The organism is Gordonia soli NBRC 108243 (assembly GCF_000334455.1).
GTDB classification, from domain to species: Bacteria; Actinomycetota; Actinomycetes; order Mycobacteriales; family Mycobacteriaceae; genus Gordonia; species Gordonia soli.
In genome coordinates this window covers 57,672-168,616 of sequence record NZ_BANX01000028.1, presented here as the reverse complement: position 1 = coordinate 168,616, position 110,945 = coordinate 57,672, and the positions used below count along the sequence as shown (strand labels likewise).

Sequence of the window (110,945 nt, the reverse complement as noted above, 5' to 3'; positions counted from 1 at the left end):
CGCCGCCGGCGCACCCATCGGGGCGTCGGCGCTGGCCGCAGCCGTGCACGACACCGTCGCCGGTCTCCGGGCGGCACACCCGTGAGCGTCGGACGGGAGCGCGAGCCGGGGGTGGTCGACGCCGCCGGGCGGCCCATGATCGGTGTGATGTGGGAGATCTCCCCCCATCTGGGACAATGGCCCCGATGAGTTCGCCAGCCCTGACCGCCACCATCGACCTCGATGCCATCGCGCACAACGTCGGTGTGTTGCGTGCTGCGTCGGGCACCGACATCCTGGCCGTGGTCAAGGCGGATGCGTACGGGCACGGTGCCGTACCCGTGGCCAGGACGGTGATCGCCGCCGGTGCGACCGAACTCGGCGTCGCCCACATCAGCGAAGCGCTCGCGCTGCGCGCGGCAGGCGTCGATGCGCATGTCACGTCGTGGCTGCACACCACCGGCTCCGACTTCGCGGCGGCCATCGCGGCCGGCATCGACATTGCCGTGTCGTCGCAGCGTCAACTGGATGCCGTGATCGCCGCCGCCCGGGTGATGGGTTCCCCCGCGACGGTGACCGCGAAGATCGACTCCGGCCTCAATCGCAGCGGGATCGGCGAGGAGACCTGGGACGACGTCGCGGTCTCGCTGGCCAAGGCCGACGCCGAGGGCAGTATCCGGGTGCGCGCCGTGATGAGCCATCTGGCGCGCGGTGACGAACCCGATCATCCGCTCAACTCCGCGCAGGCCGAGCGCACCGATGCCGCGGCGGCGCTGCTGACCCGACTCGGGGTCGCGACCCCACTCATCCACCTCGCCAATTCGCCTGCGGTGCTGACCCGACCGGATCTCGCACGTGATCTGGTCCGCCCCGGCATCGCGCTCTACGGCCGGACGCCGGTCCCGGCCATCGGGGACTTCGGGTTGATCCCCGCGATGACCCTCACCGCCGAGGTGGCCCTGGTGAAGCGAATCGCCGCGGGTCAGGGCGTCTCCTACAACCACACCTGGACCGCTCCCGTCGACACCACCATCGCCGTGCTGCCCGCCGGCTATGCCGACGGAGTCCCGCGCGCGCTGTCCGGACGTCTGCAGGTGCTGATCAACGATCGCCTCTTCGACGGCGTCGGCCGTGTCTGCATGGACCAGCTGGTCGTCGACCTCGGCCCTGACGGTGGCGGTGTCGCCGAGGGCGATCGGGCCGAGCTGTTCGGCACCGGTGCCGCGGGCGGCCCGACCGCACGAGACTGGGCGGAAGCGGTCGACACCATCGACTACGAGATCGTCTCCGGTGTCGGCGGCCGAGTGGTGCGACAGTACGTCGGTGGTGTGGGTGGATAACCCCGACCGCATCGGCTGGCTGGCCGGGGTGGCGGGAGTCGCTGCCCTGGGGGCCGTCGCCGCCGGTGGTGTGGCCCGTAACGTGACCCGCCGCCGCACCGTCGACCGCGTCGACCCCCACGACGGCGTCGACTTCGCTGCCATCTACGACGAAGCCCCGGTCGATCTCACCGTGGGCCCGACTGCGTCGTCGACGGTGACCGCCGACGACGGTGTCTCGCTGGCGGCCCGCACGGTGACCCTCGGTGACGGTGACGAATCCACCACGCCGGAATTCACCGTCGTGTTCGTGCACGGGTTCAGTCTGAGGATGGCGAGCTGGCACTTCCAGCGGTTCGCCCTCGCGCGACTGTGGGCGGGACGCAACATCCGCATGGTCTTCTTCGACCATCGCGGACACGGCGCCAGCGATCCCGCGCCCGACGACACCGCCACCATCACCCAGCTCGCCGACGACACCGCGGCGGTGCTCCGCGCGCTCGCACCGTCGGGTCCGGTGGTGCTGGTGTCGCATTCGATGGGCGGAATGGCCGTCATGGCGCTGGCGCGCCGACACCCCGCGCTGTTCTCGCCGGCCGGTCAGGTCGCCGGCGTCGCGTTGATCGCGACCGCGTCACGGGGCATCACCGAGACCGGTCTCGGTGAGGGACTGCGTAACCCGGTGGTCGACGTGTTCCGGCTGTCGGTGCGACGCGCACCGGCGCTGGTGCAGGCCGGACGCGGGATCACGCGGCGCGCACTGGAACCCGTACTGGTGGCGGCGAGTTTCGGCAGTGACTTCTTCAGCCCTACGACGGCGCGTGCGGTCGAGTCGATGATCCAGGGGACGTCGCTGGACACCCTGGTGAACTTCCTGCACGCCCTGGAGATGCATGACGAGTCGCTGGCGCTGCCGATCCTGGCGCAGGTGCCGACCGTCGTGGTCGGTGCGACCGCGGATCGGTTGACGCCGTTCGAGAACTCGGTCCGGATGTTCTCCGAACTCGGTCCGGACTCTCGGCTGGTGAAGGTCGACGGCGCGGGCCACATGGTGCAGATGGAGCAGCCGGACATCGTCACCGATGCCATCGCAGATCTGGTGTCGCGGGCGCGTGCGGCGCGGCCGCAGCCCCGTCGACGGTGGTGGCAGCGAGGCTCGCGATGACCGAGACGCGACTGCTCCCGCTGGTCACCGACACCGAGGACCTCGGCCGTGAGATCGCGGCCGGGCTGGCGGCCGGCGACCTGGTCGTCCTCGACGGTCCGCTCGGCGCGGGCAAGACCGCGATGGCGCGCGGTATCGCGGCCGGACTCGGTGTGCGCGGGCGGGTCTCGTCGCCGACCTTCATCATCGCCCGCGAGCACGCGTCGGGCACGGCCGACCGTCCCGGCATGGTGCATGTCGACGCCTACCGGCTGGGCGGCCTCGACGAACTCGACGCGCTGGACCTGGACACCGATCTCACCGATTCCGTAGTCGTCGTGGAATGGGGGGGCGGGGTGGTCGAGCGGTTGGCCGACCGGCACCTGCGGATTCGCCTGTACCGCGCCGACGACACCGAGCAGCGGCGTGCCGAGTGGGAATGGGTGGACGGCTGATGCGGATTCTGGCCCTGGACACGTCGACCCCGTCGGTGATCGCCGGAGTCGCCGAACTGGACGGCGTGGCGACCGGCCCCGATGTACTTGCCACCCGGATGATCACCGATGCCCGCCGGCATGCCGAGGTGCTGACCACGTCGATCGCCGAGGTGTTGGAGGAGTCCGGCACGGCCCGAGCCGATCTCGGCGCACTGGTGGTCGGTACGGGACCCGGCCCGTTCACCGGTCTGCGTGTCGGGATGGCCACGGCGGCTGCGTTCGGTGACGCCGTCGGAATCCCCGTGTACGGGGTGTGCTCACTGGATGCGATCGCGGTCGACGAATTCGCCCACGGCGGCGCGCCGACGGTGCTCGTGATCACCGACGCGCGGCGGCGCGAGGTCTACTGGGCCCGCTACCGCGACGGACGCCGGCTCGACGGTCCGGGCGTGCTCGCCCCGGCCGAGCTCGTCTCGTCGCTCACCGACACGGACATCGACATCGTCTGCGGCTCACCTGATCACGCCGCGCTGTTCGGGCGTCCGGTCGGGGCCGCCACCGTCCCCACGGTGGCCGGACTGATCGTGGCATCGCAGCGGCCGCTCGATGGTTCGGCGTCCGGCCTCGGTTCTGGTGCCGCGCCGGGGCCGCTCACCCCGCTGTACCTCCGGCGGCCGGACGCCGTCGAGCAGGCCGATCGCACGTCGGCCGGGGGTCCGAGATGACCGGCACCGGCTCGGTGGTCGACGCCTTGACCCTGGCCGACATCCCGCGCTGCGCCGCGCTCGAGCGTGAGATGTTCGCCGAGGATTCCCCGTGGCCCGCAGCAGCCTTCCGCGCAGAACTGAACGCGCCGTACAACCGCTACTTCGCCGCGCGCGACCGGCCACGGGGCGACCTGGTCGGTTACGCGGGTGTCTCCACGCTCGGCAACGAGCGGGACGGTCACGAGTGCGAGATCCACACCATCGCGGTGGCGCCCGCGTACCGGGGTCGCGGGTTGGGTCGCGCACTGCTGGCCGCGATGCTCGGTGTCGCGGATTCGATTACCGCACCGGTCTACCTCGAGGTGCGCACCGACAACGACACCGCGATCTCGCTCTACGAGAGTCACGGATTCGTCCGGTCGGGTGTGCGCCGCGGCTACTACCAGCCGTCGGGTGCCGACGCGTACACGATGATCCGACCCCCGCGTGACGGTGACGATGCGATGGGTCAGAAAGCGGGGATGAGCACGCGATGATCGTGTTGGGTGTCGAGAGTTCGTGTGACGAGACAGGTGTCGGTGTCGTGGAGTTCGATCCGCAGCCGGACGGTTCGCCGGGTTCGCTGACACTGCTCGCCGACGAGGTCGCGTCGAGCGTCGACGAGCACGCCCGCTTCGGTGGGGTCGTCCCCGAGGTCGCTTCGCGCGCGCATCTGGAGGCGATCGTGCCGACGATGCAGCGCGCTCGGGAAACGGCGGGTATCGACCGTCCGGATGCCGTCGCGGTCACCATCGGCCCGGGACTCGCCGGTGCGCTACTGGTGGGTGTCGCGGCCGCCAAGGCCTACGCGCTTGCCTGGGATGTCCCGCTCTATGCCGTCAACCATCTCGGCGGACACGTCGCGGTCGACACGCTCGAGCACGGTCCGATGCCGGAGTGTGTGGCCCTGTTGGTGTCGGGTGGTCATACCCACCTGCTCCACGTCACCGACCTCGGCCACCCGATCGTCGAACTCGGCACGACGGTCGACGACGCCGCGGGTGAGGCGTTCGACAAGGTCGCGCGGCTGCTGGGCCTCGGGTTCCCGGGCGGTCCCGCTCTCGATCGGGCTGCGGCCGACGGCGATCCGACCGCGATCGCCTTCCCGCGGGGCATGACCGGACCACGGGATGCGCGCTACGACTTCTCGTTCAGCGGACTCAAGACCGCGGTGGCACGTCATGTCGAGAAGGCTCGGCGGGAGGGATCGACCGTGTCCGTTCCCGACATCGCGGCCTCGTTCCAGGAGGCTGTCGCCGACGTCCTCACGCTGAAGGCCATCCGGGCCTGTACCGATCTGGGCGTCGAGACCCTCGTACTGGGCGGGGGAGCGACGGCGAACTCGAGGATCCGATCGCTGGCAGGAGAACGCGCCGCCGCGGCCGGCGTGACCCTGCGCATCCCGCGCCCCCGACTGTGCACCGACAACGGCGCGATGATCGCGAGCCTGGGTGCCCACGTGATCGCCGCGGGCGCGTCGCCGTCACCGTTGACGGTGGCGTCGGATCCGGGGATGTCGGTTCAGATCAGTCAGATCTGAGACCTCGCGGCGGCCACCGCTTGCGCGTCCCGGACCAGATCCTGACAGCCGATGGCGTTGTCGGAGAGTACGGCGCGTTGAGTCGGCCGGGCCTGGTCGTAGCGCTCCGAGCCGGCCTGGGTGAGCGCGGCGAACACCGATCGTCGGTCGGATGTGCACATCGTGCGCGACACCAGACCGTCGCGTTCGAGTCCGGCGACCACGCGTGACAGTGCGCTCTGCGTGAGGTGCACGTGCTCGGCCAGCGCGCTCATCCGACTCTTGTGATCGTCTGCGCGACAGAGTAATTCGAGAACCTCGAACTCGCTCGAGGTCAGTTGATGTCGGCTCTGCAGCTCTCGGTCGAGCGCGCACGACACCCGGTGGTAGCGGACCGAGAGGTCGTGCCAGGCCGCGGCCAGCGCGTCCTCGGCGGTGCTCTCGCGCGTGACGATGGGCAGATCTGAGTCGCAGTCGGGGCTGCCCATCTCGGCTGCCGACGACCCTGTGCCGACCGCATCGTCGACTGTCTGAGTCATGGCCGGAGTCTACCAGATGACGACGCATCATATGCACATGAAAAAGATGTAGACACATTGAATGCGTGTGCATATATTGATCCGCATGTCGATTTCCATGGAGCACGGTCCGGAGAGCTCACCGACGAACGCGGCGACGGGGGCGCCGCAATCTCCACCCGGCAGCTCTCCGCCCGACAGCGGGGGACCGGGGCACATCACCTCCGCGAAGAACTGGTCCAAGGCCACATGGATCCTGCTGGTCGTCCTGGCCGGCGCGTTGTTCCTCGACGGACTGGACGTCTCGATGGTCGGGGTGGCGTTGCCGTCCATCGGTGCCGACCTGGGGTTGGGCCAGTCCCAACTGCAGTGGATGGTGAGCGGGTACGTGCTCGGCTACGGCGGTCTGCTCCTGCTGGGCGGTCGGGCGAGTGACCTGTTCGGTCGACGCCGCGTCTTCCTGGCAGCACTCGCGGTGTTCGGGGTCGCGTCGGTGGTCAGCGCGGTCGTCGACATAGAGTCGGTGATCATCGCCTTGCGCTTCGTCAAGGGCGTCGCCGCAGCGTTCACGGTGCCGGCGGGACTGTCGATCATCACCACCACATTCGCCGAGGGGCCTGCGCGCAACCGTGCGCTGAGCATCTACACCGTCTGCGGTGCCAGCGGCTTCTCGCTCGGTCTGGTCTTCGGTGGGCTACTCACCGAACTGTCGTGGCGCGCAACCCTGATCTTCCCCGGCCCCCTGGCCCTCGCGCTGCTCGCGGCCGGTGCGATCGTCATCCCGCGCACGGTCACCGCCGGATTCCGGTGGGCGCATTTCGACCTGGTCGGCGCCGTCACCAGTACCGGGGCGCTCCTGGTCCTCGTCTTCGGAGTCGTCCGGGCCCCCGACATCGGATGGACTGACCCGGTCACCGTCGGCGCGTTGGTCGCCGCAGCCGTGCTGGCGGTCGCGTTCGTGATCACCGAGCGACGCCACCGGCACCCGCTGGTCCGACTCGGACTGCTGCGATCGGTGAGCCTGGTGCACGCGAACGTCTCGGCGGCCCTGATGTTCGGTGGCTATGTGGCGTTCCAGTTCGTCGTCACCCTCTATCTGCAGGATTCGCTCGGTTGGTCGCCGCTGTCGATGGCGCTGGCCTTCCTGCCCGCCGGACTGATCGTCGCCGGCAGCGCACTGCGCATGGACCGCGTCCTGGATCGTGTGCCGACGCAGGCCCTGCTGGTCATCGGTTTCGCGGCATTCCTGTTCGGCTACCTGCTGTTCTCGCGGGTGCAGCCGGGGATGGGATACGCCAGCTTCCTGCTGCCGACCATCCTGCTGCTCGGTCTCGGATTCGCCGTGACCTTCCCCGCGGTGACCTCACAGGGCACCGCCGGGGTCTCCGACTCCGAGCAGGGGCTGGCGTCGGGCCTGGTCAACACCAGCGTCCAGGTCGGCGGCGCGGTCATGATGGCCGTGGTGACGGCGGTGCTCTCGAGTTCGTCGGAGCCGAATCGGCCGGGTGAACTGCTCGGCGGCATGACCACTGCGATCTATGTGGTCAGCGGTCTGTCGGTGGTCGGTCTCGTCGGCGCGATCGCCGTCATCGCCGCCTCGCGCCGCCGCCATGCCGACTCGGTCGAGCTGGCCGGGTGACTCTCGCACACGCCACCCTTGAGTGCTGGCACTCGCATGTATAGAGTGCTAGTCGGCACTGTGTGAGATCTCGGCACCCGCGACGACGAGGTCTCGTCCAGAGCCATAAGCGTGAAGAACTCCCGTTCTAACTCACTCAGTACGAAAGTTGAGGACTCACATCGTGGCGAGCGTGAACATCAAGCCGCTTGAGGACAAGATCCTGGTGCAGGCCGTGGAAGCAGAGACGACCACCGCGTCGGGTCTGGTCATCCCGGACACCGCCAAGGAGAAGCCGCAGGAAGGCACCGTCATCGCCGTCGGCGAGGGTCGGGTCACCGAGCAGGGCAACCGGATCCCGGTCGACGTCAAGGAAGGTGACACCGTCATCTACAGCAAGTACGGCGGCACCGAGATCAAGTACTCCGGCGAGGAGTACCTGATCCTGTCGGCGCGCGACGTGCTGGCCGTCATCAGCAAGTAGGACCCGCCGAACGTGCGTGTCCTCCGCCCCGGTGCCCTGATCCAGGGCACCGGGGCGGATGTCTTCACGCCAGGCGTCCATCGAGTCTGAAAAGAGAGTCATGCCCAAGAAGATCGAATTCGACGATCACGCCCGCCGCGCGCTCGAGCGCGGGATCGACAAGCTGGCCGACGCCGTCAAGGTGACCCTCGGGCCGCGCGGCCGACATGTGGTGCTGGCCAAGTCCTTCGGCGGACCGTCGGTCACCAACGACGGCGTCACCATCGCCCGCGACATCGACCTCGAGGATCCCTTTGAGAACCTCGGGGCCCAATTGGTGAAGTCCGTGGCGACCAAGACCAACGACGTCGCCGGCGACGGCACCACCACCGCTACCGTGCTGGCCCAGGCGATCGTCCGCGCAGGTCTGCGCAACGTCGCCGCCGGCGCGAACCCGCTCGTGCTCGGCATCGGCATCAGCAAGGCGGCCGACGCCATCGGCGAGGAGTTGCTCCGTGTCGCCACCCCGGTGGAGGGCGAGAAGTCCATCGCCGACGTCGCGACCGTCTCGTCCCGTGACGAGGAGATCGGTGCACTGGTCGGCCAGGCGATGACCCGGGTCGGCGCCGACGGTGTGGTGACGGTCGAGGAGGGCTCCGGACTGGAGACCTCGCTGGACGTCACCGAGGGAGTCCAGTTCGACAAGGGCTTCCTGTCGCCGTACTTCGTCACTGATGCCGACAGCCAGGAGGCCGTCCTCACCGACGCCTACGTGCTGCTCTTCCGCGACAAGATCAGCTCGCTGCCCGACTTCCTGCCGTTGCTGGAGAAGGTCGCCGGCGAGGGCAAGTCGCTGCTGATCATCGCCGAGGACGTCGAGGGCGAGCCGCTGTCGACCCTCGTGGTGAACAGCATCCGCAAGACGATCAAGGCCGTCGCGGTCAAGGCGCCGTTCTTCGGCGACCGGCGCAAGGCGTTCCTCGACGACCTCGCGGTGGTCACCGGCGGCACGGTCATCAACAGCGACATCGGCCTCAGCCTGGAGACCACCGAGCTCTCGCAGCTCGGCACGGTCCGTCGTGTCGTCGTCACCAAGGACACCACCACCCTGGTGGAGGGTGCGGGGACCAGCGACGACATCGCCAAGCGGTCGGAGCAGTTGCGTCGCGAGATCGAGCAGAGCGATTCCGACTGGGATCGTGAGAAGCTCGCCGAGCGGCTCGCCAAGCTGGCCGGAGGCGTCGCGGTGGTCCGTGTCGGTGCGGCCACCGAGACCGCGCTCAAGGAGCGCAAGCACCGCGTCGAGGACGCTGTCGCCGCGGCCAAGGCAGCGGTCGAGGAGGGGATCATCCCCGGTGGTGGCTCGGCGATCGTGCAGGCCGCGAGTGTCCTGGACGCACTCGCGGAGCAGGTCGACGGCGACGAGGCACTCGGTGTGCGGGTCGTCCGTGACGCGCTGCGCGCGCCGCTGTTCTGGATCGCCGCCAATGCGGGCCTCGACGGTGCGGTCGTGGCGGCCAAGGTCGCCGACGCCGAGCGCGGACACGGCCTCAACGCGGCGACGCTCACCTACGGTGACCTGCTGGCGGACGGCATCATCGACCCGGTGAAGGTCACCCGCTCCGCCGTCGTGAACGCTGCGTCGGTCGCGCGGATGGTCCTGACCACCGAGTCGGCCGTCATCGACCAGCCCGAAGAGGCTGCCGATGCCCACGCGGGACACGGCCACGCGCACTGACGCGTAGCCGCCCGAGACGGGTGGCGCCAGGCGCCGCACAGCAGACGACGACCGGGGGTTCTCCACATCGGAGGGCCCCCGGTCGTCGTTTCTCACAGGTATGGACGGTGGCCGCGCGGTCACCACGTCACGCGTCGGCGCTCAGCTGGCCATCCGCCGGCCGACGCCGCGCTTCATCAGCATGCTGCGTTCGGATTCCGAGAGTCCGCCCCAGATGCCGTAGGGCTCGGCGACCGCCAGTGCGTGCTCGCGGCACTGGGCGATGACCGGGCACTGGTGGCACAACTCCTTGGCACGGCGCTCACGCTGCGCACGGGCCCGGCCGCGCTCGCCGTCGGGGTGGAAGAACATCGAGGACTCGACGCCTCGGCAGACGCCCTTCATCTGCCAATCCCAGATGTCCGCGTTCGGTCCCGGAAGTGAGTACGGCTGAGGCATGACGGCTGCTCCTTGTCGTTCGGTCCCGCCGGGGCGGGTCGACGCTCCCGCGCGGCGGGAACTGATGACTGATCTTCGTGGATGGAGATGGTCACCGGTCGGGCTCTTCCGGTTGTCGGTCGAGCCGCGCAAACACACAGTAAGCAGCCGCGAGAATGAGCGTCAATAGGCCCTATTCGGCCCGTAACGCGGTGAAGAATTCCTTTGATGTTAACGCTGTGTTGTGTCGCGGGAGGCTGCTACCACACCTCTGACCAGGGCATCGAAGGGGATGTCGGTTAGTTAATCCCGCATACTCTGACGTGCGGTGATGGGGTCTTCGAAACCCGAGCGGGAAGGTCGAACGACTGATTCTCGCGGCGTATCAGGATTTTGCGATCCGACTGCGCGGTAACATTGCCGAAATCCAAAGCTAATGCCGACGTGACTTACGCGCCGAATTAACGTTTGTGGCCGTTCGTTAAATTCACGCAAACTGCATGGGTCGGTGGTGACGCACGCCACGTCGTCGCTGGTGACAGGCTCGACGGTGATGATCGCGCGGCGCGGTCGGGAATGAGGGTCGCATGGTTCCGGCAGGCGCACACACGACCGAACTGCGCGTGCCCATCGGTAGGGGGTCACGTGCGCAGCTGTGGTCCCGGGCGGTCGAACGTGGCGGAGCCGGATTCGTCGCGGCTGCTCTGGCCGACCTCGTGGAACTCGACCGTGCTGCGCGGGTCGCCGACGACCCGGAGTTCCGTTCCTTGTCCTGCAGTACTGCCGCGTCGCTGTACCGACAGGCGGGCCGACACGATCGCGCCCTGGTGCTCGACGGTCGGGCGCTGGGGATGGTCGGTCTCGCCGCCGGCCCGATCCGCCCATGGGGGCGTGCCGCGACGGTCGACGCCCTGGTCGGTCTCGCCGCCGACAATCTCGGCCTCGGACGCTTCGCGACGGCGGCGCGTCTGCTGGGTCGCGCCCGGCCGCTGCTCGTGTCGGACCTGCTGGGGCCCGGGAGTCACCCTGCCGGTGACGAACGCGGTGACTGGGTCACCGACGGCCGGGGTCACCTGCGATGGGAGTGGGTCTCCGCAGAGTTGGCGCTCTACCGGTCGGATCCGATCATGGCCGCCGAGCACGTCGAGCGCGCTCTCGTCGCCGCCGGGTCGGACGCGGTCACCGAGCGGCATCGGGTCAAGACAGAGCTGATCGCCGGGGCGGTCGCGGCGAGCGCCGGTCGGGTGGAGGAGGCGGCCGGCCGAGCAGCCGGGGTCGCCGATCGTGCCGATCGCACCGGTCTGCTGCCACTGCGGTGGGCCGCGCTCGCGTTGCTCACCGGCGTGACCGACTCCGCAGCCTCGGCGCTCGAGTTGGCAGCGGCACGTTCGGACCTGCGGGCGCGCGGCATGCCGTTCGCGGCCGCTCTCGGGTGAGTGACCGGCGTACGCCGAGGTCGCAACCGGTCCGGTCACGATCGCGCGGTGCGGCGGCACGAGCACCAGCACGATCGCTAAGGTGTTCAGGGGTTGTGCGCCAGGGATTCACCCTCGACGTGCTCCACCATGACCGGTATCAGTCGACGCAACGTGTAACACGGGGATCTCAACGCACGATGAAACTGACAGGTGGTGAGTTGGACGACGCCGTCCGTGTTGCACGGTCCGGCGATCGCGCGGCGCTCACGTCAGTTCTCGAAAGTGTCCAGGAGCCCATCCTGCGCTACTGCCGAGGGCGAATAGGAGTCGGAGAACGCCATCTGTTCTCCGCCGACGATATCGCGCAGGAGGCGTTGATGGCGGTGATGACGGCATTACCTCGGTATCAAGACCAGGGTAAGCCGTTCATGGCCTTCGTCTACGGCATCGCGGCCCACAAGGTCGCCGATGCGATGCGGGTTGCCGGACGGGTGAAATCCGATCCGGTCGACTCCGTACCGGAGGTGACGAGCTTCGTCGGCGGGCCCGAACAGATGGCCCTCGATGCCGACGGAAGTCGCCGCATGCGAGACCTACTCACCATCCTCCCGGAGAAGCAGCGCGAGGTACTCGTGCTGCGGCTGGTGGTCGGCCTGTCGGCCGAGGAGACCGCTGACGCGGTCGGCAGCACTCCGGGTGCGGTTCGCGTGGCCCAGCACCGGGCGCTCGCGAAGCTGAAGGATGAGCTGCGAAAGGCAGGAGAGGTCGATGAGCGACGAGCATGACTGGCGTGGGCGACGTTCCACGCCCGGGCGCGATGCGTCGCGGGACCTCGGCCGTCACCGGGACGGCGCCAACTGGCGCACCGAGGACGAGTCCGAGCCGTTCGACATGGCGGCGGTCCACACCGACGACCAGTTCATCGACTCCCTGTCGCGAGACGTCCCCGTCCACACGCGTGACGACGCCGAGTACCAACTCGCCGCCCTTCTCTCGGGCTGGCGACACGAGTCCCTGGCCGAGCCGGCCCCCGAATTGCCGACCGTCGACGAGGTCGAGCGGGCGATCGCCGCATCGGAGCGCGTGAGCACCGGCCGCAAGGTCGCACGTCACCTCCGACTCGCGTCGGGGGCCGCCGCCGTCGTCGTCATCGCCGGCGCCGGACTCACCGTCCTGGCCGAGGGCTCGCAGCCCGGTGACCCCCTGTGGGGCGTCAAGAAGGTGGTGTTCGCCGAGGCGGCGTCCGAGACGCAGGCCGCAGTCGACGTCCAGTCCAATCTGGAACGGGCCGAGGCGCTGATGGCGGCCGGCAAGTCCGACGAGGCGGCCGAGCTCATCGACCGCGCCCAGAAGAACATGGGTCCGGTACGCGACGCCGACACCCGCAGCCGGATGAGTGAGTGGATCGACCGTCTGCGGGCGGGCGCCACCACGTCGCCATCGGGTTCGTCGTCGGAGTCGTCCGACTCGTCGTCCACGAGCCAGAGTGTGCTGACGCCGCCGCAGCAGACCGGACCGACCACGCCGCCGCGCGACCTACGACAGCGCTCGCAGACGCGCGACCGCGGACCGTCGACGACCGTGACCATCCCGTCGCAGCCCCAGACCGGCGACGACCAGGGACCCGGCCCCGGCACGTCGATCCCGCCGGAGTTCCCGACCGCCACGGTCCCGACCCCGACCACCAACACGACGCTGCCGAGTCGTCCGGCCGACATCGATTCGTTCCCGGTGCCGACCACGCAGCTGCCGTCGGTGCCCGGCGCCAACTGACGGGCGACCACACCCATCGAGTGATGACATAGGGAAAGGCCCCGACCATCAGGTCGGGGCCTTCTCTTCTGTCCGGGGACGGATGCCGATCGCGGTCGCGCGGGTGGTCCCGGCGCCTCAGGCGCTCGTCGTCGGGTCTCAGCGCTCGTCGTCGGCGTGGGTACGCGCGTCGGCGTAGCCGCGGCAGTAGTCCCACGTCACGTAGGCGTCCGGTCGGGGATCGACGGCCGGCTCGTGAGGCCGGACGGTGCCGTCGATGAGCAACTGCAGCAGATTGGCTCGCAGCATGTCCCAGTCGTGGTAGTGGTCCTCGTGGCAGTCGTCGCAGACCACGACGAGTCCACGTACGCCACGGTGGGAGAGGAGGGCCTCATAGACGGCCAGGTCGGCGAGGTCTTCCTCGACCGCCATGCGCTCGCTCTCGTCCAACGGGACGCCGGGCTCGACCGAATCCAACGCCGACGCGGGGTCGCTCGGGTCGTCGGCGAACGGGTCGGGCGGGAGGCCGGGTGGAAGGTGGTCACGCACATATCCACCGTAGCTGATGAGAACCTGAGGGTGTGGTCACGACCACGCCGCGTGCGCCATGCCGCGGGGCCGGACTCGTGCTGGTCCGCGGGCCGATACGATGGAGCGATGTCGCACGTTCGAACCGGTGGAGATGATCCCGGCAAGGTCGCCATGCTCGGTCTGACCTTCGACGACGTCCTGCTGCTTCCCGCGGCCTCGGACGTCATCCCGAGTGAAGTGGACACCTCGTCGCGGGTGACCAAGAACATCACCTTGCGTGTGCCGCTGGTGAGTTCGGCGATGGACACGGTCACCGAGTCGCGGATGGCCATCGCGATGGCGCGCGCCGGCGGCATGGGCGTGCTGCATCGCAACCTGTCGATCGAGGAACAGGCGTCGGCCGTCGAGACGGTGAAGCGGTCCGAGGCGGGCATGGTCACCGACCCGGTCACGTGCTCGCCGACCAACACCATCGCCGAGGTCGACGCGATGTGTGCGCGGTATCGCATCTCCGGCCTGCCCGTGGTCGACGACACCGGTGAGCTGGTCGGCATCATCACCAACCGCGACATGCGCTTCGAGGTCGACCTCAGCCGCCCGGTGTCCGAGGTCATGACCAAGGCACCGCTGATCACCGCCCAGGAGGGCGTCTCCGCCGAGGCCGCGCTCGGCCTGCTGCGTCGCAACAAGATCGAGAAGTTGCCGATCGTCGACGGCAACGGTCGGCTCACCGGTCTGATCACCGTCAAGGACTTCGTCAAGACCGAGCAGCACCCGCTGGCCACCAAGGACTCCGACGGCCGTCTGCTGGTCGGTGCCGCGGTCGGCACCGGCGATCCGCAATGGGACCGCGCGATGGCGCTGTCGGACGCAGGCGCCGACGTGATCATCGTCGACACCGCACACGCCCACAATCGGCTCGTGCTCGACATGGTCGCCAAGCTCAAGGCCGAGGTCGGGGAGCGCGTCCAGGTGGTAGGCGGCAACGTCGCCACCCGCGAGGCCGCGCAGGCGCTGATCGACGCGGGCGTCGATGCCGTCAAGGTCGGCATCGGCCCCGGCTCCATCTGCACCACCCGCGTCGTGGCCGGGGTCGGCGCGCCCCAGATCACCGCGATCCTCGAAGCGGTCGCCGTGTGTCAGAAGGCCGACGTCCCCGTCATCGCCGACGGTGGGCTGCAGTACTCCGGTGACATCGCCAAGGCGCTCGCCGCCGGCGCGTCGACCGCGATGCTCGGCTCGCTGCTGGCCGGTACCGCCGAGGCGCCGGGGGAGCTGATCCTCGTGAACGGCAAGCAGTTCAAGAGCTACCGCGGCATGGGCTCGCTCGGTGCCATGCAGGGACGCGGACAGGGCAAGTCGTACTCCAAGGACCGCTACTTCCAGGACGACGTCCTCAAGGAGGAGAAGCTGGTCCCCGAGGGCATCGAGGGACGCGTCCCGTTCCGCGGTCCGCTCGCCCAGGTCATCCACCAGCTCGGTGGTGGCCTGCGCGCGGCCATGGGCTACACCGGCGCCTCCACCATCGCCGAGCTGCAGCAGGCGCGTTTCGTGCAGATCACCGCGGCCGGACTCAAGGAGTCTCACCCGCACGACATCACCCTCACCACCGAGGCGCCCAACTACTATTCCCGCTGACCCCTCCGACACGTGTGTCGGTGCACCCTGCACCGACGTCGCGGAGATCCTCGCGTAGCAGAAAGGCGCAATGGTGCGTGACATCGTCGACATCGGCATGGGCCGAACCGCCCGTCGCACATTCGAACTGGACGACATCAGCATCATCCCGTCCCGTCGTACACGGTCGTCCAAGGACGTCTCCACCGCGTGGCAGATCGATGCCTACCGCTTCGATGCGCCGATCCTGAGCCATCCCACCGATGCGCTGGTCTCGCCTTCCGTCGCAATCGAACTCGGCAAGCTGGGAGCCCTCGGGGTCATCAACGGTGAGGGTCTGTGGGCCCGCCACCGCGACGTCGAGTCGAAGATCGCCGAGCTGATCGAGGTCGCCACCGGTGATCCCGACCCCACGGCAGCCATCCGCCTTCTGCAGCAACTGCATTCGGCGCCGCTGGACACCGCGCTGCTCGCCGAGGCGGTCGGGACCGTGCGGGATGCCGGTGTGACGACCGCGGTGCGGGTGAGCCCGCAGCACGCGCCCGAGCTGACGCCGGCGCTGCTGGAGGCGGGTATCGAGCTGCTCGTCGTGCACGGCACCATCATCTCCGCCGAGCACGTGTCGCGCGCCGACACCGACGACACCACATCGGCACGAGAGCCGTTGAACCTCAAGACCTTCATCGCCGATCTGGACATCCCGGTGATCGCCGGCGGCGTGCACGACCACCGCACCGCGCTGCATCTGATGCGCACCGGGGCGGCCGGCGTCATCGTCGGGTACGGCTCCGCACACGGCGCCACCACCACCAACGAGGTGTTGGGCATCGGTGTCCCGATGGCCACCGCCATCGCCGATGCGGCGGCCGCGCGCCGGGACTATCTCGACGAGACCGGCGGACGCTACGTGCACGTGATCGCGGACGGCGACATCCACAGTTCGGGGGCGCTGGCCACCGCCATCGCCTGTGGCGCCGATGCAGCCGTCCTGGGCACCCCGCTGGCCGCCGCGGCGTCGGCGCCCGGTCGTGGGTGGTACTGGCCGTCGGCGGCCGCGCACCCCGACACCCCGCGGGGCGCCCTCCTCCAGGTGGCGACAGATGAGGACCGCCCGACGCTGGAACGCATCCTGAACGGCCCCTCCGACGATCCGTACGGCGAGCTCAACCTCGTCGGTGCGCTGCGGCGGTCGATGGCGAAGGCCGGCTACTCCGACCTCAAGGAGTTCCAGAAGGTCGAGTTGGTCGCCCGCGGCTGAACCGCCCCGCCGATCGTGCGCTCGGATCCGTCGATCGTGCGCGGTCACCCGTTGTCGGTGCCGCGTGATTGCACGGTCGACGTTCCGGAGCGCACGGTCGACGTTCCCGAGTGCACGGTCGACGAGTTAGGGCACCCGTTCCGGCACCGAGCTTGACAACGGTCATTAGTATGATCGGTCATGGCAGCCCACCATGATTTCGACGTGCTCATCATCGGTTCCGGATTCGGCGGCAGCGTCAGCGCCCTTCGCCTCGTGGAGAAGGGGTACCGCGTCGGTGTGATCGAGGCCGGTCGGCGATTCGCCGACGATCAGTTCGCGAAAACCAGTTGGCGACTGCACAAGTGGCTGTGGGCTCCCCGGCTCGGCCTGTTCGGTGTGCAGCGTCTCCATCTGCTCAAGGACGTGATGATCATGGCCGGCGCGGGTGTCGGCGGCGGATCGCTCAACTACGCCAACACCCTGTACCAGCCCCCACGTCCGTTCTTCACCGATCCGCAGTGGAACCACATCACCGACTGGGAGGACGAACTCTCCCCGTACTACGACCAGGCGCGTCGGATGCTGGGGGTGGTCACCTACCCGCACACCACACCGGCCGACCGCATCATGCGCGAGGTCGCCAGTGAGATGGGTGTCGCCGACACCGTCGTGTCCACCCCGGTCGGCGTCTTCTTCGGTGCCGAGGCAGGTGGTCAGGGCGCACCGGGCGAGACCGTGCCGGACCCGTACTTCGGCGGTGCCGGTCCAGCGCGCACAGCCTGCACCGAATGCGGCTCGTGCATGACCGGATGTCGCGTGGGTGCGAAGAACACGCTGCTCAAGAACTATCTCGGACTGGCCGAGGCCAATGGCGCCGAGATCCTCGACCGCACCACGGTCGACGGGCTGACCCAGCGTGCCGACGGTACATGGGAGGTCCGCACCCGACGGTCGGCGTCATGGGGGCCGGTCCGCAGACGTACACGCGTGCTGACGGCCGAGCAGGTGATCGTCGCGGCGGGCACGTTCAACACGCAGAAGTTGCTGCACACGGCGAAGAGCGACGGTTCGCTCCCGAAGCTGTCGGACGCGCTGGGTGAGCTCACCCGCACCAACTCCGAATCGATCCTCGGCGCCTCGCGGCGGACGATCGACCCCGAGGTCGACTACTCCGCGGGCGTGGCCATCACCTCGTCCTTCCATCCCGACTCCGACACCCACATCGAGCCGGTGCGGTACGGCAAGGGCTCCAACGCGATCGCGGTCCTGCAGACCTACCTCACCAGCGGGGCTGCCCGACATCGTCGACTCGGTTCGGTCCTCGCACAGATCGCACGTGACCCGCTGTCGCTGTTCGCCCTGCTCAACCTTCGGAACTGGTCCGAGCGCACGGTGATCCTGCTGGTCATGCAGAACCGCAACAACTCGCTGACCACCTTCGTGAAGAAGTTCGGGCCGTTCCGGTTCGTCACCAGCAAGCAGGGCCACGGCGAGCCGAACCCGACCTGGATCCCGGCGGGTAACGAGGCGACCCAGCGGACGGCGGCGAAACTGGGTGGCAAGGCGCTTGCCGGCGGCACCTGGGGCGACGTCTTCAACATCCCGATGACGGCGCACTACCTGGGCGGATGCGCCATCTCGGATGCCGCGGAGACCGGCGTGATCGATCCGTACCATCGGGTATGGAACTATCCGACCCTGCACATCACCGACGGAGCGGCCATCTCGGCGAACCTGGGTGTGAACCCGTCGCTGTCGATCGCGGCGCAGGCCGAGCGTGCGGTGGCCTTGTGGCCCAACCGCGGCGAGGCCGACCTGCGGCCCGCGCAGGGGGAGCCGTACGAGCGGGTGCGCCCGCAGGAGCCCCGGCGGCCGGCGGTGCCGAAGGACGCACCGGCCGCACTTCTGCTGCCGCTGCTGCCGTTCAGTCCAGACCGCGTGCGATCAGCGTCTCACTGAACCCGTCGGCGGTCCGCAGAGCCGCCACCACGATCGGGGCGACGAGGATGCGGGCCCCTGGGCGCAACCCGCGGGCCCGCCGCGCCTCGTCGACCTGACGCGTCACCTCGACCATCAGCGGGATCGCGCGGATCGTCAACGCCAGCGCGATGGCGACGAGGTCGGTGCGCACCCCGAGGCGGGCCAGCGGTGAGATCGCGCGATTGATGGTGTCGAGCATGTCGGTGGTCCGCGTCGTGAGAGAGACCACCGCGGCCAGCAACACCGACAGCGCGAGGATTCCGCACACCACGACCGCACGCACCCAGTCGGTGAAGACGACCTGGAAGGCGAACACGAACAACAGGATCCACACCAGGGGTCGCAACTGGCGGAGAGCGGTCACCGGTCCGATCCCGGCCAGCGCGTAGACCGCGACGACGCCGGCCGCGGCCAGTCCGAGCGTCGGTAGACCGCGCACGGCAAGGGAGACCACCAGCACGCCGACAGCGAGACCCAGCAGCTTGACGCCGGGTGGGAGTCGGTGCAGCGGTGAGCGGCCCGGCTGGTAGGCAGCGAGTACCGTCATGACTCGGGGCGCGTCACGACATCATCTCCCGGTAACGGGCCAGGGCTGGACCGGGACCATCGTCGACCACCACCCGGCCCTCCTCCATGACCAGCACCCGGTCGAAGTCGTCGACGAGATCGAGGTCGTGGGTGAGCACCACGAGTTGCTCGTCGAGTCCGGCGAACACCTGACGCAGCATCCGGCTGTTGCGGAGGTCGAGCAGGGTGGTCGGTTCGTCGGCGACGATGACCTTCGGTTCGGTGACCAGGATGGAAGCGAGTGCGAGCAGTTGCTTCTGGCCGCCGGAGAGTCGCTGCGCCGGATGGTCGGCGTGATCGCCGAGGCCGAATCGCTCGAGTACCGCGAGGGCGCGTTCGCGGCGGGCGACCTTGTCGGATTCGATCCTGGTGAGCGACAGTTCGATGTCCTCACGCACCGTCGGCATGATGATCTGACGATCGGGGTCGGAGAAGATGAACCCGACGTTCCGCCGCACGGCCCGCTTGTTGCGGGCGACGTCGAGGCCGTCGACGGTCACGGTGCCCGAGTCGGGTACGACGAGTCCGTTGATCATCCGCGCGAGCGTCGACTTCCCGCTGCCGTTGGCCCCGACGATCCCGATCCGTCGCTCGCCGAGGGTGAGAGATACGTCGCGGAGGACGGTGCGACCGTCGAACGCGTGGCCGATCCCGCTGAACTCGATCACGATCGAGTCCGGCGATCGTCAGGCTGCGGCACTGGCATCGGTGCGGCGCCGCAGTGGTGCAATGAGTCCGGGCCAGGCGCGATGGACCTGTGCGGCGACCAACGCGGCGATCGCGGCCTTGATGAAGTCGCCGATGAGAAAGGTCCCGTTCGAGGTGATCGCCGCCCACAGCGCGACGTCGGTGCGGATCAGCAGGCCGACCACGCCGAAGGCGTAGACGACCACGACTCCGCCGAGCAGGTTGATCACGATGCCGGGGATGACGCGATAGCGGGGCATCATCAGCGCGGTGAGCAGGCCGATCACGAGCACTCCGGGCAAGAAGCCGACGAAGTACCCCGCGGTCGGGGAGGCCAGTGCGGTCAGACCGGAGCGGCCGCCGGACAGGATCGGGAGTCCGACGATGGCCAGGACCATGAACAGTCCGACCGCCACCGTGCCCTTCTTGGGGCCCAGTACCGCACCGGCCAGCATCACACCGAGGCTCTGGAAGGTGATCGGTACGCCGGTGGTCCCGATGTTGATGGTGCCGGGCAGGCCGAGCGCAGCGATCAATGCGGCGAAGACGGCGGCCTGGGCCAGGTCGGACACCGACAGGGCGTACCACCGCGGCGGACGGTGCGCGTCGTGCGCAGCTTCGGACATGAGGTGAATTATGAGGGTTGCCTCAGATCCGTCGGGTCGCGGGGGCCGACGACCCACGTTTTCCTAGCGCGAACACGCGGAATCCGCGTGTTCGCGCTACGGATTCGGCAGCAGGTGCTGCAGTCCGGTGACGCGCAGCAGATCGAGTTTGGTGGCGTCCTCCGTGTCGGGGACGACGGTGTAGACCACGATGCGCAGATCGCCGCCCGGGACCGTCAGCACATCGCAGTCGACGGTGATCGGGCCGACCGGCGTCGACACCGCCTTGCGGCTGGATCGGTGCTCGGCCACCTGGGCAGTGGTCCACCGCCGGTCGAAGTCGGCAGACTCGCGCCGTAACCGCGCGATCAGCTGGGACAGACCGGGGTCGGCGGGATAGCGTCCGGTAGCGGCGCGGAGTTCGGCGACGAGGTCGGTCGCGAACTCTTCCTCGTGGTCTGTGGTGTAGTCGATGCCTTCGTGGCCGCACATGAAGTGCCGCCACACCACATTTCGCTCCTCCGGCGGCACCCGTTCGGGGTCACCGGTTAGCGCAGCCCACAGGTCGTTCCACAGCAGGATGTCGAAGGTGGCGGTGAAGACGGCCAGCGGCACGTCACCGAGGCGGTCGACGATGCGCTGGACACCCGGCGTGATGTGCCGCGGGACCAGGTCGCGGCGCGGCGGTGCCGCTCCGGCCACCCGGAACAGGTGATCGCGCTCGAGGTCGGTGAGTCGGAGGGCACGCGCCAGCGCGCCGAGGAGTTGCGGCGACGGGTTGGTTGCCCGTCCCTGCTCGAGCCGGACGATGTAGTCGACGCTGACGTCGGCGAGCATCGCCAGCTCCTCGCGTCGGAGGCCTGGCGTCCGACGTCCCGTCCCGGCAGGCAGCCCGACATCCGCGGGGCGCACCCGGTCCCGCCAGGCGCGCAAGACATCGGCGAACTCGCTCACGCGGTCCATCTTGCTCCGGTTGACGGCGTCGAGACAGGTACTGCCGGTCCCACCGTCGGACGAGGCCTGGGAGACCCGTGCATCGAGGCGCAGGGTAGGGACATGACCACAACATTGATCACCGGGGCCAACCGAGGTCTCGGGCTGGAAACCGTCCGTCGGCTGATCGAGGCCGGACACACCGTCTACGCGGGGATGCGCGACACCGAATCGGGTGCGGAGGCCCGAGCCCTGGGCGCGCACGTCGTCCGCCTCGACGTCGGCGCCCAGGCGAGCATCGACGCCGCACTCGATGAGATCCCCGAGTTGGACGTGCTGGTGAACAATGCCGGCATCCTCGGGACGTCTTTCGGCGTCGACGACTTGGACGCGTCGGCGATCGGATCGGTGCTGGACACCAACGTCGTCGGCATCGTCCGGGTGACCCAGGCCGCGCTGCCGAAGCTGCGACGCTCGGATCTGCCCGTCATCGTCAACGTGGCGTCAGGTGTCGGCTGGCCGCGGTGGCTGACCACCGAGGGGCGCGACGAGTATCCGGTGCCGTCGATCCCGTACGCCGCTTCGAAGGCCGCGGTCATTGCGCTCACCGTCCAGTACGCCAAGAACTTGCCGAGCTTTCGCGTCAACGCCAGCGATCCTGGCTACACCGCGACGGAGTTCAACGGCCACAGCGGACACCAGACCGTCACCGAGGGAACCGACGCCACCGTCGCGCTGGCCACTATCAGGCCGGACGGGCCCACCGGCGAGTTCCACGACCGCACCGGCCGGATCGACTACTGACGGTCCGATCTCGTAGCCGGACACGCGGAATCCGCGTGATCCGCGCTATGGATTAGGCGACGACGGTGCGCCGATCGCGGACATAGGTCGTCCGCGATACCGCCTACCGTCGCCGACATCCGATCGATCCTTCGACGAGAGGCCGACCATGTCCGACTCCGGCAGGAGCGCCACCGAGAACGGGACCACCGAGAACGCAGTCACCGAGAACAAAGTCACCGACAGCGCCGCAACCGACGACCTCCGCGGGGCCGTCGCCGGCTTCTTCGACATCTATGGCCGTGCGTTGCTCGCCCGGGACGAGGCAGCCGTGGCCCAGCTCTATGCGGTCCCGTCACTGATCCTGTTTCCCGGTCAGTCCATCGCGGTGTCCGATGCGCGGCAGACCGAGGAGTTCTTCGCGTCCAACTGGGAGCAGTACGAGGGGGTGCAGGAGGCGATCCCGGACATCCGGCTCCTCGGCGTCGCACCGGAGACCGTCTGGGCCGATGTGACCTGGACATTCGGTGGCAGCGTGCGCGAGCACTTCTGCTATCAACTCGTCGCGCGCGACCGCGGGTTCCAGATCGCGGTCCTCACCCTGATGGGGTGAGTCCGGCGCCACCCTGATGGGGTGAGTCCGGCGCCACCCTGATGGGGTGAGTCCGGCGCCACCCTGATGGGGTGAGTCCGGCAGAGCGCACGCCACTAGACTCCTGTGGGTGACGGATTCTTCGGCAGAGGACTACATCGAGGGCCCCCGCCCGGTGCTCGTGATCGACTTCGGTGCGCAGTACGCGCAGCTGATCGCTCGTCGGGTACGCGAGGCGCGGATCTACTCCGAGGTCATCGCGCATGACGCGCCCATCGAGGAGTTCACCGCGAAGAATCCGCTGGCGGTGATCCTGTCGGGTGGGCCGTCGTCGGTGTACGCCGACGATGCGCCCGCATTCGATCCGGCGCTGCTCGAGCTGGACGTCCCGGTCTTCGGAATCTGCTACGGATTCCAGGCGATGGCGCAGGCACTCGGCGGCGAGGTGGCCAACACCGGTGGGCGGGAGTTCGGTCGCACCACGCTGTCGTGGACCGGTGACGGCATCCTGCACCAGGGCCTGACCGAGACGCAGCCGGTGTGGATGAGCCACAACGATGCCGTGCAGGCCGCGCCCGAGGGCTTCCAGGTGACCGGGTCCACCCCGGGGGCGCCGGTCGCTGCCTTCGAGAACCTCGAGAAGCGGATGGCGGGTGTGCAGTACCACCCCGAGGTGCTGCACACGCCCCACGGACAGCAGGTCCTCACCCGATTCCTCTACGAGATCGCCGGACTCGAGGCCACCTGGACCCCGGCGAACATCGCCGACGCACTCATCGACGCCGTCGCCGACCAGATCGGCGACGGTCGGGCGATCTGCGGACTGTCCGGAGGCGTCGACTCTGCCGTCGCCGCCGCGCTGGTGCAGCGTGCCATCGGTGATCGTCTGACCTGTGTGTTCGTCGACCACGGGCTGCTGCGGGCAGGGGAGCGTGAGCAGGTCCAGCACGACTTCGTCGGATCGACGGGTGCCAAGCTGGTCACCGTCGACGCCGCCGGCACGTTCCTCGAGGAGCTGTCGGGGGTCAGCGACCCGGAGACCAAGCGCAAGATCATCGGTCGCGAGTTCATCCGGTCGTTCGAGGGGGCGGTCAGCGATCTGGCCGGCGAGAGCGCCGACGGCGAGTCGATCGACTTCCTCGTCCAGGGCACTCTCTACCCCGACGTCGTCGAGTCCGGCGGCGGCAGCGGGACCGCGAACATCAAGAGCCACCACAACGTCGGTGGGTTGCCCGAAGATCTCGAGTTCAGCCTGGTCGAGCCGCTTCGGTTGCTCTTCAAGGACGAGGTCCGTGCGGTCGGCCGCGAACTCGGCCTGCCGGAGGAGATCGTCGGCCGGCAACCGTTCCCCGGCCCGGGACTCGCGATCCGCATCGTCGGCGAGGTGACCGCCGACCGTCTGGCATTGCTGCGCAAGGCCGATCTCATAGCCCGCGAGGAACTCACGGCCGCCGGTCTGGACAACCAGATCTGGCAGTGCCCGGTGGTGTTGCTCGCCGACGTCCGCAGTGTCGGCGTCCAGGGCGACGGGCGCACCTACGGACACCCGATCGTGCTCCGGCCGGTGTCCAGCGAAGACGCGATGACCGCGGACTGGACGCGGGTGCCCTACGAGACGCTCGAGATCATCTCCACGCGCATCACCAACGAGGTCCCCGACGTCAACCGGGTGGTCCTGGACGTCACGAGCAAGCCACCGGGCACCATCGAATGGGAGTGAGCATCGTGGTCGCATCCGCCGCGACCACGATGCCCATCCCGATCTCCGCCGTACCCGCCCCGCGTCGCCGCGCCCTCAATCGCGGCGGCGCAGAGCAGTCACCCGCGGAGGTGTCAGTCACCGCGTGATCGGGCTCCGGTGGCGATGAGCACCAGGCCGACGATCACGCCGACGATGACCGCCACCCAGCCGATGCCCGCCCCGTCGGGCAGGTCCGGTCCGCCCGCGAGGCCCCACCCGGCCACCGCGAGTGCGGCCAGTCCGACGAGACCGAGCCCCGGCGCCCGGTGGCCGTGATCGCGGGAGTCGTTCTCGGTCGCGTCCCGGTCCCGGGTGCTCATCGGACGATCTCCACGTTGCCGATGCTGCTCTTCGCATCCACGGTGAGGACCGGACCGTCGGTGCCGTCACGACCTCCGTCGAGTCCCTCGGGGCAGGTGTAGTCGCCGACGCTGACGGCGCACTGGGCGCGCACGTTCATGTTCTCCGGCACCAGCACCTTCACCTCGCCGATCCCGTTCTGCAACTGCACGGTCCGATCCTTCGTGAGGTCGATGTCGCGGAGATCCAACTCGATCCGACCGACGGTCAGGCTGTACTCCGCGCGGATGTCGTTCTCGGTGAAGGGTTTCACGATCCGTTCGCCGGTGCCACCCTCGGGCAGTCCGTCGAATCCGGTCACGCTGGTCGTGACCACCACCGCGGCACCGAGCAGGATGGCGATGGGCACCAGACCGGTGCTGTGTGCCCCCGTCCGACGTCTGCGGAAGGCGGCGATCACGAGCCCGGCACCGACGACCGCCAGGGCGATCGACAGGATGCGCGGTACCGAGAACCATTCCGCACCGGCCTGATTCGCTGCCACACCGGCCGCCGCGGCAAGCACCGCGAGTCCGATGACGATCAGGCTGAGGGGCGACCGACGTCCCGACGGGCGCTCCGGAACGGTCTCGCCTGCGGGCTCGGGCAGGTCCCAGGCGAAGCGGGCTGCGCCGAGCGGGTCCCAGGCCGGCGGAGTGAGTCGTTCGGTTGGCAGGGTGTGCGGTTCGGCGGGCTGAGTTGGTGCGGGCTGGGTCGGGGCGGTCTGGATCGGAGTGCCCGCGGTGCGCGGGTTCGCCTCCGACGCCGGGGTTTCGGCGTCCGCGGAATCCGATGCCCGGCCTCCGGCGGGGTCCGCCAGGGTCGAAGCGATCTCGGAGCCGGCCGTGGTGGGATCCGACGGGACGGTCGGAGGCGTCGCGGTGTCGGTGGCCGGGGTCGTCGGCGTCCCGGTAAATCCGGTGTGACCGCGCGGCATCCAGCGCTGGAACGGTTCGGTGGCCTCACCGGGCATGGCGCCCCACCCGGTGGGCGACCACGCCCCGGTGCCCGGGGTGGGGATGGTCGGCGCGTGGACGGTGTCGACGCTGGTGCCGGCCGGAGGTTCGGGGGTGCGCTGGTAGAGCAACCACCATCCGAGGAGCATCAGTGCCGCGCCCAGCAGGCCGCCACCGCCCCAGGTCCGATTGGGGCCGAAGGAGGTCAGCACGACGATCGCGAGCACGATCAGCAGGATGAACTGCGGGTTCCCGTGCCATCCGCCGCGCGGTGCACCGTGCCACGGGCCGTGATGACCATGCGTTCCGGAGGGCGAGCCGCCGGGCGTCATCGCGGCGAGCGCCTTGCGCTCACTCGGCAGGGCGATCCAGGCGGCGATGTAGAGGAGCAGGCCACTGCCCCCGAACAGGGCGGCGACGACGAAGGCGATCTTCACGACGGTCGGATCCGTGCGGTAGCGAGCAGCGATGCCCGCGCACACACCGGCGATCGTCCGATTCGAGGTGGGACGCACGGGGCGGGTGGCCCACAGTCCCTCGAGCTGCTTGGTGTCCATGGCACTCATCCTGGCGGTCGGATGGCGTCGAGCACATCGGGTACCACCCTGAGAACACCCCTGAAGGTCGGGGCCGGGATCTGCGAGCCTTCCCTGATGTCGGACCTGGTCCGCACGTGCCAGTATCGAGTGGTGAGCAGAAGTGTGTCCCGGGCCGCGGCCGGTCTCGGCCCGACCGAGACCCACCGGATGGTGCGTCGTGACGGCGGTCGGGTGATCGGTGGGGTGGCCGGCGGACTCGCCGACCACCTCGGGGTCGACGCCTTCCGCGTCCGCGTCGTCTTCGTCGTGTTGGCCGCCCTCGCCGGCGCCGGCGTCGCGGCCTACGGTCTGCTCTGGTTCTTCTGCCCGCAGGGCTCCGACACCGCATCGCCTCGTCCGGGCGAGCGGCGACAGGCGTACGGGCTGGCCATCATCGCCCTGGTGGCGATGTCGGTGGTGGGTTTCGCGGCTGCGGGGACACCGGCGGCCCAGCTCATACCGCTGGTGGTGGTCGCGATCGGCGCCGGCCTGGTGTGGCGTGAGTTCGACACCTCGCGGATCGCACCGCGGACCCCACTGCTCACCTGGACCCGACTCGGTGGCGGTGCGTTGCTGGTCATCGGCGGTCTCGTCGTGATCGTGCTGGCCAACAACCAGGGTTTCGGCGGATTCGGGACCACCATCGTGGCGGTGATCGCGACCCTGTTCGGCGTCGTGCTCCTGACGGTGCCGTTGTGGATGCGGATGTGGCGGGCACTCAACGAGGAACGGTCGGCTCGCATCCGGAACGCCGAACGTGAGGAGATCGCCTCGCATCTGCACGATTCGGTGCTGCAGACCCTCGCCCTGATCCAGAAGCAGGCCGGCCGGCCCGAGGAGGTGGCCCGCCTCGCGCGCAGCCAGGAGCGCGAGTTGCGTAGCTGGCTCTTCGGCGATCCGGCACAGCGACAGGGATCGTTGAGTGCGGCGATGCAGAGTGTCGGTGCGGAGGTCGAGGACGCCTACGGCATCGAGGTGGAGGTGATCACCGTCGGCGACCTGCGGCCCGACGAGGAGCCGCACGGCGCCGACGCCCGTCGGTGGCCGGCGCTGATCGGGGCGACCAGGGAGGCACTGGTCAACGCCGCCAAGCACTCCGGAGAACGCACCGTCGACGTCTACTGTGAGGTCGGAGACGACGCGGTCGAGGTCTTCGTGCGTGATCGTGGCAAGGGCTTCGACCCGGGGGTCGTCGACGACGACCGACAGGGCATCGCCCGTTCGATCCGCGCCCGGATGGAACGGGCAGATGGGCAGGTGGAGATCGACTCGACTCCCGGACGCGGCACCAACGTACGACTGACCATGGCGCGGCGCGGTGACCAGGCGGTGCCCGACGCCGATCGTGGCGAGGCGCAGCGCCGCCCCGCCGAACACGCGAACGAGGAGTGAGACCGACCGGATGACACGCAACGATCGGAACCCCCAGCGCCCGTGGGGCATCCACCTCGGGATCGACGAATCACGCAGTACGGCCGATAGGCTGAACCGATGAACACGGAGATCGCTGCGCCGGTGAACCATCGTGTGTTCCTGGTCGACGACCACGGTGTCTTCCGCTCCGGGGTCCGCGCGGAGTTGGCTCGCGAGGACGGTCTCGAGATCGTCGGCGAGGCGGGAACCGTCGCCGAGTCGATCGCCGGGATCACCTCCGTCCGACCGGACGTCGTCCTCCTCGACGTCCACATGCCCGCGGGCGGTGGGGTGGCGGTGTTGCGCGGGGTCACCGACGCGCTCGGCGACGACAGCCCGGTCTTCCTCGCGCTCAGCGTGTCCGATGCTGCGGAGGACGTGATCGCCACCATCCGCGCGGGCGCACGGGGTTACGTGACCAAGACGATCGGTGGACCCGAGCTCGCCGATGCCGTCCGTCGGGTCGCCGACGGTGACGCCGTGTTCAGTCCACGACTGGCCGGGTTCGTGCTCGACTCCTTCACCGGCAAGTCGACTGCCCCGGAGCCGCCGCTGGACCCCGAACTCGACTCGCTGACGCGCCGTGAGCTGGAGGTGCTGCGGTTGCTGGCACGCGGCTACACCTATCGTGAGATCGCCGAAGAGCTGTTCATCTCGATCAAGACGGTCGAGACCCACGCGTCCAACGTGCTCCGCAAGACCCAGCAGTCGAATCGCAATGCGTTGACGCGATGGGCGGCGACCCGGCACATCGGTTGAGCATGGGCCGGGTGTCGCCCGGTGCCGCCGCCCGTCAGCGGGTGAGGGCGATGACCAGGATGACCACGCCGGCGAGCACCACGAAGAACGCCAGGATCGAGAGCGCCAGCGCGGTGGTCGATGTCGGCCCGGATGGTCGCTTGCCGTGGTTCTCCGGAAGTGACGTCGGTCCGTTCGGCGGGAATCGGCCGGGACCGTTCGGCGACGGGGTGGAGATCATCGTGTCGGCGGTGTTCCCGACCAGCGTCGGCGCGTAGGCCTGTCCCGACCTCTGATCGGTCTCGTTCTTCGTACCGTGACCGTTCGGTCCCGGTCCCGCACTGTGCGGACCGGTCGGCCGGACGGTCTGGGGTGCCCGGCCGTCGGCCGATGCGTGGGTGCCGGTCGACTGGGGCCGCGGGGAGCGGGTACTGCGCTGCTGTGCCCAGAGTGGCGGGCCACCATCGGATCTGGTGACCGCGCTGGTGAGGATCTGATGTGTGGTACCCCGTGATCCCGCTGCGTAGGCGGCCAGCTTGTCGCGTGCCTCGGCCATCGTCGGACGGCGTGCGGGATTGGGTTCGAGGAGACTGAGCAGCACCGGCTGAAGGTCTCCCGCACGTGTCATCGGGGTGATCTGAGCGCGAGCGACCTTGTGCAACAGCACCAACGAGTTGTCGTCCACGCCGAACGGTGGCTGACCCTCGACCATCGTGTAGACGGTCGCGCCGAGCGAGTAGACATCGGATGCCTCGGTGGGTTCGGCGCCGCGTGCGACCTCGGGTGCGAAATACGCCGGGGTGCCGGTGATCACGCCGGTCTGCGTGAGCGTCACATCGTCCTTGGCCTTGGAGATGCCGAAGTCGGTGATCTTGACCTGCCCGGAGTGCCGGCCGGTGCTCGCGATCAGGATGTTGCCGGGCTTGATGTCGCGGTGGATGATCCCCGCGTCGTGGGCATCGGTCATCGCGTCGGCCACCTGTGCGCCGATCTGGGCCGCTTGCTTGGTGTCGAGAGTGCCTGCGGCGTGCAGGATCTGGGCGACGCTGCGCGACGGCAGGTATTCCATCACCAGCCACGGCTCGCCGCGGTCGAGGGCCACGTCGTGTACCGAGATCGCGTTGCGATGTGAGAGCTTGGCCGCGATCCGTCCCTCACGCATGGCGCGCTTGCGGATGTTGTCTGCCGAGTCCTCGGTGAGTCCTTCGGTGGAGACGACCTGCTTGACGGCGACCTCGCGGTCGAGGAGCTGATCGCGCGCGAGCCACACCATGCCCATCCCGCCGCCACCGATACGCGACCGCAGGCGGTAGCGTCCGGCCACCAGGTACTGGGGACCCGGCGTCCGGTGACTCTCGGCGTTCAGGGACATAGCCAGCATGATAGCGGGGAGTCCGTGCGCCGACGCGGTACACGGTTGACACTTTGATCGCACGTATGTTCGACTGGGCGCATGCGGTGGTCCGACCAATCCGTCGGCGTCGACGACGGCGCACTTCGCGGGCTCGGCAGGTCCGGCGTGGTCCGTACGGTGACCACTCCCGAGTTCGAGGGGATCACCTTCCACGAGGTCCTCGCCAAGAGTGTGCTGAACAAGGTGCCCGAGGCATCGCACCTGCCGTTTCGGTTCACGGTCAACACCTTTCGGGGTTGCAGTCATGCCTGCCGGTATTGTTTCGCTCGGCCTACGCATGAGTACCTCGAACTCGATGCCGGCCGCGACTTCGACAGCCAGGTGGTGGTCAAACTCAACGCCGCCGCGGTGCTGCGCAAGGAACTGCGGAGGCGGTCGTGGCGACGCGAGACGGTCGCCTTGGGCACCAACACCGATCCGTACCAGCGGGCGGAGGGGCGATACCGGCTGATGCCGGGTGTCATCTCGGCGTTGACCGAGTCGGCGACCCCCTTCTCCATCCTCACCAAGGGCACCTTGCTGCGCCGTGACCTCCCGCTGCTGAGACAGGCCGCCCGCGCCGTGCCGGTCAGCATTGGCATCTCGCTGGCCATCATCGACGACGAGTTGCAGAAGCAGATCGAACCCGGGACGCCCTCGCCTCGCGCGCGACTGGCCCTCATCAGGGATGTCGCCGATGCCGGGTTCGCCCCGCACGTGATGCTCGCCCCGGTCATCCCGTATCTGACCGACTCGACAGCCGATCTGGACGCGTTGCTGGCAGCGTTGTCCGAGGCGGGGGCGGCGAGTGTGACGGCGTTCCCGATGCATCTACGGAGTTCGACCAAACCGTGGTTCCTCGAGTGGCTGGCCCAGGAGCATCCGGCGCTGCTCAAACGCTATCGAGGGCTGTACGGCCGTGGCGCGTACGTGGCGCCCGAGTACTCGGCGTGGCTGCGTGAACGCATGGGCCCGCTGGTCGAACGCCACCGACTCGGCGGATCCGGGATGTCGTTGCGCGACTCGGTCGAGGCCGGTGATGCGGCATCGGCCCGGGTGGTGGCCGAACCCGAACTGCAGCAGGCGCTCACCTTGTTCTGACGCCGCCGCGTCCCGGGGAGTCGACGTCAGTCGGGGGCGGACGGTCCGATGGCGGTGAGCACGTCGTCGGCGAGGGCGAGACTCGAGGTCAGGCCGGGTGATTCGATGCCGAAGAGGTTGACGAGTCCAGAGACGCCGTGATCGGCGGGGCCTTGGATAAGGAAGTCGGCAGCGGGTTCGCCGGGGCCGGAGAGTTTGGGCCGGAGGCCGGCGTAGGCGGGGGTGAGACGATCCGGGGTGATCGTGGGCCAGTAGCGCCGGATGGAGTCCGAGAATCGTTCGGCGCGAGCGGGATCGACTGCGAGATCGACGTCGTGCGGGTCGGTGCCGTCGGGGAGCCACTCGACGTCGGGGCCGAATCGGGCCGCGCCGGCGAGGTCGAGTGTGAGGTGGACGCCCAGACCGCCGTCCTCCGGGACGGGGTAGATCAGATGCGTGAACGGTGTCGTCCCGGTGGCGAGTGCGAAGTAGTTGCCCTTGGCGAGTCGGCGTGGCGGGATCGCGCGGTCCGGGAAGCCGCGGATCGACCGGGCGACCGACCACGCGTCGAGTCCGGCGCAGTTCACCAGGTGTGCGCATGACACGTCGCCGATCCCGGTGACCTCCACCTCCAACCGTCGGTCCGAGCCGCTGCCTGCCGGTCGGATGCTTGCCACCTCGCTGCGCAGTGAGGTGATCGCGCCACGGTCTTCGGCGTCACGGCGGAGACGGCGCATCAGGCCGTGACCATCGACGATCCCGGTCGACGGGGAGAGCAACGCGCCGACGGCGGTCGGTAGATCGGGTTCGAGGTCGTGCAGTTCCGCCTGGCCGATGCGACGCAGATCGGTGACGCCGTTGGCGTGGCCCTGCGCGAGGATGCGGTCGAGCGCAGAGAGCTGATCGGCAGAGGTGGCGACGATGAGCTTGCCACAGCGTCGGTGGTCGACCCCGTTGTCGATGCAGTACTCGTACAGGCGATCGCGCCCGTCCCGGCAGGCGCGTGCCTTCCGACTCTCGGTGGGGTAGTAGATGCCGGCGTGGATCACCTCGGAGTTGCGCGAGCTGGTCTGCGTCCCTATCGCGTCTTCGCGCTCCAGGGTCAGGACCGACTCGCCACGCAAGGCCAGCGCCCGCGCCACCGCGAGTCCGACCACCCCGGCGCCGACGACCACGGCATCGACGTGCTCCATCGGACGTCTCCTCTCGGGGCGCGTGCGCGTCGGATACGACAGCAGTTTCGAATACGACAGTAGGCGGCGGGTCGGTTCACGGGTCGGTAGACCGCGCGAGCATGAGGTCGGGATGGTGGCGGTTGCTGACGCGTGGTCACCCCCCGGGGGTCTCCTCGCCGGTTGTGTCGGCGGGTCGATATCTCGTTGTTGATCGTGCGCTGGGAATCGTTGATCGTGCGTTACTGCGGCCGCGGGTCGGCGAGGCTTCTGGCGGCGAGTGCGCAGTCGACGTTTTGCCGCGCACGGTCGACGTTTTGGAGCGCACGGTCGACGGGATATGAGTGTGGCCGGTCAGTCGTGATTCGGTGGCTGGGCGCGTGTGAGTGCGTGGTCGGGGTGGTGGCGGTTGTTTACGCGTGGTCACCCCCCCGGGGGTCTCCTCGCCGGTTTGTGTCGGCGGGTCGATATCTCGTTGTTGATCGTGCGCTCTGATTCGTCGATCGTGCGTTTCTGCGGCCGCGGGTCGGCGAGGCTTCTGGCGGCGAGTGCGCAGTCGACGTTTGCCGCGCACGGTCGACGTTTTGGAGCGCACGGTCGACGGGGTATGAGTGTGGCAGGTCAGTCGTGATTCGGTGGTTGGGCGCGTGTGAGTGCCCGGTCGGGGTGGTGGATGTTGTTGATGCGTGGTGTCGGTGGGCCGTTGATGGGTTGGGTGGTTGCTGGTGGTGTCCAGGTGACTCGTCTGGTGGTGCGGTCGAGTCGGGTGGTCCATTGGTCTCGGCGTGGGCCGGCGGCGCGGTTGTGTTTGGGGCAGGCCACGCCGAGTTCGTTGATGTCGGTGCGTCCGCCTTCGGCCCAGTCGGTGAGGTGGTGGGCTTCGGAGTGCATGGCGGGTTGGTCGCAGTCGGGTGCGGTGCAGCCACGGTCTCTGGCGAACAGGGCCATGCGTTGGGCTCGGGATGCGGTTCTGCGGGCTCGTCCGAAGTAGAGGATTTCTTCGGTGTGATCGGCGAACACCGCCAGGTGCGGGTCCGCTTTGGCGGCGAGTTCGACGACGTCATGCCACGGCAGGTCGGCGCCGGTGGCGGTGACGCCGAGACCGGCTGATTCGCGGAGTTGGGTTTCGGTGATGGAGATGATCAACTGCGGCGGTAGCCCACGGTGACTCCCACCCAGCGCTCCACCATCGAGGACTGATTTCAGTAGGGCGTTCAGGGCGTCGTGGTTGCGCTGGGCTTGGGAGCGTGAGTCTCGTTGGGCTGCATCCTTGATCACCTCGGTGTCGGGGTCGGTGTCGTCGATGCTGCCTGATGGGGAGTGTGGGTCGTCGGGGTTGTTCATCCCGGGTGCTGCCCACTTCGCCAACACCACATCCAACATCGCTTGGGTGATCGGGTCGAGGGTGGCGGTCAGTTTCGACATCAGCTGCGCATCCTGGCGCGACAGGGTCATCGACCGTTGACGGGCACGATCACGGTCGTCGGTGAGCTCACCATCCGGATCCAAGTGCGCGAGGAGTCGAGTACCGACCTGACGGAGCGCGCTGGGCGACAGTGTCCGTGCGTGTTCGGCCAGAGCGACTTCGGCGGCCACCTGGTCGTCGATTTCCACACTGGCTGGGATGCGGTTGGTGATGTCGAGGATCACGCTCACGTGTTCGGGTGCGATCGCACCCTCGGCCAACGCATCCGCGGTCGCGGACAACTCCGGCGTCAGCTTCTGGCCCGTGACGGTGTAGGTCTCCGACAGTGCCGCAGCGTGATCGAGGCGTCGTTTCACATCCGGCACACCCAGATGGTTGGCCACAAACATTCGCATCGTCGCCGCACCGGTCAGCCGCCACGCATCACGATCCGCCACGTCCATCAACCGGCGAAGGCCGAGCGAGGCGATCCGCCGCCCTGCGACCTCGTTGGCTTTCGCCAGCGCAACGACCTCCGCATCGGTGCACCGGTCGGCGGAGAGTTGAGCGATCCGGTCCAGCACCGCGTCGAGCTCGCCGTAGGCGGCCACCAACTCATCGACCGAATCCGAGTGTGCCGCAGCAGGTGGGGCATCCAACACGAGCGAGCTGGGTGTGGGTGGTGGCTTGTCGAAAGCCATGATCATCATCTCCTCATAGCCTCCGTTATCTACAGAACACTATCCGAGCCCACCGACAATTCCTTCCGTCATCGACCGATGGCTGCAGCCCACCGCACAACTGACACCTGAGCGAACCACACTGTGCACCAACCACACCGCGCCCCGCTCACGTGTCAGAAATCCGAGCCCCACCGCGCCGAGATGCGGATCGTAAGGACGTGCAGCGCTCCCGCGCACGGTCGACGGGCCGAGCGCACGGTCGACGAAGACCGTCAAACGTCGATGCTTCAACGATGAAGGCCGCCGGCCCGCGACCTCGTCGGCCCATGACCTCGTTGGCTTTCGCCAGCGCGACCAACTCGGCATCGGTACACCGGTCGGCAGACAGTTCAGCGATCCGCTCCGCGCCGCATCGAGTTCGCCGTGGGCGATCACCAACTCGTCGACCGAATCCGCTTGCCTGACAACATCACCAGGTGCAGACGGCCCGTTGATCGTGCCCTCGACATCGCCGACCGTGCGCTCCACGCCGTCGACCGTGCGTCTGCGGGTGGGGCCCGCTCCGTGTCGCCCGACACGCGCGGCGTACGACGCGCCGGGCTCCGGACCGTGTGCGTTGACGTCTGTCGGTACCCGGTCCTACGATCAGAGAATCGAAAACATGTTCGAACATCGAGGGCGAGCGGAGCCCACCGATGTCGGGTGTGGATCGATGGCGCAGCACCTTCCCGGCGCGCTGATTGCGGAGAAAGCGCTGGTCAGGAGGAAGTCTGTGAGTGCATCCGAGAGCACCGTCCGAGAGTCCGAGCTCGCTCGTCTGCGACGTCAGGTCGCAGTGTTGTCGGGCCGTCCCGACCAGCGGTCGGTGTCCTCGGCCGATCCGACCGAGGACGTCCTACCGGTACCCGAGGCGCTGGCCGATGTGCTGCCACATGGTGGCATCACGCGTGGCGGGGTGGTGTCGGTATCCGGGGCGAGATCGGTGCTGTTGTCGATCATCGCCTCGGTGAGCGGTTCGGGCGGTCAGGTCGGGGTGGTGGGGTTGCCGCACCTCAACCTGCTCGCCGCGATCGAGATGGGTGCCGAGGTGGGGCGGATCGCCACCGTCCCGAACCCGGGGGTCGACCCGGTGGAGGTCGCCACGGTGCTGCTCGACGGCATGGACCTGGTGGTGCTGGGTCTGCGCGGGGTGTCCGTGCCTCCGGCACGGAGTCGGGTGGTGATGGGACGTGTCCGCAAACAGTCCGCGGCGCTGATGGTGACCGGCGGACGCTGGCCCGCGCCGCACACCCGCCTCGACGCCGAGGTGCTGGCCTACCGACACCATCCCGTCGCCGCCGGATCGACCGACCTGACGGCTGCGCCGAGCGGCTTCGGTCGGATCGGCGGTCTCCACCTGCGGGTCACCGCCACAGGGCGGGGGCGACAGGTCGATTCGACCGAGATCGACCTGGTGTCAACGGGTCCCGCAGCCATGCGACGGGTCGAGCTGGTGCGGGCGACGGGATGCCGGCCGGCAGACGCCGCCGATACCCGGACCGTTCTCGCGGTGGCGAACTGATGGCCGGCACCCGAATGGCTCCCGCGCCGATGTCCCGACCGGCGCAGGCGATGTCGACGGCAACGCCTGCGCCCACCCCTTCGGCGACGACATCGGCACCCGGCGCTCGGGATCGCGTTCTCGCCCTGTGGTGCCCGGACTGGCCGGCCATGGCCGCTGCCGCCGTCGCGGATCTCTCGCCGCAGCAACCCATCGCGGTGCTCGCGGCCAATCGGGTGATCGCCTGCTCGGCGTCGGCGAGGGCCGCGGGCATCCGACGTGGGATGCGCAAACGTCAGGCGCAGGCGGCGTGCCCGGAGATGGTGGTGGTGACCGAGGATTCGCATCGTGACGGCCGGTGTTTCGAGCCGGTCGTCGGGGCGGTCGCAGAACTGATCCCGGTGACCGAGGTGTTGCGTCCCGGGCTCGTCGTGGTCCCTGTCTCCGGGGCCGCGCGCTTCTTCGGCGGCGAGGACCCGGTGGCCGAGAAGCTGATCGACGCCGTGTCGACCTGCGGGGTCGAGTCGCAGGTCGGAGTAGCCGACGAATTGTTCACCGCGGTGCTGGCGGCCCGACGGGGACAGATCGTCCCGCCCGGTGGTGATGCCGCCTATCTGGCCGGGCTCCCGGTCGCCGAGCTCGCGATCGAGCCGAGCGTGAGCGACCCGTCACGGATCGAACTCGTCGATCTGCTGCGGCGATTGGGGATCACCACCATCGGGGCGTTCGCCGCTGTCCCGGTGGCCGACGTGGCGACCCGGTTCTCCGCCGATGCCGTCGTCGCGCACCGCCTGGCGAATGCACAGCCCGGCCGCAACCCGGCGGGACGCCGCATCCCCGATGATCTCGAGATCGAGCACATGTGCGATCCGCCGGTCGACCGGATCGACGCGGCGGCCTTCCTCGGTCGACGCCTCGCCGACGAGCTGCATCGCCGGTTGTCCGATGCTGCGGTGGCCTGCACCCGTCTCGCGGTCCACGCCATCACCGAACGCGGACAGCGGAATTCGCGAACCTGGCGATGTGCTCAGCCGTTGACCCCCGAGGCGACCGCGGATCGGATCCGATGGCAGCTCGAGGGATGGCTGACCGGCGGACGGGGTGCCGGTCCGGGGCCGGATTCGCCGGTGGTGACACTTCGGCTGGAGCCGGTCGAGGTGGTGGAGGCGGGGACACTTCAGTATTCGCTGTCGGGCAACGGTTTACCGGAAGACCCAGAATGTGGTGAACGTGCCCGGCGGTCGTTGGTCCGTGTGCAAGGTCTACTGGGAGGAGATGCAGTGCAGGTGCCGGTGCGCAGCGGTGGGCGAGGGCTCGCCGAGCAGATCACGATGGTGGCACTGGGGGATGAACTGGTCCCCGAGCGGAATCCAGACGCGCCCTGGCCGGGGCGGCTGCCGGATCCCACTCCGGCCGTGGTGCTCGACACGCCGGTGTCGGTGATGGACCTGACCGGTGAGCCGGTGACCGTCACCGGTCGCGGCGCGTTCTCGACCGAGCCGACCACGGTGCGCTCGGAGCGACGTAGCTGGGAGGTCCGCTGGTGGGCCGGTCCGTGGCCGTCCGGTACCGACAGGCAGGGCATCACCGCGAGAGCTCAAGTGTTACTCGATGATTCGCGCGCGCTGCTGCTCTGTCACCGGTCCGGACGGTGGGTGGTGGAGGGTGTCTATGACTGAGTCAGCTGTTGCGGCCACGCGCCAGAGTCGGCCAACTGACACCGCGCTCCGGGCAGTCGACCACGATCTCGTCCACCAGATTCACGGCGGTGCAGACGTGGTTGGGGATCACGCGTACCGTCTCGCCGAGGTCGGGGGCACCGACGGCGACATCGGTGTCGGACACGTCGACGACGGCGTGGTGTTCGGACAACGACGTGATGCGCGCGTCGGGAAAGTCCAGCAAGCGTCCGAACCCGCTGGCCCACCCCGGCCGATCGGCGCCCAGGATCTTGCTGCCGGCATCCACGACGATCCGATCGCCGGTGCGATGGATGACGGTGGACGCCGCGAACAGTGCCACCTCGCCGAATGTCGCGGTACCGAGCTCCACCTGCTGGGCGTCGTTGAACGGATAGACACCCGGGCGTACCTCGGTGAGCACCGAGGTGTCGGCGAACTCCAGCGTGGGAGTGGAACCACCGCTGCGGACAACCGGATCGATCTCGTTGCACCGCAACGAGTCGGCGGCCCGCTCCAGCGCCGAGGACTCCTCTGTCGCAGCGACGTGCCGGGCTCCCGACAGTCCGTAGCCGTGGCCGGGGAAGGTGAACACCCCGACCACGTTCAGGCCGTGTTCCACCGCGGCGGCGGCGACCTTGCCCGCCTCGTCGGGGGCCACACCCGTCCGGTGCTGTCCGCAGTCCACCTCGACCACCACCTCGACCTCGGTGTCGATCATCTCCGCGGCCATCCGCGCCGCACCCTCGACCGAGTCGATCGTCAACCGGAGCGCCGCAGATCCCGCCAGCGCGCGCAGCCGCTCGGCACGATGTCGGGTCACCCACAACGGATATGCGATGAAGAGATCGGTACACCCCACGGATGCAAAGGCCTCCGCCTCGCCGATGGTCGCGACGGTCAACCCGATCGCACCGGATTCCAGTTGCCGATGGGCGATCTCGGCACATTTGTGTGTCTTCGCGTGTGGTCGCAGTGCGACGCCGGATGCACGGGCCCGCGTCGCCACCTTCCGGAGGTTCGCATCCAGCCGACCGGAATCGACCACCAGGTACGGCGTGTCGATCACCGTGGTGTGCCGCTTCCGTTGTCGTCACGATTGCCGTCGGTGGTGGTCCCCAGCGACGCGGCCGACTCGCCGATCATCAGGTATTCCTGATGCAGGATTCGGGTCGTCAGCCGCGGCGCCACATGGTGTCCCAGCTCGGCCAGGTTGCCCAGGGCCGAGTTGACCCGGCGAGGGCGATGCTGGATTCCGTGCAACACCCGACTGGCGGCCTTGTCGACACCCCATACGCCGGCCGCGTTGTCGTAGGCCTCGGTCGGGGCGATCATGCGTGTCTTGGTCAGCGGCAGCCGCACGTTGGTGAAGGTCACGTGATCGGAGAGGGTCTCGGCGCCGGTCGCGTCACCGAATGCCTCCAACGCCGCCTTGGAAGCTGCGTAGGCGCCGAAGCGGGCTCCCTTGGACTGCACCGCGATCGAGGTCACGTTGACGATGTGGCCCGACTGTCGCTCGACCATGTGCGGCAGTATCGCCAGCGTCAGGTTCACCGCGCCGAAGTAGTTGACCGCCATCGTGCGCTGGTAGTCGTGCGCGCGGTCGACCGAGTTGAGCGTGGCCCGCCGAATCGATCGCCCCGCGTTGTTGACCAGCACGTCGACGTGTCCGTGGTCGGCCAGCACCGACTTCACCATCGCGAGCACGGACTCCTCATCGGTGATGTCGCACTGGTACGCCGTCGCCCGGCCGGGCGGGATGTGGTCACGAGAGGGTGTAGCGTTCAACTCGGCCACGGCCGCATCCAGGTCATCGGCCTTGCGCGCCACGATGATCACGTTGGCACCACGGGCGACGCACATGCGTGCAGTTGCCTTACCGATTCCCGCGGAACCGCCGGTGATCAGGATGTTCCGACCGACCAGCGGGCCTCGCGGATCGCGCCGGCGATGTCGTGACGAATCCAGGTTCTCTGACCAGTAGGTCCACAGGCGTGGTCCGTAGTCGCGGAGGTCGGGCAGTTCGACGCCGCGCGATCGCAGGAGTGGGACGGTCGTGTCCGCGCGGAACCTGGTCGGCAACGAGAGGGTGTCGAGGATCGTCGGCGGGATTCCCTGCTGGGCCGCGGTGAGATCCCGGATCACCTTGAACGGACCGGTGCCCGCTGCCGAGAGGACCGGCTCGACGAGACGGTTCGGGATCACCGAACGGCCTCGCGGACCGGCGAATCCGGGAGCGATGGCGTTGTACATGTCGGTGATGCGGTTCGAGCGCGGATCGGTGAGGTGGAAGACCCGACGATCGGTGTCCGGCTCGGCATCGAGAAGTGCGACCATCGCGTCGGCGACGTAATCGACCGGCACGATGTTGGTCCAGCCGAGATCCGGGAAAGGGAGCGGGATCGCCGACGGCAGTCGACCGAGTGCGGCGAGATGACCGAAGAAGTAGTACGGGCCGTCGACCTTGTCCATCTCGCCGGTGTGCGAATCGCCGACGACCACACCCGGCCGATAGACCCGCCACCGCAGGCCGTCGGCCTCGCGGACGACCTTCTCGGCCTCGTACTTGGTCCGGTGATAGGGCGTGGGGAACCCCTGGCCGGCGTCGAAGTCGTTCTCGGTGAAGTCGCCGCGGTGATCTCCGGCCACTGCGATGGACGAGACATGATGCAGCAGTGCATCGTTGGCGAGGGCGAACTCGACCACCCGCCGGGTGCCGTCGACGTTGGCGGCCTGCTGTGCCTCCGCTGACGCGTCCATGTCGTAGATGGCGGCGAGGTGCAGGACATGGTCGATGTCCGCGGATTCGGCGTCGGCGGGGATGCCGAGACCGGGTGATGTCAGGTCGCCGACCACGGGAATGACCCGATCGTCGAGCCCGTGGGCGTGGAGTCGTGCGGCGAGGCGGGCGAGCGACTGCTCGCGCACGAGGACCCGGATCGTCGCGTCGGGGTCCGCCTCGAGGAGGCGGTCGAGAACCCGGCGACCGATGAACCCGCTCGCACCGGTGAGGAAGTAGTTCGTCATGTGCAGTCCGATCGTGGGGCGCCGGAGCTGCCGGCAGCCGATCAGCGGGCTTCTTACTGGGCGGTAAGAAGCGTTGTCGGGTACAGCCTGACACTTCCATTGGCGAATGGCAACATCATGTCGTCCATGCGTATGACCTGGGATCGGCGACGTCGGCGGATGTGCCGGGTACGACACGCGCCGGTCGTCGGTGACCACAATCTGCTGTTCTCCCGGGCGTGGTGTGCGATATCCACGTGGCTTCTTGCTGGGCGGCAGTTTTTGGCCGGCCGGCCGGCCGGCCAACCGGCACCCGCGCGCAACAGCCCGGCAGATCCGACCGCTCACCGGCGCGTCGCGGCATCGATGAGCGCGACGAGTTCGCGCCGTTCGAGCGCGACGTCGGAGCCGAGGCGCAGTCGGTGCAGGCTCGCATCGAGTGCCGCTCGAATGGTCGCGGCAACGATCGGTGCGTCCAGGACGCGGAAATCGCCGGCATCGATACCGTTCTCGAGGATCTCCATGACGTCGGTGATCTCGGTTCGGTGCTCCACCCGGGGCGCCCGGTCGGCGCCGGGTTCGGCGAAGATCGCCGACAATGCCGTCATCTCTTCTGCGTGCTCGGCATAGAAGTCGACACTCCCGGACACGAAGGCGATCAGTGCGTCCCGCGGGGTCGGCGCACCGGAGACGGAGCCGCCGAGTTCGCTTGCCGCGCGGTCGTAGACGTGGGCGACGACCGCATCGAGCAGGGCGGCCCGGTCCCGGAAGTGGTAGCTCACCACGCCGCGACTCACCCCGGCCTGTCGGGCGATGCGCGAGATAGTCGCGCGCGGCGCGCCGACGTCGGCGATCACGGCGATCGCGACGGTGACGAGTTCGTCGCGGCGCCGACGATGGATCGGGGTGTCGGTGTCGAGCGCCCGGGGCGACGGCATCGGGTCACCGGTTCCACAGGTCGCACGAATGCTCGGCGAAGAGGTCGGCGTACTCCGTCGTCTCGGTACCGAATCGCAGGCCGGTGCGGTCGGTGGTCGACATCTGGCGGACGTCCGGCCCGCCGGTGATGCGGGCGGTTCCGTCGTGTGCGAAGGAGGTCCAGAAGTCGATCATCTGATCGCCGATCTGGCGTTGTCGCGGCGTCCGCAACAGGTCGTTGCCGCCCAGATCGAAGTAGTACGGGGTGTCGGTCGCGTGCGCCGCCCCCTGCGGGATGGTGGTGACCTGGTTGATGTTCGGCGCACTCTCGTCGGCGAACTCGTACAGCCAGGTCGGGGCACGCGCTGCGGAGAGTCTGGCTCCGGAAACTGTTGGGCACGCCCACGCGGCATCCGTGATCACGGTGGACCAGGCGATCGCCGGGCTCGGGAAGTGCACCAGCGGATAGCGATCGAGTACGGCCGGTGCGCGATCTCCGAAGGCGTCCGCGACCAGGGTGGGGTAGGTGCGATCGGTGATCGCGGTCGGATCGATCGCCAGGTACCCGCCGATGAACGAGCGGTGCTCGTCGCGGTTGCCGCCCGCGATCATCGGGACCGGCGCCTGGCCACCCTTACGGAATACGGCGGCGGGATCGTCGGGGAGCAGATCGGTGCCGTAGGCGAGGACGTTCGAGAACTGTGCATCCACCGACATCAACCGCTCCTCGGGTAGGCGACGGAGGCACGAGATGGCCTCTGCACCAGAACATCCGAGGCCCTCGGCGACCGAGGCGCCCAGCCGCTCGCTCTGTTCGCGTGCGGTGTACGGGGTCTGCGCATCGACACCGGGGTAGAGCCCACCCTTCGGCCAGTCGAGCAGGCACGATCCCGAGGCGATGACGGCCTTGTCCACCAGGCCGTCGGAGGCGGGTGTGGTCAGTGCCGCACACGCCGACATCCCGCCGGCTGACTCGCCGACGACGGTCACGTTCTCCGGGTCGGCGCCGAACGCGGTGGCGTTGTCGCGAACCCAGCGCAGGCTCTGCAGTTGGTCGGCAAGGCCGAAGTCGCCACCGCCGGGGAGACCCGGCAGGCCGAGGTAGCCGAACACGCCCAGGCGATAGTTGACCGTCACGACCACCACATCGCCACGCTCAGCGAGCCGTCGGGCGTCGTAGGAGGCGCCGGAACCCGACGTGTAGCCGCCGCCGTGCCACCACACCATCACCGGCAGGGGGCCGGGACGCCGTGGATGGAGGGGCGTGGTCACGTTCACGCTCAGGCAGTCCTCCGATGGCTGCGGCTGACCTCCCGGCAGGGGAGTGGTCTGCGGACACGGACTACCTGCCCGGGAGGCATCGACGATTCCCGGAGCGCGTCCGGCTGCCACCGGGAGCGTCCACCTGCGGTCGCCGACGGGCGGTTCGGCGTATCGGACACCGCGATACTCGCGCGTGGTCGCTGTGTCGACGCCGCGAAGTTGTCCGCTGGAGGTCGATGTCTCGAGCGGCGCGGGCTGTGGTGCGGAGTCGGATGCCGCGCAGCCCGTCACCACGCTGAGCGCGAGAGCGAGGGCGACGGACAGGATCGGGATCGTTCGGCGCACGATCATGCACCCACCGTAGACGTAATTTCCCATTAGTGGGAAGAATACTGGTCATGCTGGTCGACGATCTACTCATCCGCGACGGGGATCAGCGCCCGCGGCCGGCGAGGATCGCTTCGGCGGTGAGTGCCACCACCCGATCGTGATCGCCGGTCAGGTCGCCGAGTGCGGCGCGGGCCGCGTCGGCGGGGATCTCGGCCAGTGCCTGCGTCAGCCTGAGCCGCACGGCCGGATCATCGGTGTGGTGCAGGCGCTCGACCAGGGCGCCGACGATGCGTTGACCGGCCCGCTCGTCGCCGGCGCCAACGCGCTCCGAGAGGTGGGACCCGGTCGGGTCGATCACGAAGCCGCCCAGCAACTCGGCGGCTTCGACGTCGTTGTGACCATCGGCGACCATCGTCACCAGGGCTCCGATCACCGCCGGAACTGCTCGTGCGCCCAGCGCGAGCACCACGCGGCGGCGGATGTCCTCGTCCACGTCGTCGAGGGATCGGCGGAGCACCTCGGTGGTCGCCGGCCCCGGTATCTCGGCCAGTGCCGACACCGCGCGTCTCCGGACGGCGACGTCGTCCGACGCCATCCCGGCCGCGAGGCTCGGCACCACATCTGCGCCGACCCGGTTGAGCGCCCACCGCAACGCGCCTGCGACGTTGGTGTCGGTCTCTCCGAGTACGGCCTCGGCGAGGAGGTCAGGGGTGCGAGGTGTTCCATCGACCGAGGGGAGCACCGCTCGCTGCCGCAGGGCCGCGTACTCGGAGCCGAGACCGCGCAGGAGGCGGATCAGGCCGAGCACGTCCTCCCATCCTTCCGGACCCACCCGACGCACCCGCTCCAGGCGAGCGAGGAGTTCGGCGTCACGGTCCATCCGACGTCGGGTCTCGTCGACGAGTCGAGCGACCAGGACGTCCGGGGTGAACTCCGGATCCGCCAGTGCCCGACCGATCTCATCGAGTGACAACCCCAACGACCGCAGGCTCTCGATGTCGAGGATGCGGCGCACATCGGCCTGGCTGTAGACGCGATAGCCGCCCGACGTCCGGCCGTCCGGCGTCACGAGACCGAGCGACTCGTAATGCCGGAGCATGCGTGCGCTGACACCGGATCGTCGGGCGACCTCGCCGATCAACATCGGGCGGCTACTCCTGGGTGAGGGTGATGCGCAGGGCGTCGTCGATGGCCCCGGCGAGGTCGATGTCGGGGTCGTGGAGCAATTCCACGGTCGCCATCGCGTGCGCTCGGACCTGCGGGTCGGCGGCACGTCGCGGCACGGTGAGTACCGGCGTCACGGCCTCGTCTCCCAGCGTGACCAGTGCCCGACTCAGGCTGCGGCGCAGGTCTTTGTCGCCACGCCCGAGCTCACCCACCAGTTCTGCGGCCAGCGCCGGCTCGTCTCCGTCCGGGACGAGGACGGCGGCCGCACGCCACGCGCTGCGTGCGATCTCGTCGTCGCGGTCGTGCAGCAGGGCCGCTGTGATCGACGGCCAGACACTGCGATCGCCGATCTTGGAGAGGGTGTGCAGCGCTTGACTGCATGCCTGGGTTCGAGAACTGTCGAGTTCGGCGACCACCAACGGGACCGCGACCTCGACGGGATGTCGGGTGAGCGCCCACGTCAGCATGTCCCGGACGAAGAAGTCGGGTTCGACGGCGCACCGCGCGACCAGCGGCTCGACGAATCGCACATCCGGGTCCGTGCCCATCGCGAGTGCGGCCTGCAGTCGGATGGACGAGTCGGGACCGGACAGAGCGTCGAGCATCCGACCACGTCGTGCAGTCGCCTGGTCCCTGTCGGTTGCCGTCATGACGATCACCTCCTGCGACCCACAGAACACCTTGCCACTGTGTCAAGGTCAAGGCCGGGCCCGAGAACCATCGGGGGTCGCGGCCGAAAACCGGTTTCGGACGCGGCTGTGCCGGGGGAGGATGCTCGGGTGAGCAGCACCGAGACCTGGCAGACCCGGACCGAGACCGCGGAGGATGTGATGTCCATCCGCTCGGTGGTCGCCGCAGCCTTCCCGACCGTCTCCGAAGCGGACCTCGTCGACGCGCTCCGACGTGACGACGACGCATGGATACCCGATCTCTCGATCGTCGCCACCGCCCCAGGCGGTCAGGTGGTCGGGCATGCGCTGCTCACCCGATGCTCGGTCGGCGGTACCCCGGCCCTCGCGCTGGCGCCGTGTTCGGTGGCACCGGAATTCCAAGGACGAGGCGTCGGCAGTACGGCGACCCGGGCGGCGCTGGCCGCGGCGCGATCGCGGGGCGAGAACGCCGTCGTGGTCTTGGGTCACCCTGAGTACTACCCGCGGTTCGGTTTCACCCCGGCATCGCGGTCGCACATCAGCGCGCCGTTCGAGGTGCCCGACGAGGCGTTCATGGCACTCTTCCTCGATCCCGCCGCGCCCGCCCCGACCGGGGTCGTCGCCTACGCGGCAGCGTTCGGGATCTGACACACCGACCGTCGGGACCGCCGGGGCCGGTGAGTCCATCGGCCGGTCGTTTGCCCGCAGACGAGTTCTTGTCGCGATCTGTACGAGATCCATACGGGACGAGCCGTTGCCGTGTCGCCGATCCCGCGAGTAGATCTGGACGAGTGCATCGACGATGCATCGGGGGATCGCGAGTTCCCCTGCAGCTGAGCAGGAATGGCGGAGATGACCAGAACCTACGGATGGTCGGCAGGCGTCACCCCGATCGACGGTGTGCCGATCCGCGCCGTCGACGGTCGGGCGCGCAGCATCGACGAGCTCACGTCGCAGGTGACCCGTAAGGTGCCGCCCGCGCGGGTGCGGGTGATGCGTCGACCGGGTAACGACGCGCTCCGGCAGCTGGCGGAATCCACGCCGCTGCGCCGGATCCGGGATGTCGTCGAACGCGGACCGATCGTCACCGAGGTGCAGTGCGCACCGCTCGACCGGCTGGTCGACATCGCCGAGATCGGCCCGATCGAGGAGGCATTCCGGCGAGTTCTCGGTTCCGGTCGGTTCACGGCGGGCCCCGACGTCGAGCGAATCGAACACGCCCTCGGGATGTTCCTCGGCGTCGATCACGTGGTGGGGAGCGCGAGCGGTACCGACGCGCTCGTCGGGGCGCTGCTGGCCGTCGGTGTACGGCCGGGAGACGAGGTGATCATCCCGCCGAACAGCTTCCCGGGCACCGAGAACGCCGTGCACATCACCGGTGCGACACCGGTCCTCGCCGACACCCGCGACGATCATCTGATCGATCCCGAGTCGGTGCGTGCAGTGCTGACCTCTCGGACCAGGTGCGTGCTCCCGGTTCACCTGTACGGGCGATTTGCCGATGTCCGGGCGTTGTCGGACATCTGTGCGCCGCATGGGATCCCGATCGTCGAAGACGCGGCACAGGGCATCGGGTTGGACGATGTCGGCCGGTGGTCGGATGCCGCGGCGCTCAGCTTCAATCCGTACAAGAACCTCGGCGCGTGCGGCAAGGCCGGTGCGGTGGTGACCAATCGGGCCGACCTCGCCGAGGAGGTCCGACGGTATCTCTACCACGGCTTCACGCCGGTGGGCTCCGAGTATCGCAAGTACCTCAAGTCCGCGCCGTTCGGTCTCAACGCCCGGATCGACAATCTGCAGGCTGCTGGGCTCGGCGCGCGGGTGGGCTTCTTGTCGCGCAACAACCTTCGTCGCAGTGTGCTGGCCGCGCGGTATCTCGACAGCCTGGATTCGCTGGCGCAGCGTGGCTTGCTCCGCCTACCGGCGGGTGGGCCGGACACCGTGTGGCACCTGTTCACCGTGGAGGAGACGATCGGCCGTCGCGACGAGCTCCTCGGGGCGCTCGCCCGTCGAGGAGTTCAGGCGGACGTCTACTACCCGGTACTGACACATCGTCAGGGCGGTGGCGCGTCGGTCGTGCACGATCGTGTCGATCTACGATCCGTCGAAGGGCGATCTGCGCACCTGTTCCAGCTGCCCCTCTACCCGACGATGACCCTCAGCGAACAGGATCGCGTGGTCGACGCGCTGTACGCGGCCTTCGCGAGCTGACGGCGTCGGTCGGTCCCCGGTGGTTGACTGTGTCAGGGGCGGCTCGACGAGAACCGGGGGACACGATGTACGGCAGGGACACGCTCGACGAGGATTTCACCGGCGGGCTCGACGAGTCGGTCTGGACACCCGCGTACCTACCGGGGTGGAGCTCGCGGGTCGACGCCCGCGCCGACCTCACCACCGGTCCCGACGGTCTAACGCTGAGAATCCCACCGGAGCATCCGATCTGGTGCGCCGATCAGCACGATCCACCCCTCCGCGTGTCAGCGGTCCAGTCCGGCAACTGGTCCGGTCCGCTCGGCTCGACCGCGGGCCAGCAGCCGTTCCGGCCAGGCCTACGCGTCCGTGAGGAGCAGTCCGCTCAGTGGGGCGTGACGCCGTTCCGAGGCCGTGTCGAGGTGACGTGCCGTGCGGAGCTCACGCCGGAGTCGATGTTCTCGGCCTGGCTGATCGGACTGGAGGACAGTCCGGCACGGTGCGGTGAGATCTGTGTGGTCGAGGTGTTCGGCTCGACGATGCGGACGGGCTCGACCGGGGAGCCCCTGGCGGCGGTGGGACGTGGGGTACATGCCTTCCGCGACCCGGCGTTGCAGGAGGAGTTCGCGGCGCCGGAGATCGCGATCGACGTGTCAGAAGTGCACACCTACTCGATCGACTGGTCGGCCGACGGGGTGGTCTTCGAGATCGACGGCCGACTGGTGCACACTACTGCACAGTCGCCGGAGTATCCGATGCAGTTGATCATCGCGGTGTTCGACTTCCCACCGGACGGCGCGCTCCGGGGTCCCGACGACCCCGTGCCCGCCGTTCACGTGAGCCGCGTCGTGGTGCGGCCCGATGTGCTTGCGTCCGTGGCCGACTGATCGGTGTCAGTCGGGGGCCGCGGCGAGGCGGCGGCCCAGCATCGCGAGGGTGTCGGTGAACTCCTCGCGGGACAACGGGAGATCGCCGCGCAGCCAGCGATCGAGCACCTCGGTGGTCCCGGCGACCATCAGCGTGGTGGCCATCATGCGGCGTGCATCGTCGGGATCGGCGTCGAGGACGTCCCGCATGAGGGCCGGGGTGAACTCGTCCACCAGGTGACGTCGACGGGCTTCCAGGGCGGCGCTGCCGGGGGCGGCGAGGAACAGTCGCGTCGCGCGTGGGTCGTCGGCGAGGGTGTGGACCAGCGTCGCGGCCGTGACGGCCACCCGATCGTCGGTGCTGCCGCCGTCGGCGAGTGCCGAGCGGAGCCGGGCGCCCATCGGCTCGAAGACCGAATCGAGTGCCGCGACCAGGATCTCGTCGCGATCTCGAAAACTCTCGTAGAAGTAGCGCTTCGACAGTCCGGCGTGGCCGGCGATCGCCTCGACGGTGGCGGCTGCGATTCCGGACTCGCTCACCACGTCGAGACTCGCGTCGATGAGCCGCTCGCGCCGCTCGCGCGTGCGGTCCTCGGCAGAGACCCCTCGGTAGGGCCGGACCACGGAAGCCATGTCGACATCTTGACACGGAAGCGTTCCTGATTGCATCCTGCAAAGTAGGAACGATTCCGTTCCTGATGTGTCGCGTGGTGGTCGCGCGACCCCGAACGGAGGGCCGATGTCCGCAGACGCTGCGCTGATGTCTCGATCGATGGTGTCGGGGAGGGCGATCCGACAACGGATCGCCGCGCTCGACCCCGTGCAGGACAACGAGGAGATCACTCACCTGAGCCTGGAGGTGCGCTATGGCGACGCGGTGTTCGCCCACGCGGCGTACACGGTGGCCTTCGCGCGGCAGATGGCGATCCCGTCCATCGCGCGCATCGTCCACCGCACCGGGACCGGAGACATGATGCACGACGTCCGCCGGCGGAACGACGACACCCTGTTGTTCTTCGGAGAGATACTGCGCCAGGGGCATTCGAGCGCGCACGGACGTTCGGTCATCGACCGGATGGAGGCCATCCACTCCCGGTTCGGCATCACCGACGCCGACAAGCTGTACACCCTCGCCTCGCTGGCCCTCGAGCCCGATCGCATCGCCGGGCAACTGGGTCTGGACATCTTCTCCGAGTCCGAGCGGATCGCCCGATTCCACTTCTGGCGCGCGGTCGGCGAGTACATGGGACTCGACGTACCCACCACCCGCGACGAATTCCTCTCGTGGACGCTCGATTACGAAGCGGGCTACGAGTACACCGACGGCGGTCGGGCAGTGGTGGACCAACTGTTCGTCGACTGGCGCTCCCGGTGGTTCCCGCGCCCCGTCGCCGGTCTGGCGGACCCGGTCCTGCTCGCACTGTTCGACTCCCGGCTGCGGCGGATGCACCACCTCCCCGATCCCGGTGCGTCCGCCACGCGGTCGGTGGCACGGATCGTGCGTGCCCAGCTCGCGCTCCAGGCCGCACGTCCACATCGTCCCCATCGATCCTGGTCGGATCACTTCGGCACCCGACATCCGCGCCCGCTCGACGTGCCGACTCTCGGCCATCGCACTCGCAGCGGCGCAGCCGGCCGAATCAGGACGGCGATCGGGGCACGAGGATGACCGAACAGATCATCAGCCGCGACCCGATGACCGACGACGTCGTCGCCACGGTCCCCGCGATGACGGCAGCGGAAGTCGATGCGGCGGTCGAGGTCGCCAGGTCGGCCGCCGACTGGTGGCGGGGTCTGGGGCACACCGGACGTCGAGCCCGTCTGATCGCCTGGCGGCGTCGTATGGCCGGCGACGCCGACGAACTCGTCGACCTGCTGCACCGGGAGAACGGGAAGCCGAGAGCCGATGCGGCACTGGAACTCCTGCTCAGCCTCGAGCACATCACGTGGACCGCAGCGAATGCGCGGTCGGTGTTGCGGACCGAGTGCAGGCGACCGGGTGTGCTCACCCTGAACTTCGGCGCGTCGGTCGACCGCGTGCCGATGGGCGTCGTCGGCGTGATCGGTCCGTGGAACTATCCGCTCTACACACCCAACGGCTCGGTCGCGACCGCGCTCGCGGCCGGCAACGTCGTCGTGCTGAAGCCCAGCGAGCACACCCCGGCGGTCGCGCGGTGGTACGTCGACGCCTTCGCCGCGGCGAATCCTGATGCGCCGCCCGGAGTCCTGACACTCGTGACCGGCGGACCGGAGACCGGCGCGGCACTGTGTCGTGCCCGCATCGACAAACTGGCCTTCACCGGATCGACGGCCACCGGCCGGAAGGTGATGGCGACGTGCGCCGAGACCCCGATCCCGGTGGTCCTCGAACTCGGCGGCAAGGACGCTGCCATCGTCGCCGCCGACGCCGACCTGGGTGCGGCGGCCGATGCCATCGCCTTCGGTGCGATGGGTAACGCCGGACAGACCTGTGTGGGGATAGAGCGCGTTTATGTCGAACGCGCCGTTCGTGATCGGTTCCTCGTGGAGCTGGGGCGTGCTCTGCAGGGGGTGCGCCCCGGCAACGGCCCGACCGACTCATACGGGCCGATGACCATGCGCGGTCAGATCGATGTGGTGCATCGACACGTCACCGCGGCCGTCGACGGCGGTGCACGGTTCGTCGTGGGCGGTGTCGGCAGCATCGGCGAGCGGACCATCGCACCTATCGTCGTGCTCGACCCACCACACTCGTCCGTCGCCGTGCAGGAGGAGACGTTCGGCCCCACGCTCACGGTGACCACCGTCGAATCGGTCGACGAGGCGGTGCGGCTGGCAAACGATGTGCGGTACGGACTCGCCGGGTCGGTGTTCGCCCGTCGGCGTCGGGCCGTCGCGATCGCACGACGACTCGACACCGGGCAGGTGTCGGTCAATTCGGTGCTGGGGTTCGCCGCCGTACCGTCGTTGCCGCTCGGTGGACGTGGCGACAGCGGATTCGGCCGGATCCACGGCCCGGAGGGCCTGCGGGAGTTCACCCGGCCGCGGGCGATCGCCGTCCAGCGGTTCCCGATCCCGGGCGTCCCCTTGCTGCGCTTACGGCGGCCGGCGTGGCTCGTCCGGGCTCTTCCACGGATCATCCGGCTCCTGCACGGCTAGGAGGAACCGGGAGCGGGCGCCGAGAAGTCGACCCCGAGGTCGGGTCGGCTGATCGGGTGAATCACCTTAGCTGCGGTAACCAAATCGGTGCCTGGAGAGATAGGCACGGTAGATGGACACAGCCGGGACCGAATCGTCCGAGGAGGACATCACGTGACACGCAATTACGCTGCTCGCCGCCACGTTCGCGCAAAGGTGATCGGCGCCGTCGGGTTCGCTGCGGTGGCTTGCACTTCTGCATTGCCGGCTGCCGCCTCGGCATCGCCGACGCTGACGCCACTGTGCACCATCACCTATCCGGATCCCGGCCATCCGACGCTGCCCGAGCGGAGTGCAGTCAGTACGTCATCAGCCGGTACGGGGGCCACCACCTTCACCTTCCACACCCTGTCGACGACACAGACCCCATACAGCCAGTATGCCTCGGTGACCTGGGCCAACCTGAGTACCGGCCGCACCGGGGGCGGCTGGGACACACGCGTCGAGACCGCGATCTCACGTGGACTCTTCACGGTCACGCTGCCGGTCCAGACCGTCGGGGCCGGACGGATCGCAGTGGTGGCATCGGTCAGTAACACAGCTGCCAACGGCTGGCAGTCCAATCTCGACTGCAGCGCCGAGTACACCGCGCACTAGCCACCGCGGCCGCCTCTGTAGTCGCCGGAAGTCGAGTGCGCGAACCTCTGGGCGACCATCAGTCGCGGTGGACATCCGGTGATCGGGGTCTGCTCCACCCTTGATTCGGCACACCCGCACCGCGTTCGAACATGTGTTCTATGCTGAGGTGTGGGCTGGGATCAAGGGCCGCCGACCTGGTCGGAGATGGAACGGGTGCTCTCGGGACGGGCGCCGGCAGGTGGCCGCCCGGGTGAGTTCTTCGGCCCGGGGGACGGCGGCGACAGTCCGGCCTGGTCGCGCAAGCGGGGTGAGTACCGCGCCGACGACGGCGTGATCCGTGGCCGTTCGTCGGTCGCCTACGCCGAACTGCACGCGCACAGTTCCTACAGCTTCCTCGACGGGGCGTCGATGCCCGAGGAGATGGTGGAGGAGGCCCAACGGCTGGGGTTGCGTGCGCTGGCACTCACCGACCACGACGGCTTCTACGGCCTGGTCCGGTTCGCAGAGGCGGCCCGGGGATTCGCGATGCCGACGGTGTTCGGGGCGGAACTCTCGCTGGAACCGGACGTGGCCCGCACCGGCGTCCCGGACCCGGCAGGTGAGCACCTGCTGGTCCTGGCGCGCGGCGGTGAGGGCTACCGTCGGCTCTCCCGGACCATCGCCGACGCGCACATGGTGGCAGGGGAGAAAGGACTGCTGCGCTACGACCGGGACCGACTCCCCGATCTGGCCGGCGGACATTGGTTGATCCTCACCGGCTGTCGCAAGGGTTCGGTGCGGCGGGCGCTCGATCGGGGTGGTGTCGATGCCGCCGCGCTCGCCGTCGCCGACCTGGTCGCTCGATTCGGTGGGGACAACGTGGCCGTCGAGTTGACAGCGCACGGGCTGCCCGACGACGACGAGCGCAACGCGGCGCTGGCCGCGGCCGCCGCCGCGCACGGCGTCCGGACCGTCGCCACCACCGGAGCGCACTTCGCCGGTCCGCATCGTCGACGCCTGGCCATGGCGATGGCAGCCGTCCGCGCCCGCACCGACATCGACACCATCGAAGGGTGGCTGCCGGGAGTCGGTGGGGCGCATCTGCGCAGCGGCGACGAGATGGCCCGGTTGTTGCCCGGTCATCGGGATGCGATATCCACCGCGGTCGAGCTGGCGCAGGAGTGCGCCTTCGAACTCGGACTCATCGCCCCCCAACTGCCGCCGTTCGACGTACCCACCGGACACACCGAGATCTCTTGGCTGCGTGAACTGACGATGACCCGCGCCGTCCGCCGCTACGGTGCCCCGGGGGCACATCCGCAGGCCTATCGGCAGATCGAGCACGAACTGGCGATCATCGAGTCGCTGAACTTCCCCGGGTACTTCCTCGTGGTCGCCGACATCGTCGACTTCTGCAAGCGCAACGACATACTGTGCCAGGGCCGGGGGAGCGCGGCGAACTCGGCGGTCTGTTACGCCCTCGGCGTCACCAACGTCGATCCGGTCGCGAACGCGCTGCTCTTCGAGCGGTTCCTGTCGCCGGAGCGGGACGGACCGCCGGACATCGACGTCGACATCGAATCCGATCGCCGGGAGGAGGCGATCCAGTACGTCTACCGGCGGTACGGCCGGGACTTCAGCGCGCAGGTCGCCAACGTCATCACCTATCGCGGCAAGTCGTCGATCCGCGACATGGCGAGGGCACTCGGTTATGCCATCGGTCAGCAGGACGCATGGAGCAAGATGCCGCAGGAGGCTCCCGACGACGTCACCGATCTGGCCGCCCAACTCCTCGGCACACCACGGCATCTCGGCATCCACTCCGGCGGCATGGTGATCTGCGACCGGCCCATCGCCGATGTCTGCCCCACGGAGTGGGCCCGGATGGAGAACCGCAGTGTGCTGCAGTGGGACAAGGACGACTGCGCGGCGATCGGGCTGGTGAAGTTCGACCTGCTGGGGCTCGGCATGCTGTCGGCGCTGCACTATGCGATCGATCTGGTCGCCGAGCACAAAGGGTTGCACGTCGACCTCGCGACCCTGGATCTCGGCGAGAAGGCGGTATACGACATGCTGTGTCGCGCCGACTCGGTCGGGGTGTTCCAGGTCGAGTCACGCGCGCAGATGGCGACCCTGCCCCGGCTCAAACCGCGCACCTTCTACGACCTCGTGGTGGAAGTGGCGCTCATCCGTCCCGGTCCGATCCAGGGTGGTTCGGTGCATCCGTACATCAAGCGGCGCAACGGTATCGAGAAGGCGACCGTCGAGCACCCGTCCATGCGCACGGCGCTCGATCGCACCCTGGGCGTGCCGCTCTTCCAGGAACAGCTCATGCAATTGGCCGTGGACGTGGCGGGATTCGATGCCGCCGGCGCCGATCAGCTGCGCCGGGCGATGGGATCCAAGCGGTCGCCGGAAAAGATGGAACAACTCAAGCTCCGCTTCTACGAGGGGATGGAGCGCAAGCATGGGATCACCGGCGACGTCGCCGACCGGATCTACGAGAAGTTGGCCGCGTTCGCGAACTTCGGCTTCCCGGAGAGTCACTCACAGAGTTTCGCCTCGCTGGTCTTCTACTCGTCGTGGTTCAAGCTGCATCATCCCGCGGCGTTCTGCGCTGCGCTGCTGCGCGCACAGCCGATGGGTTTCTACTCGCCGCAGACGTTGGTCGCCGATGCCCGACGACACGGCGTCTCGGTGCATCGACCCGACATCAACCTGTCGGTGGTGCACGCGACGTTGGAGAACGAGGGCCTCGACGTGCGGCTGGGGCTGTCGGGTGTCCGGGGGATCGGAGACGACGTCGCCGAACGGATCGTCACGTGCCGTGCCGCCGGCGGCGAGTACACCGGCATCGTCGACCTCTCCCGACGGGCTGAGCTGACCGTCCGGCAGATCGAGGGCCTCGCGGGTGCAGGTGCCTTCGACGCCTTCGGGGTGAGTCGGCGACAAGCGCTGTGGGAGGCCGGTGCCGCCGCCGAGGTGCGCGCGGATCAGCTGGAGCTGCAACCGGTGTCGGGTGCACCGACCCTGCCCGGCCTCTCCGACCTGGAACTCGCCGCCACCGATGCCTGGGCCACCGGTATCACCCCGACGTCGTACCCCACCCAGTTCCTCCGCCCGCGACTGGATGCGATGGGCGTGCAGGTGGCCGACAGCCTGTTGTCGGTGCCCGACGGCTCCCGAGTGGTGGTCGCCGGCGCGGTGACCCACCGTCAGCGGCCCGCCACCGCGTCCGGGGTGACGTTCATGAACCTCGAGGACGAGACGGGGATGGTCAACGTGGTGTGTTCCGTGGGTCTGTGGACCCGACAACGTCAGCTGGCCCAGACCGCCTCCGCGCTGGTGGTCCGCGGTCGAGTGCAGAACGCGGAGGGGGCGGTCACCGTGGTGGCCGAGCGGCTCGAGCGACTCGACCTGCGGGTCGGTACCAAGTCGCGGGACTTCCGGTAGAGGGTGCGAGCATTCATTCATGACCGCTGGACTGCAGGAATACCTCGGCGCGCGGATGCATTCTCGCGACGAAGTCTTGACGAAGCCCTGTCCGGTCCCGGACGGGCCCGGGGTATACGGATGGTGGTTCGATACTGTGCCGGCTTCTGACATCGACGCCGTCGGCTGTCAGCACCGCGGTGGTGCCTGGCTCCTCTACGCGGGAATCAGTCCCAGTAAGCCACCGGTCAATGGCAAGCCTGCCAGTGTGCAGACCATCCGCAACCACTACAAAGGCAATGCCGCAACATCCACTTTGCGGCTTTCCTTGGGGTGTCTGCTGGCTGCGGAGCTCGGGCTCCAGCTACGCCGTACGGGTTCTGGCACGAAGATGCATTTCCATACCGGTGAGGCTGCTCTGTCTGAATGGATGGCGGCCCACGCGCGTGTGGCGTGGGTCCAGCACACGGAGCCGTGGACTTTGGAGGACGAGCTGATCGAAGTTCTCGACCTCCCGCTGAATCTGATGGGTAACTCCGAGAATCCGTACCACCGAAACCTGAGTGCCGCACGAAAGGCAGCCAAACGGGTCGCGGCCGGTCTTCCGATCGTGTCGAATCGGAGCTGATCAGACCGCGCCGTCGAACCCCTGCTGTCGCCATGCCTCGTAGATGGCGATGCTCGCCGCGTTCGCGAGGTTGTGCGACCGGCGTCCGGCCAACATCGGGATGCGGATGCGCTCGGTGATCTCCGGCCGCGCCAGCACCTCGTCCGAGAGGCCGGTCGGCTCCGGGCCGAACAGCAGCACGTCGCCCGGCCGGTACTCGACGTCGGAGTGGAAGCGCGTCGCATGTGCGGTGAACGCGTAGACGCGGGCCGGCGCCACCGATGTCAGGGCAGCATCGAGATCGGGATGAACTGTGACCGTGGCCATCTCGTGGTAGTCGAGTCCGGCGCGTTTCACCTGCGCATCGGACATGCCGAAGCCGAGGGGCTCGATGAGGTGGAGTTCGCAGCCGGTGTTGGCGGCCAGCCGGATCGCGTTGCCCGTGTTGGGTGGGATGCGCGGCTCGAAGAACATGATGCGGAACATGACCCGGTCAGCTTAGCGGGCACGCCGGTGACGGCCCGCCGGCAGTTCGAGGTCGTGGACGCGGGCTTTCTGTGTGCACGCGGGTGTCACGTCATCCGCGTCGGGGTGGTGGCCCCGCGTCGAAGGTCCGTGGTGGGTGGCTGAGGTCGGTCGGCTGTCGGCGGGCGGGAGCCGGTCGGATCATGTACCGGGCCGATCATGTACCGGTTGAGGACGCCCCTCAGCCGGACCCGACCCCGCGCACCACCAGGGCGGTTAATTCGTCGACCCAGATGGCGTCGACGGCGGCGTCGGGCCGGACCAGAAGTCGGAACATCGTCGCCCCGATCACGGTCTCGAGCAGCACGTCGTCGCCGACGGCCGCTCGCTGGTCGGTCTCGTCGTGGGCCTGCGTCGTGAAGATGTCGCCGAAGCGGGCCATCACACGTGCGTGCAATTCGCGATCGGCGGTCATGTCGGCGATGAGGCCGGGGAGGGCGGCGAGCACCTCGGGCGTGGCCAGTAGGTCGCGAGCGATCTCGACGCGCCGACGGACGTCGGACTCGACGTCGCCGGTGGGCGGCGGCACCGTGCCGACGACTGTCGGCGGGAACACCGCGTCGTGGACGACCTCGGCCTTTCCCGACCATCGGCGGTAGATCGCGGCGGTGGTGGTCCCGGCACGGTCGGCGATCGCTGCCAGCGAGAGCGAGGGATAGCCGACCTGCACGACCAGTTCACGGGCTGCGTCCAGGATCGCGGCGTCGATGCGGCGATCGCGAGGGCGCCCGGTCGGTGCGGTCGCAGACCCCGGGGAGCGCACCCCGTCGGGGGTGGATTTCGGCAAAACGCTGTCGGTCGTCACAACACCTGCTTCCATAACGACACGTATCGTATCGAAAGTACCGAGGATGTGCACCGTGGCGACCGAACCGTCCATCGAACACCCCACCCGACTGCAACATTCGAGTCGGGACACCGCGGCCCTGCCGAGCGTCCTGTCGGAATGGTTGTCGACCCGACTGCCGGGCGGGGTGACACCGGAGATCACCGTCGAGAGCGGCATCGACGCCAACGGCATGTCGTCGGAGACACTCGTCCTCACCGGTCGGTGGACGGAGGGAGGCGCCGACGTCGAGCAGCGTTGGGTCGCCCGCGTCGCGCCGACCGTCGAGGACGTGCCGGTCTTCGAGACCTATCGGATGGATCACCAGTTCGAGGTGATCCGGCTGGTCGGCGAGCTCACCGACGTCCCGGTCCCCGCCACGCGCTGGATCGACGCCGACGGCACCCTGCTGGGAGTCCCGTTCTTCCTGATGGACTTCGTCGACGGCATCGTGCCGCCCGACGTGATGCCGTACACGTTCGGCGACAACTGGTTCGCCGATGCACCGGCCACGCGGCGACGCGCGCTCCAGGACGAGACCGTCGAGATCATCGCTGCGCTGCATGCCATCCCGGACGCGACCGAGACCTTCGCGTTCCTGTCCGACGCGGAGCCGGCCGGGACGACCCCACTCGGGCGGCGCCTGCGCTGGCTGCAGGACTGGTACGCCTTCTCGACACCCGACCTCGGTGGCTCCGCGCTGGTGGAGCGTGCGCTCGCCTGGCTGGAGGCCAACTTCCCCGGCGACGCCGCCGACCTCGACACCGTGCTCAGTTGGGGTGATGCCCGGATGGGCAACGTCCTCTACGACGAGTTCCGCCCGGTCGCCGTGCTCGACTGGGAGATGGCCGCCCTGGGGCCGCGGGAACTGGACGTTGCCTGGATCATCTTCGCCCATCGCGTCTTCCAGGATCTGGCCGAGATGGCCGGGCTGCCCGGACTGCCCGACGTGCTCCGTGAGCAGGACGTGCGTACGGCATATCGTGCGGCAGGTGGCGCCGAACTCAGCGATCTGCGCTGGTACTACGTGTACTCGGCGGTGATCTGGTGCCTGGTCTTCATGCGCACCGGTGCGCGGCGGGTGCGGTTCGGCGAACTCGAGAAGCCCGACGACATCGAATCCCTCTTCTACCATCGCCAGTCGCTGGAGAATCTGCTGAACGGAGACGCCTGACATGCTCGGACCGCTCGACGAGTTCCCGATCCACCAGACCGCCCAACCGGTGGGACTGCCCGCCACCTCCGACCGCAATTTTTACGACCGCTCCTACTTCAACCTCCTCGACCGCGAGGGCGACACGATGCTGATCACCGGCATCGGGTACTACCCGCGTCTGGGCGTCAAGGACGCGTATGTGCTTATCCGTCAAGAAAATTCGCAAACGGCACTCCACCTGTCGGATGCCATCGACGCGAATCGGCTCGATCAGCGGGTCGGCGCATATCGAGTGGAAGTCGTCGAGCCCCTGCACAAGCTCCGGATCGTGCTCGAGGAGACCGAGGGCATCGCCATGGACGTCACGTGGGAGGGGCTGTTCCCGGCGGTCCGCGAACACCCGCATGTCATGACCAGTGCTCGGCGAGTGACGTTGGATGCGTGCCGGTTCGCGCAGGTCGGGGCATGGTCGGGAACCGTGGAGGTCGACGGTGAGTCGATCGCGGTGACGCCGGACCGCTGGATGGGGAGTCGGGACCGGTCCTGGGGCATCCGGCCCATCGGTGAGGCCGAGCCCGCCGGGCGCCCGGAGGATCCGCCGTTCGAGGGCATGTGGTGGCTGTACCTTCCGATCGCCTTCGAGGACAACTGGATCATGATCATCGTGCAGGAGGAGCCGACCGGGATCCGAACGATGTTCGACTGCACCAGGTTCTGGCGCGACGGTCGCGTGGACCCGCTCACCACGGTCGATGCGACCATCGACTACCGCCCCGGCACCCGCATCCCGACCGGAGCCCACGTCGACGTGGTCACACGCAGCGGCGAGCGACTCACCCTGGAGGTCGAATCGCGACAGTTCGCACCGATCGCACTGGGTGGTGGTTACGGCGGCGATTCGCAGTGGGCCCACGGCTCATGGAAGGGCGAGGGCTTCACCGAGCGGGTCACCCACGACATGACCGATCCGGCTGTGCTGGCGACCACGCCGTTCAGCATGATCGACCATTCCGGTCACTTCGTGTTGACCGACGGAGACGGCGTGCGGCACGAAGGCCATGGGTTGTTCGAGCACGGAGCGCTGGGCCGCCACGACCCGTCGGGGTTCTCCGACTGGTTCACCCTGGCGCCCTGACCGGTTCGACCCAGCTGAATACTGCGCACCCGGATTCTGACCAGACGAACCGGGCCGACGACCGTGCCCTCACAGGTCGAGAGAGGTGTTGGCGCCGCACAGCACGATGCACAGCGTGCTGCCGGGAGCCGGGGTGACCCGACCGGTCAGGACCGCGGCCACGGCAGCAGCGGTGCCGTGTTCGACGACCACCCGCAGGTTCTCCCACAGGCGCCGTCGGGCCTCGATGAGGTCGGCGTCGTCGACGACGACGGAATCGACCTCGCGGTCGGCGACGGAAGCCCAGCAGATGTCGCCGACCCTGGTGGCGCCCAGCGAATCCGACGCGATGCTGTCCAGCGTGACGTCGACCGGCGCGCCGGTGCGGCGCGCCTGGTCGAAGCATGACGCGCCACGCGGTTCCACGCCGACCAGACGATCGCCGGCACGGAGGGTGGCCGCGAGGCCCGCGAGCAGACCGCCGCCGCCGACGCAGGCGACCGTCGTGAGTGGCCCCTCGACGTCGTCGGCGAGTTCGAGGCCGATGGTCCCGGCACCGGCCGCCACCGGGATCTGGTCGTACGCGTGCAGCAGCAGCGCGCCGGTCTCGGTCGCCAGTCGGGAAGCGGCATCGGCCGCCTGCTGATAGTGGTCACCGATCTGGTGGACGGTCGCACCGAGTCGGCGCAGGGAGTCGATCTTGACCGGCGGAGCGGTCTCGGGCACCACCACGGTGGCCTCGGTGCCGGCCAGACGCGCGGCCCAGGCCGCGCCGATGGCGGCGTTGCCGCCCGAGGCGACCAGCACGCCCGCGTCGCCGAGCCGACCGTCGGCGCGTGCGGACAGGATCGCGTTCAGGCTGCCGCGTGCCTTGAAACACCCGCCGAACTGGGTGAATTCGTGCTTGAGGACCACCTCGATGGGGCCCGACGGCACTTCGACGGACAACCGTTGGGTGGGGGTGCGACGGACGAGGCCGTCGATCCGTCGGGCAGCCTCGCGGATCTGCCCGGACTCCAGGCGGTGTGGATCGCTCACAGCTCGCACGCTACCGCTCGTCCCCATATCGGATCCCGGATGGAACAATGACGGTGTGACCGCAACTCGACTCGATGGCAAGGCGACCCGCGACGAGATCTTCACCGATCTCGCGGAACGGGTCGCGAAGCTGCGCGCCGCGGGCGTGGTCCCCGGACTCGGCACTGTTCTGGTCGGGGACGATCCCGGATCGCAGTCCTACGTACGCGGTAAGCACGCCGACTGCGCGAAGATCGGCGTCTCCTCGATCCGCAAGGACCTCCCCGCGGATGCGACCACCGAGGAACTGAACGCGGCCATCGACGAGCTCAACGCCGATCCGGCCTGCACCGGCTACATCGTGCAGTTGCCGCTGCCCCGTCACCTCGACGAGAACGCTGCACTGGAGCGCATCGACCCGGAGAAGGACGCCGACGGTCTGCACCCGATCAACCTCGGCCGTCTGGTCCTGGGGAAGGAGTCGACACTCCCGTGCACGCCGCGGGGTGTCATCCACCTGCTGCGGCGGTACGACATCCCGATCGCCGGCGCCCATGTGACAGTTGTCGGCCGCGGCGTCACGATCGGCCGGCCCATCGGACTGCTGCTCACCCGGCGAAGCGAGAACGCAACCGTCACCCTGTGTCATACCGGCACCCGTGACCTGGCCGCCGAGGTCGCTCGCGCCGACATCGTGGTCGCTGCGGCCGGGGTGCCGCACCTGATCACCGCCGACATGGTCAAGCCCGGGGCCGCGGTCATCGACGTCGGCGTCAGCCGCACCGACGACGGCCTCACCGGAGATGTGGCGCCCGACGTCTGGGAGGTCGCCGGGCATGTCTCACCCAACCCCGGTGGTGTCGGCCCGCTCACACGAGCGTTCCTGCTGGTCAACGTGGTGGAGCGTGCAGAAGCGCAACTCGCGGAGGCGGCCGGGTGACCTCCGGCGGGATCGAACCGCGGACCGAGCGTCTGCGGCGCGCCCGACACCTGCGTGCCTACCTGGTGCAGGTTCCCTACCTGCTGGTTCTGTTGGCCGGGCTGGTCGCGGCAGTGCTGGTGTTGTTCGATCGCTGGCGCCGCGGGGCTTTCGTGTTCGGTTCCGCATTACTTCTAGCATCACTTCTCCGGGCCCTCATACCGACGTCTCGCGCGGGTCTTCTGCAGGTGAGAGGTCGTTTCTTCGATGTGGTGGCCACCGCTGCGGTGGGCGCGACCATCCTCTGGTTGGCCACGTCGATCGATCCTTTGGGCACAGATTGATTACAATAGAGACACACGCGTGACCTGAGGTCGATCCATGCTGGTCGGACCCGGTTGCGCCGACCGATTTCCGACACGCCCGAAGGGCACCCGGTGCTGCCGGGCGCAGACGACAGCGGGGGAACGTATCACTACGACGATCACCGAGGACACGACAACTCCAGGCGGGTCGACGTCTCTTGGCGTATCTGCAGGCGGTGGAATGATCCACTACGTCCTGCTGACGCGCGACGACTCGGGCCGCAACGTCGTGGACACCCGGGTCATCGACGTGGACCGCAGTGACGGACTCGACACCGCCGGCCGCGTCAACGCAGGCATCGACCTGATGCTCGGCGCGGCACGCGACGGCGGGCTGTCGGTCGGGCCCATCGGTGTCTCCTCACGGACCGGACCACAGCGGCGTGAACTCCGCTCCCGCGGGTCGGGACCCCGACGCCAGATCCACCTGGTCGACGAGGATGCCGCCATCGTGGAGTACCTGTCGTCGACCGGTCAGATCGACCGGTTCGGTTCCGTGGTCGTCGTCGACTGCGGCGACACCGGCATGTCCGTCTTCACCGTCGACCCGGCGACCAAGCGCATCAGCGATGTCCAGCGCTCCAAGGTGCTCAGCGGGCAACAACTCGACCGCGCGATCGTGCGGTGGCTGGCAGTGGACGAGACCGTCGGCGAGGGCGGTCTGCGGACCCGTCAGCAACGCACCGCGCTGCTGAGCGTGTGCCGCACCGCCAAAGAAGAGCTGGCGAACGCCGGCACCGGCGATGCCGAATCGATCCTGCTGGCCGACGGCGCCGGGCGGGTGAGCCTCACGGCCGCCACCGTCGAGAGCGCTGCTGCGCCGATGGTCGCCGAGGCCCGCACACTGCTGGAGCACTACGTCGGCGATGCCCGCGCTCGTGGTGGCCGGCCGCCCGAGGCCGTCGTCTTCGTCGGCGGTCTGGCGAACCTGCCGATCGTCGGCAGCATGGCGGGGACGTCCTTCGGTGAGGTCGTGCGGCCGGAGTCGCCGGAACTGGCCGCCGCGACCGGCGCCGCGATCCTGGCTCGGGCCTCTGCAGGTCTGACCACACGCCTGGCGTTCATCGGTGGCCGCCGCCCCCGCCAGTGGCTGTCGGCGGCACCGCTCGCCGTCGTCGGTGCGATCCTGGCTGCCGCACTGATGACCGTCTACGCGGTCAGCTCGTCGTTGACCGGTCAGTCGGGTCCCGCGCCGTCGCCGGCGCCGACATCGGTGGCCACCAGTGAGGCGACCGCCGAGCAGGAGTCGAGCTCCCAACCGGCCGTTGCCACGACGGTGGCCCCGCCGACGACCGAGTTGCCCGACGTTCAGCTGCCGGTGCCGACGACGGTTGCCCCGGCGCCGCGCACCGAACAGCGCTGGAACGACTCGCCGGGATGGGCGACCACTGAACTGCCGCCCTCGACGCCGCCGACGACCGACACCAAGACGTTGTCCCCGTACCCGCTACCGGCGATTCCGTGGCCGGAAGGCCAACCGGCACCGACCATTCCGCGTGGCTGGCTACCGGAGGGCTGGGCGCCCCCGACGACGACGGCTCCGCAGACCCCGCGCCCGCCGCAGCTCTCGCCGACGCGCGAGCAGGCCCCGGGTGGTCAGGCACAGAACGGCCAGGCTCAGAGTGGCCAGGCACCGGAGGGTCGATCGGCGGCTCCGCGCGCCCCCGAGGCGCGAGCCCCGCAGACCTCGACGTCGGGAGCCGGCGTACCGTCGGTGCCCGCACCGCGATAGACCGCGCTGCCTCAGATCGCCGATCCCCGTCCGTGGGTGGTCGGGTCGGGTCAGCCGCGCGCGAGTTCGACGGTGCGCTTGAGCAATTCGCTGATCGCGTCGAATTCGGTGAGGAATCCGTCGTGACCGCGGTCGGATCGGATGACCTGCAGTCCGCCGACGCAGTTCCCGAGCGACTCGGCGATCTCGACCTGTAACCGCAACGGGTACAGGCGATCCGAATCGATCCCGCCCACGACCACCGGAACCGTGCACCCGGCGAGGGCGGCCTCGATGCCGCCGCGTCCGCGTCCGACGTCGTGGTTGTTGAGCACCTTGCTGAGTACGACGTAACTGCTCGCGTCGAAGCGCCCGACCAGCTTGTCGGCCTGATGCTCGAGGTAGCTCTGGACGGCGTACCGTCCGCCGTCCAGCGGATTCTCGTCCCCCTGCGCCGAATTGGCGAAACGGTCGTCGAGTTCGACCTCACCCCGATAGGTGAGATGGGCTATGCGGCGGGCGATCCGGAGCCCGGCGGTGGGTGCCGAGCCGGAGTCGTGGTAGTCGCCGCCCTGCCAGTCGGGATCCGAGGTGATGGCTGCGATCTGGGTGGTCTGGGTGCCGATCTGGTCGCCGGTTGCGCGTGCACCCACGGCCAGCACCAGCGCGCTCCGCACGCGGTCGGGGTACTCGATGACCCACTCGAGTGCGCGGGCCCCTCCCATCGACCCGCCGAGCACGGCGCCGACCACGGCGATGCCGAGGCGGTCCATCAGGGCCACCTCGGCACGCACCTGGTCGAGAACGGTGATCTCGGGGAATCGCGAACCCCAGGCGTGTCCGTCGGGGTGCGGCGATGCCGGACCCGTCGAACCTCGGCAGCCGCCGAGGACGTTCGCCGAGATGACACACCACTCGTCGGTGTCGATCGGGGCGCCCGGACCGATCAGACCGTCCCACCAGCCGGGGGTGGGTTGATCGTCGGTCGCGGGCCCGGTGACGTGCGAGTCACCGGTCAACGCGTGCAGAGTCACGATGACGTTGTCGCGAGACGGCGACAACGTCCCCCAGCGCTGGAACGCCAGGGTGACGTCGTCGATGGTCTGGCCGCTGTCGAGTGCGATCGACCCGACCGAGACACTCGTCATCTGTCCGTCCGGGATGGTCTCCCAGTCGGAGCCGGAGGCCTCGGTCTGCGGGTCGACGTTCACCGACATTGATCACTCACGCGTGTGTACCTCGTACTCCCTAGGCCGTCCCGGCAGCGGCGAAGCCCTGCTCCAGGTCGGCGAGGATGTCCTCGATGCCCTCGATGCCGACCGCGAGACGGACCAGCCCCGGGGTGACGCCCGCGGCCAGCTGCTCCTCCGGGGTGAGCTGGCTGTGGGTGGTCGACGCGGGATGGATGACCAGCGATCGCACGTCGCCGATGTTGGCGACGTGGCTGTGCAGGGTCAGTGCATCGACGAAGCGCTTGCCCGCGTCGACGCCACCGGTGATCTCGAAGGCGACGATCGCGCCCTGGCCCTTGGGCGCCAGTTCCTGACCGCGGGTGTACCACGGCGAGGACTTGAGCCCCGCGTAGGCGACCGACTCGACCAGCGAGTGGCTCTCGAGGAAGGCCGCGACGCGCTGTGCATTGGCGACGTGGCGTTCGATGCGCAGGCTCAGCGTCTCGAGTCCCTGCGAGAGCAGGAACGCGTTGAACGGCGAGATGGCTGCACCGGTGTCACGCAGCCACTGCACCCGCGCCTTGAGCGCGAACGCCGGCGCACCGAGGTCGGCGAAGACCGCCCCGTGGTAGCTGGGGTCCGCGGTGGTGAAGCCGGGGAACAGGTCCTTGCCGTCGCGCTGCACGCGCCAGTCGAAGGTCCCGCCGTCGACGATGACGCCGCCGATGGCGGTGCCGTGGCCACCGATGTACTTGGTGGCCGAATGCACGACGATGTCGGCACCGTGGGCGAGCGGACTGATCAGATAGGGGGTCGCGACCGTGTTGTCGACGATCAGCGGCACACCGTTGCGGTGCGCGACCTCGGAGATGCCCTTGATGTCGAGGATCTCGTTGTTCGGGTTCGAGATCGTCTCACCGAAGAACGCGCGGGTGTTCTCCTTGGTCGCGGCCTGCCACGACTCGGGGCTCTCGGGGTCCTCGACGAACGAGACCTCGATGCCGAGCTTCGGCAGGGTGTAGTGGAAGAGGTTGAACGTGCCGCCGTAGAGGCGGGGGCTCGACACCACGTGACCACCGGTCTCGACGATGTTGAGGATCGCGTAGGTCTCGGCGGCCTGCCCCGACGCGACCAGGAGTGCGGCGACACCGCCCTCGAGGGCAGCGATGCGCTGCTCGACGGCATCCTGCGTCGGGTTCATGATCCGGGTGTAGATGTTGCCGGGCTCGGCGAGGCCGAAGAGGTCGGCCGCGTGTTGCGTGTCGTTGAAGACGTACGACGTGGTCTGGTACACGGGCAGCGCACGCGCGTTGGTCGCGGTGTCGGCGTTCTGGCCGGCGTGGATCTGCTTGGTCTCGAAGCTCCAGAGATCTACTGGATTGGCTTCGGTGGTCCCGTCGGTGCTTGCGTCAGACATGACGATTGATCACTTTCTCGGTCGGCAGGGACGACATCCCTGGATCTGGGGCCCGACCTTCGGACCCGCGCTTGCCGGGGAGGAACGCGAACGCACCCCCACAACCTGGTCATCACCCGGAGCACCCCACCGCGGTTGGAGGGTTGCCGTTCAGCAAGCCGGGGCTTGACGCTGACACTCATGACCTGGCGACAAGGATATAACACGGGTTCAAACGACTGGGAACCCTCCTGATCCGACCGATCGGAACCTTGTGCGCGACACGGTAGGACGGCGTTTCGCGGCGGTCTCCGCGCCGTGTGTCGGGACACGTCGGGGCCGACTCGGCGGTCGTCGCATGACGACCGCCGAACCGGCCCTGTTCGGTACGCCCGGTGGTGGTGCCGGCTATCCGGCCACGAAGTCCAGTAGCGCGGGGGTCACGATCTCGGCATGGGTGATGCCGATGCCGGGCGGGGGCCAGCTCCTGCGGCTCCCAGGACGCGCCGTCGAGTGGGAAGCCGTGGATGAGCACCAGTGGTCGGCCGGAGCCGCGATCGGTGAAGTGGATGTCGACGGGATGGTCGTTCTCGGAGCCGACGGTGACGAATGGCATCGGATCGTTCCTCTATTACTGCTGATCGGACAACGGTTCGACCGGTTCGACGCCGACCGCACACGTATCTGTTCGATCGCGGATGCGCTCGCGGTGGTCGGCGACCGCTGGTCGTTGCTCGTGGTCCGCGAGGTCGCCGGGGAGCGCACCGATGCGAAGGCATCCGCGATCGCACCGGCGCGCCGCGCCAGGTCCTCACCTCACGACTGCGCAAACTCGAGGACGCGGGCGTCCTCGAGCGGACTCCCTATCGAGAGCGCCCACTGCGCCATGAGTACGTGCTCACCGACGCCGGGCGCGACCTCTTCCCGGCGCTCGCCACCCGGCGTACCTGGGGGCAACGGCACGCCACCGGCGACTGAGCCTCGTCGACCGGCAATTCGTCCGCCCCGGGCGGCGCCGACACCGACCGGGGCCCGGCCGACGCCTCCCGAGAAACGCCCGCCGGGGCCTTCACCTCGGTGATCGCCTGTGAACGAAGTCACCGGTACATCCGGGAAGGGAGCGGGAGTTGGACCGGTTGAGGAGCAGGTGTCCTCGAGCCCTGCCCCCAGTGACCTGACCGCCACCGAGTCCCGGATCCACACGTCGGCGACACCCGACGCTGCCTCGACATCGCCGGGGGCGCCGGTGTCGGGTCGGGTCCGTCGCCGCGCGATCATCGCGCTCGGGCTGGGCGGCTTCGGCATCGGCACCACCGAGTTCGTGGCGATGGGCCTGCTGCCCAACATCGCCGACACCCTGCGCATCACCGAACCCACGGCGGGCCACGTCATCAGCGCGTATGCCCTGGGCGTCGTGGTCGGCGCCCCGCTCATCGCGGCACTCACCGCACGGATGTCGCGACGCACCCTACTGATCGGACTGATGGTCGCGTTCACCGTCGGCAACCTCGCCACCGTGTTCGCCCCGACGTATGGCTGGCTGATGGCGGCGCGGTTCGTCGCCGGACTGCCGCACGGTGCCTACTTCGGTGTCGCCGCATTGGTCGCGGCGCATCTGGCCGGGCCCCGCGGCCGGGCAAAGGCGGTCGGGCAGGTGATGCTCGGTCTCTCGGTCGCCAATGTCGCGGGCGTGCCGGTCGCGACGATGCTGGGCGAGACCTTCGGATGGCGGATCGCCTTCGCGCTGGTGGTCGTCATCGGAGTGCTGACCATCGGCGCGCTGTTCCGCAGTCTCCCGGCGCTCGCCGACATGCGGGTGACCAACCCGGTCACCGAGCTCGGGGCACTCACCCGCCCACAGGTGCTGCTCACCCTGCTCATCGGTGTCGTCGGCGGCGGCGGGATGTTCGCGTTCTACACCTACCTCAACACGGCGCTCACCTCGCTCAGCGGCGCATCGGTGTCCGTCGTGCCGATCGCGTTGATGCTCTTCGGGATCGGTATGGTGGTCGGTGCTCTCGTCGGTGGCGCTGCCGCAGACCGCAGCGTGGGCGGAGCCATCCTCGGTGCCCTCACTGCGACGGCGATCACCCTGGCCGCCTTCTCGGTGCTCGTCGGAAGCCTGTGGGCCGCACTGGCACTCACCTTTGTCGTCGGCGTCACCGGTACCGCGCTGGTGCCGGCGTTGCAGACCCGACTGATGGACGTCGCCGAGGACGCCCAGACCCTGGCAGCCGCGCTGAACCACTCGGCTCTCAACGCCGCGAACGCCACCGGGGCCTGGCTGGGCGGTGTGGTGATCGCCGCCGGTTACGGCTATTCGGCCCCCTCGCTGCTGGGTGCGGGTCTCGCCCTCGGCGGGATCGTCGTACTCGGCGTCGCGGTGGTCACCCGCCGTCGACGCGCCGCCTAGCCCGAAAACGTAGAAGGAGTTCCCGGAAACCGGGAACTCCTTCTACGAAATCGCGGGGTGTCAGGTCACTCGACGTCCGGCGGGCGCGCGACCAGCTGCGCGGTGTAGAGCTGTTCTCCCAGACGATCGATCAGCTCCAGCTGTGTCTCGAGGTAGTCGATGTGGTGTTCCTCGTCGGCCAGGATGGTCTCGAACAGCTTCGCCGAGGTGATGTCGCCCTTGCTGCGGCACAACGCGATCCCGGGGCGGAGGCGTTCGACGACCTCGACCTCGATGGCCAGATCGGATTCGAACTGCTCGCGCAGCGTCTGACCGATCCGCAGGGGGAGCAGCTTCTGGTAGTTCGGCAGGCCCTCCAGGAAGAGGATTCGGTCGGTGAGGATCTCCGCGTGGGTCATCTCCTCGATCGACTCGGCGCGGCTCTTGGCCGCCAGCTCGGTCAGTCCCCAGTTCGCCTGCATCTTCGAGTGCAGGAAGTACTGATTGATCGCCGTCAGCTCGCTGGTGAGCTGATCGTTGAGGAGTGCGATCACTTCGTCGTCGCCGCGCATGCCAGACCTCCGTTCGCCGCTGCGGCGAACCGTAACACGCAGAAATGACCCCGCGCCGGGTTTGGCGTGAGGTGGTTCTTCGGTCGTGTCGGTCAGGCAGCGGTCGTGGCGGTACTGGTCCTCTCGGTGATGATCTCGCAGAGTCGCTCGATGCAGGTGCCGCATCCTTCGCCAGCGCCACAGCGTTCGCCGATCGCATCCGGCGTCTCGGCGCCGTCGTCGAAGTGCTGGTGCACCTCGGCCTCGGTCACCGCGCGGCAGATACAGACGAACATGGCTTCACCTCATCAAAACGATTAGGTAAGGGTTACATAAACGTCTGCCGATGTGCAAGGGTTGGCTAACCTCCGCCGCGACCCGATGACGGCAGCTGATCGTGTCGGCAGGCGCCCCTATGATGACCAACCGTGTCCTTCGCCATCACCACCGTGAACGTGAACGGGATCCGAGCCGCCGTCAAACATCGCTCATCCACCAACCGGGGGCTGGTGCCCTGGTTGGCCGGCGCCGAGGCCGACATCGTGCTGCTCCAGGAGATCCGGGCCGACGAGGACCAGGCGCGCGACGCCCTCGCGCCGGTTCTCGACGACGGCTGGCATCTCGTGATGACCGAGTCGGTCGTCAAGGGCCACGCCGGAGTCGGGATCCTCAGCCGGCAGGCGGCGACTGCGCACCGTGTGGGCTTCGGCAGCGCCGAGTTCGACGGCGCCGGCCGCTATCTCGAAGCAGACTTCGACATCGACGGCCGGCAGGTGACGGCGGCCAGCCTCTACCTCCCCAAGGGTGCCGCCGAGACCGACGACCCCAAAGACGTCGCGAAGTTCGCCGAGAAGAAGCGCTTCCTCGACGAGTTCGGCGATCATCTGACCACCCTCGCCCGACGCCGACGCGCGGTCGCGGTCGGCGGCGACTGGAACATCGCGCCCGCCGAGGCCGACATCAAGAACTGGAAGGGCAACCGGAAGAGTCCGGGCTTCCTACCGCACGAGCGCGAGTGGGTCGACGATCTGCTGAGGTCACGAGGCTGGTCGGACGTGGTCCGCGATCTGCACCCCGACCAGTCCGGTCCCTACAGCTGGTGGTCCTGGCGCGGCAAGGCCTTCGACAACGACTCCGGATGGCGCATCGACTACCAGCTGGCCAACCGGCGGTTGGCCGAGCAGGCGACGCGTGCCTACGTCGATCGCGCAGACGCCTACGATCTGCGCTGGTCCGATCACGCGCCGGTCACCGTCGTCTACGGGTGATCATCGACGCACCGACGCTGACGTCGGGTGGCACCGGTTGTCTGAGAGACTGATCCGATGAGCAGTGACGTTCCGGGCACGGGTGGCGCACAGCGCAGCCGGGTCCTGTCGGGCATCCAGCCCACCAGCAATTCGTTCCACCTCGGCAACTACCTCGGCGCGGTGCGGCAGTGGGTCGACCTGCAGGACGATTTCGACGCGTTCTACTTCATCCCCGACATGCATGCGATCACGGTGTCGTACGAGCCGAAGGAGCTACGCGAGCGGACCCGACGCAGTGTGGCCCAGTTGCTGGCGGTCGGGGTGGATCCCGAGCGCGCGACGATCTACGTCCAGTCGCACGTCCCCGAGATCGCACAGCTGACCTGGGTCCTGTCCTGCATCACCGGTTTCGGTGAGGCCAGCCGGATGACGCAGTTCAAGGACAAGTCGGCGCGGCAGGGCACCGACGCCGCTGGCGTCGGATTGTTCACCTATCCGATCCTGATGGCCGCCGACATCCTCGCCTTCGAGATCGACCGGGTGCCCGTCGGCGAAGACCAGCGGCAGCATCTCGAGCTGACCCGCGACCTCGCGCAACGCTTCAACACCCGCTTCGGCGCGACGTTCACGGTGCCGCAGCCGCACATCGTGAAGGAGTTCGCCAAGATCTACGACCTCCAGAACCCGACAGCGAAGATGAGCAAGTCGGCGGCCTCCGACAGCGGCCTGATCAACCTTCTCGACGAGCCGAAACGGTCGGCCAAGAAGATCCGATCCGCCGTCACCGACACCGGTCGCGCGATCATCTTCGACCCGGTCGAGAAGCCGGGCGTCAGCAATCTGCTCACGATCCAGGCCGCTCTGCGCGGCGTCCAGGTGGACGAGTTGGTTTCCGCCTACGCCGGAAAGGGGTATGGCGATCTCAAGGTCGACACCGCCGAGGTGCTGACCGAGTTCGTGACCCCGCTGCGAGGTCGGGTCGCCGAACTGACCGAGGACCCCGGCTACATCGACTCGATCCTCGCCGCCGGTGCCGAACGGGCGCGTGGCGTCGCCGCCGCGACGTTGGCGACGGTGTATGACAGAGTCGGGTTCCTGGCCCCAGCCTGAGGAGATCAGGAGCGGGACGAGCCCGGGACCCGAGGTGACCGGGACCCGAAGCGAGACCCGGACTTGAAGCGAGACTGGGACCTGAAGCGAGACTGGACCACCTGATCCGACGGGAGACGGCACCGATGAGTTCCGCGATCGATTCGGCGAAGAAGACCGTGGACGAGGGCACCGCCCGGTTCGCCGACGCCAGACAGCGGTGGCCGTGGCTGGATCACCTCATGAACACGGTGCAGCGCTACAACGATCGCCGTGGCAACGTCTATGCCGCTGCGATCAGCTTCAACGGCATCCTCGCGTTGGTTCCGATCGTGATGGTGATCTTCGCGTTGGCCGCCTTCGTGCTGGCCAACCAGCCCGACCTGATCGCGCAGCTCAAGGACGCGGTGGTCAAGGCGATGCCCGAGGGACTCGACACGCAGATCGACGATCTGATCGACTCGGCCATCGACTCGCGCACCGCGGTCGGCATCGTCGGTCTTCTCGGTGCCGCGTTCACCGGTATCGGTTGGATCTCGGGTGTGCGTGTCGGATTCACCGAGATGTACGGCGGCCGGGTCGAGCGCAACGCCGTCATGTCCAAGGTCTGGGACCTGGTCACCTTCTTGGTCCTGGGGCTCGCGTTCGCGGTCACGTTGGGGCTCACCGCCCTCGGCAACAGCGGACTCGTGCACCGGTTGCTGTCGTGGGTCGGGCTCGACGACGCGTCGTGGGCACCGATCCTGATCCGGATCGTGTCGATCCTGGTCTCGGTGCTGGCGTCGTGGTTGCTCTTCACCTTCGTGCTGGCCCGACTCCCGCTGGTGCCGCTGCCGTACCGCAACACCCTGAAGGCCGGACTCGTCGTGGCGATCGCCTTCGAGATCGTCAAGACAGTCGGTGGCATCTACCTGAAGTCGGTGCTCGGTAGCCCGGCAGGCATCGCCTTCGGTCCCATCATCGGCATCATGGTGTTCGCCTACCTCGCATCCCGGATCGTGCTGTACGCCAGTGCGTGGTGCGCCACCGACCCGCTCAACGCCGAGTATCAGGTGATCGAGGAGACCGACGGCGACATCGAGCGCGGGCCGGTCACCATCGCCCCCGCCTACGACGTGCATCCCGTGCCCAAGCCGGCCACCCTGGCCGCTGCCGCCGGATTCGGAGCTGCGCTCAGCGCGATCCTGGCCTGGTTGCTCCGGCGCTGACCTCACGGACCGTCGCTCCGGGCAGCGCAAGTCGGCGCGAGGTCGCAGCCGTAGGGTCGCCGCTACGCAGTCACTCCTCGTCAAATCACTGGCTGTCGGGTCACCGACGCGAGAAGCGGCCCAGTCCCACCGACAGCAGGATCAGGGCGATCACCGTGAGTCCGAGGCCGACGAGCAGTCGCATCGGCCAGCTCGACGGGCCTGTGTCGCTGTGTGTCGACGCACGTTGCGCGGCAGCGGGATTCGTGGTCGGTGCGACGGTGTCGCCGGTGTCCTGGCGCGCGGCGGCAGCGTCACCCGAGTCGGTGTCCAGCGAGCCGACCCGGGTCCCGGCCGGGCTGTGGAACCCGTAGTCGATCATCCGCGCAGCCTGGTCCCAATAGGAGTTTCCCTCGTAGGTGAGACCGAACATCTGCACGATGACAAGGGTCCGACCGTCGCGCTGAACGGCGCCGACGAAGGTCTTGCGAGCGTCGTCGGTGTAACCGGTCTTGCCGCCGATCATGCCCGGATATCCGTCCAGCAGCATGTGATTCGACGTCTGCATCAGGTACGCGGGATGGTCCTTGTCCTCAGGGACGTCGAGCCGACGCGGGTAGCCGGGGAACCGATAGGTCGGCAACGCGATGAGCTCGCGGAAGAGGTCGTCGCGCATCGCCGCGCGGAAGATCACGGCGAGATCGTAGGGGGACGACGACATCCCGGGTGCATCGAGACCGGAGGGACTGGCGGCCCGCGTGTCGAGGGCGCCCAGTTCGCGCGCCTTGGTGTTCATCTTCGCCAGCGTCTGCTCGCGGCCGCCGAGTTCTCGGGCGAGGGCGGTCGCACAGTCGTTGCCGGACACCACGATCAGCCCCGTGAGCAGCTGGCGGTTGGTGTACTTTCCGCGCGGTCCCATCCCGCACGAGTCACCCTCGGCCATCCAGTCCTCATCGGTGGCCTCGACAGTCGTGTCGAGTTCGAGTTCGTCGATGGCGACCAGTGCCAGCAGCACCTTGATGGTCGAGGCCGGTCGGTAGCGACCGTGTGGATCCTTCGCCGCGATCACGTCACCGGAGTCGAGGTCGGCGATCAGCCATCCCGACGACGTGAGATCACGGGGGAGTGCGCCGGCGGCGGGATCGTGGACCACGCCGCATCCGGCCAGTCGGCTGCCGCCGCGGGGAGACTCGGGGACGGGCAGCGGGGGTGGGGTGGTCGAGCCGGGCGCGACGACCTCGGAGGTGTCGACCGGCGGAGGCGTGCCCACCTTGTGCGGACAGTGGTCGGTGGCAGGCGTGGGGACCGGCGCCGCATGCGTCGGTGCTGCGCCGATGCCCGCCAGGGCGCCGATGATGACCGTGACCAGGATCGCCGTGATGACACGCGCCCCCGAACGCGGTGAGTGATGGCTCACCGCAGGGAATCTACCAGCGCCACCGGCCGGTGTTCGCCGATGAGCGCGGGCCTTAACCAACCGGCTCCGACCGGGACGGCATGAGGCGCGGTGGCGGCGCACTGACCCCGGCGGGTCGGGGCTCTGTGGGGTGAGGTCTCGCGGGTCGGAGCCCTGTGGGTTACAGGCCCGTGGGGTGCCGCCCGCGTAGCCGGTCAGAGGAGTGAGTACGCCTCCGTCAGCACCGACCGCAGGATCTGTTCCATCGCGTCGAAGTCGGCGGTACCCGCGATGAGTGGCGGGGCCAACTGCACGACCGGATCGCCGCGGTCGTCGGCGCGGCAGTACAGGCCGGCATCGAACAGGGCCGACGAGAGGAAGCCGCGGAGGATGCGCTCGGACTCGGCCGGGGTGAAGGTTTCCTTGGTGGCCTTGTCCTTCACCAGCTCGATCCCGTAGAAGTAGCCCTCGCCGCGCACGTCGCCGACGATCGGCAGGTCGTGCAGCCGCTCGAGTGTCGAGCGGAAGATGCTCGCATTGGTCTTCACGTGATCGTTGAGGCCCTCGCGCTCGAAGATGTCGAGGTTGGCGAGGGCGACCGCCGACGACACGGGGTGACCGCCGAAGGTGTAGCCGTGCGGGAAGGTTGTGGTCCCGTCGCGGAACGGCTCGAACAGGCGATCGCTGGCGATCATCGCGCCGATCGGCGAGTACCCCGACGTCATTCCCTTTGCGCAGGTGATGATGTCGGGCACGTATCCGAAGTCGTCGCAGGCGAACATCGACCCGATGCGGCCGAAGGCGCAGATCACCTCGTCGGACACCAACAACACGTCGTATTCGTCGCAGATCTCTCGTACCCGCTCGAAGTAACCCGGTGGGGGCGGGAAGCACCCGCCCGCGTTCTGGACCGGCTCCAAGAACACGGCGGCGACGGTGTCGGGCCCCTCGAACTCGATGGCCTCGGCGATCCGGTCCGCAGCCCAGCGCCCGAACTTCTTCGGGTCGTCCCCGAGGTCGTCCGCCGCGCGGTAGATGTTGGTGTTCGGCACACGGAAGCCGCCGGGGGTCAGCGGCTCGAACATCGACTTCATCGCCGGCACCCCGGTGATCGCCAGCGCTCCCTGCGGGGTCCCGTGATAAGCCACCGCGCGTGAGATCACCTTGTGCTTGGTGGGTTTGCCGGTCAGCTTGAAGAAGTGTTTGGCCAGCTTCCAGGCGCTTTCCACCGCCTCGCCGCCGCCGGTGGTGAAGAAGACGCGGTTGAGATCGCCGGGTGCGTACGCGGCCAGACGCTCGGCCAGTTCGATCGCCGACGGTGTCGCGTACGACCAGAGCGGGAAGAAGGCCAGCTCCTTTGCCTGCCGGGCAGCGGCGTCGGCGAGTTCCTCGCGGCCGTGGCCGGCCTGTACCACGAACAGTCCGGCCAGCCCGTCGATGTACTCGCGGCCACGGTCGTCGTAGATCTTCATTCCGTCGCCGCGCACGATCACCGGCGGCCGGATCGCGTCGCCGTGTCGCGCGAAGTGTCCCCAGAGGTGGGCTGCACTGCGTGCGCCCAGGTCGGTCGATTCGGTGGTTGCGGTCATCGGGTGCCCCAATTGTATTGTTGTTTCACGAGTTTGAGGTAGACGAGGGTTTCCGTGGCGGTCACGCTGGTGTGCACGCGCACCTTGTGGTTGAGGATCTGGAGCAGGTGATCGTCGTCCTCGCACACCACTTCGATGAGGATGTCGAAGGAGCCGGCCGTCAGGACCACGTAGTCGATCTCGGGGCTCTGCGACAGTTGGTCGGCGAGCGCCTCGGTGTCACCCGTGCAGCGGATACCGATCAGCGCCTGCCGATGGAAGCCGAGTTTCAGGGGGTCGGTCACCGCGACGACCTGGAGCAGCCCGGAGTCGCTCAGCTTCTGTACACGGTTGCGCACAGCAGCTTCGGACAACCCGACGGACTTGCCGATGGACGCGTACGAGCTGCGGCCGTCGGCCTGCAGGTGCTCGATGATCTTCTTGGCCACCGAGTCCAGATGGGGCGGAGTGGAGTCTGGCACTCCCTGATCGTGACGGATTCCGGAGTTCGAGGCAAGGATCCACGGGGAATTCGTCGTTGCGACCACTCCATTCGTCAGGAATCCGCATCAGAGGGCTGTTACGATCGGCGGGTATGGCGACCAGGACAGTGCCGACGAGTTGGATCAACGGTAGAGCGCGGGTCGGCGCGGGTCCCGGCTTCACGTTGATGAACCCTGCGACCGACCGCCCGATCTCCGCGATGCTCCTCGGTGAGGCCGCCGACGTCGACGATGCGGTGGCATCGGCACGCATCGGCCAACGTGACTGGGGCGCAGCGCCTCCCGCCGAGAGGTCGGCGGTGCTCCGCACCCTCGCACGACTCCTCGAGAGCCGTTCCGGCGACCTCGTCGACGACGAGGTCGCCCACAGCGGACGGTCCGTACGGCTTGCGGCGGAGTTCGACATCCCCGGCAGCATCGACCACGTCGACTTCTACGCCGGCGTCGCCCGCGATCTCGACGGCAAGGCGTCGGCGGAGTACTCGCCCGACCACACATCGTCCATCCGTCGAGAGCCGGTCGGGGTAATCGGGTCCATCGCTCCGTGGAACTACCCGCTGCAGATGGCGATGTGGAAGGTGATGCCCGCGCTGGCCGCCGGGTGCGCAGTGGTCCTCAAGCCGTCGGAGCTGACACCGCTGACCACGCTGCTGCTTGCCGAGCTGGCGACGGAGGCGGGTCTGCCCGACGGTGTGTTGAACGTCGTCGTCGGTACCGGTGCGGAGGTCGGGGCGGCTCTCGCCGGGCACACCGACATCGACATGGTGACCTTCACCGGGTCCACTGACGTCGGGCGGCTGGTCATGTCCCAGGCCGCGCGCCACGGTCGACGTGTGCAGTTGGAGCTCGGCGGCAAGGCGCCGTTCGTCGTGTTCGACGATGCCGACCTCGATGCCGCCGTCAACGGTGCGGTGGCCGGATCGCTGATCAACGCCGGACAGGACTGCACCGCGGCGACCAGGGCCATCGTGGCGGAGTCGTTGTACGACGACTTCGTCGCCGGTGTCGGCGAGGTCATGTCGCGGGTGTCGGTGGGCGATCCCACCGACCCCTCGACCGACATGGGGTCGCTCAGTTCGCATCCGCATCGGAAGAAGGTCGCCGCGATGGTCGATCGTGCGGTGGCGGCCGGTGCTCGCCTCGTCACCGGCGGCACGGCACCCGACGGACCTGGTTGCTTCTATGCGCCGACGCTGCTCGCCGACGTCACCGAGGACTCCGAGATCTATCGCGACGAGGTGTTCGGTCCGGTGCTCACCGTCAGCTCCTTCGTCGACGACGACGATGCGATCCGCCGGGCCAACGACACCCGCTACGGTCTGGCTGCATCCGCGTGGACGCGAGACGTGTTCCGCGCGCAGCGCGCGTCCCGGGAGATCGCGGCCGGTTGCGTGTGGATCAACGACCACATCCCGATCGTCAACGAGATGCCGCACGGTGGCTACAAGGCATCCGGGTTCGGCAAGGACATGTCGACCTACGCACTCGACGAATACCTGACCGTCAAACACGTCATGAGTGACATCACCGGCGTCGCGCGCAAGGACTGGCAGCGCATCGTCTTCGCCGATGGCGCACAACGTGACGGGACGGTTCCCGACCGTGCCACCTCGGCCGAGGGGTCGCCGGCCGAGGACGCGGTGACCTCATGAGCTGGGCCGGGGAACCCACACCCCGCGGTGTCGCGATGGTCGCACAGGCTCGTCCGACCTCGTACTGGCTCGATCGTGCCGAACGCCCGCGACCGCGACCGCGACTCGCGGGCGAGGTGGCGGCGGACCTGCTCGTCGTCGGTGGCGGGTTCACCGGGTTGTGGACCGCGGTGCAGGCCGCCGAGGCCGATCCCGAACGTCGGGTCGTTCTGGCCGAACGTGATCGAATCGCCGAACACGCCTCGGGCCGCAACGGTGGCTTCTGTGCGGCGAGCATCACCCACGGTCTGTCGAACGGGCTGGATCGGTTCGCCGACGAGTTGCCCGACCTGGTCCGGATGGGCCGCGAGACGCTCGATGCCATCGAGGCGACGCTGGAGCGTCTCGGCATCGACGCCGATGCCGAGCGCACCGGTGAACTCGACATCGCGAACTTCGACTGGCAGGTCGACGAACTGCGGGAATACTCGTCGGAAGGCAGGCGGCTCGGGCTCGACATGCACCTGTTGTCGGAGGACGAGGCCCGCGCGCGGGTCTCCTCGCCGATGGTGGCCGCCGCGGTCCACGATCCGGATGTCATCATGCTCGACCCGGCGAAGCTCGCGTGGGGACTCGCGGCCGCGGCCGAGCGGCTCGGGGTGACGATCCACGAGCACACCGAGATCACCGGACTCCGCGATGACGTACACGGTGTGCGGGCGATGACCGGGTACGGCTCGGTCCTGGCGCGGCGGGTCGTGCTGGCGACGTCGGCGAGCCCGTCGCTGATCCGTCGACTCCGGCTCTACACCGTGCCGGTGTGGGATTACGCCATCGTCACCGAACCGTTGACCGCGGCGCAGCGCTCGGCCATCGGATGGGACGGACGTGAAGGTCTCGCCGACAGCGGGCCGCGGTTTCACTACTTCCGACTCACCGCCGACGATCGGATCCTGTTCGGCGGGTGGGATGCGCTGTACCACTACGGTTCCGGCGCGGGAACCGAGCACGAGTCCGAGCCCCGGGAGTTCGCCGTACTCGGCGAGCACCTGCTGCAGATGTTCCCGCAGCTCGAGGGCATCCGCGCCGATCACGCCTGGGGTGGTGTCATCGACACCTGCTCCCGGTTCTGTGCCTTCTGGGACCGCTCGCACGGCGGCCGGGTGGTGAGCGTCGTCGGATTCACCGGACTGGGCGTGGGTGCCTCCTACTTCGGTGCGCAGACCGCGCTCGACCTGGTCGACGGTCGTGACACCGAACGGACCCGTCTCCAGATGGTCCGGTCGAAGCCCATCCCGTTCCCGCCGGAGCCGTTGCGCTGGTTCGGCATCACGATGACGCGACGAGAACTCGCTCGCAGCGAACGTCGTTACGGGCGGCGCGGTCTGTGGCTGAGCACGCTCGACCGCATCGGGCTGGGGTTCGACAGCTGAGGTCGACGTCGGTGTCGTCCGGGTTCAGCGAACGTACTCGTCGAACCAGCGTCGGATGACGGTCTCGGCGATCGGCCGGGTCGTCGGCTCGACCCGCGCCACGGCGGCTGTCGTCGCGTGCACCGCGTCCTCGCCGAGGTGGGTGGTCAACTCGGTGCGGTAGTCCTCGATCTCGAGCCACTCGTCGAACAGGGCTGCGTCGACCTCCAGGTGGAACTGGACGCCGTAGCTTCCCCGGTGCCGGAACACCTGGTTGGGATAGGCCGACGACGATGCGAGGCGGACCGCCCCGTCGGGGATGTCGAAGGTGTCGAAATGCCACTGCAGCGTCGGGAACTCGTCTGTCGGGACGTGCGACCACACCGGATCGGCCCGCCCGTCCGAGGTGAGCTCGACGTCGGAGACCCCGATCTCGGGTGTCGCTGCCGTCGAGATGGCCGCTCCGAGCGCATGTGCGAGCAGTTGGGAGCCGAGGCAGACACCCCAGATCGGGATGTCGGCGGCCACGGCACGGCGCAGCAGTGCGAGTTCGTCGGCGATCCAGGGGATGGTCGCACCGTCGTCGGCCCCCATCGGCCCGCCCATCACGAGGATCGCCGCATAGGGACTCGGGTCGGTCGGCACAGGCTCCCGCCAGGAGCGCACGGTGACCATGTCGGCAACCGGGGCCAGCCCGGCGGAGTACGAGCCCGGCGACTCACATTCGACGTGACGGAGTTCGAGGATCGTCGGGCGGTCGGGCTCGGCGGTCATGATCGCGGCGTCACCACCACCGGCGCCGTCGTCCACCGCAGGATGCGGGCCGCCGTGCTGCCCAAGAAGACCCGGTTCGGGCGACCGAGGTGGCCGGAGCCGACCGCCACGATGTCACCCTCGTCCCAGGGGAGCTTGTCGAGTGCCTCGTCGAGGGTGGGGCCGTCGGCGACCAGCGAGTCCACGTCGAGTTCGGTGCCCACCGACTCCCGGGTGGCGGCGAGGAGCTGTTCGGCGGCGGCGATCCGGCGGTCGCGTGCGGTGCGTTCGGTGTCGTCGCGCGTCGGGTCGTCCGAGGACACCAGGGAGAGAAGCCGGAGGTCGAGCTGCGCCTGGCGGGCCAGCCCGACGGCGAACGGTAGCGGGTTGTCGCTGGAGGTTCGGACCGGGACGGCGACGGTGACCATGTCGACGTACGGCGTCGCCCGATCGGCGTAGCCGCGTGGTGCGAGGGCGACCGGTAGCGGTGACGAGTGCAGCAGCTCGGTGCTGATGGTGCCGAGTGTGTGTCTGCGGAGCAGCCCGTCGCCGGTTCCGCCGACGACGATCATCGACGCGCCGGACTGTTCGGCGACCTCGACCAGTCCACCGGTGAACGAGTCGTGCACCGTGACGATCGCGCGTTTGTCGATGCCCTCCGGGATGCGCCCGGCACCGTCGGCCAACCACTCCGCAGCCTGGTTCTCCAGTCGTTCCTGGTAACCGGCGAGACCGGGGGTGCCGTCGTATTCCACCGGGTGGACGACGCAGACGAGGTCGATGCTCGCGCCGGTCGCACCGGCGATGGCCACCGCGAGGGCCACGCCGTCGTCGCCGGACGGTGTCGCCAGATACCCGACGGTGAGTCGGGTGACGGGTTCAGTAGACATCGGGAACCTTCACCTCCGTGGTCGCGGTGAGCGTCTTGCCGCGGAAGAAGTCGCTGTTGTGGGCGAAGCAGGCCAGCATGAGCGGTATACCGAGCACCAGCATGCCGACGCCGAGGATGAAGACGCCACCGATCCCGCCGACCGAGGTCGATCCGTAGTCGGGCTTGATCATGTCGATCGCGCTCTTGAGGAAGGCCCACGTCATGGCTATGCCACCGAGAAGCGGGAACAGACCGCGCATGAAGAAGTGGCGGGCGGAGGTGAACAGTGATCGCCGGAAGTACCAGACGCACGAGTACGCGGTGATGCCGTAGTAGAAGGCGACTGCGAGTCCCAGCGAGGCGATCGAGTCGCCCAGGGTGTTCTGGCTGAGGAGCGAGAGCACCAGGTAGAAGGCGAGAGCCGAGAAGCCCATGACGGCGGTACCGAACGCGGGCGTCATGTAGCGCGGATGGATGGCGGCGAACCGTTCGGGCAGTGCCTTGTAGACCGCCATCGACAAGCTGCCGCGTGCGGTCGGCAGGATGGTCGACTGCGTGGACGACAGCGCCGAGACGCTGACGGTCAGCAGCAGGGCGGCGGCCATGAAGCCCCCGGCGACGGGTTCGCCGAGGATGGTCAGGACGTCGTCGGCGTTCTCCGGGTTGTTGAGCCCGATCCCGGTGTCGCCGAAACCGGCGAAGGACTGCACCGCGTAGGCGACCAGGACGTAGGTCGCGACCAGGATCAGGCAGGTGATCACGGCGGCTCGGCCGGGTGTCTTCTCCGGGTCCTTGGTCTCCTCGCCGATGGCGAGGCAGGCGTCCCAGCCCCAGTAGATGAAGATGCAGAGGATCACCGCGGCGGCGATCTCCGACTGACTGAGCCCGCTCGGCCACAGCCAGCCGATCTCGGGTGTCACTGCCTGGTCGCCGGCATGTCCGGTGCCGACCTTGACCAGAGCGATCACGCTGGCCAGGATCAGCACCGCGAACTGCACGAACATCAGGACGGCCTGCATCCGCTCGCTGATCACGATGCCGCGGATGCTGATGTAGGTCATCGCCGCGATGAAGACACAGCCCAACAGCACCTTGATCCAGAGGGTGTCGGCCCAGGAGTCGAGGTGCAGGAACCGCAGGAGATACACCGCCGCGATCTCGGCCACGTTGGCCAGCACGATGATCGCCGACACCGCGAGACCCCAACCGCCGATCCAGCCGATCCACGGCCCGAACGCCTTGGTGCCCCAGGTGAAGGTGGTCCCGCAGTCCGGGGTGTCACGGGCCAACTCACGATAGGCGAAGGCGACCAGCAGCATCGGGATGAAGGCGATGACGAACATCGCCGGCGACTTGGTGTGCACGGCGGCGACGACGAAGCCGAGGGTTGCCGCGAGACTGTAGGCGGGTGCCACCGCCGACAGTCCGATGATCACGTTGCCGACGAGTCCGATGGACCCGGCGCGCAGCCCTTTGTCACCGGTGTGGATCTCGGCGTGGACGGTATCCGACATGGCATCTCCCGGTCATGGTCGCATGATGGGATCAGACTACGATTTCCGCACTCAGTTCGCGCGTCAACAACGGATTTTGCTATCGGGTTGGCGGTTGACCGACTGAATCAATGGTCGAGCGTCCAGGTGGCCGCCGACTCCGTCACCCGCAGCGGGCGATGGCGTGACCGCCGCGACGCTCCTGGTGGTGCAGCGTCACGTCGTTGACCCGCACGACGCATCGCGCGTATCGACCGTCGGTGGTGAACGTGACGTCGAACCGCTGACGTTCGACCCGACTGAGGAAGGTCAGCGTCCCGGTCCACAGTTTCGATCGCGGATCGAAGGAGGGCAGCGGGAGGTCGGACTGGTGACGCAACCGGTTGCGTGCGTCGTGCCAGACCATGCCCTCGTTCCACTGACGGTCGGACGTGACGACGATGCTGATCCGGTCGCCGTCGCCGGGTGCGCGCGGTGACGCGAGGGCCGGCGCGGACACCAGACCGCACGAACCGAGTGCGGCCAGCACGATTGCCGTGAGAAGCGTTGCGGTGGCTGACTTCCTGGCGCGGACGTGGTGTCGCCCCGCGCCGGGCGCGGTGGGGTGGGCGCCCCTGGACCGGGTGGGTGCGGAGACCGCAGATGAGAACGGCATGAGTTGAATCCCTTCGCGACGATCGGACGATCTGGGCGTCGGGGATAAGACGCGAACGGTGCCCGGCGTGGTTCCGCCGGGCACCGTTCGAATGGATCTGCTCGAGAAGGTCAGCGCGAGAACATCAGCGCGCGCTTGACCTCCTGGATCGCCTGGGTCACCTGGATGCCGCGCGGGCAGGCGTCGGTGCAGTTGAACGTGGTGCGGCAGCGCCAGACGCCATCGACGTCGTTCAGGATGTCCAAACGCTCCACGGCAGCCTCGTCACGGCTGTCGAAGATGAACCGGTGGGCGTTGACGATCGCTGCCGGGCCGAAGTAGCTGCCCTCGTTCCAGAACACCGGGCAACTGGTCGTGCAGCACGCGCAGAGGATGCACTTGGTGGTGTCGTCGAAACGTGCGCGGTCGGACTGGCTCTGGATACGCTCGCGCGTCGGCTCGTTGCCCGACGTCACCAGGAACGGCTTGATCGCGCGGTACGCGTCGAAGAAGGGTTCCATGTCGACCACGAGATCCTTCTCCACCGGGAGGCCCTTGATGGGCTCGACGGTGATGGTGATCTCCTTGGACGAGTCCTTGGGCAGCAGGTCCTTCATCAGGAGCTTGCAGGCGAGACGGTTGACGCCGTTGATGCGCATCGCGTCCGAGCCGCACACGCCGTGCGCACAGCTGCGACGGAAGGTCAGCGTGCCGTCGAGGTAGCCCTTCACGTAGAGGAGCAGGTTGAGCAGACGGTCCGTCGGTAGCGCCGGGACGCGGAAGCTCTCGAAGCCCTGGGCGTCGGGGTTCTCGGGGTTGAACCGATAGATCTTGAGCGTGACCATGGTGGCCTCGTCGGGCACCGGTGGCAGTGGCGGCTCGTCGGAGGAGGGCGCCGGGTTCTCCATGACAGCGGTCATCAGTACTTACGCTCCATCGGCTCGTAGCGGGTCTGGATCACGGGCTTGTAGTCCAGATCGATGTCCGAGAGAAGGGTGTCGCCCTTCTTGTAGGCCATCGTGTGCCGCATGTAGTTGACGTCGTCGCGATCGGGGTAGTCCTCGCGGGCGTGGCCGCCGCGCGATTCCTTGCGGTTCAGCGCACCGACGACCGTGACCTCGGCCATCTCGAGCAAGAAGCCCAGCTCGATGGCCTCGAGGAGGTCGGAGTTGAACCGCTTGCCCTTGTCCTGGATACGGATGTGGTCATAGCGCTCCTTGAGGCTGTGCACATCGGTGAGCGCCTGCTTGAGGGTCTCCTCGGTGCGGAACACCGACGCGTTGTTGTCCATCGACGCCTGCAGCTCGGTGCGGATGTCGGCGACACGCTCGTGACCGTGGTCGGAGAGCAGGACCTCCAGCCAGTCGTCGACCATCTTGGTCGGGGTCTCCGGCAGTTCGACGAACTCGGCGGAGTTCGCGTAGTCGGCCGCGGCGATCCCGGCGCGACGGCCGAAGACGTTGATGTCGAGCAGCGAGTTGGTGCCGAGACGGTTGGCGCCGTGCACCGAGACGCACGCGCACTCGCCCGCGGCGTACAGCCCGTGCACGATCTCGTCGTTGTTGCGGAGCACCTGACCCTCGATGTTGGTCGGTATGCCGCCCATCACGTAGTGGCAGGTGGGGTACACCGGCACGTACTCGGTCACCGGGTCGACGCCGAGGTAGGTGCGCGCGAACTCGGTGATGTCGGGGAGTTTCTCGTTGAGGACGTCCTCGCCGAGGTGCGTCACGTCGATGTAGACGTAGTCGCCGTTCGGGCCCGCGCCGCGGCCCTCCAACACCTCGAGCACCATCGACCGCGCCACGATGTCGCGCGGCGCGAGGTCCTTGATGGTGGGGGCGTAGCGCTCCATGAAGCGCTCGCCGTCCTTGTTGCGGAGAATGCCGCCCTCACCGCGGACCGCCTCGGAGATGAGGATGCCCAGGCCGGCCAGGCCGGTCGGGTGGAACTGGTGGAACTCCATGTCCTCCAGCGGCAGGCCCTTGCGGAACACGATGCCCATCCCGTCACCGGTCAGGGTGTGTGCGTTGGAGGTCGTCTTGTACATACGGCCCGACCCACCGGTCGCGAAGACGATCGACTTGGCGTGGAAGACGTGGATCTCGCCGGTCGCGAGCTCGTAGGCGACCACGCCGTTGGCGACCTGCTCACCGTCGGCGTTCTCGGTGAGGCTGATGTCGAGTGCGTAGAACTCGTTGAAGAACTCGACGTCGTGTTTGACGCAGTTCTGGTAGAGCGTCTGCAGGATCATGTGGCCGGTGCGGTCGGCCGCGTAGCACGCGCGACGGACCGGCGACTTGCCGTGATCGCGGGTGTGACCGCCGAAGCGGCGCTGGTCGATCTTGCCCTCGGGCGTGCGGTTGAAGGGCAGACCCATCTTCTCCAGGTCCAGCACCGCGTCGATGGCCTCCTTGGCCATGATCTCGACGGCGTCCTGGTCGGCGAGGTAGTCGCCGCCCTTGACGGTGTCGAAGGTGTGCCACTCCCAGTTGTCCTCCTCGACGTTCGCCAGGGCGGCACACATGCCACCCTGCGCGGCGCCGGTGTGGCTGCGAGTGGGGTAGAGCTTGGTCAGGACCGCGGTGCGCGCACGCGGGGCGGCCTCGATCGCGGCGCGCATACCCGCGCCGCCGGCACCCACGATGACGACGTCATAGCGATGTTCCTGCATGGTGTCGGGACTCCCTTCAGCCGACGCTGTTGACGTCGAAGGTCAGCAGGGCGTACGAGCCCAGGACGAGCGTGAGGATCATCGAGATCGCGAGCAGGACGTTCAGCCAGAAGCGGGTCGAGTCCTTGCGCGAGTAGTCGGCGATGACGGTGCGGACACCGTTGCCGCCGTGCAGCTGCGCCAGCCACAGCATCGACAGGTCCCAGACCTGCCAGAACGGTTCGCGCCAGCGTGCCGCGACGAACGAGGCGTCGATGCGGTGCACACCGTCGTCCCACGCCAGCATGATGAACATGTGGCCGATGGTCAGGATGATCAGGGCGAGGCCCGAGAAGCGCATGAACAGCCATGCGTTCTTCTCGAAGTTGCCGCCCTTGGGCTTACGGGGCGAGCGCGGGTTGTCGAGACTCGCCGGCCGGTCGTAGGCGGTGCCGAGGCTCTTCGCGACGCCCGAGGGGGTCTGTGATGTCGTCATCTCGGCCTCCTAGAGCGAGTGGGTGATGAGGATCTGCAGCAGGCGGATGGCCGCCGCGCCGAAGATGACCACGAAGAGGGTGAGGATCGCCCAGAGCATCTGGCGCTGGTACTTAGGTCCCTTGGACCAGAAGTCGACCAGGATGATGCGGACGCCGTTGAGTGCGTGATAGAGGACGCACGCCACGAGTGCGATCTCCATCAGGCCGATGATCGGCGTCTTATACGTCTCGATGATCTCGGAGTACTTGTTCGGGTCGATGCGGATGACCGCGGTGTCCAGCACGTGGACGAACAAGAAGAAGAAGATGGTGACACCGGTGATCCGGTGGAGCACCCACGACCACATACCCGGGTCGCCTCGGTACAAAGAGCGTTTGCGCACCGGCGCAGGTGCCACCTCGGTGGGGGTGCTCATCGGGAAATCGGCCTCCAACGTCGTCGATGGATGAGGCCTACCGGAGGGTTTCGGATCGGCCACGGACCCACAGAAACGACTCTAAACCTATGGTGAGTCGAGGAGTTAATTGCCCGAACCGATCTGAGAGACAACGATTCTCGACTTAGGTTTGCCTTACCAAGCTAGCCTCTGGTAAGGAATCTCACACCCAGGCGGCGTGCCGCCCGTCCCAGGAGCTCTCGATGACCATCGTGGTTGATTGGACCTTGTTGCGCGCCAAAGCCTCTCAGGTGATGGCGCATGCCTACGCCCCGTATTCGCGGTATCCGGTCGGCGCGGCCGGATACACCGCTGACGGCCGCGTCGTGGTGGGTTGCAATGTGGAGAATGTCTCATACGGCCTAGGCGTCTGCGCCGAGGTCGGGCTGGTCGCCGACCTGGTGTCCGGAGGCGGTGGCCGGCTGGTCGCGGTCTCGGTCTCCGACGGTCGCGGTGAGGTCCTGACGCCCTGCGGGCGATGCCGTCAGGTGCTCATCGAACACGGTGGCGCCGACCTCCTGGTGGACCATCGCGGAGGCCCCGTGACGCTCGCGACCCTGCTGCCCGACGCCTTCGGTCCCGACGATCTCGCCACCGCGGAGCGGTGAGCGTGGCGATCGAGCCCTTCGACGCGGTCTCGGTGATCGCGACCAAACGTGACGGTGGCGAGCTGTCGGACGACCAGATCGCCTGGATGGTGGATCGCCACACCCACGGCGGACACGTCGCCGACGAGCAGATGTCGGCGCTGCTGATGGCGATCTTCTTGCGCGGCATGACCCGCCGCGAGATCGGTCGGTGGACCACCGCCATGGTCGACAGCGGTCGGCGGATGGACTTCTCGGGTTTGCGGCGCGACGGCCGGCGACTCGCGACGGTCGACAAACACTCGACCGGGGGCGTGGGCGACAAGATCACGCTGCCGCTCACACCGCTGATCGCCTCGTTCGGGGTGGCCGTCCCGCAACTCTCCGGGCGCGGGCTCGGACACACCGGCGGCACGCTCGACAAACTCGAGTCGATCCCGGGGTGGCGGGCCGAGGTCGACGGTGCGGAGATGGTCGCGATCCTGGAGCGGGTCGGCGCGGTGATCTGTGCGGCCGGTGGCGATCTCGCCCCCGCCGACCGCAAGCTCTACGCGCTCCGCGACGTGACCGGGACGGTGGAGTCGATCCCCCTGCTCGCCAGTTCGATCATGTCGAAAAAGATCGCCGAGGGCACCGGCGCGCTGGTCCTCGACGTCAAGGTCGGCTCCGGTGCGTTCCTGGCCTCCGAGGCCCAGTCGCGCGAGCTGGCCGAGACGATGGTCGCGCTGGGCTCCGACGCGGGTGTCCGCACCTCCGCACTCCTCACCGACATGTCCACACCCCTCGGGCGGGCATCGGGCAACGCCGTCGAGGTCGCGGAGTCCGTGGAGGTACTCGCCGGCGGGGGACCGGCCGACGTCGTCGAGCTGACCCTGGCGTTGGCCCGGGAGATGCTCGACGCGGTGGGACTCACCGACGCCGATCCGGCCGCGCACCTCGCGAACGGCCGAGCGATGGACACCTGGCGCGCGATGGTCGCGGCCCAGGGCGGCGACCCGGACGCCCCGCTGCCGACCGCTCGCCACGAGGATGTGGTCACCGCGACGGAGTCGGGTCACGTGACAGCGGTCGACGCGCGCTCGGTCGGCGTCGCGGCATGGCGCCTCGGTGCCGGTCGGGCGCGACCCGGAGAGTCGGTGCAGGCCGAGGCCGGGGTGCTGCTGCACGTCCGGCCCGGTGACCGGGTGGTCGCGGGTGACCCGCTCGCGACCCTGCTGACCCGGACACCCGAACGTTTCAGTGGCGCACGGGATGCGCTCGCCCGTGCGTTCACCGTCGGCGCGGCGCCGGTCGACCGACCGCGGTTGATCATCGACCGCGTTACGGTCGACTCATGACCGGTACGCCGCTGGAGTCGTCCACCCTTGTCCTCGCGCCGAAGGTCGTCCTGCACGACCATCTCGACGGTGGACTGCGGCCCGCGACCGTGCTCGACCTCGCTCGCCGGCAGGGCTATCAGGACCTGCCCGCCGACGATGCCGACTCCCTGGCCCGCTGGTTCCGCGAAGCCGCCGACAGCGGTTCGCTCGAGCGCTATCTCGAGACCTTCGCCCACACCGTCGCGGTGATGCAGACGGTCCCCGCCCTCGAGCGGGTGGCGCGGGAGTGCGTCGAGGATCTCGCCGCGGACGGGGTGGTCTACGCCGAGATCCGTTATGCACCCGAGCAACACCTCGAGGCGGGACTCACCCTCGACGAGGTGGTCGAGGCGGTGCTGCGCGGGTTCGCCGACGGTGAGGCGGACGCCGCCCGCGCCGGTCGGCCCATCGTGGTCCGGTGTCTGGTCACCGCGATGCGGCACGCCGCGCGGTCACTCGAGATCGCCGAACTGGCGGTGCGGTATCGCGATCGCGGCGTGGTCGGGTTCGACATCGCGGGCGCCGAGGCCGGCTATCCTCCCACCCGGCATCTGGGCGCGTTCGAGTTCATGCGCGCCAACAACTCCCGGTTCACCATCCACGCAGGCGAGGCGTTCGGCCTACCGTCGATTCACGAGGCGATCGCGTTCTGCGGGACCGACCGGCTGGGGCACGGCGTCCGGGTCATCGACGACATCACGCTCCCCGAAGGAGCCGATCCCGCGGACGAGTCGTTCGAGGGGGCCGTGCTCGGCGATGTCGCGGGCATCGTGCGCGACAAGCGGATTCCGCTGGAGCTGTGTCCGAGCTCGAACGTGCAGACCGGTGCCGTCGCGTCGATGGCGGAGCACCCGTTCAACGTGCTCGCCCGACTCCGCTTCCGGGTCACCGTCAACACCGACAACCGGCTGATGAGCGACACCACCATGAGCCGCGAGTTCGATCGGCTGGCAGCACAGTTCGGCTACGGCTGGTCGGACTTCGAGCGGTTCACGGTCAACGCGATGAAGTCGGCGTTCCTGCACTTCGACCAGCGCCTCGCGCTCATCGACGACGTCATCAAGCCGGGATACGCGACCCTGATCGGCTGAGGCCGGGACCCGCCGGTGTATGCGATGTCGCCGACCGGCGCTCGGGTCGCACCCCGAGCGCGCGGATCACTGCTTCTTCTTGGTCAATCGGTTCTCGAAGTCGTGCTCGAGCGCACGCCAGGCCTCCGACTCGTTCTCGAACGGCGGGCTCGGGGCCATCCGCTTGGGATCCGGGTTGACGGCGTAGTCGATGAACCAGCCCAACGGGGTGGTGGAGCCGAGCGCCTCGCCCACCGAGTCGTCGTCACCGTAGTCGGCGGCGTCGGTGAGCAACTCGACCGCGAGCTCCAACTGGGTGCGATCGATGCGGCGCGGACCGTCGAGGATGTCGTCGGCGATGCCGGGTAGGACGTACACGTTGTCGTCGATCACGTCGAATTCCAGCGAGCCGTCGGTCGCCGCGGTGCGGATCTCGTCGAAGGTCGAGACGTCGAGCAGGTCGTGGTCGTCGCCGTCGGCGATGAAGCGGGACAACGCGCGTGCGGAACCGAAGACGAAGATCTTCCCGTCGGCGCCGAGGAAGACGGGATCGTCACCGAGGTAGCAGCGCAGCGACAGGTATTCGCCGTCGCGCGTGGTGATGCGGATCGGATCGATGCCGACCGACGCCCAGAAGTCGTCGACGTCGTCGTCCTCATCCTCATCGGACTCGTCGTCTTCGTCCTCGTCGTCTTCGTCGTCATCGGACTCGTCGTCGGTTGACGCACCGTCGACGACCTCGATGTCCTCGTCGGACGGCTCGTCCTCGTCCTCGGCCGACGCGGCGGCCTCGAGTTCGGCTTCGGCCGCGGTCACCGCGTCCGAGTCGACGTCGGGGGTGCTGATCACGTCGTCGATGGCATCGATGACGTCGTCCCAGTGCTTGGCGATGAGTCGGCCGATGCGCACCCAGAGGTCGAGTCCGTCGCGGCCGGTGAAGTTGCGGGTGCCCGTGGTGACGGCGCCGAGGATCGGGTTGCCGTTGAAGAACTTGGTGATGACCGTGAGCTCGCAGACCTCACCGAGGATGCGCACGATCTCGAGTGCGTCCTCGAGTTCGGCGACGACCTCGGGGGAGGGGTCCTCCGCCGCGAGCTCCGGCACACCCACCAGGTCGTAGGTGTGGCGCTCGTCGGGGACGAGTTCCTCGGCCTGCACACCGGCGATGGTCGACCAGGCCGGATGATCGGCGAGATCGTTCTCGGTGTCGGAACGGATGAAGGCGGCGAGCTCGGCGACGCCGGGGAATCCGTAGAGATCCTCCTCGAGGCCGAGGAAGGCCTCCCACTCGTCATCGCCCTCGCGCCAGCGAGGTGCCCAGAGAGTGAAGGTGTTTCCGTCGGTGAGTCCGAGCTCGATGGGAACGATGTCTCCGGCCATGGGGACACAGCCTAGCGATTCCACCTGTGAAGTCCGGTAGCGCCCCCGCGACCGCTCGGTGAACGCCCGTCCTCGTCGGCGGTCTCGTCGGCACCTGGTCGGAGATGTCACCGCGGTCGGAAGAAGCCCTGGAAGTTCTGGCCCGCATTGGTGGTCCGCAACGGCGACACACTCACTGGGTCGCCAGCCTCCACGAGCTGCGAGTTCCCCACATACATCGCCACGTGCCCGTCCCAGACAGCGAGGTCACCGGGACGCAGTGCCGCCTGGTCCACGCGTGTCCCCGCGGTGTCCTGATCCTGGGCGAGACGTGGCAGTTCGAGTCCTGCCTGCCGGTACGCCCACTGGGTGAGCCCGCTGCAGTCGAATCCCGACGGTGTGGTGCCACCCCACGAGTAGGGCACGCCCTGCTGGCTCAACGCCGCCCGCACCGCGGTGGCCGCCCGCTCGTCGGGTGCGTAGGCGATCGATCCGTCCGGCAGGGTGATCGGCACCCCCGTGCCGTCACGGTCGCCGGTGGTGCGGTCCGCGCTGCCGTGGCCGCGGTCGCCGACAGCCCGAGCGTCGGGTGCCGGACGGGTCGCCGGAGCGTCGTGTCGCGCATAGGTCAGCAGTTCCCGCGTATCCGAGGTCAGATCGGCCTGGGTGCGGGCCACGATCGCGATCCCGCGCCCGACGTGGTCGATGGCAACCGGCAGCAGGACGGCGAGGCCGGCGGGTGTCAGCGCCCCGGGTCCGAGCGAGCGGACCACCCGGCCGAACGACTCCACCAGCTCGGTCACCTTGTCCGCGGCGATCTTGACCTTGCCGCTCGCGGACTCGACGAGCCGGGCGATCTCGGGGCCGTCATCGACCACCGCGGCCAGGCTGCGATCGAGGTCGCCCGCGGTCAGGCTGGCGCTGCGGGCACCGCTGCCGCGCCAGGCGCGGGCGATCTCGCCTCCGGCACGGATGGAACGCGCGGTGGCGTCCTCGAGTTCTGGAGCACCCGACCGCATCCGTGCGGCCGGATTGTCCGACGGCAGCACTCCGGTCCCCAGCGCGGTCACCAGGATGTGCAGGGGCTCGATGAGGATCTCGACGGTCAGCATGATCAGAGCCGCAACGCGGTGTCGTCGGTGGCGACATAGGAATTTCGCGCCTGCTCCGTTCGCTCACCGACCGTCCGTTGACGTCCGGCCGCCGACTCCAACGCCCGTGCCCGACGATCGACGACGTGGGCCAGTGCCGCGAGGAAGTCGGCGCCGATCACCCCGTAGGTGGGCGTCAGCGCTGACACGTCGACACGGAGGGTGGCCGCGTGATCGGCGATGGTGTTCGCGACCGACCGCCGACTGCGGGCATGGTCGGTCAGGGCCGGGGTGTGGACGGTCAGCTGGGTCATGCAGATCTGACGGGGTGCGTGCCCGATCGGTTCCGGTGGCGCGTACCGACGGTCGGCGTCACCCGCGTGCATCCGCGCCGGCGCTCTCGACGGAGGCTCCGAGCACCCGGGGAGTGTCCGTGTTCGGACGGCCGGTCGGCTCTAGAGTTGTGCGCATGCAGGTACAGATCGTCGACCATCCGCTCGCCGCCGCACGGTTGACAACGATGCGCGACAAGACGACCGGCAACGCCGGATTCCGTGCGGCGCTGTCGGATCTGACCCAGATGCTCATCTACGAGGCGTTGGCCGGGGCGCCGTCCGCCGACATCGCCATCGAGACCCCGCTGACTCCCTACACCGGTTCCCGACTCGCCTCGCCGCCGCTCCTGGTGCCGGTGCTGCGCGCGGGACTGGGGATGGTCGAGCAGGCCCACGCGATGGTCCCCGAGTCCAATGTCGGGTTCGTGGGGGTCGCCAGAGACGAGGCCACCGCAGAGCCCGTGCCCTACCTGGAGTCACTGCCCGCGGACCTGTCGACGCAGCCGGTATTCGTGCTCGATCCGATGCTCGCGACCGGCGGCTCGATGGTGCACACCATCGAATTGCTCGTCGCCCGTGGCGCCACCGACGTGACCGCGGTCTGCGTGGTCGCGGCGCCCGACGGGGTGAAGGCGCTGGAGGACTCGGGGCATCCGGTTCGGCTGGTGGTCGCGGCGGTCGACGACCGTCTGGACGGGGCGGCGTACATCGTGCCGGGTCTCGGCGACGCGGGCGATCGACAGTTCGGACCGCGCTAGCGCCCGTTCCGTGGTCGCCGACGGCCGTCGGGCTCGGTGTGATGTCAGCTAGGCGGCGACGGCCGACCACCGACCGGCGGTGCGCCGCACCGCGACCGGATGGTCGAAGCACGTGCTGATGGTCTCGGACGTGAGCGCCCCGTCGACCGGACCGGCCGACACCACCTCGCCGTCGCGCAGCAGCATGGCGTGCCCGGTGCTCGCCGGCAGATCCTCGAGGTGGTGGGTGACGAGCACCGACGCCAGATCCGGGACGTCCGCGCGCAGCTGATCGATGCTCGACAGCAGCTTCTCCCTCGCCGCCAGGTCGAGACCGGTGGCGGGTTCGTCGAGCAGCAGCAGAGCGGGGCGCGGCATCAGCGCACGGGCGATCAGGGTCCGGCCGCGCTCACCCTGGCTCATCAGCGGCCACGACGACTCCCGCCGCGCCGACATGCCCAGCAGCTCCAGCAACTCGTCGGCTCGCCGATGCTCCGCGGCGGTGTAGACGTGACGCGGGTCGGGTTCCGGTGTGTTGGTGAGGCCGGTCAGCACCACCTGGTGCGCGGTCAGCGGGATGTCGATACGCCATCGCGGATCGACGTGTCCGATGTGGGTGCGCAGCGCGCGCATGTCGACTCGCCCGAGGCGGGAGCCGAGGACGTCGACGGTGCCGGCGGTCGGATGACCGCGGGCGCCGAGGATGGTCATCAGCGTGGACTTGCCCGCGCCGTTGGGGCCGAGCAGCGCCCAGTGTTCGCCCGCGGCGACCGAGATGCTGACGTCGTGCAGGAGCAGTCGTCCGCTACGCACCACGTCGATGTGGGCGGCGTCGAGAACCGTTGTCACCGAACCCCACCTGCGGACCAGTAGGCGATCATCGGTTCATCGGCGACGACCGAACCGCCCCGGGTGATGAGGAGGTCGCGGGGACTCACCACATACGTCACCGCCCCGTTGGTGGCGTAGTAGGTGTCCCCGGCCGACGTCGGGAAGTCGATCTCGATGGCCCCGCCGTCGGCGACGCCCTTGTAGTACAGACCACCCGCGGCGCCGACCCGGCAGATCACGACCCGCGATCGCGTGGTCTGGCCGATGACGACGGCGGGGTCGGCCGCCACGTTGCAGCGCGGACCGTCGACGAAACCCTGGGCGTCGGCACCGGCGATCGTCGGGTACTGCCGCGGCGTGGTGAGAGGCGGTTGGGTCACCGGCGGTTCGGTCGTCGTGGTGGTCGGGGTCGGTGTGGCGGTGACGGTCGTCGTCGCAGTGGCCGCACTGCTCACCGACGTCGCGGCCGTGGTCGCGGTGTCCTCCGATCGCGGGATGAAGAGCAGCGCCGCGAGGACTCCGGCGACGACCACGAGCACGCCGGTACCGATCGCCACGATGACCACCGGTGACGACCACGGAGAGTGACCCGAGGGGTTGCCCATCCGATGATCATGCCTCACCCGGCGTCGGCGGGGAGATCCGCCGCGACCCGCGCCGCCAGATCCGTCAGTTCGGCTCGGGTGGTGGCGATGTCGGCGACCTCCGGTGGGGCGATCACCTCGACGTAGTACTTGAGCTTCGGCTCGGTGCCCGACGGTCGGGCGATCACCCGCAGCGCCACACCGTCATCCGATCGGCCGGTGAACTCGACGGCGTCGGTCCGCAGTGCGTCGGTGCGGACCGCCAGGTCTTCGGCGACGACGGTGATCCCGGCGAGCGAGTGTGGCGGATCGGTGCGCAGTGTCGACATCAACCGGCCGATGACCGAGAGATCGGTCACCCGGATCGACTGCTGTGTGGTGACGTGCACGCCATGGCGACGGAACAACTCGTCGAGGCCGTCGTCGACGGTGGTACCCGCCCGCCTGTGCAGTTGGGCGATCCGGGCGGCGACCACCGCCGCCGAGATCCCGTCCTTGTCGCGCACCGCATCCGGATCGACGCAGTGGCCGATCGCCTCCTCATAGGCGTAGCGCAGCGGCTCACCTGCCCGGACCAGCCACTTGAAGCCGGTCAGGGTGCGGACGTGGCGTGCGTCGGCAGCGGCTGCGACGGCGGCCAGCAGCGAGCCGGAGACGATGGTGCTCGCCACCACCGGGCGTTCGTCTCCCGCCCTCGCCGTGGCACCGGCATCGCCCGAGAACCCGTCGGCGAGCAGGTGGGCGCCGACGAGCGCACCCGTCTCGTCACCGGTGAGCATCTGCCAGAGTCCGTTCCGCCGCACGCCGATCGCGCACCGATCCGCATCCGGGTCCAAGGCGATGGCGAGGTCGGCGCCGACGTCCTCGGCGAGGGCGAGGACCCGATCGGCGGCACCGGGTTCTTCCGGATTGGGGAACCGGACGGTCGGGAACGCGGGGTCGGGGTCGAACTGCTCGGGGACGACGTGGACGTCGGTGATGCCCGCGCCGACGAGGGCGGCCAGGGCCAGAGGTCCGCCGACACCGTGCAGCGCCGTGAGCGCGATCCGGACGTCGGGACCGTCGGGCCCGCCGAATCGCTCGCGGAGTCGACGTAAGTAGGCCGCCGACGCGGCGGTGCCACGGTCATCGGAGGCGACCTGCGTGCGGCGGACCCGGTTGGCGGGTCCGACGTCGGCGATCAGTTCTTCGATCTCACGGTCGGCGGGTGGGATGAGTTGTGCGCCACCACGCAGGTAGACCTTGTAGCCGTTGTCGGCCGGTGGGTTGTGCGACGCGGTGATCTGCACCGCCGCGACCGCGTCCAGCGCGCGACACGCGTGGGCGACAAGCGGAGTCGGCGAATGGCCGGGCAGGGCGACAACGTCGAATCCGGCGCCCGCGAGCACCTCGCCCGCGGCGGTGGCGAACTCGACCGACCCCGTGCGGGCGTCATGCCCGACGACCACCGTCCGCGCACCGTCGGTCCCGTCGACGGAGCGGTGCAGCCATGCGGCCAGGGCAGCGGTGGTCCGGATGACGACCGCGACATTCATCCCCCCTGGCCCCGCGCGCACCGGTCCACGCAATCCCGCCGTGCCGAACCGCAGTGTGTCCGCGAATCTCTCGGCGAGGTCGTCGGCGCTCGACGCGGACAGTTCGGCCCTGGTGGTCGGATCGGGATCGCCGTCGATCCACGCGGCGACCCGGGTTGCGAGGTCGTCGGGTACCGGTGTGGCCACGACGGTCAGAGCCCGGCGACGACGCCGGCCAGGAACTCGCCGGTCCGCGCGGCCGACTGTCTGCCCACCTCGAGTACCTCCGCATGGTCGAGTGGTTCGCCGGTGATCCCGGCGGCGAGATTGGTGACCAGTGACATCGCGAGGACATCGACGCCTGCGGCCCGGGCCGCGATGGTCTCGTGGACGGTCGACATGCCGACGAGGTCAGCACCGAGGGTGCGCAGCATCCGGATCTCCGCAGGCGTCTCGTAGTGGGGCCCCGGCAGACCCGCGTAGACGCCCTCCTCGAGGTCGGGGTCCAGATGCCGCGCGATCTCGCGGAGTCGGGGAGAGTAGGCGTCGACCAGGTTGACGAACTGCGCGCCGACGAGCGGCGAGCGGGCGGTCAGGTTGAGATGGTCGGCGATCAGGACCGGCTGACCCACCCGCATGCCGTCGCGCAGACCGCCGGCCGCGTTGGTCAGCACCACGGTGTGCACACCCGCCGCCGCGGCGGTGCGGACGGGATGGACGACGTGAGCCAGTTCGTGGCCCTCATAGGCGTGGATCCGGCCCACGAGGAGCAGGACGCGATGCGGTCCCACCCGGACCGAGTGCACGACCCCGCGATGGCCGGCCGCGCTCGGCGGACGGAAGCCCGGCAGCCCTGACATCGGGATGCTCGTGGCGGGGGTGCCGAAGGCGTCGACTGCGGGCGCCCAGCCGGAACCGAGCACGACGGCGACGTCGTGGGTGGCCGAATCCGTCTCCGATGCGATGGCGGCTGCCGCGGCGGTGGTGGCGGCATCTGCGTCGACGGTGGGATCCATGGGCACAACCCTAGAGGTCTACTGTCGACCCATGCCTTTCCTGAGTGCGGCGGACGAAGCGGTCACCCTCTACCTCGGTGCGCCCGACACCGAGTTGGACGAGGCGAACCCCGAGAACCGATTCGGGCCGGCTTGGCTCGACGCGGTCGCCGGACTGCTCGACGAGGTCGCCGCAGAGCCGACCAAACCGCTGATCATCACCGCGACCGGGAAGTTCTTCACCAACGGCCTCGACACCGATTACGTCTTCTCACACTCCGACGAGTTGCCCGCGTACCTGGACCGGGTGCACGCGCTGTACACGTCGGTGCTCACCCTGCCGGTCCCGACGATCGCTGCGATCAACGGTCACGCGTTCGGCGCAGGCGCGATGCTCGCACTCTGCGCCGACCACCGGATCATGCGTGCCGACCGCGGGTACTGGTCGCTCCCGGAGGCCGCCCTGAACATGCCGTTCACCCGGGGCATGAGCGCGCTGCTGCGCACGCGCCTGCCCGATGCGACAGTGACCGAGGCCATGCTGACCAGCCGTCGCTACGGCGGTAACGACGCCGTGTCGCACGGGATCGTCGAGGAGTCGGCGGATGTCGAGGCTCTCCCGACCCGTGCACGTGAGGTCGCAGTCGCCCGCGCGAGCCTGATCGGGCCCAACATCGCGCTGATCAAGAAGCGATTGCGCCGACCGCTGCTCGAGGACTTGGCCGCGCCGACCCCCGCATCGCTGCTGTGAGCACCGACCCGGTCGAGGGGTGGCTCGCCGCCCACGGCGGCGACCTCGTGCGGTGGCGTCGGGATCTGCATGCGCACCCGGAGCTGTCCCGCCAGGAGGTCCGGACCACCGAGTTGGTGATGAGTGAGCTCACGGCCGCCGGCCTGACGCCGCGCCGGCTGCCGTTGGGCACCGGCGTGGTCTGTGATCTGGGGCCGACCGACCGGCCGCTGCTGGCCCTCCGCGCCGACATGGACGCGCTGCCCATCACCGAGCACACCGGGCTGCCGTTCACGTCGACGGTCGAAGGCGCCTCGCATGCCTGCGGGCACGACGCGCACACCGCCATCCTGCTGGCCGTCGGCAAGATCCTGGCATCCGTGGACGAACTCCCGGTCGGCGTCCGGCTGATCTTCCAGGCCGCGGAGGAGGTGATGCCGGGTGGAGCACTCGATGCCATCGACGCGGGCGTCACCAACGGTGTCGGCCGCATCTTCGCGCTGCACTGCGACCCCCGGCTCCCGGTCGGGACTGTCGGCCTGCGATCCGGCGCGTTGACCTCGGCCGCCGACCACGTCGACCTGCAACTGCACTCCGCAGGCGGCCACACGTCGCGACCCCACCTCACCGGCGACCTCGTCTACGCGATGGGCACGGTGATCACCGGCCTGCCCGGCATCCTCTCCCGTCGCATCGACCCGCGGTCGGGGACCGTGATGGTGTGGGGCGCCGCGCACGCCGGCAGCGCACCGAACGCGATCCCGCAGGAGGGGCGTCTGCGTGGCACCGTCCGCACCGGCGACCACGCGACGTGGGCGCTGCTGGAACCGTTGGTGCGCAGTGTGATCGGCGAACTCGTCGGCCCCCTCGGGATCCGTTACGACCTCTCCTACTTCCGCGGGGTGCCGCCGGTGGTCAACGACGAGCAGGCCATCGAGATGCTCAGCCGGTCGGTCGCGGCGATCGGGCCGTCCGCGGTCGCCGACACCCCGCAGTCCGCGGGCGGCGAGGACTTCTCCTGGTACCTCGAGCACGTACCCGGCGCGATGGGGCGACTCGGCGTCTGGGACGGCATCGGTCCGCAGCTCGACCTGCATCAACCGAACTTCGACATCGACGAGCGCGCGCTCACCGTGGGTGTGCGGGCTCTGGCAGGCGTCGTGTTCGGGGCCGGTCAGAACACCTGAACCGGCAGCGGACGCGGTGTGGCGATCAGGGTTCGACGGCTCCAGGTCCCGGGCCGACGTTGCGGGACTCCCGCAGGCGCAGATCCTGGACGTACTCCGCGGGAGCACCGGCGATCTCGGCCGCCTCGGCCATCACGCCGAGATAGCGGGCCGACGGGAGCCCACCCTCGAAGGCATCGAGCACGTAGAGCCAGGCCAGGACCGGACCGTCGGCGGTGTGGATGCGTGCGCGGATCTTGCGGTGGATGCCGAGTTCCGACCCCTCCCAGCGGTCCAGGGTCTCCTCGTCCTCGGTTGTGACGTCGTAGAGCACCACGAACACCTTCGCGGTCGGGTCGTCGCGATCCTCGGTGACCGTGGCGAGCGAACCCTCCCAGCCGATGTCGCCACCGCCGAACGTCAGGCGCCAGCCGTGCAGCCACCCGGTGCTCGACATCGGCGAGTGCGGGGCACGTTCCGCCATCTGCTCGGGATGCATGTTGGACCCGTAGGCGGCATAGATCGGCACGGGCGAAAGCCTAGATGGTCCGCGCCGGTGGGGAAAGCGCGCCCGGGGGTCGGCTCGTGTGCCACCGCTGATGGCGGACGAATAGGGTGGGGGTACGCCCACCCCGCGCCATCGACCACAGCCCCGGTCGTGTCAGTCGTGCCCACGAAGCAACGCTCTGTGCGATCGCGGTGAGAACAGGAGTCCCACAGTGACCAAGATCGTCATCATCGGCGGTGGACCCGCGGGGTACGAGGCCGCCCTGGCCGCGGCCGCCTACGGCGCGGACATCACGGTGATCGACTCCGACGGCGTCGGCGGTGCGTGTGTGCTCTGGGACTGCGTCCCGTCCAAGACGTTCATCGCGTCGACGGGGATCCGCACCGAGGTGCGTCGGGCGATCGACCTCGGCATCAACCTGAAGACCGATGACGCGCTCGTCAGCCTGCCGCAGATCCATCAGCGGGTGCGCGACCTGGCCTTCGCGCAGTCCGCCGACATCCGCTCACGCCTCATCAGCGAGGGCGTGAACCTGGTGTCCGGTACCGCTCGCCTCGACGACTCGCAGGTCGGTGTCTCCACCCACGGCGTCACCGCGACCCTGTCCGACGGCTCCACCCAGCGCTACGACGGCGACGTGGTCTTGATCGCCACCGGCGCATCGCCGCGCGTCTTGCCCGACGCCCAGCCCGACGGTGAACGGATCCTCACCTGGCGTCAGCTCTACGACCTCGAGGAACTGCCCGAGCACCTCGTCGTCATCGGTTCCGGTGTCACCGGTGCCGAGTTCGTGCACGCCTACACCGAACTCGGGGTCCGGGTGACCCTCGTCTCCAGCCGTGACCGGGTGCTGCCCGGCGAGGACGAGGACGCCGCGCTGGTGCTGGAGGACGCGCTGGCCGAACGCGGAGTGGAACTGATCAAACATGCGCGTGCCGATCGTGTGGTCCGCGACGGGGACTCGGTGACCGCGCATCTGGCCGACGGCCGCACCGTGACCGGATCGCATGTGCTGATGACGGTCGGCTCGGTACCCAACACCGGCGCACTCGGCCTCGACAACGCCGGAGTCGCGATCGACCGTGGCAACTACATCACCGTCGATCGCGTGTCGCGGACGTCGGTGCCCGGCATCTACGCCGCGGGCGATTGCACGGGCCTCTTCCCGCTGGCGTCGGTGGCTGCGATGCAGGGGCGCATCGCCATGTACCACGCGCTCGGCGAGGGGGTCAGCCCGATCAAGCTGAAGACCGTTGCGTCGGCGATCTTCACACGACCGGAGATCGCGACCGTCGGTGTCTCCCAGAAGGCGATCGACGCGGGTGAGTACCCCGCCCGCACGGTGATGCTGCCGTTGGCGACCAACCCGCGCGCCAAGATGAGCGGTCTGCGTCGTGGCTTCGTGAAGATCTTCTGCCGGCCGGCTACCGGCGTGGTCATCGGCGGGGTCGTCGTCGCACCGACCGCCTCCGAGCTCATCCTGCCGATCGCGCTGTCGGTGCAGAACAAGCTGACCGTCTCCGACCTCGCCCAAACACTGTCGGTGTACCCGTCGCTGTCCGGGTCGGTGGTCGAGGCCGCCCGACAGCTCGTACGCCACGACGACCTCGACTGAGTCCCTCCGAATCCGTAGCTCGAACACGCGGTATGCGCGTGTTCGAGCTACGAGATCGGCTGGTCAGGACCGACCTGCGAGGAACTCCACCAGGTCGGTCGCCACGGCCGTCGGCTGCTCGAGCGCGGCGAAGTGTCCGCCTCGCGGCATCACCGTGAACCGCTCCACCGCGAAGTACCGGTCGGCGAGCTCCTTCGGCGCCACACCCAGGTCGGCCGGGAACAGCGCGAACGCGGTGGGGACGGTGACCGGAGTCGGCGCCCACCCGCCGGCGTCGGCCTCGCCCGACCATTCCGCTGTGTCGGCCTCGCCCGACCATTCCGCTGTGTCGGCCTCGCCCGACCATTCCGCCGTGTCGGCCTCGCCCGACCAGGCCGAATCGTCCCATGCCTGGGCGGGCTCGGAGTAGAGCCGCATCGACGATCGGACGGTGTCGGTGAGCAACAGCGCCGCCGCGTTGGCGATGACGTGCTCGGCGTCGATCCGGTCGTCGGACCACGCATCGTAGAGGGCGCCGATCCACGACGCGAGGCCGATCGGGCTGTCCTGCAGGGCAGTCGCGACCAGGTTCGGTGCGGTGGTGTTACCGATCAGGTAGAGCGCCTCGGCGCCGAACTTCTCGATCGCGTCGAGATAGGCGATCTCGGCGGGACCGGCCGAGTCACGGTCGATGGTGTAGGCGAGATCGAACGGGACGTCGGTGAGGTGGAGGCCGACCACCGACTCCGGGTGGTTCTGTGCGATCGACTGTGCGACAGCGGCTCCCCAGTCCCCGCCGTGGACCGCATAGCGGTCGTGTCCCAGGGCGGTCATGAGCGCGTGGAAGTCCTCGGCGGCGAGTTCCCGCGACATCTCGCCCTCGGGCTCATCGCTGTACCAGTACCCGGGGATCGCCGGCGCCACGACCTCGTGGCCGGCGGCGGTGAGCAGCGGGATGAGATCGAGGAATCGCAACGGTGAGTCGGGCCAACCGTGTACGAGCAGGATCGGGACGCCGGCGTCGGCGGTCGAGTCCCCGGTCGTGCGGTCCGCTGCGGCATCCGCGTGGATGGCGGCGAGACGGCGCCCGTCGGCCGTGGTGGTCGTCAGGTGACCGAGCTGCTCGACCCGCTCCTCGATCGCTCGCCAGTCGAATTCGTCATGCCAGTGCGCGAGGAGTCGCTCGGCGAGGTCGGCGCCCGGTCCCGGCGCGGACGCCGCCGCCGGTGCCGTACGCGGCAACCGGGTGGTCGCGATACGGTCCCGGAGCTCCGCGAGGCGATCGTCGGCGACACGAGGGAGGCCGCGGGTGATGCCGGGCGCCGGGGCATCCGGTGCGGAGGTGAGATCGGTGGTGCGAGGATCGGCGGCGCCTGCGGTGACGTTCATGGTGGGTCCTTCCGTTGTGGTGTGCACCAACGGTCTCAATCGGACCCGTCGCCGGGATTGAACGTTTCGGCCGTCTCGCGTCAGGGGTCGGACGGTCGTGAGTCGAACGGCGTCGATGAGTCGTCGCGAAGGATCTGGCCGGGGGAGCGGCCGGCGAAGACGCGGAAGGACCGCGTCATGTGCGCCTGATCCGAATACCCCGCCGCGACTGCGGCCTCGGCCAGGGTCGCGCCCTCCTGGAGGAGTCGATACGCGGCGCGGGCGCGCCGCATCTGCTCGATCTCCTTGCGGCGCACACCCGTTGTGGAGGTGACCATCCGTCGGAGGTTCCGTTCGGAATAGCCGACGTCACCGCCGCGCAGCGCGGTGGCCACCGACGCCTCGGCGACCAGGAAGCCCTGCGCGGCCAGACTGCCGACGAGTCGTTCGAGGTCGTCGAGCGCGGGGAACGGGAACCGGATCGATCCGAGGGTGAACCAGTGGCCGTCGGTGTCCAGTTCGCGGAGCTCGTCGATCGGCTTGTGTTCGAGGCCCCGCAGGAACACGTGCGGCTCGAACTCGACGCCCCAGTGTCGTTCGCCGGGCACCATCCGGAGTTCGCGTGGAGCCGTTGCGGGACCGATGAGGGTGGCCGATGAACCGCCGTCGGCCAGTGCGCCGAAGGACAGCCCCCAGAACTCGGTGGCCGCCTCGGTGTAGGTGTACTCGGTGTCGACGTCTGCCCACCAGATCAGTGCGGCCAGGGGTGACGACGACGGGCGGTAGCCGTAGCCCGCCTCACCCGACCATGATTCGGCAGGCACCGACTCCTCCGGCATCGTCGGTCGGTCAGGCCAGGTCGAAGCTGTGCTCGACGGCGCGATTCCAGTCGGCGTACAGACGGTCCCGGTCGTCGGCGGCCATCGTGGGCTCCCACCGTTTGTCCTCGGCCCAGTTGGCGCGGATGTCGTCTTCGCCCTCCCAGAACCCGACCGCCAGCCCAGCGGCGTAGGCGGCGCCCAGCGCGGTGGTCTCGTTCACCACGGGCCGCACCACGGGGACGTCGAGGATGTCGGCCTGGAACTGCATCAGCAGTTCGTTGACGACCATGCCGCCGTCGACCTTGAGCGTCGACAGCTCGACTCCAGAGTCGGCCTGCATCGCCTCGATCACCTCGCGGGTCTGGAAGGCGCTGGCCTCCAACGCGGCTCGGGCGAGGTGTCCCTTGTTGACGAAGCGTGTCAGGCCGACGATCACGCCGCGGGCGTCAGGACGCCAGCGCGGGGCGAACAGCCCGGAGAAGGCGGGTACGAAGTAGGCGCCACCGTTGTCGTCGACTTCGGCGGCGAGCCGTTCGATCTCGCTCGCCTCGCGGAACAGACCGAGGTTGTCGCGCAACCACTGGACCAGCGAGCCGGTGACCGCGATCGAGCCCTCCAGTGCATAGCGCGGTGCGTCGTCGCCGATCCGGTAGCAGACGGTGGTGAGGAGTCCGTGTTCGCTGAACACCGGCTCGGTGCCGGTGTTCAGCAGCAGGAAGTTGCCGGTCCCGTAGGTGTTCTTGGCCTCGCCGGGGGAGAGGCACGCCTGACCGAAGGTCGCGGCCTGCTGGTCGCCCAGGATTCCGGCGAGTGGGACGCCGCGCAGCGGGCCCTGTTCCCGCAGTGGACCGTAGACCTCCGACGAACTGCGGATCTCCGGCAGCGCAGCCACCGGGATGCCCATCTGCGCGCAGATCTCCTCATCCCACGACAGGGTGCGCAGGTCCATCAACATCGTGCGCGAGGCGTTGGTCACGTCGGTGATGTGCAGACCGCCGTCGGGACCGCCGGTCATGTTCCAGGCGGTCCAGGAATCCATTGTGCCGAAGCACAGTTCGCCTGCCTCTGCGCGTTCGCGGACGCCGTCAACGTTGTCGAGCAGCCATCGGATCTTGGGGCCCGCGAAATAAGTGGACAGGGGCAGCCCGGTCCGGTCCCGATAGCGATCGACGCCCTCGTCACCGGCCATCTCCTCGCAGAGGGTGCCCGTCCTGGTGTCCTGCCACACGATCGCGTTGTGGACCGGTTCACCGGTGGTGCGATCCCAGATCACCGTGGTCTCGCGTTGATTGGTGAGGCCGCACGCCGCGACGTCGTCGGAGGTCAGATCGATCGAGGCGAGTGCCGCGGCGGCGACCCGACGCGTGTTGCGCCAGATCTCGGCCGCATCGTGCTCGACCCACCCCGCACGCGGGAAGATCTGCTGATGCTCGATCTGCTCGGAGGCGACGACGCGCCCGTCATGATCGAAGACCATCGCTCGGGTCGACGTGGTGCCCTGGTCGACCGCCGCCACATACCTGGGTTCTCTGGCCACGGTCGCCAGTGTTCCATGCGTCACGTCCACCGTGGGGTCGTGACGCACGAACCCGTGCGTCGGCCGGGACCGACGGCCTCGATCAATTACGCTGGGGGATCATGACGACCGAGTTCAACCCGGATCGGCCAGCGGACCTGGGACCGCTCTACCGGGCGGAGGCATGGCGTCGCCTCGGCGCGGAGCAGTTCGACATCGTCGTGGTCGGCGGTGGCGTCGTCGGTGTCGGTGCGGCACTCGACGCGGCCACCCGAGGGCTGCGCGTCGCGTTGGTGGAGGCGCGAGACATCGCCGCCGGCACGTCGAGTCGGTCGTCGAAGATGTTCCACGGCGGCCTCCGGTACCTCGAACAACTCGAGTTCGGACTGGTCCGCGAAGCGCTGAAGGAGCGCGAACTGTCGCTCCGACTGCTGGCGCCGCACCTGGTCAAGCCCTTGCCCTTCCTCTATCCGCTGACCCAGCGCGTTTGGGAGCGGCCCTATGTGGCAGCCGGACTGTTCCTGTACGACCAGATGGGCGGCGCGAAGTCGGTTCCCGGGCAACGACATGTGACCCGGTCCGGCGCGTTGCGGGTCGCCCCCGCGCTGAAGCGGGACTCGCTGATCGGCGGAATCCGCTATTACGACACCGTCGTCGACGACGCCCGCCACACCCTCACGGTCGCGCGCACCGCGGCGAACTACGGTGCGGTCATCCGGACGTCCACGCAGGTGGTCGGATTTCTCCGTGAAGCCGACCGGGTGATGGGAGTCCGCGTCCGTGACTCCGAGAACGGCGAGGTCACCGAGGTACGCGCGCACTGCGTGATCAATGCCGCCGGAGTGTGGACCGACGAGGTCCAGGCGTTGTCCCGGCAACGCGGCCACTTCCGGGTGCGAGCCTCCAAGGGAGTGCACATCGTGGTGCCGCGCGACCGCATCGTCAGCGAGACGGCGATCATCCTGCGGACCGCCAACTCGGTCCTGTTCGTCATCCCGTGGGAGACGCACTGGATCATCGGTACCACCGACTCCGACTGGGATCTCGACCTCGCGCATCCGGCGGCCACGCACGCCGACATCGACTACATCCTGGATCGGGTGAACCAGGTCCTGGTGACGCCGCTGACGCACGACGACATCGAAGGCGTCTACGCCGGGCTACGTCCGTTGCTCGCCGGTGAGGACGACCAGACGTCGAAGCTGTCCCGTGAGCATGCGGTCGCCCGCGTCGCACCCGGCCTGGTCTCCATCGCGGGCGGCAAGTACACCACCTATCGGGTGATGGCCGCCGCCGCCGTCGATGCCTGTAACGACTTCATCCCCACCCGGGTCGCGCCCTCGATCACCGAGCGGGTCCCGCTCGTCGGCGCCGACGGATACTTCGCTCTCATCAACCAGTGCGAGCACCTCGGCCAGCGATACGGCTTGCACCCCTACCGGATTCGTCGATTGCTGAATCGCTACGGCTCGCTGATCGACGAGGTGCTCGCGTACGCGGCCGACGACCCGTCGCTGTTGCGCCCCTTGGAGGCCGCTCCGCAGTACCTGCGGGTGGAGGTTCTCTACGCAGCCATCGACGAGGCGGCCCTGCACCTCGAGGACGTGCTGGCCCGCCGCACCCGGATCGCGATCGAGTACTCCCATCGCGGCGTCGGCTGCGCCCAGGAGGTCGCCGACCTGCTGGCGCCCGTACTCGGCTGGACCGCCGAGGATGTCGCCTTCGAGGTCGACACCTACCGGGCGCGGGTCGAGGCCGAGGTCGCGTCGCAACAGCAACCCGATGACGCCTCTGCCGACGCCCTGCGTGCCGCGGCTCCGGAGGCGCGACCGGAGATCCTCGAGCCGGTGCCGGTGCCGCGCTGACCCGATCGGTCGCTCTCCGAGACATCCGACCCCACCTGGACCTCGCCTCGCGCGAGCTCATCTCGCCGTCGCGACCTCAGTCGAGGTCGCGGGAGCGAAACGAGGTCGCGGGAGGGCGTCAGCTCTGGCAGGCGGGACAGAAGTAGACGACCCGATCCTCGCCCACCGGGCCCATGTGATCGCGCGCGATCGGGGTGCTGCATCGTCGGCACCACTGTCCGCGCCGGCCATAGACCCACATCCGCGCGTTCGGCGACGTCTGGCCGGTGGTGCTGCGGGCTGTGCGGAGACGGTTGGCCCACAACAACTGTCGGCTGAGGTCGACCATCGGTGCCACCTCGACCTCGCCCACCGGACGGGTCGGGAGCACCCGACGCAGGAAGCAGATCTCGGAGCGGAACACGTTGCCGACGCCGGCCATCAGACGCTGGTCGAGCAGTGCGTCGCCGACGGTGCGGGCCGGGTCGGCCGACAACCGCCTGATCGCCTCGGCGGCGTCGAAATCGTCGGCGAGGAGGTCGGGGCCCAGATAGGCCAGTGCCGCATCGGGATCGGCGAGCAACTCCAGGACCCCGAGCTCGAAACCGACGGCCTCCTGTCCCTCCGCGCGCAACACCACACGAGCCTGGTACGCCGGTCGGCGCCATCGGGTGCCGACCGGATGGACGTGCCAGGCGCCCTCCATCTTCAGGTGGGAATGCACCGACAACGGTCGGTCGTCACGATCGTCGGGACCGCCCGGTCCCAGGTCGATGAGCAGGTGTTTGCCCCGGGACCGCACCGACGTGACGCGACGACCACGGAGGTCGGCCGTCGCCAACCGGGGCACCCGGAACTGGCTGTGGTCGATGACGCGACCGTCCAACGCCTTTCGGAGGCGCGCGGCGGCGGCGAACACGGTGTCGCCTTCAGGCATGGTGGCCGTATCGGAGGCGGATGCCGCGCGGCGTCGTCGCGAAACCTGCAGCGACCAATGTCTTGCCGAACTCGGAGCCGAGGGACGGCGCACCGTCGATCTGGTTGATCATCAGTCGGGACAGGCGGCCCGATCGCACCACGGTCGACAGCACCCCCGCCGCCATCTCGCGCGCCTCGGCGTCGTCGGTGAATGTCAGCAGGGTCTTACCGCCGCGCTCGACGAAGACCACCAGGTGGCCGTCGACCAGGACGACCAGTGCCCCCGGCTTACGGCCGGGCCGGTGGCCACTCGGGGCCGACGGGTCCTGGGGGGCGGTCGACTCCGGCCACTCCAACGAGGCGCCGTACGGGTTCGCCGGATCGGTGGCGGCGAGCACGATCGCGGTGTGGTTGTCGTCGCGGACGGTCGAGTGGTTGCGCAGATCGTCGACGGTGGACGGGGCGGCGAACTGCGCGCCGCCGAGACCATCCACGTAGTAACCGCGACGGACCTGGCCGCTGTCCTCGAAGACCGTGAGTGCCTTGTAGATCCGCGCGAATCCGCCCACCACCGACTCCGTGGAGACGCTGCCGCGTGTCACCACGCCGTAGCGGGTCAGCAGCTGGTCGCACAGCGCCTGGGTGGCGACGGTGGGGCCGATCTCGGCGCGCTCGGGCGCGAACCAGCGGCCGGATGCGGTCGGCGGGGTCGGGCGGGCCGTCGATTGTTCGGCGAGGTAGCGGGTGGTCAGCCGATGTGCGCGGAGTCGGGGTGCGCGGCCCCGGGAACGGTGGGCCGGGGTGCCGCGACTGCCCGATGTCGTGCGTCGAGGGCTGAGCAGTGCGCGCACAGGGCCGAAGGAGTCGTTGCTGATCTCGCCGGCCCACGCGAGATCCCAGAGCGCGGCCTCCACATCGGCGGAGGTGTCCTCGAACGCATCCGCAATCTGGGCGAACCGAAGCGCGCCACCCGGGGCGAGCAGTTCCCGGACCTGCTCGTGCACTGCCGTGGAGTCGATGGGATCCGGTTCGGGCATCGTCAGTGGCGCGACATCGGCGGGATGCAACGCGATCCAGCCGTCGGCGCCACCGATGCGGCCGTGCCCCGACCAGACGACCTCACCTGCACTGAGCAACTCGTCGAGCATCGCCGGCGAGTAGCCCTCCACCCGCGCGGGCAGGATCAGCGACTCCCAGGCGGAGGCAGGCAATGGGTGGCCGGCCAGCTGTTCGATGACGGAGGCGACACCGTCGACTCCGCGCAGTCGTTCGGTCGGGGTGACGTGTTGCCAGGACGCCAGGAAACGTGCGAAGACCTCGGTGGGGACCGGCGCCACCTCGGCGCGGCTGGCCGCGAGTGAACCGCGTCGGATCTGACCGAGCACATCCGAGTGACACCACTGGGCACCGACCTCGGGGAGGAAGTCGCCCTCGACGACCTTGCGGTCTCCGGTCAGTCGCACCAGTGTGTCGCGCACGACGGCCGTCGCCATGCCGAGTCCCTCGGCGGCCTCCTCGACGCCGAACGGTCCGTGCGTCCTCGCGAAGCGGTGCACCAGATCGCCGACCGGGTCGGGGACAGCCTCGGTGAATGCGGCCGGAACGCCCTGTGGCGCAGGTACTCCCAGCGCGTCGCGCAGCCGTGCGGTGTCCTCGACGGCGGCCCACAGCGCCCGGCGCCGGTGGTTCACCGAGATGATCCGACCCGAGCGGTGCAGGTCGGCGAGGATCACCGCGACGTCGTCGTCACCCTGATATCGCGCCGCCACGTCCTCGGTGGTCAACGCGCCCAGCCACCGCAGCAGGTCGACGATGTCCTCGGCGTCGCGTGCCTGTCGCTCGGGGGTGAGCCGCTGTAGTCGGCCGACGACCTCGGCGATCACCCCGGGATCGAGGAGTTCACGGAGATCGACCCGGCCGAGGAGTTGGGCCAACAGGCTGGTGTCGAGCGAGAGGGCGGCCGCACGCCGCTCGGCCAGTGGCGCGTCGTCGGAGTACATGAACGCGCCGACATAGCCGAAGAGCAGCGACGCGGCGAACGGCGACGGACTGGCGGTCTCGGTCTCCACCAGGCGCACGCGCCGGTTGCGGATGCGGGTCAGGAGGTCGGTCAGAGCAGGCAGATCGTAGATGTCCTGCAGGCACTCCCGGACGGCCTCGAGGACGATCGGGAAGTCGGGGTACTGGGAAGCGACCGAGAGCAATTGGGCGCTGCGTTGGCGCTGCTGCCACAACGGTGCGCGACGGCCTGGGGTGCGCCGGGGGAGCAGCAGCGCACGGGCTGCGCACTCCCGGAAGCGGGATGCGAACATCGACGTCCCCGACAGCGCGTCGGTGACGATCTGTTCGATCTCGTCCGGGTCGACGACGAACACCGATGCGCCGGGCGGCTCGTCGTCGGTGTCGGGGAGTCGGACGATGATGCCGTCGTCGGATGCGGTGGTCGCGCCCTCGATCCCGAGCGTCTCCAGCAGCCGGGCCGAGATCGCACTGGCCCATGGGGCGTGGACGCGGAGTCCGTACGGTGAGTGCAGGATCAGGCGCCAGTCGCCGAGTTCGTCCCGGAACCGCTCGACCACCAGGGTGCGATCGGTCGGCAGATGCCCGGTGGCGGTGCGCTGTTCGTCGATGAGTGCCGCGAGGTTGCCGCGCGCGTAGTCGGTGAGCCCGAGTCGGTCGGCGTGCTCGGACAGCGCCTCCGCATCGGCGATGGTCCCGGTGAACTTGCCGATGGCGGCACCGAGTTCGGCCGGTCGTCCCACCGCGTCGCCGACCCAGAAGGGGAGTCGGCCGGGCTGGCCGAATGCGGGCGTGACCAGGACACGATCGTGGGTGATGTCCTCGATCCGCCAGCTCGTGGCGCCCAGGGCGAAGACGTCTCCGACACGGGACTCATAGACCATCTCTTCGTCGAGTTCGCCCACGCGCGTGGACTTCTCGCCCACCATGAAGACGCCGAACAGGCCGCGATCGGGGATGGAACCACCCGATGTGACGGCGAGTCGTTGGGCGCCCCGCCGGCCGACCAGTGTGCCGGCGTCGCGATCCCACGTGACCCGGGGTCGTAGTTCGGCGAACTCGTCGGACGGGAACCGGCCGGAGATCAGGTCGAGGGTCGACTCGTAGACCGAGCGGGCGAGTTCGCGATAGGGCGCTGCGCGGCGCACGGTGTCGAACCAGTCGTTCACATCGAGGTCGTCGACGGCCGCCGCCGCGATGGTCTGCTGGGCGAGGATGTCGAGCGGGTTCTGCGGCACCCGCAGTTCCTCGATCTCGCCGTCCAGCATGCGCTCCACGGCGACCGTGCAGTGCAGTAGATCGGTGCGGTGCTTCGGGTACAGCACGCCCTGGCTGATCTCGCCGACCTGATGACCCGCACGGCCGATGCGCTGGAGTCCGCTGGCCACCGACGGCGGCGACTCGACCTGGATCACCAGATCGACCGCCCCCATGTCGATGCCGAGTTCGAGGGAACTGGTGGCGACCACACACCGCAGCCGCCCCGACTTGAGGTCGTCCTCGATCTCGGCGCGCTGCTCCTTGCTGACCGATCCGTGGTGGGCGCGGGCGAGCAGTGGCTCCGCCCCGGAACTGGCGCCGCTGGCCATCAGATGAGCGGGCGCACCGCCCGGCACCCGGTCGTTCCGCGGCGCGGCATCGGGTGCATCCGGACCGGCGTTGTCCCCGGATGTGCGCTGCTCGTGGATCTCGTTGAGGCGAGCGGTGAGTCGCTCGGCGAGGCGCCGGGAGTTGGCGAACACGATGGTCGCGCGGTTCTTCTCGATCGCGTCCACGATCGACGACTCGACGTACGGCCATAACGAGCCGGCGGTCGGGGAGAATGCGTCGTCGAGATCGTCTGCGCCGGGCGGTGGCGGGATGTTGGCCATGTCCTCGACGGGTACGTCGACGCGGAGGTCGAAGGTCTTGCTGATCGGCGGCCGGACGATCCGGCACGGCCGGGAACCCGCGAGGAACGCGCCGACGACCTCGGGCGGCCGTACGGTCGCCGACAGC

Annotated in this window: 101 protein-coding genes and 1 riboswitch (1 of these 102 only partly in view); of the genes, 51 read left to right on the top strand and 50 right to left on the bottom strand. The window is 68.7% G+C overall.

Going from position 1 to position 110,945, the window contains the following annotated elements; all coding sequences use genetic code 11:
• Window positions 1–185 precede the first annotated feature (185 nt).
• From alr to tsaD, 6 genes are read left to right on the top strand one after another with little or no spacing between them, the layout of a single operon-like run.
• Window positions 186–1,319 (top strand): alanine racemase, encoded by a 1,134-nt coding sequence (alr, locus tag GS4_RS18600; protein WP_007623409.1) that lies wholly within the window; start codon window positions 186–188, stop codon window positions 1,317–1,319.
• Window positions 1,312–2,463, top strand: coding sequence for an alpha/beta fold hydrolase (locus tag GS4_RS18595; protein ID WP_007623408.1), 1,152 nt, complete (start codon window positions 1,312–1,314; stop codon window positions 2,461–2,463). The genes alr and GS4_RS18595 overlap by 8 nt, the downstream gene beginning before the upstream one ends.
• Entirely contained in the window at window positions 2,460–2,897 is a 438-nt protein-coding gene (gene tsaE / locus GS4_RS18590) for a tRNA (adenosine(37)-N6)-threonylcarbamoyltransferase complex ATPase subunit type 1 TsaE (protein WP_007623406.1), read from the top strand. Before GS4_RS18595 ends, tsaE begins: the two co-directional genes overlap by 4 nt.
• A complete protein-coding gene (gene tsaB / locus GS4_RS18585; RefSeq protein ID WP_007623404.1) occupies window positions 2,897–3,604 on the top strand; it encodes a tRNA (adenosine(37)-N6)-threonylcarbamoyltransferase complex dimerization subunit type 1 TsaB in 708 nt (235 codons plus the stop codon). Before tsaE ends, tsaB begins: the two co-directional genes overlap by 1 nt.
• Entirely contained in the window at window positions 3,601–4,122 is a 522-nt protein-coding gene (gene rimI, locus GS4_RS18580) for a ribosomal protein S18-alanine N-acetyltransferase (RefSeq protein ID WP_007623402.1), read from the top strand. Before tsaB ends, rimI begins: the two co-directional genes overlap by 4 nt.
• On the top strand, window positions 4,119–5,165 hold the full coding sequence (tsaD, locus tag GS4_RS18575; protein WP_007623400.1) for a tRNA (adenosine(37)-N6)-threonylcarbamoyltransferase complex transferase subunit TsaD: 1,047 nt from the start codon (window positions 4,119–4,121) through the stop codon (window positions 5,163–5,165). Before rimI ends, tsaD begins: the two co-directional genes overlap by 4 nt.
• Here the strand turns inward: tsaD and GS4_RS18570 are convergent.
• Window positions 5,156–5,632: a MarR family winged helix-turn-helix transcriptional regulator gene (locus GS4_RS18570; RefSeq protein WP_007623399.1), complete on the bottom strand. Its 477-nt coding sequence runs from the start codon at window positions 5,630–5,632 to the stop codon at window positions 5,156–5,158. The two genes, tsaD and GS4_RS18570, sit on opposite strands and share 10 nt — an antisense overlap.
• 136 nt (window positions 5,633–5,768) lie before the next feature.
• On the opposite strand from GS4_RS18570, the gene GS4_RS18565 reads away from it, so the two are divergent.
• From GS4_RS18565 to groL, 3 genes are all read left to right on the top strand, one after another.
• Window positions 5,769–7,301: an MFS transporter gene (locus tag GS4_RS18565; protein ID WP_040511026.1), complete on the top strand. Its 1,533-nt coding sequence runs from the start codon at window positions 5,769–5,771 to the stop codon at window positions 7,299–7,301.
• Window positions 7,302–7,464: 163 nt separating this feature from the next.
• Window positions 7,465–7,764, top strand: a complete 300-nt coding sequence (groES, locus tag GS4_RS18560) for a co-chaperone GroES (protein WP_007623396.1) — start codon at window positions 7,465–7,467, stop codon at window positions 7,762–7,764.
• A 100-nt stretch (window positions 7,765–7,864) separates the two neighbouring features.
• Window positions 7,865–9,481, top strand: coding sequence for a chaperonin GroEL (gene groL, locus GS4_RS18555; RefSeq protein WP_007623395.1), 1,617 nt, complete (start codon window positions 7,865–7,867; stop codon window positions 9,479–9,481).
• A gap of 141 nt (window positions 9,482–9,622) precedes the next feature.
• Here the strand turns inward: groL and GS4_RS18550 are convergent, their stop codons facing one another.
• On the bottom strand, window positions 9,623–9,919 hold the full coding sequence (locus GS4_RS18550) for a WhiB family transcriptional regulator (protein ID WP_007623394.1): 297 nt from the start codon (window positions 9,917–9,919) through the stop codon (window positions 9,623–9,625).
• Between the two features lie 566 nt (window positions 9,920–10,485).
• Between GS4_RS18550 and GS4_RS18545 the strand changes: the two genes are divergently transcribed.
• From GS4_RS18545 to GS4_RS18535, 3 genes are all read left to right on the top strand, one after another.
• A complete protein-coding gene (locus GS4_RS18545) occupies window positions 10,486–11,334 on the top strand; it encodes a hypothetical protein (protein ID WP_007623393.1) in 849 nt (282 codons plus the stop codon).
• A 179-nt stretch (window positions 11,335–11,513) separates the two neighbouring features.
• On the top strand, window positions 11,514–12,101 hold the full coding sequence (gene shbA / locus GS4_RS18540) for an RNA polymerase sigma factor ShbA (protein WP_040511024.1): 588 nt from the start codon (window positions 11,514–11,516) through the stop codon (window positions 12,099–12,101).
• On the top strand, window positions 12,085–13,089 hold the full coding sequence (locus tag GS4_RS18535; RefSeq protein WP_007623391.1) for an anti-sigma-D factor RsdA: 1,005 nt from the start codon (window positions 12,085–12,087) through the stop codon (window positions 13,087–13,089). Before shbA ends, GS4_RS18535 begins: the two co-directional genes overlap by 17 nt.
• Window positions 13,090–13,227: 138 nt before the next feature.
• On the opposite strand, the gene GS4_RS18530 is transcribed toward GS4_RS18535, so the two are convergent.
• Window positions 13,228–13,617, bottom strand: a complete 390-nt coding sequence (locus GS4_RS18530; RefSeq protein ID WP_007623390.1) for a DUF5319 domain-containing protein — start codon at window positions 13,615–13,617, stop codon at window positions 13,228–13,230.
• A 108-nt stretch (window positions 13,618–13,725) separates the two neighbouring features.
• Between GS4_RS18530 and guaB the strand changes: the two genes are divergently transcribed.
• The 3 genes from guaB to GS4_RS18515 all read left to right on the top strand — a co-directional run bounded on the left by guaB (window position 13,726) and on the right by GS4_RS18515 (window position 18,415).
• On the top strand, window positions 13,726–15,237 hold the full coding sequence (gene guaB / locus GS4_RS18525; RefSeq protein ID WP_040511022.1) for an IMP dehydrogenase: 1,512 nt from the start codon (window positions 13,726–13,728) through the stop codon (window positions 15,235–15,237).
• A gap of 73 nt (window positions 15,238–15,310) precedes the next feature.
• Window positions 15,311–16,474 (top strand): GuaB3 family IMP dehydrogenase-related protein, encoded by a 1,164-nt coding sequence (locus GS4_RS18520; RefSeq protein WP_040511062.1) that lies wholly within the window; start codon window positions 15,311–15,313, stop codon window positions 16,472–16,474.
• Window positions 16,475–16,654: 180 nt separating this feature from the next.
• Window positions 16,655–18,415 carry a GMC family oxidoreductase gene (locus GS4_RS18515; protein WP_007623384.1) on the top strand — a complete coding sequence of 587 codons (1,761 nt, stop codon included), beginning with the start codon at window positions 16,655–16,657 and terminating at the stop codon, window positions 18,413–18,415.
• On the opposite strand, the gene GS4_RS18510 is transcribed toward GS4_RS18515, so the two are convergent.
• The 4 genes from GS4_RS18510 to GS4_RS18495 all read right to left on the bottom strand — a co-directional run bounded on the left by GS4_RS18510 (window position 18,381) and on the right by GS4_RS18495 (window position 21,258).
• The gene (locus GS4_RS18510; RefSeq protein WP_007623383.1) at window positions 18,381–18,983 is read right to left on the bottom strand and encodes an energy-coupling factor transporter transmembrane component T family protein; all 603 of its coding nucleotides are present in this window, start codon (window positions 18,981–18,983) and stop codon (window positions 18,381–18,383) included. The genes GS4_RS18515 and GS4_RS18510 overlap by 35 nt on opposite strands.
• A gap of 13 nt (window positions 18,984–18,996) precedes the next feature.
• The gene (locus GS4_RS18505) at window positions 18,997–19,671 is read right to left on the bottom strand and encodes an energy-coupling factor ABC transporter ATP-binding protein (protein ID WP_007623382.1); all 675 of its coding nucleotides are present in this window, start codon (window positions 19,669–19,671) and stop codon (window positions 18,997–18,999) included.
• A gap of 18 nt (window positions 19,672–19,689) precedes the next feature.
• Window positions 19,690–20,316 carry a biotin transporter BioY gene (locus GS4_RS18500; RefSeq protein ID WP_040511021.1) on the bottom strand — a complete coding sequence of 209 codons (627 nt, stop codon included), beginning with the start codon at window positions 20,314–20,316 and terminating at the stop codon, window positions 19,690–19,692.
• 96 nt (window positions 20,317–20,412) lie between these two features.
• Window positions 20,413–21,258 (bottom strand): helix-turn-helix domain-containing protein, encoded by an 846-nt coding sequence (locus tag GS4_RS18495; protein ID WP_007623379.1) that lies wholly within the window; start codon window positions 21,256–21,258, stop codon window positions 20,413–20,415.
• Window positions 21,259–21,351: 93 nt separating this feature from the next.
• Between GS4_RS18495 and GS4_RS18490 the strand changes: the two genes are divergently transcribed.
• From GS4_RS18490 to guaA, 3 genes are all read left to right on the top strand, one after another.
• A complete protein-coding gene (locus GS4_RS18490; protein WP_040511020.1) occupies window positions 21,352–22,032 on the top strand; it encodes an SDR family NAD(P)-dependent oxidoreductase in 681 nt (226 codons plus the stop codon).
• Window positions 22,033–22,180: 148 nt separating this feature from the next.
• Window positions 22,181–22,624 (top strand): hypothetical protein, encoded by a 444-nt coding sequence (locus GS4_RS18485; protein ID WP_007623376.1) that lies wholly within the window; start codon window positions 22,181–22,183, stop codon window positions 22,622–22,624.
• Window positions 22,625–22,733: 109 nt separating this feature from the next.
• On the top strand, window positions 22,734–24,323 hold the full coding sequence (guaA, locus tag GS4_RS18480) for a glutamine-hydrolyzing GMP synthase (RefSeq protein ID WP_007623366.1): 1,590 nt from the start codon (window positions 22,734–22,736) through the stop codon (window positions 24,321–24,323).
• A gap of 113 nt (window positions 24,324–24,436) precedes the next feature.
• On the opposite strand, the gene GS4_RS18475 is transcribed toward guaA, so the two are convergent.
• Window positions 24,437–24,664: a hypothetical protein gene (locus tag GS4_RS18475; protein ID WP_007623359.1), complete on the bottom strand. Its 228-nt coding sequence runs from the start codon at window positions 24,662–24,664 to the stop codon at window positions 24,437–24,439.
• Window positions 24,661–26,196 carry a PspC domain-containing protein gene (locus tag GS4_RS18470; RefSeq protein WP_007623357.1) on the bottom strand — a complete coding sequence of 512 codons (1,536 nt, stop codon included), beginning with the start codon at window positions 26,194–26,196 and terminating at the stop codon, window positions 24,661–24,663. The genes GS4_RS18475 and GS4_RS18470 overlap by 4 nt, the downstream gene beginning before the upstream one ends.
• A gap of 189 nt (window positions 26,197–26,385) precedes the next feature.
• On the opposite strand from GS4_RS18470, the gene GS4_RS18465 reads away from it, so the two are divergent.
• Window positions 26,386–27,609, top strand: coding sequence for an ATP-binding protein (locus tag GS4_RS18465; RefSeq protein ID WP_051989778.1), 1,224 nt, complete (start codon window positions 26,386–26,388; stop codon window positions 27,607–27,609).
• Window positions 27,610–27,708: 99 nt separating this feature from the next.
• The gene (locus tag GS4_RS18460) at window positions 27,709–28,389 is read left to right on the top strand and encodes a LuxR C-terminal-related transcriptional regulator (RefSeq protein ID WP_007623353.1); all 681 of its coding nucleotides are present in this window, start codon (window positions 27,709–27,711) and stop codon (window positions 28,387–28,389) included.
• Window positions 28,390–28,423: 34 nt separating this feature from the next.
• Here GS4_RS18460 and GS4_RS18455 read toward each other — a convergent pair whose 3' ends face one another.
• Entirely contained in the window at window positions 28,424–29,740 is a 1,317-nt protein-coding gene (locus tag GS4_RS18455; protein ID WP_040511017.1) for a serine/threonine-protein kinase, read from the bottom strand.
• A gap of 81 nt (window positions 29,741–29,821) precedes the next feature.
• Between GS4_RS18455 and GS4_RS18450 the strand changes: the two genes are divergently transcribed.
• Entirely contained in the window at window positions 29,822–30,862 is a 1,041-nt protein-coding gene (locus tag GS4_RS18450; RefSeq protein ID WP_040511015.1) for an Rv2578c family radical SAM protein, read from the top strand.
• A 26-nt stretch (window positions 30,863–30,888) separates the two neighbouring features.
• Here GS4_RS18450 and GS4_RS18445 read toward each other — a convergent pair whose 3' ends face one another.
• Window positions 30,889–32,034, bottom strand: a complete 1,146-nt coding sequence (locus tag GS4_RS18445; RefSeq protein ID WP_007623348.1) for an NAD(P)/FAD-dependent oxidoreductase — start codon at window positions 32,032–32,034, stop codon at window positions 30,889–30,891.
• Window positions 32,035–32,634: 600 nt separating this feature from the next.
• Window positions 32,635–34,119, bottom strand: coding sequence for an HNH endonuclease signature motif containing protein (locus tag GS4_RS18440; RefSeq protein ID WP_245555760.1), 1,485 nt, complete (start codon window positions 34,117–34,119; stop codon window positions 32,635–32,637).
• Between the two features lie 754 nt (window positions 34,120–34,873).
• Between GS4_RS18440 and imuA' the strand changes: the two genes are divergently transcribed.
• The gene (gene imuA', locus GS4_RS18430) at window positions 34,874–35,662 is read left to right on the top strand and encodes a DnaE2-dependent mutagenesis accessory factor ImuA' (protein ID WP_007623344.1); all 789 of its coding nucleotides are present in this window, start codon (window positions 34,874–34,876) and stop codon (window positions 35,660–35,662) included.
• Between the two features lie 149 nt (window positions 35,663–35,811).
• Window positions 35,812–37,320 carry a DNA polymerase Y family protein gene (locus tag GS4_RS18425; RefSeq protein WP_007623342.1) on the top strand — a complete coding sequence of 503 codons (1,509 nt, stop codon included), beginning with the start codon at window positions 35,812–35,814 and terminating at the stop codon, window positions 37,318–37,320.
• 1 nt (window position 37,321) lies between these two features.
• Here GS4_RS18425 and GS4_RS18420 read toward each other — a convergent pair whose 3' ends face one another.
• The 6 genes from GS4_RS18420 to GS4_RS18395 form a co-directional block, all read right to left on the bottom strand.
• Entirely contained in the window at window positions 37,322–38,389 is a 1,068-nt protein-coding gene (locus GS4_RS18420; RefSeq protein WP_007623340.1) for an alanine racemase, read from the bottom strand.
• Entirely contained in the window at window positions 38,386–40,347 is a 1,962-nt protein-coding gene (locus GS4_RS18415; protein WP_007623338.1) for an SDR family oxidoreductase, read from the bottom strand. Before GS4_RS18415 ends, GS4_RS18420 begins: the two co-directional genes overlap by 4 nt.
• A 323-nt stretch (window positions 40,348–40,670) precedes the next feature.
• Window positions 40,671–41,264, bottom strand: a complete 594-nt coding sequence (locus GS4_RS18410) for a TetR/AcrR family transcriptional regulator (RefSeq protein WP_007623336.1) — start codon at window positions 41,262–41,264, stop codon at window positions 40,671–40,673.
• Between the two features lie 4 nt (window positions 41,265–41,268).
• On the bottom strand, window positions 41,269–42,858 hold the full coding sequence (locus tag GS4_RS18405; RefSeq protein WP_245555759.1) for a carboxylesterase/lipase family protein: 1,590 nt from the start codon (window positions 42,856–42,858) through the stop codon (window positions 41,269–41,271).
• An 82-nt stretch (window positions 42,859–42,940) separates the two neighbouring features.
• Window positions 42,941–43,981 (bottom strand): MerR family transcriptional regulator, encoded by a 1,041-nt coding sequence (locus GS4_RS18400; RefSeq protein ID WP_007623332.1) that lies wholly within the window; start codon window positions 43,979–43,981, stop codon window positions 42,941–42,943.
• 7 nt (window positions 43,982–43,988) lie between these two features.
• Window positions 43,989–44,654, bottom strand: coding sequence for a HEAT repeat domain-containing protein (locus GS4_RS18395; protein WP_007623331.1), 666 nt, complete (start codon window positions 44,652–44,654; stop codon window positions 43,989–43,991).
• 129 nt (window positions 44,655–44,783) lie between these two features.
• On the opposite strand from GS4_RS18395, the gene GS4_RS18390 reads away from it, so the two are divergent.
• The 3 genes from GS4_RS18390 (at window position 44,784) to GS4_RS18380 (ending at window position 47,731) form a co-directional block, all read left to right on the top strand.
• Window positions 44,784–45,302, top strand: coding sequence for a GNAT family N-acetyltransferase (locus tag GS4_RS18390; RefSeq protein WP_007623329.1), 519 nt, complete (start codon window positions 44,784–44,786; stop codon window positions 45,300–45,302).
• Window positions 45,303–45,506: 204 nt separating this feature from the next.
• Window positions 45,507–46,865, top strand: a complete 1,359-nt coding sequence (locus tag GS4_RS18385; protein WP_007623322.1) for a DegT/DnrJ/EryC1/StrS family aminotransferase — start codon at window positions 45,507–45,509, stop codon at window positions 46,863–46,865.
• Window positions 46,866–46,930: 65 nt separating this feature from the next.
• Window positions 46,931–47,731 carry a glycoside hydrolase family 16 protein gene (locus GS4_RS18380; RefSeq protein ID WP_007623319.1) on the top strand — a complete coding sequence of 267 codons (801 nt, stop codon included), beginning with the start codon at window positions 46,931–46,933 and terminating at the stop codon, window positions 47,729–47,731.
• Between the two features lie 6 nt (window positions 47,732–47,737).
• Here GS4_RS18380 and GS4_RS18375 read toward each other — a convergent pair whose 3' ends face one another.
• Window positions 47,738–48,343, bottom strand: coding sequence for a TetR/AcrR family transcriptional regulator (locus GS4_RS18375; RefSeq protein ID WP_007623317.1), 606 nt, complete (start codon window positions 48,341–48,343; stop codon window positions 47,738–47,740).
• Window positions 48,344–48,449: 106 nt separating this feature from the next.
• Between GS4_RS18375 and GS4_RS18370 the strand changes: the two genes are divergently transcribed.
• From GS4_RS18370 to GS4_RS18350, 5 genes are all read left to right on the top strand, one after another.
• The gene (locus tag GS4_RS18370) at window positions 48,450–49,379 is read left to right on the top strand and encodes an oxygenase MpaB family protein (protein ID WP_007623316.1); all 930 of its coding nucleotides are present in this window, start codon (window positions 48,450–48,452) and stop codon (window positions 49,377–49,379) included.
• Window positions 49,376–50,848 (top strand): aldehyde dehydrogenase family protein, encoded by a 1,473-nt coding sequence (locus GS4_RS18365; protein ID WP_007623314.1) that lies wholly within the window; start codon window positions 49,376–49,378, stop codon window positions 50,846–50,848. Before GS4_RS18370 ends, GS4_RS18365 begins: the two co-directional genes overlap by 4 nt.
• Before the next feature lie 153 nt (window positions 50,849–51,001).
• Window positions 51,002–51,484, top strand: coding sequence for a hypothetical protein (locus tag GS4_RS18360; RefSeq protein WP_007623312.1), 483 nt, complete (start codon window positions 51,002–51,004; stop codon window positions 51,482–51,484).
• Window positions 51,485–51,634: 150 nt separating this feature from the next.
• Window positions 51,635–54,898, top strand: a complete 3,264-nt coding sequence (locus GS4_RS18355; RefSeq protein ID WP_040511010.1) for an error-prone DNA polymerase — start codon at window positions 51,635–51,637, stop codon at window positions 54,896–54,898.
• Between the two features lie 19 nt (window positions 54,899–54,917).
• Entirely contained in the window at window positions 54,918–55,505 is a 588-nt protein-coding gene (locus GS4_RS18350) for a GIY-YIG nuclease family protein (RefSeq protein ID WP_007623308.1), read from the top strand.
• Here the strand turns inward: GS4_RS18350 and GS4_RS18345 are convergent, their stop codons facing one another.
• Together GS4_RS18345 and GS4_RS18340 are read right to left on the bottom strand one after the other, a co-directional pair.
• Window positions 55,506–55,970 carry a tRNA (cytidine(34)-2'-O)-methyltransferase gene (locus GS4_RS18345; protein WP_007623306.1) on the bottom strand — a complete coding sequence of 155 codons (465 nt, stop codon included), beginning with the start codon at window positions 55,968–55,970 and terminating at the stop codon, window positions 55,506–55,508.
• A gap of 220 nt (window positions 55,971–56,190) precedes the next feature.
• The gene (locus GS4_RS18340; RefSeq protein WP_007623301.1) at window positions 56,191–56,829 is read right to left on the bottom strand and encodes a TetR/AcrR family transcriptional regulator; all 639 of its coding nucleotides are present in this window, start codon (window positions 56,827–56,829) and stop codon (window positions 56,191–56,193) included.
• 40 nt (window positions 56,830–56,869) lie between these two features.
• Between GS4_RS18340 and GS4_RS18335 the strand changes: the two genes are divergently transcribed.
• Both GS4_RS18335 and GS4_RS18330 read left to right on the top strand, forming a co-directional pair.
• Window positions 56,870–58,009: a phosphotransferase family protein gene (locus GS4_RS18335; protein ID WP_040511051.1), complete on the top strand. Its 1,140-nt coding sequence runs from the start codon at window positions 56,870–56,872 to the stop codon at window positions 58,007–58,009.
• A gap of 1 nt (window position 58,010) precedes the next feature.
• Window positions 58,011–59,126: an Rv3169 family protein gene (locus tag GS4_RS18330; RefSeq protein ID WP_007623297.1), complete on the top strand. Its 1,116-nt coding sequence runs from the start codon at window positions 58,011–58,013 to the stop codon at window positions 59,124–59,126.
• 69 nt (window positions 59,127–59,195) lie between these two features.
• On the opposite strand, the gene GS4_RS18325 is transcribed toward GS4_RS18330, so the two are convergent.
• The gene (locus GS4_RS18325) at window positions 59,196–60,143 is read right to left on the bottom strand and encodes a serine/threonine dehydratase (protein WP_007623295.1); all 948 of its coding nucleotides are present in this window, start codon (window positions 60,141–60,143) and stop codon (window positions 59,196–59,198) included.
• A 55-nt stretch (window positions 60,144–60,198) separates the two neighbouring features.
• Between GS4_RS18325 and GS4_RS18320 the strand changes: the two genes are divergently transcribed.
• The 3 genes from GS4_RS18320 to GS4_RS18310 all read left to right on the top strand — a co-directional run bounded on the left by GS4_RS18320 (window position 60,199) and on the right by GS4_RS18310 (window position 63,138).
• A complete protein-coding gene (locus GS4_RS18320; protein WP_007623293.1) occupies window positions 60,199–61,062 on the top strand; it encodes a bifunctional methylenetetrahydrofolate dehydrogenase/methenyltetrahydrofolate cyclohydrolase in 864 nt (287 codons plus the stop codon).
• Entirely contained in the window at window positions 61,059–61,385 is a 327-nt protein-coding gene (locus GS4_RS18315) for a DUF3017 domain-containing protein (RefSeq protein ID WP_007623292.1), read from the top strand. Before GS4_RS18320 ends, GS4_RS18315 begins: the two co-directional genes overlap by 4 nt.
• A gap of 202 nt (window positions 61,386–61,587) precedes the next feature.
• The gene (locus GS4_RS18310; protein WP_007623291.1) at window positions 61,588–63,138 is read left to right on the top strand and encodes an Hsp70 family protein; all 1,551 of its coding nucleotides are present in this window, start codon (window positions 61,588–61,590) and stop codon (window positions 63,136–63,138) included.
• A 50-nt stretch (window positions 63,139–63,188) separates the two neighbouring features.
• On the opposite strand, the gene metX is transcribed toward GS4_RS18310, so the two are convergent.
• Together metX and GS4_RS18300 are read right to left on the bottom strand one after the other, a co-directional pair.
• Window positions 63,189–64,334, bottom strand: coding sequence for a homoserine O-acetyltransferase MetX (gene metX, locus GS4_RS18305; RefSeq protein ID WP_007623290.1), 1,146 nt, complete (start codon window positions 64,332–64,334; stop codon window positions 63,189–63,191).
• A gap of 31 nt (window positions 64,335–64,365) precedes the next feature.
• Complete coding sequence (locus GS4_RS18300) at window positions 64,366–65,706, bottom strand: bifunctional o-acetylhomoserine/o-acetylserine sulfhydrylase (RefSeq protein ID WP_007623289.1); 1,341 nt, start codon at window positions 65,704–65,706, stop codon at window positions 64,366–64,368.
• A gap of 62 nt (window positions 65,707–65,768) precedes the next feature.
• Window positions 65,769–65,892, bottom strand: a riboswitch (SAM riboswitch).
• A gap of 402 nt (window positions 65,893–66,294) precedes the next feature.
• Between GS4_RS18300 and GS4_RS26415 the strand changes: the two genes are divergently transcribed.
• Together GS4_RS26415 and GS4_RS18290 are read left to right on the top strand one after the other, a co-directional pair.
• A complete protein-coding gene (locus tag GS4_RS26415) occupies window positions 66,295–66,663 on the top strand; it encodes a winged helix-turn-helix transcriptional regulator (RefSeq protein WP_007623287.1) in 369 nt (122 codons plus the stop codon).
• A 169-nt stretch (window positions 66,664–66,832) separates the two neighbouring features.
• Window positions 66,833–68,098: an MFS transporter gene (locus GS4_RS18290; RefSeq protein ID WP_007623285.1), complete on the top strand. Its 1,266-nt coding sequence runs from the start codon at window positions 66,833–66,835 to the stop codon at window positions 68,096–68,098.
• Between the two features lie 65 nt (window positions 68,099–68,163).
• Here the strand turns inward: GS4_RS18290 and bfr are convergent, their stop codons facing one another.
• On the bottom strand, window positions 68,164–68,649 hold the full coding sequence (gene bfr, locus GS4_RS18285; RefSeq protein WP_007623283.1) for a bacterioferritin: 486 nt from the start codon (window positions 68,647–68,649) through the stop codon (window positions 68,164–68,166).
• A 92-nt stretch (window positions 68,650–68,741) separates the two neighbouring features.
• A complete protein-coding gene (locus GS4_RS18280; protein WP_007623281.1) occupies window positions 68,742–68,924 on the bottom strand; it encodes a (2Fe-2S)-binding protein in 183 nt (60 codons plus the stop codon).
• A gap of 132 nt (window positions 68,925–69,056) precedes the next feature.
• Here GS4_RS18280 and GS4_RS18275 point away from each other — a divergent pair, with 132 nt between their 5' ends.
• From GS4_RS18275 to GS4_RS18265, 3 genes are all read left to right on the top strand, one after another.
• Window positions 69,057–69,896, top strand: a complete 840-nt coding sequence (locus GS4_RS18275; protein WP_007623279.1) for an exodeoxyribonuclease III — start codon at window positions 69,057–69,059, stop codon at window positions 69,894–69,896.
• A 57-nt stretch (window positions 69,897–69,953) separates the two neighbouring features.
• Window positions 69,954–70,988, top strand: coding sequence for a tryptophan--tRNA ligase (trpS, locus tag GS4_RS18270; RefSeq protein WP_007623277.1), 1,035 nt, complete (start codon window positions 69,954–69,956; stop codon window positions 70,986–70,988).
• Between the two features lie 125 nt (window positions 70,989–71,113).
• Window positions 71,114–72,175, top strand: coding sequence for a YhjD/YihY/BrkB family envelope integrity protein (locus tag GS4_RS18265; protein WP_007623276.1), 1,062 nt, complete (start codon window positions 71,114–71,116; stop codon window positions 72,173–72,175).
• Between the two features lie 100 nt (window positions 72,176–72,275).
• Here the strand turns inward: GS4_RS18265 and GS4_RS18260 are convergent, their stop codons facing one another.
• The 3 genes from GS4_RS18260 to GS4_RS18250 all read right to left on the bottom strand — a co-directional run bounded on the left by GS4_RS18260 (window position 72,276) and on the right by GS4_RS18250 (window position 75,600).
• Entirely contained in the window at window positions 72,276–73,571 is a 1,296-nt protein-coding gene (locus GS4_RS18260; protein ID WP_007623275.1) for a D-alanyl-D-alanine carboxypeptidase family protein, read from the bottom strand.
• A gap of 194 nt (window positions 73,572–73,765) precedes the next feature.
• Window positions 73,766–75,139, bottom strand: a complete 1,374-nt coding sequence (locus GS4_RS18255) for an aspartate aminotransferase family protein (protein WP_007623274.1) — start codon at window positions 75,137–75,139, stop codon at window positions 73,766–73,768.
• Window positions 75,136–75,600: an Lrp/AsnC family transcriptional regulator gene (locus GS4_RS18250; protein WP_007623273.1), complete on the bottom strand. Its 465-nt coding sequence runs from the start codon at window positions 75,598–75,600 to the stop codon at window positions 75,136–75,138. The genes GS4_RS18255 and GS4_RS18250 overlap by 4 nt, the downstream gene beginning before the upstream one ends.
• Before the next feature lie 113 nt (window positions 75,601–75,713).
• Between GS4_RS18250 and GS4_RS18245 the strand changes: the two genes are divergently transcribed.
• Together GS4_RS18245 and GS4_RS18240 are read left to right on the top strand one after the other, a co-directional pair.
• On the top strand, window positions 75,714–77,273 hold the full coding sequence (locus GS4_RS18245; protein WP_007623271.1) for an aminobutyraldehyde dehydrogenase: 1,560 nt from the start codon (window positions 75,714–75,716) through the stop codon (window positions 77,271–77,273).
• Window positions 77,270–78,685 carry an NAD(P)/FAD-dependent oxidoreductase gene (locus GS4_RS18240; RefSeq protein WP_007623268.1) on the top strand — a complete coding sequence of 472 codons (1,416 nt, stop codon included), beginning with the start codon at window positions 77,270–77,272 and terminating at the stop codon, window positions 78,683–78,685. The genes GS4_RS18245 and GS4_RS18240 overlap by 4 nt, the downstream gene beginning before the upstream one ends.
• A gap of 24 nt (window positions 78,686–78,709) precedes the next feature.
• Here GS4_RS18240 and GS4_RS18235 read toward each other — a convergent pair whose 3' ends face one another.
• The 8 genes from GS4_RS18235 to sdhC all read right to left on the bottom strand — a co-directional run bounded on the left by GS4_RS18235 (window position 78,710) and on the right by sdhC (window position 85,981).
• Window positions 78,710–79,438 (bottom strand): type 1 glutamine amidotransferase, encoded by a 729-nt coding sequence (locus GS4_RS18235; RefSeq protein WP_007623266.1) that lies wholly within the window; start codon window positions 79,436–79,438, stop codon window positions 78,710–78,712.
• Entirely contained in the window at window positions 79,435–80,307 is an 873-nt protein-coding gene (locus tag GS4_RS18230; protein ID WP_007623264.1) for a universal stress protein, read from the bottom strand. The genes GS4_RS18235 and GS4_RS18230 overlap by 4 nt, the downstream gene beginning before the upstream one ends.
• Window positions 80,297–81,802 (bottom strand): APC family permease, encoded by a 1,506-nt coding sequence (locus GS4_RS18225; protein ID WP_007623263.1) that lies wholly within the window; start codon window positions 81,800–81,802, stop codon window positions 80,297–80,299. The genes GS4_RS18230 and GS4_RS18225 overlap by 11 nt, the downstream gene beginning before the upstream one ends.
• 142 nt (window positions 81,803–81,944) lie before the next feature.
• Window positions 81,945–82,436 (bottom strand): hypothetical protein, encoded by a 492-nt coding sequence (locus tag GS4_RS18220; protein ID WP_157226676.1) that lies wholly within the window; start codon window positions 82,434–82,436, stop codon window positions 81,945–81,947.
• 110 nt (window positions 82,437–82,546) lie between these two features.
• Window positions 82,547–83,335: a succinate dehydrogenase iron-sulfur subunit gene (locus GS4_RS18215; protein WP_007623258.1), complete on the bottom strand. Its 789-nt coding sequence runs from the start codon at window positions 83,333–83,335 to the stop codon at window positions 82,547–82,549.
• A complete protein-coding gene (gene sdhA, locus GS4_RS18210; protein WP_007623257.1) occupies window positions 83,335–85,089 on the bottom strand; it encodes a succinate dehydrogenase flavoprotein subunit in 1,755 nt (584 codons plus the stop codon). The genes GS4_RS18215 and sdhA overlap by 1 nt, the downstream gene beginning before the upstream one ends.
• A gap of 16 nt (window positions 85,090–85,105) precedes the next feature.
• Window positions 85,106–85,564 (bottom strand): succinate dehydrogenase hydrophobic membrane anchor subunit, encoded by a 459-nt coding sequence (locus tag GS4_RS18205; protein WP_007623256.1) that lies wholly within the window; start codon window positions 85,562–85,564, stop codon window positions 85,106–85,108.
• 9 nt (window positions 85,565–85,573) lie between these two features.
• A complete protein-coding gene (sdhC, locus tag GS4_RS18200) occupies window positions 85,574–85,981 on the bottom strand; it encodes a succinate dehydrogenase, cytochrome b556 subunit (protein WP_007623255.1) in 408 nt (135 codons plus the stop codon).
• A gap of 224 nt (window positions 85,982–86,205) precedes the next feature.
• Here sdhC and GS4_RS18195 point away from each other — a divergent pair, with 224 nt between their 5' ends.
• The 3 genes from GS4_RS18195 to GS4_RS18185 are packed head-to-tail and all read left to right on the top strand — an operon-like array spanning window position 86,206 to window position 89,038.
• Window positions 86,206–86,610 carry a cytidine deaminase gene (locus GS4_RS18195; protein WP_007623254.1) on the top strand — a complete coding sequence of 135 codons (405 nt, stop codon included), beginning with the start codon at window positions 86,206–86,208 and terminating at the stop codon, window positions 86,608–86,610.
• A 2-nt stretch (window positions 86,611–86,612) separates the two neighbouring features.
• A complete protein-coding gene (locus tag GS4_RS18190; protein WP_007623253.1) occupies window positions 86,613–87,926 on the top strand; it encodes a thymidine phosphorylase in 1,314 nt (437 codons plus the stop codon).
• Window positions 87,923–89,038, top strand: a complete 1,116-nt coding sequence (locus tag GS4_RS18185; RefSeq protein ID WP_007623252.1) for an adenosine deaminase — start codon at window positions 87,923–87,925, stop codon at window positions 89,036–89,038. Before GS4_RS18190 ends, GS4_RS18185 begins: the two co-directional genes overlap by 4 nt.
• Window positions 89,039–89,104: 66 nt before the next feature.
• Here GS4_RS18185 and GS4_RS18180 read toward each other — a convergent pair whose 3' ends face one another.
• The 3 genes from GS4_RS18180 to GS4_RS18170 all read right to left on the bottom strand — a co-directional run bounded on the left by GS4_RS18180 (window position 89,105) and on the right by GS4_RS18170 (window position 91,781).
• Window positions 89,105–90,397 (bottom strand): SatS C-terminal domain-containing protein, encoded by a 1,293-nt coding sequence (locus GS4_RS18180; RefSeq protein ID WP_040511003.1) that lies wholly within the window; start codon window positions 90,395–90,397, stop codon window positions 89,105–89,107.
• 107 nt (window positions 90,398–90,504) lie between these two features.
• Window positions 90,505–91,488 carry a C40 family peptidase gene (locus GS4_RS18175; protein ID WP_007623250.1) on the bottom strand — a complete coding sequence of 328 codons (984 nt, stop codon included), beginning with the start codon at window positions 91,486–91,488 and terminating at the stop codon, window positions 90,505–90,507.
• A gap of 2 nt (window positions 91,489–91,490) precedes the next feature.
• Window positions 91,491–91,781 (bottom strand): type VII secretion target, encoded by a 291-nt coding sequence (locus GS4_RS18170; RefSeq protein ID WP_040511046.1) that lies wholly within the window; start codon window positions 91,779–91,781, stop codon window positions 91,491–91,493.
• A gap of 155 nt (window positions 91,782–91,936) precedes the next feature.
• Between GS4_RS18170 and upp the strand changes: the two genes are divergently transcribed.
• The gene (gene upp, locus GS4_RS18165) at window positions 91,937–92,560 is read left to right on the top strand and encodes a uracil phosphoribosyltransferase (RefSeq protein WP_007623248.1); all 624 of its coding nucleotides are present in this window, start codon (window positions 91,937–91,939) and stop codon (window positions 92,558–92,560) included.
• 48 nt (window positions 92,561–92,608) lie between these two features.
• On the opposite strand, the gene GS4_RS18160 is transcribed toward upp, so the two are convergent.
• The 4 genes from GS4_RS18160 to GS4_RS18145 are packed head-to-tail and all read right to left on the bottom strand — an operon-like array spanning window position 92,609 to window position 96,484.
• Window positions 92,609–93,388: an ABC transporter ATP-binding protein gene (locus tag GS4_RS18160; RefSeq protein WP_007623247.1), complete on the bottom strand. Its 780-nt coding sequence runs from the start codon at window positions 93,386–93,388 to the stop codon at window positions 92,609–92,611.
• Complete coding sequence (locus GS4_RS18155; RefSeq protein ID WP_051989773.1) at window positions 93,385–93,975, bottom strand: hypothetical protein; 591 nt, start codon at window positions 93,973–93,975, stop codon at window positions 93,385–93,387. The genes GS4_RS18160 and GS4_RS18155 overlap by 4 nt, the downstream gene beginning before the upstream one ends.
• Before the next feature lie 14 nt (window positions 93,976–93,989).
• Window positions 93,990–95,675, bottom strand: a complete 1,686-nt coding sequence (locus tag GS4_RS18150; RefSeq protein WP_007623244.1) for a phospho-sugar mutase — start codon at window positions 95,673–95,675, stop codon at window positions 93,990–93,992.
• A 5-nt stretch (window positions 95,676–95,680) separates the two neighbouring features.
• Entirely contained in the window at window positions 95,681–96,484 is an 804-nt protein-coding gene (locus tag GS4_RS18145) for a purine-nucleoside phosphorylase (protein WP_007623242.1), read from the bottom strand.
• Window positions 96,485–96,515: 31 nt separating this feature from the next.
• Here GS4_RS18145 and GS4_RS18140 point away from each other — a divergent pair, with 31 nt between their 5' ends.
• Together GS4_RS18140 and GS4_RS18135 are read left to right on the top strand one after the other, a co-directional pair.
• Window positions 96,516–97,214 carry an enoyl-CoA hydratase/isomerase family protein gene (locus GS4_RS18140; protein ID WP_007623240.1) on the top strand — a complete coding sequence of 233 codons (699 nt, stop codon included), beginning with the start codon at window positions 96,516–96,518 and terminating at the stop codon, window positions 97,212–97,214.
• Window positions 97,211–98,380, top strand: coding sequence for an amidohydrolase (locus tag GS4_RS18135; RefSeq protein ID WP_007623238.1), 1,170 nt, complete (start codon window positions 97,211–97,213; stop codon window positions 98,378–98,380). The genes GS4_RS18140 and GS4_RS18135 overlap by 4 nt, the downstream gene beginning before the upstream one ends.
• Window positions 98,381–98,405: 25 nt before the next feature.
• On the opposite strand, the gene GS4_RS18130 is transcribed toward GS4_RS18135, so the two are convergent.
• A complete protein-coding gene (locus GS4_RS18130) occupies window positions 98,406–98,888 on the bottom strand; it encodes a gamma-glutamylcyclotransferase family protein (protein WP_007623237.1) in 483 nt (160 codons plus the stop codon).
• 190 nt (window positions 98,889–99,078) lie between these two features.
• On the opposite strand from GS4_RS18130, the gene GS4_RS18125 reads away from it, so the two are divergent.
• Window positions 99,079–100,482, top strand: a complete 1,404-nt coding sequence (locus GS4_RS18125) for an NAD(P)H-quinone dehydrogenase (RefSeq protein WP_007623235.1) — start codon at window positions 99,079–99,081, stop codon at window positions 100,480–100,482.
• Window positions 100,483–100,545: 63 nt separating this feature from the next.
• On the opposite strand, the gene GS4_RS18120 is transcribed toward GS4_RS18125, so the two are convergent.
• From GS4_RS18120 to glpK, 3 genes are all read right to left on the bottom strand, one after another.
• Window positions 100,546–101,850, bottom strand: a complete 1,305-nt coding sequence (locus GS4_RS18120) for an epoxide hydrolase family protein (RefSeq protein WP_007623233.1) — start codon at window positions 101,848–101,850, stop codon at window positions 100,546–100,548.
• A gap of 80 nt (window positions 101,851–101,930) precedes the next feature.
• Window positions 101,931–102,653, bottom strand: coding sequence for a helix-turn-helix transcriptional regulator (locus GS4_RS18115; protein ID WP_007623232.1), 723 nt, complete (start codon window positions 102,651–102,653; stop codon window positions 101,931–101,933).
• A 25-nt stretch (window positions 102,654–102,678) separates the two neighbouring features.
• Complete coding sequence (gene glpK, locus GS4_RS18110) at window positions 102,679–104,166, bottom strand: glycerol kinase GlpK (protein ID WP_007623230.1); 1,488 nt, start codon at window positions 104,164–104,166, stop codon at window positions 102,679–102,681.
• 122 nt (window positions 104,167–104,288) lie between these two features.
• On the opposite strand from glpK, the gene glpD reads away from it, so the two are divergent.
• Window positions 104,289–106,031, top strand: coding sequence for a glycerol-3-phosphate dehydrogenase (gene glpD, locus GS4_RS18105; RefSeq protein WP_007623228.1), 1,743 nt, complete (start codon window positions 104,289–104,291; stop codon window positions 106,029–106,031).
• 118 nt (window positions 106,032–106,149) lie between these two features.
• Here glpD and GS4_RS18100 read toward each other — a convergent pair whose 3' ends face one another.
• Together GS4_RS18100 and GS4_RS18095 are read right to left on the bottom strand one after the other, a co-directional pair.
• A complete protein-coding gene (locus GS4_RS18100) occupies window positions 106,150–106,947 on the bottom strand; it encodes a DNA-formamidopyrimidine glycosylase family protein (protein ID WP_007623226.1) in 798 nt (265 codons plus the stop codon).
• Window positions 106,940–110,945: the 3' portion of an ATP-dependent helicase gene (locus GS4_RS18095; protein WP_007623225.1), read on the bottom strand. 605 nt of this gene lie beyond the right edge of the window; 4,006 of the gene's 4,611 nt are visible here — the last part of the coding sequence; its start codon lies beyond the right edge, outside the window; it ends in the stop codon at window positions 106,940–106,942. The genes GS4_RS18100 and GS4_RS18095 overlap by 8 nt, the downstream gene beginning before the upstream one ends.

What these genes read in the sequence shown, in the direction of transcription:
- alr (WP_007623409.1), top strand. Translation starts at nt 186, where the DNA reads ATGAGTTCGCCAGCCCTGACCGCCACCATCGACCTCGATGCCATCGCG.
- tsaE (WP_007623406.1), top strand. Translation starts at nt 2,460, where the DNA reads ATGACCGAGACGCGACTGCTCCCGCTGGTCACCGACACCGAGGACCTC.
- tsaB (WP_007623404.1), top strand. Translation starts at nt 2,897, where the DNA reads ATGCGGATTCTGGCCCTGGACACGTCGACCCCGTCGGTGATCGCCGGA.
- rimI (WP_007623402.1), top strand. Translation starts at nt 3,601, where the DNA reads ATGACCGGCACCGGCTCGGTGGTCGACGCCTTGACCCTGGCCGACATC.
- tsaD (WP_007623400.1), top strand. Translation starts at nt 4,119, where the DNA reads ATGATCGTGTTGGGTGTCGAGAGTTCGTGTGACGAGACAGGTGTCGGT.
- GS4_RS18570 (WP_007623399.1), bottom strand. Translation starts at nt 5,632, where the DNA reads ATGGGCAGCCCCGACTGCGACTCAGATCTGCCCATCGTCACGCGCGAG.
- GS4_RS18565 (WP_040511026.1), top strand. Translation starts at nt 5,769, where the DNA reads ATGTCGATTTCCATGGAGCACGGTCCGGAGAGCTCACCGACGAACGCG.
- groL (WP_007623395.1), top strand. Translation starts at nt 7,865, where the DNA reads ATGCCCAAGAAGATCGAATTCGACGATCACGCCCGCCGCGCGCTCGAG.
- GS4_RS18550 (WP_007623394.1), bottom strand. Translation starts at nt 9,919, where the DNA reads ATGCCTCAGCCGTACTCACTTCCGGGACCGAACGCGGACATCTGGGAT.
- GS4_RS18545 (WP_007623393.1), top strand. Translation starts at nt 10,486, where the DNA reads ATGGTTCCGGCAGGCGCACACACGACCGAACTGCGCGTGCCCATCGGT.
- shbA (WP_040511024.1), top strand. Translation starts at nt 11,514, where the DNA reads ATGAAACTGACAGGTGGTGAGTTGGACGACGCCGTCCGTGTTGCACGG.
- GS4_RS18535 (WP_007623391.1), top strand. Translation starts at nt 12,085, where the DNA reads ATGAGCGACGAGCATGACTGGCGTGGGCGACGTTCCACGCCCGGGCGC.
- guaB (WP_040511022.1), top strand. Translation starts at nt 13,726, where the DNA reads ATGTCGCACGTTCGAACCGGTGGAGATGATCCCGGCAAGGTCGCCATG.
- GS4_RS18515 (WP_007623384.1), top strand. Translation starts at nt 16,655, where the DNA reads ATGGCAGCCCACCATGATTTCGACGTGCTCATCATCGGTTCCGGATTC.
- GS4_RS18510 (WP_007623383.1), bottom strand. Translation starts at nt 18,983, where the DNA reads ATGACGGTACTCGCTGCCTACCAGCCGGGCCGCTCACCGCTGCACCGA.
- GS4_RS18500 (WP_040511021.1), bottom strand. Translation starts at nt 20,316, where the DNA reads ATGTCCGAAGCTGCGCACGACGCGCACCGTCCGCCGCGGTGGTACGCC.
- GS4_RS18495 (WP_007623379.1), bottom strand. Translation starts at nt 21,258, where the DNA reads ATGGACCGCGTGAGCGAGTTCGCCGATGTCTTGCGCGCCTGGCGGGAC.
- GS4_RS18490 (WP_040511020.1), top strand. Translation starts at nt 21,352, where the DNA reads ATGACCACAACATTGATCACCGGGGCCAACCGAGGTCTCGGGCTGGAA.
- GS4_RS18485 (WP_007623376.1), top strand. Translation starts at nt 22,181, where the DNA reads ATGTCCGACTCCGGCAGGAGCGCCACCGAGAACGGGACCACCGAGAAC.
- GS4_RS18475 (WP_007623359.1), bottom strand. Translation starts at nt 24,664, where the DNA reads ATGAGCACCCGGGACCGGGACGCGACCGAGAACGACTCCCGCGATCAC.
- GS4_RS18470 (WP_007623357.1), bottom strand. Translation starts at nt 26,196, where the DNA reads ATGGACACCAAGCAGCTCGAGGGACTGTGGGCCACCCGCCCCGTGCGT.
- GS4_RS18465 (WP_051989778.1), top strand. Translation starts at nt 26,386, where the DNA reads ATGGTGCGTCGTGACGGCGGTCGGGTGATCGGTGGGGTGGCCGGCGGA.
- GS4_RS18460 (WP_007623353.1), top strand. Translation starts at nt 27,709, where the DNA reads ATGAACACGGAGATCGCTGCGCCGGTGAACCATCGTGTGTTCCTGGTC.
- GS4_RS18455 (WP_040511017.1), bottom strand. Translation starts at nt 29,740, where the DNA reads ATGTCCCTGAACGCCGAGAGTCACCGGACGCCGGGTCCCCAGTACCTG.
- GS4_RS18450 (WP_040511015.1), top strand. Translation starts at nt 29,822, where the DNA reads ATGCGGTGGTCCGACCAATCCGTCGGCGTCGACGACGGCGCACTTCGC.
- GS4_RS18445 (WP_007623348.1), bottom strand. Translation starts at nt 32,034, where the DNA reads ATGGAGCACGTCGATGCCGTGGTCGTCGGCGCCGGGGTGGTCGGACTC.
- GS4_RS18440 (WP_245555760.1), bottom strand. Translation starts at nt 34,119, where the DNA reads ATGGCTTTCGACAAGCCACCACCCACACCCAGCTCGCTCGTGTTGGAT.
- GS4_RS18425 (WP_007623342.1), top strand. Translation starts at nt 35,812, where the DNA reads ATGGCCGCTGCCGCCGTCGCGGATCTCTCGCCGCAGCAACCCATCGCG.
- GS4_RS18415 (WP_007623338.1), bottom strand. Translation starts at nt 40,347, where the DNA reads ATGACGAACTACTTCCTCACCGGTGCGAGCGGGTTCATCGGTCGCCGG.
- GS4_RS18410 (WP_007623336.1), bottom strand. Translation starts at nt 41,264, where the DNA reads ATGCCGTCGCCCCGGGCGCTCGACACCGACACCCCGATCCATCGTCGG.
- GS4_RS18405 (WP_245555759.1), bottom strand. Translation starts at nt 42,858, where the DNA reads ATGATCGTGCGCCGAACGATCCCGATCCTGTCCGTCGCCCTCGCTCTC.
- GS4_RS18400 (WP_007623332.1), bottom strand. Translation starts at nt 43,981, where the DNA reads ATGTTGATCGGCGAGGTCGCCCGACGATCCGGTGTCAGCGCACGCATG.
- GS4_RS18395 (WP_007623331.1), bottom strand. Translation starts at nt 44,654, where the DNA reads ATGACGGCAACCGACAGGGACCAGGCGACTGCACGACGTGGTCGGATG.
- GS4_RS18385 (WP_007623322.1), top strand. Translation starts at nt 45,507, where the DNA reads ATGACCAGAACCTACGGATGGTCGGCAGGCGTCACCCCGATCGACGGT.
- GS4_RS18380 (WP_007623319.1), top strand. Translation starts at nt 46,931, where the DNA reads ATGTACGGCAGGGACACGCTCGACGAGGATTTCACCGGCGGGCTCGAC.
- GS4_RS18375 (WP_007623317.1), bottom strand. Translation starts at nt 48,343, where the DNA reads ATGGCTTCCGTGGTCCGGCCCTACCGAGGGGTCTCTGCCGAGGACCGC.
- GS4_RS18370 (WP_007623316.1), top strand. Translation starts at nt 48,450, where the DNA reads ATGTCCGCAGACGCTGCGCTGATGTCTCGATCGATGGTGTCGGGGAGG.
- GS4_RS18365 (WP_007623314.1), top strand. Translation starts at nt 49,376, where the DNA reads ATGACCGAACAGATCATCAGCCGCGACCCGATGACCGACGACGTCGTC.
- GS4_RS18350 (WP_007623308.1), top strand. Translation starts at nt 54,918, where the DNA reads ATGACCGCTGGACTGCAGGAATACCTCGGCGCGCGGATGCATTCTCGC.
- GS4_RS18345 (WP_007623306.1), bottom strand. Translation starts at nt 55,970, where the DNA reads ATGTTCCGCATCATGTTCTTCGAGCCGCGCATCCCACCCAACACGGGC.
- GS4_RS18340 (WP_007623301.1), bottom strand. Translation starts at nt 56,829, where the DNA reads ATGGAAGCAGGTGTTGTGACGACCGACAGCGTTTTGCCGAAATCCACC.
- GS4_RS18330 (WP_007623297.1), top strand. Translation starts at nt 58,011, where the DNA reads ATGCTCGGACCGCTCGACGAGTTCCCGATCCACCAGACCGCCCAACCG.
- GS4_RS18310 (WP_007623291.1), top strand. Translation starts at nt 61,588, where the DNA reads ATGATCCACTACGTCCTGCTGACGCGCGACGACTCGGGCCGCAACGTC.
- metX (WP_007623290.1), bottom strand. Translation starts at nt 64,334, where the DNA reads ATGTCGGTGAACGTCGACCCGCAGACCGAGGCCTCCGGCTCCGACTGG.
- GS4_RS18300 (WP_007623289.1), bottom strand. Translation starts at nt 65,706, where the DNA reads ATGTCTGACGCAAGCACCGACGGGACCACCGAAGCCAATCCAGTAGAT.
- GS4_RS26415 (WP_007623287.1), top strand. Translation starts at nt 66,295, where the DNA reads ATGGCATCGGATCGTTCCTCTATTACTGCTGATCGGACAACGGTTCGA.
- bfr (WP_007623283.1), bottom strand. Translation starts at nt 68,649, where the DNA reads ATGCGCGGCGACGACGAAGTGATCGCACTCCTCAACGATCAGCTCACC.
- GS4_RS18280 (WP_007623281.1), bottom strand. Translation starts at nt 68,924, where the DNA reads ATGTTCGTCTGTATCTGCCGCGCGGTGACCGAGGCCGAGGTGCACCAG.
- trpS (WP_007623277.1), top strand. Translation starts at nt 69,954, where the DNA reads ATGAGCAGTGACGTTCCGGGCACGGGTGGCGCACAGCGCAGCCGGGTC.
- GS4_RS18265 (WP_007623276.1), top strand. Translation starts at nt 71,114, where the DNA reads ATGAGTTCCGCGATCGATTCGGCGAAGAAGACCGTGGACGAGGGCACC.
- GS4_RS18255 (WP_007623274.1), bottom strand. Translation starts at nt 75,139, where the DNA reads ATGACCGCAACCACCGAATCGACCGACCTGGGCGCACGCAGTGCAGCC.
- GS4_RS18245 (WP_007623271.1), top strand. Translation starts at nt 75,714, where the DNA reads ATGGCGACCAGGACAGTGCCGACGAGTTGGATCAACGGTAGAGCGCGG.
- GS4_RS18240 (WP_007623268.1), top strand. Translation starts at nt 77,270, where the DNA reads ATGAGCTGGGCCGGGGAACCCACACCCCGCGGTGTCGCGATGGTCGCA.
- GS4_RS18235 (WP_007623266.1), bottom strand. Translation starts at nt 79,438, where the DNA reads ATGACCGCCGAGCCCGACCGCCCGACGATCCTCGAACTCCGTCACGTC.
- GS4_RS18230 (WP_007623264.1), bottom strand. Translation starts at nt 80,307, where the DNA reads ATGTCTACTGAACCCGTCACCCGACTCACCGTCGGGTATCTGGCGACA.
- GS4_RS18225 (WP_007623263.1), bottom strand. Translation starts at nt 81,802, where the DNA reads ATGTCGGATACCGTCCACGCCGAGATCCACACCGGTGACAAAGGGCTG.
- GS4_RS18220 (WP_157226676.1), bottom strand. Translation starts at nt 82,436, where the DNA reads ATGCCGTTCTCATCTGCGGTCTCCGCACCCACCCGGTCCAGGGGCGCC.
- GS4_RS18215 (WP_007623258.1), bottom strand. Translation starts at nt 83,335, where the DNA reads ATGACCGCTGTCATGGAGAACCCGGCGCCCTCCTCCGACGAGCCGCCA.
- sdhA (WP_007623257.1), bottom strand. Translation starts at nt 85,089, where the DNA reads ATGCAGGAACATCGCTATGACGTCGTCATCGTGGGTGCCGGCGGCGCG.
- GS4_RS18205 (WP_007623256.1), bottom strand. Translation starts at nt 85,564, where the DNA reads ATGACGACATCACAGACCCCCTCGGGCGTCGCGAAGAGCCTCGGCACC.
- sdhC (WP_007623255.1), bottom strand. Translation starts at nt 85,981, where the DNA reads ATGAGCACCCCCACCGAGGTGGCACCTGCGCCGGTGCGCAAACGCTCT.
- GS4_RS18195 (WP_007623254.1), top strand. Translation starts at nt 86,206, where the DNA reads ATGACCATCGTGGTTGATTGGACCTTGTTGCGCGCCAAAGCCTCTCAG.
- GS4_RS18185 (WP_007623252.1), top strand. Translation starts at nt 87,923, where the DNA reads ATGACCGGTACGCCGCTGGAGTCGTCCACCCTTGTCCTCGCGCCGAAG.
- GS4_RS18180 (WP_040511003.1), bottom strand. Translation starts at nt 90,397, where the DNA reads ATGGCCGGAGACATCGTTCCCATCGAGCTCGGACTCACCGACGGAAAC.
- GS4_RS18175 (WP_007623250.1), bottom strand. Translation starts at nt 91,488, where the DNA reads ATGCTGACCGTCGAGATCCTCATCGAGCCCCTGCACATCCTGGTGACC.
- GS4_RS18170 (WP_040511046.1), bottom strand. Translation starts at nt 91,781, where the DNA reads ATGACCCAGCTGACCGTCCACACCCCGGCCCTGACCGACCATGCCCGC.
- upp (WP_007623248.1), top strand. Translation starts at nt 91,937, where the DNA reads ATGCAGGTACAGATCGTCGACCATCCGCTCGCCGCCGCACGGTTGACA.
- GS4_RS18155 (WP_051989773.1), bottom strand. Translation starts at nt 93,975, where the DNA reads ATGGGCAACCCCTCGGGTCACTCTCCGTGGTCGTCACCGGTGGTCATC.
- GS4_RS18145 (WP_007623242.1), bottom strand. Translation starts at nt 96,484, where the DNA reads ATGGATCCCACCGTCGACGCAGATGCCGCCACCACCGCCGCGGCAGCC.
- GS4_RS18140 (WP_007623240.1), top strand. Translation starts at nt 96,516, where the DNA reads ATGCCTTTCCTGAGTGCGGCGGACGAAGCGGTCACCCTCTACCTCGGT.
- GS4_RS18120 (WP_007623233.1), bottom strand. Translation starts at nt 101,850, where the DNA reads ATGAACGTCACCGCAGGCGCCGCCGATCCTCGCACCACCGATCTCACC.
- glpD (WP_007623228.1), top strand. Translation starts at nt 104,289, where the DNA reads ATGACGACCGAGTTCAACCCGGATCGGCCAGCGGACCTGGGACCGCTC.
- GS4_RS18100 (WP_007623226.1), bottom strand. Translation starts at nt 106,947, where the DNA reads ATGCCTGAAGGCGACACCGTGTTCGCCGCCGCCGCGCGCCTCCGAAAG.